Genomic DNA, 114,779 nt, shown 5'->3' on the forward strand with positions numbered 1-114,779 from the left:
GTAATGCCAATGTCGCGAGCCAACGATGCTCTGGGAAACAGCGATAGCCAAGCGCCTTCCATCTTGAAAAAGGCCACCTCATCGCTGTCTGTCTCATGTTCCGGCAGCCCCAGGCCATCCCGGTAAAACTGGGTGGCGCGATTTAGATCCTGTACGCCGAGGGTAATCAGGCTGATCCTGGGTTTCATATCGGTGCTCTTTAGACGTTGTTTTAAGTAGGCCGCTGTCACAGCGTCAGGTTGTCCTTACGTACATCCAGCTGTTCCAAACGATTTTTCAAAAGCTCTGGAAAGCGCGCATACCAGGTTTGATTGAGCGGCGAGGGGTGCGGCAGCGGGTAGAGCGTAAAGGTTTGCGCTTCGCCCTTGTCATCTTCTAGTGTCACCTCGATGCTACTTTCAAAGCGATCCTCCTGCTTCCAAAAAGCTTCCAGACGCGCACGCTCCTCTTTTGAGCGGCCGATACCGAACCACAGGAACGCTTCTCGGCCCAGCGTAATCAGCGTCCGTCCTTCCCAGCGCGAGATCAGCACTTCGTTCATCAGGCCATGGAAGTGGCGCTTGACCTTCATCGACCACGCCTTATTGCCTACGGGCTTATAGGGCACGGTATTGATCCAGAAAAAGTGCTCGCCCACAGCTTTTGATGCTGCAAAATCCGGCATCGTCTCGCCGTAGAGCTGCTCATAAAGCGCTTTTCTGACCAGCTGCCCGCCTGCACCGATAAACGGCTCGCCGTGGCGTACCTCGTCGCGGCCCGGGTCACGGCCAAAAAAGCCGATGCGCAGGTTCGGTTTACCAAGGCCGATAATAGGTTCTAGTGTGTTGCGTTCAAAACGCTCGTAGACCTCGACATCGATTCCTTCTATCTCGGCCGCCAGCGCCCTGAATTTTTTCTCCTGAGCCGGGGTCAGTGACATTGTTCAACCTCCTTGTTGGTTCCCATCGCTTGGTTTAGTCAAACCACTCCTGAGCCGTGCGCCATAAGCACATGCCGAAAAAATAGACGGATGTAAGACCCCATCCCCATAGAGCCCAAACGGCATGCTCGGGGCTCGAGAGGATGAGAAATGTTGCGCAGAGGCACCACACAAGCGTAATGGCGATGTTGAGCGGCATGAACTTGCGTACCCGGAAAGGGTGAAGGAACTTCATGCGCGTAACGGTGAGAATGGCCAGGCCGATAATCGCGGTAAACGTGATCCAGGGTGGGAAATCGAGAATGTAAAAATAAGCGGCGGCGATATTCCAGGCGGCCGGAAAACCAACAAAGTAGTTATCCTGGCTTTTCATATTGGTATTGCAGAAACAGAACATTGACGAGAGCAGGATAATAAACACCGCCAGCAGTGAGAAACCGGCCGGCAAATCGATAAAGTAGTAGATAAACAGGGCGGGAATAAACGCCCAGGTAAGATAATCAATGACCATATCCAGCGTTGAACCATCGAAGTGCGGCAGGATGGTTTTCACTTCGTACTTGCGCGCCAACGTACCGTCGAAGCCATCGACCATCATCGCCGCCCCCAGCCAGAGCAGACAAGCCACCGGGTTATCGTCGATCAGGGCCAATAGCGCCATGACGCCCAGCAGTACGCCGCTAGCGGTGAGAGCATGTACGCTCCATGCCTTGCATCGCGATGCGTGGGAGTCTGCTTGCGAAGAGAGCGGTTGAGCCACATTAAACCCCGTTGAGAACGTCATGTTCTGCTGCTGTTTGGTGTATGGATGAGCGTGTCAGTCAATACACTACTACAAGAAGGCGCACCGAGAACACGCAGGCCGTTGAGATACTCTTAGCATGGCCGTTTATCGTGTTATCCGCTAGGCGATAGTAAGAGCCCTAACGTATGTATAAGCCCTAAACGGGCCGCTGAAACTGCAGGCGTGCCTGCTCGGCGCGTTCACGCGTTACGCAGGTAAGTGAGTGGTCATTAAGTAGCCCCATCGCCTGCATCAACGCAAAGGCCGTAGTGGGGCCAATAAATTTCCAGCCGCGTTTCTTCAGCGCTTTGGAGAGCGCGATAGATTCAGGCGAGACGGTTTGGGTTTGCGGCGCTTTTAACGCATCGTGTGCTGGCTCAAAACGCCAGAAAAAGGCTGCCAGTGAACCCTCCTGTTCGACTAATTCCTGTGCCCGTTGCGCGTTATTGATCGCCGCCTCAATTTTGCCGCGATGGCGAATAATGCCCGCGTCTTGCAGTAAGCGCTGCACGTCTCGCTCATCAAAACGTGCGACCTGATGAAAGTCGAAGTGATGAAAGGCGGCGCGAAAATTTTCGCGCTTGTTGAGAATCGTCCGCCAGCTCAAGCCTGACTGAAAGCTTTCCAGGCAGAGCTTTTCAAACAGGCGCTGATCGTTATCAACGGGAAAGCCCCACTCATTATCGTGGTAGGGTAAAAACTCTGGCGCCCCGCCGCACCAGTAGCAGCGTGATTGTCCATCGGGGGCGATAAATTCGTTCGCCATAGTGATTCCCCTGTTTTAGTTATAAAAATATCAGGATTTATAAAGGTGTCAGGATTTATAAAGAAGTCAGATTTAGCCATGCGTGGCTGAGCCAGCGGCCTGCACGTAGTAGCTCATCCTCCGTCGCGCCCGCATAGCCCAGCACAAGCCCAGCACGCTGAGGTTGCCCCAGATAATACCGGGATAGCGGGGAGAGCGTAATGCGTGCCTGTTGGGCCAGTTCAACCAGGCGCGCTTCCTGATTTAAATTCTCCAACTCGGCGACCAGGTGCATGCCCGCATGGCCTGAGGAGAGCTTTAACCCGGCGTCAGTAGCAGGGGCCAGTGCACGACGCAGGCAGGCCTGGCGCTGGCGATAGCTCATGCGCATTCGGGCGATATGGCGTGAAAAGTCACCTTTGGCAATGAACTCAGCAAGCGCCGACTGAATGGGATAGTTGCCTTCGCGGTGCAGGCGGGCGTGAGCCAACCGAAACGTATCGGCCAACGCCTCGGGCAGCACGATATAGCCCAGTCTAAGGCCTGGATAGAGCACCTTGCTGAATGTGCCGATATAGATGACGGATGCCTGTTCCGACAAGCCCTGAAGCGACGGCGTGGGCGGCGTGTCGTAGCGAAACTCGCTGTCGTAGTCATCCTCGATGAGCCAGGCGCCGTGCCTGGCGGCGTGTTCGAGTAAGGCCAAGCGCCGAGGAACCGGCATGGTAACGCCGCTCGGGTATTGGTGGGAGGGAGTCACGTAAATCAAACGCGGCGCAGGCGTATTAGCCGGACAGCACAACGGGTTCAGCCCGTCTTCATCGACCGGCACAGGGACAATGTTCAGTCCCGCTGCCAAAAAGCAGGTTTGCGCGCCGCCGTAGCCGGGTTCTTCCATCCACACCGTATCGCCGCTATCGGTCAGCAGCTGGGCCACCAGTTCGAATGCCTGCTGCGCGCCTTGCGTGATCACAATCTGCTCAGGGCGGCAGCGCACTGCGCGGGAAAGCGTCAGGTAATCACCCAATGCCTCTTTAAGCGCGGACAAGCCGCCATGCGTTTGATAGGAAAGCCATGCCGTATCGGCCTGGCGATAGTGGCGCCTTAACAGGCGTTGCCACTGAGCGTGGGGGAACAGATCCAGCCCCGGCACGCCGGGCGCAAACGCTTGATAGTGCTGGCTTAGCGTACCGCAACGATCAATCAGCGCCTGCCCGCGTGTTGAGTAACTAAACGCCGTGTCCAACAGCGGCTTGGGATGAGCCGGTAGCGTAGGCAGGTTGGCCACATACATGCCAGCCCCCCGCCGAGAAACCACCAGCCCCTCGGCCAGGAGGCGGTCCATTGCTGCCAGCACGGTATTACGGCTGATACCCAGGCCGCGAGCCAGGTGCCGTGAAGAGGGCAAATGACTCCCGGCGGCCAGTTCGCCGTGTTGAATCCAACGGCGCAACGCGCTGTAAAGCTGATGTACCAGCGTGGTTGTTCCTTGGGTGCCAATCTGTAGCGCCAAGGCATCAATAAGCCATTCACTCGACGGCGTTCGTTGCTTCACTGGTTCCCTCGCTATTTAATAAACTGGTTCTTCACCAAGAGCCACTATAACGAGAGACTTGCCTATTCCCACCTCTTTTTAAGGAGCGCCACTGTGAATAACGTTCGGGCTGCCGTACTTGATGACTTGGACGCGCTTAGCGTGCTGCTGGATGACTATCGCCAGTTTTATCAGCAACAAAGCGACTTAAAGGGCGCTCGCTACTTTTTAAACCAGCGCTTTGGGTTGGGCGACTCGTTCATTCTGGTCAGTGAAGACGCATCGGGGAAAATCAGCGGCTTCGTGCAGCTTTTTCCCGGCTTATCGACGGTAGGCATGAATGCACGGTGGACGTTGAACGATCTTTACGTGCTGCCTGAGTACCGCAGCCAAGGCGTAGGCCGGGCGTTAATGGGCGCCGCCGCCGATTTGGCCCGAGCCCACGGCGTCGCAAGACTGGTACTGATGACTCAGGTGGAGAATGAGCGCGCACAACGCCTGTACGAGTCACTTGGCTGGCAGCGTAATACCGCGTTTTATAGCTACCTGCTGGATGTAAGCCAGGAGCGCGTATGACCGAACAACCAGTATCTTCTGTATTAGCGTTTCCATCCGCTACGCCAGCCGATATGGCCCAAATAATGTACGCCAAACTTTGCCACTATACCGATGCCTGGGATGTGGCCGAAGACCTGGCCAACGGCATCGATGCCATTGTCGTGGTTGATACGCGCAGCCTTGAACACTACCGCGCTGGACACATTCCTGGAGCGATAAGCTTGCCGCACCGAGAAATGACACCCGAGCGATTGGCAGAGCTTGATGCGTCGCGTGTTTATGTAACGTACTGCGATGGAATCGGCTGTAACGGGTCCACCAAAGGCGCGTGGAAGCTTGCCAGCGCAGGGCTGAAAGTGAAGGAGCTGCTAGGTGGGCTGGATTTTTGGCGTCGTGATGGGCACCTGGTGCAGGCAGGCGAATTGCAGGGTACGCTTTTGAAAACGCCTCTCAACTATTGCGGCTGTTAGTGCAAGCTTTAGAAGGCCTGACGGGCCCGGCGTTTGCCGAGCCCAAGCTGTGTTTAAGCGTCGCTTAGTTTGCGCGCGCGGTGCAGATTTTCCATGGTGTTCAGGCATGCCTGGGCGGCTTCTTTGCCTTTGGCCAGGAAGTGCTGGAAGTAGAAGTCGTGATGAGTGCTGTGCTCATGGAAGTGGTGTGGCGTGAGCACTACCGAAATGACCGGCACCTGGGTATCAAGCTGGACGCGCATCATGCCGTCGATTACCGCGTGGGCGACGAAGTCGTGGCGGTAGATGCCGCCATCCACCACAAAGCCTGCGCCGACAATCGCGCCATAGCGGCCGCTTTCAGCCAATACTTTGGCCTGTAGCGGAATTTCATACGCGCCTGAAACGGTAAACGTATCCACTTGGTCTGCAGATAAGCCGTTACGCTCCACTTCCTCAATAAACGCCTGGTAGGCCTGGCCAACGATGTCGTTGTGCCAATGGCCCTGAATAAACGCAATGCGCTGGGACGTAGTATGCGAGGAGAGTGCTAAAGGAAAGGTCTGATTCATGGTCATTCTCTTGGATAAGTGGTACCAGAATCAGGGCATTCGGCATCCGCCAATAGGCAAAACGCACGCCTCCAAGGGCTTTCGCCGCGGAATGACGCCGTTGAGTCGATGCCGTTCTCTTTCATCCGGACTATCACCGTCGGCTTCGGTTTCTCACCGAATCTGCTGACCTCAAGAAGATAAACGCCTTGAGCGCTCGCGGGCTTAGGCCGCTTTCGTAAGCGAAAGGTACCATCACCGCCGGTGGGGACTTTCACCCCGCCCTGAGAACATGTTGCTGTATCTGCGCTGTGGCGGGATATCAGCCTGTCTATCTTACGCTGATTGTAAAAACTCAGCCAGGGCCTATAGCTCCTGAATACCGAAACGTAAGGCTGATCTAGGACGCATCAACGGGGGAGCACACGTCTACCCATTCAGCCTTGACCAGCTCGGCCAGCCGCGAAGGGCATACGCGAACAGCGCTGTCAGGTGAGCCGGCGGCGGGCAGCACTTCATCAAAATGCTGAAGCGATTTATCGCAGTACACCGGCAGGTCGGCGGTTAACCCAAACGGGCAGACGCCGCCAGCCGGGTGGCTGGTAAGCTCCATCACCGTTTCATCATCAAGCAGCGTCGCCTCACCTCCAAAGGCATCCTGAAACTTAGCGCTATCAATCTGAACATCGCCACTAACCACAATCAGCAACGGGTTCTCACCGATCTTGAATGCCAACGTCTTGGCTAACTGGCCAGGCACTACGCCATGGGCGTCGGCAGCCTGCTGTACGGTCAGGGCACTGTTTTCCAGCTCAATAATATTGAGATCCGGGGCGTACTCTGCCAGAAAACTGCGAGCGGTTAATAAACTCATAGATGGCTCCTTAAAACGGTGTTGTTTCAGATTAACGTGCTTTGTCTAAGTCAGCCAATTCAGGTGCCCTCGTTAGCGGGCATTGCGCTTCTATTGCCTCAAGCGTAGTGATTGTGTCTTTTCAGCTTCCGCTTTAGTGTTAGTTACGTGCCCCCCTGATAACAACAATGAGGCGTCCCATGATGACTGGAGCAAATAAAGAGATGAGTGAGCCCGATAAACAACAGCACGAAAGCTATCGGGTAAGTCATCCGGTCAGCCGCTTTCCCATTCCTGCCATGAATGAGCTGCCCGCTGATATTCGCGAACGCATTGAAGCAGTACATGAAAAAGCCGGGTTTATTCCCAACGTCTTTCTTACCCTGGCGCACCGTCCTGATGAGTTTCGGGCTTTTTTTGCGTATCACGATGCGTTGATGGAAAAACCGGGCAACCTGACGCTCGCTGAGCGGGAAATGATTGTCTTGGCGACCAGCGCCGCCAACCAGTGTCAGTACTGTGTGATTGCGCATGGGGCTATTTTACGTATTCGCGCTAAAAATCCGCTGGTGGCGGATCAGGTGGCGCTTAATTACCGCAAAGCGGATATTTCAGCCCGACAAAAGGCTATGCTGGATTTTGCTTTGAAAGTAACTAATCAAGCCTACGCCGTAGGCGAAAACGACCTTACTACCTTGTCGGAGCATGGCTTCGATGAAGAAGATATGTGGGATATCGCCGCGATTACGGCTTTCTTCGGTATGTCTAACCGGATGGCCAATGTCACCAATATGCGCGCAAACGATGAGTTTTATACCCTGGGACGTTAACGCTTAATGAAAAGCCCCTGGCCGCATAGCGGTGCAGGGGCATACGTTCACAGCGTAATAGGGCTTATAGCGCGTCGACGACCTCGTCGATCTGAAGTTTCAGGCTTTGCAGGCCACCACCCGACAGGTACCAGAGTGCGGGCGTTAGCACTACTAGGCGAGTCTCTGACGCGCCTGCACCCGATAACGCCTGCTCTAAGGCTTGTGTATCGGCAGCGTCGTTACCGATGGCTGCGCTACGATCCACTACGAGCAGTACATCGGGGTTGATTTCACCAATGGCTTCCATGGTGAGCGGTGTAAAGGTGCGGTTGCCGCGCTGTACGCTGGTGACGCTGTCCGGCATTTCCAGCGTTTTGATGCCCAGCACATCGTGCACGACCGGATGCGTATTCAGGCCCAGACTGCCATCGTTATGAGTCACAACCAGTACGCGTAATGCTTCATCCAGCGCCTCGCGCTGATGTTCGATATCGGCATGCAGCGCTTCAAGAGCTTCTTCGGCGCGCTCTTCAGCCTCTACCTTGCTGGCGATCTGGCGTACGTTGTCATCAAAGGCAGCCAGGTAATCGTCACCCTGTAAGCTGGTATTTAGCAGCGGGGCAATCTCTTCAAGTTCAGCTTCCCAGTCACCCTGGCGGCCGGTGTAAAGGATAAGGGTTGGCTCGCTTTGCGCAACGGCTTCAAGATTAGGGTCGCGCAGGCCGCCAAGGTCGGTATAAGCATCATCGTTATATTTTGAAAGGTAATCAGGCAGTACTTGTTTGGGAATGCCGGCTACCTGCTCGCTGGCGCCGAGTGCATCAAGCGTATCCAAACTGCCTAAATCGAAGGTGGCGATACGCTCCTGAGCATGAGCAATTGAGCTAACAGCGGTGAAAATCAGCGATGCGGCAAGAACCTGAGACTTCATGGGTATTCCTTTTATGAGAAAATGTTTTATATGAGATATGTTCTCATACTCTCAGGGGAGCCTTGTTTTGTCTTTATTTGCACAAGGAACAACGCGTTGCGTAAAGTGATACGGCGCTGAAGTAATGAAGAAAATGAACATTAAATTCAATAAAATCAGTATTTTAATATAATTATATTAGGTCGGTGTCATTTCAGGTTAATAGAGCATTGTCCTGCTGCTGGAGCACTAGGTAGACGCGCAATTTTTATAAGATAACTCTCAAGAAGATAATCTCGGTGGGGTTAACTAAATCATATAGCTTTTTAACAGAAGCCTGTTTCTAGATAGTCTTTTTTTATTATTTAATGATTAAGAAATGACACGCTATGGTTTTTAAAACTCATATAGAGTCATTTAAAATACTACTTATGGATTAATAATAATTAACTTTAAGTTTTGAATTTTGCGTTGACGTAATGTAATTCAGAGTGTTTATTGTAAGGAATAATGCTTCTCAATAGCTATATTAGCTAATTTTTATGAAAATAGATGATATCTATTGCTAAAAAACGATACTCAGATGAATCGTGTCACTTTATTATTGTCACTCCAGATGAGCTGTTTGGTTTTTATTGTTTCTATTAATGATTTAATTAACCAGTTAACAGAATAAGAAGTGCTGTCCTTAATGTGCGGCTGTTCGCGCCTGTATATTAATTATACCTTCTTTTGATGTTGGCTAAGGTCGATGCACTATGCCCGGTGTGAATGCATTGGTTAAGTATGATGAAGATAAACAAAGCGAAAGACTATCGTATGCTTCCTTTCGCCGACAGCGCCGAAATGTTTACATTTTATATATCCTGGCTTCGCTGCTGCTGTGTAGCCTCTTTGCCTGGTTACTTTATGAGCAGCGTCAGCAGGAACTCTCCTCGGCAGAGTCTCGCAGTGCTGCCCGGGCCAGTATTATCAACGAGTGGGTGAAAAGTGTTTTTTCACAAAGCAGTCAGGCACTTTTAAGTGTCGAGGAGTTCGCTGAGCTTCAGGGTATGCCAGTTGAGGGAGCAACAGGGCAAATGGTAAGAGCGCTAAACGACCGGCACCATTATGCACCGTTGATTCAGGAAATTGGTCTGCTGGATGGTCAGGGCACGGTGCTCGCCAGTAGTGGCAATAATCGTTATCAGGGAATTGGTTTAGCTAATAGTCAGTTTTTTAAAGCCTTAAGCAACCCTGGCAATAGTAGTCAGGAAGAAATAGTCACACCGCTTCTCTGGTCTAGTGAGAGACAGGTATACGTGCTTTATCATGCGCGCCGTTTACAAGATCAGACGGGTGCCTTTATGGGCGTCACCGTTGCTAGCATAGCGCCCGACCTATTTGCCACTACCATTAACCAGATGCAGATACAGGCTGGTGAAAGTATCGCTCTGATCGACCCAACGCTTAAATTAATTGCTAGAAACCCGAGTCGACAAGAGCAGACGCAAATAGGGGCACAGTTAAATGCGCCGAGCATCCAGCGTATTCTGGATAGCGGTCAAGAGGTCTGGTCAGACATCATCTGGTCTTCTCTGGATAACCGAGAGCGTTTTTTTTGGATTCAGAAAATCCCCGATTATCCGCTGTGGATAGCGGTCGGCATGGATATGGATCAGATTCTGGCACAGTGGTATCAACGATTAGCTATTTTAGTTGGCATATTGGCCAGTATTGTCTTGCTCGGGGCTTGGGGAGTACGCCATTACGTCAACCGGCTGAAACTGGCCTTGTTATTACAATATCGCCTCCTGGATCTTGAACAGGCACGCACCCGAGCACAGTCAGGGGAAGCTTATCTGCAGGCGCTTATTCACTCTATCCAGGATCTGATTTTTGTTTTTAATACGCAAAACAGAATCACCTATGTACATATATTAAATAAGGAAATGACGGTAAAAAGCGACACGGGATTGCTAGGAAAACACTATGCAGAGCTTCTTCCGCCCAGTTTGACCAAGCGCTTTAATGCTGTTTTTGAGCAGGTAAAGTGGCATCGCAAAGCCGTCACTATTGAATATCCGCTGATGGTGCTCAGCGGAGAGCTATTTTTTCAGGCAGTGGTAAGCCCTCTGGTGCGTACCGATGGCAGCTTCTCGGGTACATTGGTGGTGGCGCGGGATATCACGGAAGCGAAAAAGAGTGAGGTAGAGCTGAGTATCGCCGCCGCATCTTTTCAGGCCCATTTGGGCATTATCATCACCAACGCCCAGGGCCAGATACTTAAAGCAAACCCTACGTTCACCCAAATTACCGGCTATACCGAAGCCGAGATAATTGGCCGTAACCCCGATATGTTTGGCGCCGCACATCATGGGCCTAGCTTCTACCGCCAGTTATGGCGCAGCGTTAAAAAATACGGGCGTTGGGAAGGCGAAGTGTGGAGCCAGCGTAAAAACGGCGACGTGTTTCCTGAATGGTTGGCGATTAGCTCAATTTGTAATGCTGATAATCAGTTGACCCATTATGTGGCGACCATTGTGGATATCAGTGAGCGTAAAGCGGCCGAGCAGGAAATTCACCAGCTGGCATTTTTCGATTCCGTCACCGGCCTTGCCAACCGTCGACTGTTTATGGATCGTTTGGAGGTCGCGCTTAAAGAGGTGGTTCGCCACCGTAGCTACGGTGCGCTGCTGTTTATCGATATTGACCACTTCAAGCAGATCAATGATGTTTTTGGCCACCCCATCGGCGACCGTCTACTCAAGGGAGTCGCGCGCCAGCTCAGCCAACAGCTGCGCGAAAGCGATACCTTGGCCCGCTTGGGCGGCGACGAGTTTGCGGTGCTTATACAATCGCTGGATAGTGACCCGGCCAAAGCCGCGCAGCTCGCTGAGCGAATAGCCCATAAGCTGATGGCGGCGATACGGCGTACCAGTGCGCTGATTGATCACTCCATCAGCGTGAGTGCCAGTATCGGCATTACGCTGTTAAGTCACTCGCCAACGGGGCAGGATGAGTATCTTCAGCAGGCTGACATGGCGCTATTTCAGGCGAAGGCGAGAGGGCGCGACACGCTGTGCTTTTTTGACCCAGTGATGCAAGCCGCACTGCTGGCGTCTATTCATCTGGAGCGCGATTTACGCCAAGCGCTAATACTTCATCAATGGCAGCTTTACTACCAGCTTCAGGTCGATATCAATGGGAAGGCTATTGGTGCTGAAGCGTTGTTGCGTTGGCAACACCCGGAGCGTGGCCTTGTACCTCCAGGCGAGTTTATCCCCTTATTGGAGAGCACCGGCCTGATCAGCGAAGTAGGCGCATGGGTGCTGGAAAAAGCCTGTTACCAGTTGGCACTCTGGGCACAGAATGACCAGCTGAATCATTTGACCATGTCGGTCAATATTAGCCCGCTGCAGTTTCACGATGTCGAATTCATACCGCGGGTTAAGGCTATATTCAAACGCTCCAAGGCGCCGCTTAAACGCTTGAAGCTTGAGGTCACTGAATCGCTTTTCGTCGAGCCAGACGACAACGCGCACGATAAAATGCTTAGTTTGAAGGCGCTGGGTGTACGCTTTTCGCTGGACGATTTTGGTACCGGCTACTCATCACTCGCGTATTTGGCACAGCTGCCTTTGGATCAGCTTAAAATCGACCAAACCTTTGTGCAGCAGGTACTGACCAGTAGCGCTAACGCAGCGATTGTCGAGAGTACCATCGTACTGGCGGAAAGCCTTAATCTGGAGATTATTGCCGAAGGAGTGGAAACCCAGGCACAGCAGGCATGGCTATTGGCCCATGGCTGCTATGCCTACCAGGGCTTCCTGTTCGGTTGCCCCGTCACGGTTGAGGAGTTTGAAGCGCAGCTTGTCGCTTCACAATGTTAAGCGTTGTGCTTTAGAGAAGCGGTGCCAAGCTGCGTTGCAAGTACCTGGATATCCGGCATGTTGCCTGCCAGGGCTTGAGGAATAATCACTTCCAAACGCGAGTCCTGGCGCCAGGTACTGCTGTCTATGTCCAGCGCGCCATCGGCACGGTTAAGCCGCCGCCAACCGCTGGAGGTATGAAAGACCCCTTTGATACGCGCCTGTCGGGGAAGCTCTCCCAGGCAATGCGCTAAGTGGTCGATATCAAAACACTCGTCCGGGTGCCAGCGTAAGCCCAGGCTTATATAGCCAAGAGCAGTACCGGTTTCCTGCTGCGGAGCGCCCTTGGCCGGTGGGAAATCAAAAAAACCGCCGTCAAGACTGGGCGGGCCAACAAGCGTACGGTGTTCTTCAGGCATGGCTAAGTCATGCGCATCGCTTTGACCGCTGCCCGTTAAGCGCTCAAGTGGCAGGCTGCCGTTAGCTATCGGTTCGACCCATTTGCGTGGCGGCCAGAGCGCTTCAACAAACTGTTGGGCAGCATGTTGCTGCTGGCTGGTGCACTGATCAAACATGGTAAGCGCCACGGCATCTGCAATGGCCAACTGATCCTGAAATGTTTCATGCGTTCGCGCACGCGGGTCGTCCAGGCGGCGAGGGTCCAGCGTTGCAATAATATCGTGCACCTCGACCACATCGTGAAAGGCCTCACCGCGTAACAGGTCGAGTAACCCCGCCGGATGGCCCAGCCCTGAAGGTTCGATAATTACGCGGTCAGGTTTGCTGCGCGCAAGCAGATTTACCAACGCCGCCTGCAGTACAAAGGCAAGCTGACAGCACAGGCAGCCACCAGGAAGGCCTTTGATCACGACATCATCACGCTGATCAAACATGGCCTGGTCAATACCGATCTGGCCAAACTCATTGACCAGAATGGCCCACTTTTCATCCACAGGTTTCTGTTCAATCAGGCTGTGAATAAGCGTGGTTTTACCACTGCCCAAAAAACCTGTAATGATGTGAACTGGCACTTTTTTTAACGCAGACACGCGTTAGCCTCCGGTCATATTCATAAAGCGCACGACCTGAACGTCACCGTCTGTCGTGAAGTGGTGGCGTTCTGGTTTAAGCGGTAGCGCGTTGACTATGGCTTCTTTGAGCCGTGCCATATCACCGGGATGACGGCGCAGCACTGCGCGCAAGTCGACCGAGTGCTCATTGCCTAAACAGAGCAGAAGGCGGCCTTCAACGGTGACTCGGACACGGTTACAGGTGTCGCAAAAATTGTGGCTGTGCGGGGAAATAAAGCCAACCCGGCTGTTGCTATCGGCCATTTTAAAATAGCGCGATGGGCCTGGGGTGGTTTCAGTCGTAGGCGTTAAGGCGTAACGCTTTTCAATCAGCGCTTGAACGTCATCACTTGAATAAAAGGTTTCCGCCCGGGAGTGGTCGGACACGTCGCCCAGCGGCATCTCTTCAATAAAGCTGATATCCAGCCCTTCATTACGCGCAAAATCGACCAGATCCACCACTTCATCGTCATTGCGGCCTTTGAGAATGACCGCGTTCAGCTTGATGCGCGTAAATCCGGCTTCCTGAGCGGCGTGAATGCCGTCAATCACACGCGCTAAATCCCCTGTGCGGGTGAGCTTCTTGAAGCGTTCGGGATCAAGCGAGTCAAGGCTGATATTGAGGCGACGCAGTCCGCTGGCATAAAGCCTGCTGGCATGTTTGCGAAGGCTGGCGCCATTGGTGGTCATGGTGAAGTCGTTAAGCCCTGGGAGCGCACCTATTTCGTCCACAAGTTGCTCGATACCGCGACGCACCAGGGGCTCGCCACCGGTCAGGCGGATTTTTTCAACGCCCAGCTCGGTAAAGGCGCGGGCAATCTGGCTGATCTCCTCAAGCGTAAGCACCTGCGCACGCGGGAGAAAGGTCATTTCCTCACTCATGCAGTACACGCAGCGGAAATCGCAGCGGTCAGTCACCGAGATGCGGACGTAGTTAACCCGGCGACCAAAGTCATCAATTAGTTGCTCGGTCATTGCCATCTCAACAGTGGTTGAATGCAGACGATCTCGCCAGCTTGCGCACCGTCCTGATCCTCGGGTAGTTCGATCAGACAGTTAGCGGCGACCATCGAACTTAAAATGCCGGACCCCTGCGCACCGGTCGTGCGTACATGGAGCACACCCTGGGCATCGCTATGATAAACGCCGCGCAAAAAATCGGTGCGCTGATAGCGGCTGTTAAGCACCTCATCAGCGACAGCGTATAGCCTGGGTGGCGGGGTCATCGCCAATCCCTGCAGGTGGTGTAATAACGGTACTACAAACTGGTAAAAGGTTACCATGACAGCCACAGGATTGCCGGGCAAGCCCATAAAGGGAGTGCGCGACTCGCCCAGCCAGCCACAGGCTAGGGGGCGCCCTGGGCGTAATGCTACCCGCCAGAAAGCCAGCTGCCCCAGCTGTTCAAGCGCTGTACGGGTGAAATCAGCCTGGCCTGCCGATACGCCGCCACTGGTCAATACCAGGTCGCTCACTTGGGCGGCCTCTGAGAGTGCCGCCTGTATCGCCTGCGGGTTATCGGGGAGAATGCCCAGATCGATAACTTTTGCGCCCTGCTCGGTTAATAAGCCCATCAGGGTAAATCGGTTGGCATCATAAATGCTCGCGCTTTCCAGAGGCTCGCCAGGAGCCGTGACTTCATCGCCAGTGGAAAACAGCGCAACGGTTGGCTGCTTGACGACCGCTATGCTGGCCACCCCTAGTGAGGCGAGCAGACCCATCGCGGGGGCATCCAAACGTTTTCCCTTAGCCAGCGCCAGGCTGCCTGCCGCAATATCTTCCCCTGCCAGGCGCACGTTCTGGCCACGCTTAACACGTTCAGGCGTATCGATTGTAAGATGCTGGGCATGCTCGGTGAGCTGCTCGCCCATGATGACCGTGTCGGTACCTGACGGCAGTGGGGCGCCGGTGGTGATATTCACGCAGGCCCCAGGCGGTACGTGTGTGTCAAAAGCGCGCCCGGCGAGCGAGCTGCCGATAAGCGGCCATTGGTGTTGAGGCGTGTCGGGCCAGGCAAGTGCCACGCCATCCATCGCGGCATTGGTATTTTGCGGCACGTTAATCGGCGCTATAACGTCCTGCGCCAAGCGCCGCCCATGGGCCTGGCTTAAATCGATAACTTCACTGGCCAGGGGCCTTTCAATCAGCGCGGACAGCGCCTGGCGAGCCTCTTCCACACTTAACATGTGTTCGCCAAGCTCAAAGCAGGATAGCGTCACAATGCCCCCTTGGGCGCCATAAGCTGCGCTTCCAGGCGAATCTTGTCTTCTTGCGTATTCAGGTTGGTAAAGGCATTCGGGCAGTCGGAGATATCCACCTGGCTAGGTGCGTGGCGTTCGTACCAGCGCTGGATTTTACGCTCGCCACTTTCAAGTGCCGCATGAAGATCATCGGCAAGAGCTGTGCGTATCAAGGCCACGGTAGGGTGAATGCGTTGACCATCGAAAGCCACGGCGATATCGGCGCCCTGGATGCCTGCCAGCATTCTTGCGACCAAGTCGTCTGGAAGAAGCGGTGTATCACAGGGAACCACAAGCAACCACGGCGTATTCGCCGCACGCAGCCCGCTATAAATGCCCATTAAAGGGCCGTGAAAGCCCACTTCCTCATCGGTGATAACGCGGCCAAACATGCTGTAGGCATCAAGGTTGCGGTTAGCGCTGATCAGCAGTTCCGCCACTTGCCCTTCGAGTTTGGCTGCCGTATGGGCAAACAGAGGTAGCCCTGCAAAGGGCTCAAGGCCCTTATCGCGTCCGCCCATGCGGCGGCCTTCGCCGCCAGCAAGCACCATGCCGGTTAACGCCTGGGTCGTGATCATCGGCATGCCTCCTGTAACAATGGGCGAGGATTAACAAGATCGGTCAATCAATCTCTTCCCTTCTAAGTGTAGATCCCTTATCGCTATGATGGCGGGCAGGGACCTTATTTGTCTATGCGTTAGATAATTGATGGTCAGCACTATGACCCATCTCAATCAGCGGGTTCGCCTGCATAGGTTATCTGAGTGAACAGCGCCGATAAGCGGTGTCTTTTGGTATGCTGCACGACAGTTACTTTTCATACGGAGAACGCTAATGTCAGATTTTAACGAGCTTGATCAGGGTACCCGCACCGAGCTTGAGGCGGCCGCTTTTCGGCGTTTGCTGAGTCATCTGGATAATAACAAGGATGTACAGAATATTGATTTGATGATTCTGGCGGATTTTTGCCGTAACTGCCTTTCAAAGTGGATGGTAAACGCGGCGGAAGAGCGCGGTAAATCGCTGGATTATGAAGCCGCCCGTGAATACGTCTACGGCATGCCTTACAGCGAGTGGAAAGAGCACTATCAGGCAAAAGCAACGCCTGAGCAACTGGCCGCGCTGGAAGCCCGCCAAGCCAAGAAAGAGTATCAGGAGTAAGCGAATGGAGCCGATGGTTGCGCTTAAAATAGCCATACTGACCATTTCAGATACGCGCACTGAAGAGAGCGATCGCTCGGGTCAGCTGCTGGTCGAGTGTTTGACAACAGCGGGCCATCAGCTTGCCGATAAACGCATTGTGCCAGACGATATCTATCAGATTCGTGCGGTCGTGGCCCAGTGGATTGCCGATGCCGAAGTGCAGGTCGTTATTACCACCGGCGGTACCGGTTTTACCGGCCGGGATTCCACGCCGGAAGCTGTGTCGGTGTTGCTGGATAAACGCATCGAAGGGTTTGGCGAACGCTTTCGTCAGCTAAGCGGTGATGAGATCGGCAGCTCGACCATTCAAAGCCGGTGCCTGGGTGGATTGGCCAACGCGACCGTGCTGTTTTGCCTACCAGGCTCCACCGGTGCCTGCCGTACGGGCTGGGAGAAAATTTTGAAGGAACAGCTGGATAGCCGACACAAGCCGTGTAACTTCGCCAATCTGGTCATCCCCGGCCGAGGTCAGCATGGGTGATTTGCAGTCGATAAGCGCCGCGCTTGAAGCATTGCTGGCCGGTGTAAACCCTGTTGAAGCTGAAAGCGTTCCGCTTGATACCGCCGCTGGGCGAGTGCTTGCCGACGATGTGATGGCGACGTTGAACGTACCGCCCTTTGATAATAGCGCAATGGATGGCTATGCGCTGCGTGCCAGCGATGCCGGCCAGTGGCTGCCGATTAGCCAGCGTATTGCAGCAGGCACAAAGGCCGCCCCGCTAGTTTCAGGCAGCTGCGCGCGGATTTTTACCGGCGGTGAGCTGCCTGAAGGGGCTGACTGTGTGGTGATGCAGGAGCGCGTCAGCGTTGAGGCTGACAAGGCCTTGATACCGACGAATATCCCTGTGGATGACAACGTGCGCCGCCAGGGGCGCGATGTTCGTCAGGGCGAATGCCTGCTCAAAAAGGGGCTACGCTTGGAAGCGGCGGCGCTCGGGCATCTGGCAGGGCAGGGTATTACCCATGTCAGCGTACGCTCTCGCCCGCGGGTTGCCCTGCTTTCAACCGGCGATGAGATCGTCGACCCGGGTACGCCGCTGGCGCCGGGGCAGATTTATAACTCCAATCGGTCGATGTTAAAGCGCCTGCTCGAAAACTTTGGGGCTGATGTTGTGCGGGTGATGAGCGTGCCGGATGATTACACCCAGACAGTGGCGCTATTAACCCAGGCGGCCGCCGAGGCGGATGTGGTCGTCAGTACCGGGGGCGTGAGCGTAGGCGAAGAGGACCACGTTAAAGCAGCGCTTGAGCAGTTGGGGCAGCTGGACTTATGGCGCTTGGCCATACGCCCAGGCAAGCCTTTGGCGTTAGGCCGTGTGCCGCGGGACGATGGAAGTGAGACGCGGTTTATCGGCTTGCCGGGCAATCCGGTATCAGGGTTTGTAGGCGCCTGGCTTTTTTTGCGCCCGCTTATGGGGGCGCTGCTGGCCTGTCCTGCGCTTGCCGAGCTGCCCGCGCTAACGGCGACGGCAAATTTTGATACATCGACCGGGCCGCGCCAGCACTATATGCGCGTTTCTCTACGCTTCACGCCTGAGGGTGTAGCGGCCGATGCGTTTGCCGACCAGAACTCTGGCGTGTTGTCATCGTGTATTGAGGCCGATGCCTTTGCGGTCATTCCGCCTCATCATCAGGTAAGGCGAGGCGATTCAGTTAACTGTTTATGGCTTGCGGTGTAAGCAAGCGTGCATCCAATAGCAGCAGTAGCGTTTGCTGCTCAAAAGTTACGCCACACAAGGCAGGATGAAGGCGGCGTGCTTTCATCAGGGGCGGCAAGGGATAGAGTTCACTGGCTGCAAACGAGCGCAGGGTAACCGGATGATTAACGCCTAACTGCCAACTGCCCGAGGCATCATTAAGCGTGAGCCAGTGAGTCGCGGGGCCGTCGTATTGAAATAGCAGCGCGGCGGCTTCTGTATGACGAGGGGCGTGGGGCTGGTCTGACATACTCACCACATGACGAGCCTCCAGAGCCGCGCGAAATGCCCCTGCGTTGAACAGCACCATCGGCACAGAGCCCTGCTGTGCGCTATCGCTAAGCAGCTCCAAAGGCATGGCTATCCCAACCCGTCCTGATAAGCCTTGAACAAGGTTTCAGCATCCAGCAGGACGGCAGTGACGCCTTCTTGGGGTTGCCAAAGGGCGCTGACATACGGGCGCAGCGCACTTGAAAGCGTATCCGGTGGCGGTTGAAGCAGGCTGGTAGGCACATCGCATACATCATCCAGCTGTTCAATACGCACGCCGCTGCGAATGCCCGCGGCCGATACCAGCAAAATCATTCCCGGCTGAGTAACATTGGGTAAGGGCAAACCCATCAAAACGTTGAGTTGAATGACCGACTCAATATGCCCGCGAAGATGCAGCACGCCTTCCGTCGTGGGAGGAAGGCCGGGAACACAATATACGGGTTGGTCATGGCTAATAATTTCTTTAACTACACTACCCAGTAATGCAAAGCGTTGCCCAGCCACTCTGAATAGCACCAACTGCTGACTAGGCTCTTCTACATCGACAATGGCCGCGTTAACTTCATGCTCGTTAAGCGCCTGCTCAAGCGTTAGGCTGCCGGTTTCATTCACGGGTTCATTCGCAGAAGGCGGCGTCATTATCTAACTCCCGGCAGGTAATCACTTGGTTGCGCCCTTGGCGTTTAGCGAGGTAAAGCGCCTGGTCGGCGGCCAGGCGCAGCGATTGTGTGGTGGGATGAGCAGGGAAGTCACTGATACCGACGCTAAAGGTGCAGCGAAAGCTCACCTCGCCAGCATGAAAATCCACCTGTCCAAAGTCATTGCGCAAGTCGTCCATCAGGTTAACCGCTTGCTCGGCGCTTACGTCCTTTAGCAAAACGACGAACTCTTCGCCCCCATAGCGACCAATCGTGTCAGAGAGCCGGAAGCGCGTTTTAAGCAGCCTTGCCAGGGTGATAATGACCTGGTCGCCGGCCAGGTGGCCATAGGTATCGTTGACCTCCTTGAAATGGTCGATATCGATCATGGCCATGGCGTGCTGGCGGCCATTACGGTGCGCCTGGATTAGCGCTTTATTGATTAAATCGGTCGTCGTGCTGTGATTGTAAAGACCTGTCATGCTGTCTCGGGTCATGAGCGAGCGCAGCAGACGCAGGCGCTCAGCACGCAGGTGTACCGCTGAGACAAGCTCTGCTGGCACGACGGGTTTGGTAATAAACGCCTCAACTCCCGCGGTCATTGCCGACATCTGTTTCTGGCTATCGGTTTCGCTGGAAAGGTAAATAATCGGCAGGCCGACATGTTCGGGCTGCTGGCGAATAATGGTCGCCAGCTCCTCGCCCGAGCAAACCGGCATATACACATCCACCAGCATCAAGTCGGGATTAAAGCGCTCAAGCGCACTGAGTGCATCGTTAGGGTGATATACCTGATGAACCACCATGCCAGCCTCTTCAAGCAGCAACGCGTGATACTCCGCCGCTTCAAGCTCATCATCGACAATTAAAACGCGTAACGGCTCTTCGTCGATGGGGGATGTGAGTTCATCAATCGCGAGCATCAAATCAAGAGGTTTAACCGGTTTGGTAAAATAACCGTGGCATCCGGCACGCACAGCGCTTAGGCGTGAATGAAAATCGCCGTGGCCGGATAGAACAATAGACGGCAGCTGCTTACCGGTCAGCTTGTTTAAGCTGGTTAATGTCTCGGTGCCCGCTGTTTGGCCATGGGGAAATTGCACATCCATAATGACGGCATCGGGACGGCGGGTTAGCACGGCATTAAAAAATGACTCGGTCGTGGCAAAGTGAACGACTTCATGACCGAAGCAGCGCAAATGGTGCATCAGCGAATTGATATGCTCGGGTTCATCATCGCATAAATAAATCAGCCGCTGGCGCTTGCTGCGTTTCTGTTCAGGCTGGTGAGGAAACTCAACGCTATTGAGGCCCGCCATGGCGGCCTGCTGGCCCTGATATGTTTGCAGGTACGCCAATTCATCATTTAGCTGACCCAGAAGATGAACCATGCGCGCATCAATATCGGCTCGTTGAGGGTCTGCCGTCAGCGCCTCTTCAGCCTGTTCAGCAAACAGCGCAATACGTTCAAAACCCAACGAACGCCCGGTTCCTTTGAGACTATGGAAGAAACGATGAAGATCGGGCGCCAGACGTGATTCTGCCTCGCTCGACGTACGGCTTAGCTGCCACTGTTCAGCGGTTTTCTGCAATCGTGCAGGAAGTTGTTTTATAAAACGCTGACGCAGTTGGTTAAGCTTTTCATGCAGCGAAAGGGCCGGTGGTGACATCAGGCTACCTGAGCAGTTGGGCGAACGTCATAAGCATATCAAATGTTATCGACTAATAAGTGAATGCATGTTCAATGGCTTTGGCTAACGTGCTATCCAGGTCGGCATCTTTCTGTAAGCAGGCGGTCAGGTCCGGGTTCGCCAAGGCGTTGGGTGGTGGTGCATCCCCGGTCAGTAAAATGAACGGTAGCGTGACGTCCTGCTCGCGCAGCATCTCTAAAAGCTCCAGCCCATCGATCAGCGGCATATGCATATCGCTGACGATAAGCTGGATGTCGGGCGTGCTATCCAGCTGGCTAACCGCTTCCATGGCGTCGTGGGTTATCACTACTTCATGGCCTAACGCTTCAAGGTATGCTGACGTAATTTCACCCGCCAATGGGTCGTCGTCTACGACCAGAATATGCATGTAATGCCTCGTTAAAATGACAATGAATACGCTAGCCGAGTAAGGCTTTAAGCGTATCCACCAGGTTGTTTTGGTCAAAGCTGCCTTTGACAATATATGCGTCGGCACCCACTTCGATACCGCGTCGACGGTCAGCTTCTTTTTCCCGCGATGTGATAATAATAATTGGCTTATGTGAATAAAGCTCGCTTTCACGTAGCCGGGCGGTAAGTGCAAAGCCATCCATGATGGGCATTTCAATATCGGTCAATACGGCATCAAAGGGCTCAGCGAGTGCTTTGGATAGGCCATCTCTGCCGTTTTCAGCCAGTGTTACCTGATATCCCCACGCCTCTAATACGTCTTTTTCGATTTCGCGGGTATTCAATGAGTCATCGACTACCAGGATGCGGTGGGCCTGGGATGAAGGCGTCGTCTCATAGGCCGTGCGCTGTGTTGAGCGTCGACTGCGTTCAATCAGAGCGGGCACATGTAAAAGACTGATCAGCTCGTTACGTCCTTGGGTGACCATGCCGGAAACCAGAGGTAAATGGCGTAAATGCACTGGTAACGGTTTAATCACCATATCACGCTCATCAACTAACGCGTCGACCATCAAGGCGAGCTTTTGGTGCCGCTGGTGGACCACAAGCAACAGCGCTTCCGGCACTTGAGCATGGGGCGTGGGAAGCTCAAGCAGATCGGCCAGGGCAACCACTGGCACAAACTCGTTGCGTAAAATCAGCGTGGTTTGCCCCGCGGCATCAATAAACGTATCGGGCGAGCGTTTAACGAGTTCTGCTACAAAGGGCGCGGTGACGCCTAGGGTAAGGCCTCCGGCGTTAACTAACAAAACACGCATCATGGCAAGCGATAGCGGTAAGCGCAGGGTGAAACGGGAGCCTTTGCCCGGCTCGCTGCTCAACTGAATATCGCCACTGAGCTCATCCACCACGGTGCGTTTGACCACGTCCATGCCTACACCACGGCCCGAAAAGTCGGTAATCATGGTTTTCGTGGAGAATCCCGGCAGAAAAATTAAATCCAGCGTTTCCTGCTCGCTAAGCGTGGCCAACGCTTCTTCGCTGATCAACTGCTTGGCAAGCGCCTTTTGGCGCACCGCCTCTAAAGAGATGCCCGCGCCGTCATCACGCATTTCAACGACCACCCAGCCGCCATCCTGCCAAGCTTCCAACGTCAGCTGGCCACGCGTCGGTTTGCCCGCGGCCTGACGCTCACCGGGAGACTCTATGCCGTGATCCAGCGCGTTACGCAGCAGGTGAATGAGAGGATCTGACAGACGGTCAATCATCTGTCGGTCAAGCTCAATTTCGCTACCCCGCACCCGGCAGTCGACCTGTTTACCCAGCGACTGGGCGAGCTCTCGGGCCATTTGCGATAGTGGATCAAACACAACGCTAAGGGGCAGCATGCGCATCTGCAGCGCGCGATCGTGCAGGTCGCTCATCAAGGTGTCGTGGGCTAGAACGCTATCCTTCAGCTCGCGGTTAAATGCACTAAACGGCGCCTGTTTATCTGCCGGTAGCGCAGCGCTTAATTCATTCGCCTGGGCAACCAGGCTGTGTAAATGATGATGTCCGGAAAGCACCTCGCCCATTAAGCGAATCACATCATCCAGACGGTCAAGGCGTACGCGAACGGTGTCGCTTAGGCGTAAATCAGCCGTTGCGCTGGGATTTGCCCGTGCCGTTGAGCGTGCGGGCGCTTCCGGCGGTGATGCTACAATCGCCAAGGGTGGCTCAGCCTCTCCAACTTCCTCTGCGGGCAGCGCTTGGCTGGCCGCCTGTTCAAGCGCCTGACACAGTGCTGCATCTGCTTCAGGCAGAGACTCGGGTGCCGCCCCTTGGGCTAACCGGTTGACCATATCTGAAAGGCCATCAGTCGCTTGGGCAAGCAGGCTTACGATATGGGCATTGGCGGTTTTGGTGCCATCACGCAGCGCGCTGAGCAACTCTTCCGTACTGTGAGCAAGTGCTGTGATCGGCAAAAGCTTAAGCATCCGTGAAGAGCCTTTAAGCGTATGCGCGGAGCGAAACAGCTCGTTAATCAACTCCTGATCGGCCTGGCCCTGTTCTAACGCATTAATTCCCTTGCGTAGACGGGGTAGATGATCTGCGGCTTCTTCTATAAACCGTTGTATAAACCGCCGGATATCCAGTGCCATTAGCCCACTCCCTGTGTGGCAAGCATTGCGTTTAGGTAGCGCTTCGCTAAAAAGAGCGCGTCGCCAGGGGGAAGAGGGGACGCAATGGTCTGTAAGCTCCCGTTGGCGGTAGGCGTTTCATTAAGCAACCGAACCACCGTGCTATAGCCATGCTGGCGTTGAATAGGATCATCGGCCAGTTCGCCCTGGCGAAACAGCTCGGCTTTATAAAAGTGCGCCGGCCAGCAATCGGGAGCCACATAAATAGCCCGCTTGAAAAAGGCGTAAGCTTTTTCAAAGGCGTTTTGCCAGCGTGCCACGAGGCCCGCAAGAAGCAGGGTGTCCACCGACCAGGGCTGCTGGGCCAGCAACGCTTCAAGTAGGTCAGCGGCTTCCTGGAAAGCATTCTGATTAAGCAGCTGATGGGCACGCTGAAGCTGACTAATAAAAGGCACTTCCGGAGATGGGGGCGGCGCTTCTTCAAGAACGACAGGGCAGCGCAGTGCGTCAGTAACCGCCGGTGCTGGAACAGGCGCGCGTCCTTCCTGCCTAACGCAAGGCGCCACAATAGGCGCTTGGATGGGCGCTTTAAAGGGCTGAAAATAGAAAATGCCCTGTGTCTCAGTAAGCTCGAATACGCCCAAATCATTACCCAACGTTTCCGTGACCCCGCACAGTAAAATCCCTTCTGGGGCAAGCCGCTGATGTAGATGCTGCTGGATACGCCGCCGCGTTGGCTCATCGAAATAGATGGAAACGTTACGAAAAAGAATAACATCAAAGGGACCATGTACACCCATGCTTGCAGGTTGTAACAGGTTCAAAGGATGAAACGTTACCCAGCGGCGTAATGATTCGCTAATCAGGTAATGATTTTGATGGCGGCTAAAATAGCGCTGCTTGAGCGCTGGATGCAGTGCTCGAAACGCCAATCCGCTATAGATACCCTGGCGCGCTTTGGCCAGCACTTGCTGGTCCACATCGCCTCCTGACAAGGTAAATAGTTGAGTGGCACGCTCGCCGTACCGCTCAAATAGTGCCATTGCCAGGCTGTAAGGCTCTTCGCCTGACGAGCACCCTGCACTCAGAATAGAAAGCGGCGCGCCTTTCTCAGCCAGTCGTTGAGGTAAGTAGGTGTCAACCAGCCAATTGAGGGCTTTGGGCTCGCGAAAAAAATACGTTTCGTTAATGGTCAGGTGGCTGATGAACGTATCGAATAGGGCGCCATCCTGCTCAAGTCTGGCGATCATCAAAGCCGCATCGCTCAGTCCCGTCATGTCGGAGAGTATTTCAACGGCTTTGCTTAGCCGGGCTTCTGCGACACCTTCCAGCTGTAACCCGCAACGCTTTAACACCAGCGCTTTAAACAGGGCGAGCGTGTTCATAACGGCGTTTGCCCTAAAGGTGCGTTGCAGCGTACCTCACGAAGCAAGCGGTCAGGCAGGTCTTCAAGGGCCAATATATGTTGAATAACGCCTGCGTTAACCGCCTCCTGATTCATGCCATAAATTACTGAACTGGCTTCATCCTGAGCAAGCGTTTGACCGCCCGCCAGTTGGATTGAGCGCATGCCGCTTACCCCATCGCGCCCCATGCCCGTTAGAATCAGGCCGATCGCATCTGATCCATATACGTTGGCTACGCTATTCAGCAGTATGTCGCCACAAGGGTGGTAAAGCGCATTGGCCGGGCTTTCCTGAAGCTGAAAGCGATGCTGTGAGGTAACGCAAAGATCGCTTTCTGATGGTGATAAGTACACCCTCCCAGGTAGCAGGCGCTCTCCGTGCCGACCAACGCTGACCGGCATGGCGCATAGCGTTGCCAGCCACTGGGCCATGCCCTCAATAAACCCGTGGCTAATATGTTGGGCAATCACGATCGGGGCGGGAAACGTAGCTGGCAAGCGGTTAAGCAGACGCGCCAAAGCTTGCGGGCCACCTGTTGAGCAGGCAATTGCAATAATCCGCTGAAAGCCCCTGGTGGCTGTTTGATTGACGGTCGTTGCAACAGGCCGTGCCGCTGGTGATGGCGTGGTATAGCGACGGCGCAGCCGGGTGATCACCGCCACGCCGGATAACAGTCGCACGCGTGCCAGCAGCCATTCAGCATCGTCGCCTTCAAGCATAGGCTTGGGCATGACTTCAAGCGCGCCCACTTCCAGAGCCTGATAGGCCGTCTGAGCATCCGCGCGATCACTGACCACCAAGATTGGCACCCCTTTAGTGTGCATGATCTCTTCAATAGCGCTCATGCCATCCATATCAGGCATGTTGAGATCCATGGTAATCAGCTGTGGTGATAAGCGCCGGGCAAGCTCGACGGCTTCAAAGCCGTTGCTGGCTTCTCCGACAATTTCAATATCGCCATCGCGAGTGAGAATCGCGCGCAACACATCGCGAGCCACGCGGCTATCGTCTGCAATCACAACCCGAATGGCTCTCATTGTGGCACCCTCATGAGCGGCGTGAATGGTCTGCCTCTTGCCGTACCAGCGTAAACTCCTGTACCAGCGAATTGAGTTCCGCTGACATCTGAATCATCTCTTGGCTGATCTCAGTAATGCTGCGAACCGATTGAGCATTGCGGGAGCTGGCCATATCAATATCGCGCAGCGCAATCACCACCTGATTGCTGGCGGTTTTCTGCTGCTGCGTCGAAAGCGATATCTGCTGAGCGGCGCTGCTGGTCTGGCTGGCCGCTTTAAGCAAAGCGTCCAGATCCTGTGCGGTGCTCATGCTAACGTCAACGCCCTCCTCGATGGAGGAGGCGCCTTTCTCAGAGGCAACCACCAAACGGTTGATAGCGCTCTGGATGTCGTCGGTATGGCTCTCGATCTCCTGGGTAGAGTCCGTCACGCTATCCGCCAAGCGGCGAATTTCACTCGCCACTACCGAGAACCGGCGGCCTGATTCACCGGCACTTGATGCTTCAAGCGCTGCGTTAAACGCAATCAGCTTGGTTTGGGCCGCCAGTGTATTGATAAGCTCCATTACTTTGTTGATCTGCTTGGACTTGGCGCCTAGCGCGACGATTTCCGCCAGGCTCTGTTCGCTGTCGCTGCGGATATTCTGCATTTTAACCTGCAGCAGCTGCATGGCTGTACTGCCTTTACGGCTACGCTCAAGGGTGTGATTAGCAACGTCCACCACCGACTGCGAATGATCGGCAATCTGGGTTGACGATGTGGAAAGCTCTTCCATGGTCGAGGTGATCTCGGCAACCGATGAGGCCATTTCTTCAACGGCGGCGGCCATGGTCTGGTTGGCTTCATGGGTAATATCGCCGCCATGAACGCCTGATAAACCAGCGGTTTGGGCCAGCTGGTCGGCCACCCGCGTCAGCGCCTGAGCATTATTGGAAACCGCCAGAATCGCCCGCGATAAACGCTCTAACAGCGCATTGGTCTGATTAGCCAAGTCACCAAGCTCCGCACGGTCATCCGTTTCAACGCGCCGGGAAAGATCCAGGCTATGGGTAATTTGCTTTAGCTGGCGCTGAAAGTGAGTAAGCGGCCGAATGAGCCTGCCGGTGAGCGGGTAAAGAATCACCAGACCGATTAACAGGATTAATAAACCAATACCTGTCGATGCCAAAAAGCGCTCACGGGAGGCGGTCAAGTATTCCGCCTTGGAGACTTCCACCATCAAGTAGCGCTGTAGCTGCGGCAGCCACACCGTACTCATCAAATAGACATGGTTGTCGCGTTCAATCTCGAACACCGTTGAGGTATTGCCCTGTTGTGCCAGCTGCTCAGGGGTTTGGCTACGCAGCGCATCAATATCGGTTTCATCGCTACGCACTAGCAGTTCGCCTTCAGCGTTAAGTAGTGCGGCACGACCCGTTTTTCCCAGCCGGAAGTTTTCAATCAGTTGAGCAAGGCGTGATAAATCAAGGCCTGCGCCTGCGACCAGCATGGGACGACCATTGGCGGCGCTTTCAGTACTGCGGAAGTTTAAAAAGACAAAGGCTTCCTCGGTCGAAAACGTGTCATTGTCTAGATTCAGCTCAAAAAGCTCACTGTCGTCAGTAAACTGATAGTACCAGTCATCGGCGCCGCCAGTAGCCGCAAGGGGGCGCTGCAGAAGCTCGCCATCACGGTACTGAAAATAGTAGCCGCGGCCCTGGTATTGCGCGGCAATAAACAGAAGTTCGGTGTCCAGCTGATCCATCATGCGCGAAAGATAGATTTCCACTTCGGCCTGACGCTCTTCTGGAAAACCGTCACGCGTCCACTGTTCGATAAAGTAGCTATTGGCAAGGTTCTCGGAAAGCGCGAGCGCGGGGCTTAAATTGAGGCTGAGATGGGCTGCAAGGCTATCTACCTGGGCTGGCAGCTCTTCGTTGATAAGTGTATCCAGACGAGCCTGGCCATAAGAGCGAGCCTGCAGGTAAAGAGCAAGCAGCATTGCCAATGCCAAGACTGTTCCAAAAGAGATAAAAAGTCTTAGCCGCAGAGGCAAAGATTTCCAACGCGCCGTCATTATCAAAATTGCTCCCAGTTGGCCGGTGCCCGTCAGGGCTCAGTAGGCCTCATAGTACCGCGTATGAGCGATATAAGGGGTGGAGGGTGGGATGTCTAGTAACGATTTCAGCGATTTTCATGAACGCTGTCTAGTGTTTGTATTAACGCTTTTTACCCGATAGATAACATTTTTTATACAAGCTTTTTGTACAAGTGTGAAAAAGCATGGTCTTAATATTAATTAAGTATAAGTTGTTTAAATGGATGAGAAAATTAATTAAATTAAGTTATTGAAATTAATTGAAAATATTTTTTTAACTGCTTGAGATCAACTGTTAATTTTTTTGACAAAAATAGTACAAAAACGTATTCTTCGCGCCAATGGAAATGATAATTCTTGCTAAGGAAGCAGCATGTTGTCACTCACTTCTAGCACGTTGTTAAGCGTGCTGCGCGATATTGCCTCGCGTCACTGCCCGGCGCATACGGATATGTTGCCTTCAGCAGGCACGCCTGAGCGCAGCGGACTGATTAACGCCGTTCAGTACTTTTTCGATTTATCCGATGGTGAACTACTTACCGATGCGTCCATCACCCTGGAGGAATGGGCCGACGCGTTAAGTGAAACAGCCTATATTAATCGCCTCAACCTGTTTGATATCGTTTCAGGCGGCGCCTTTAGCCATACGTTACAGCATCAGTACACCCACGAAGCGGAATCGCTGATTCAGGAAGTGAGAGCACTCCAGGCATTATTGGATGCCCAACCTCACGCGAACCGCACGCTGGTAAGTTGGCTGCCGCTGCAAACCGTTTTCGGCTTTATGTTAGGCGCGTTGCTGCCTCAGGAAGCCGGTTTTAAAACACGCTCGCTATTTGATCATGCCGATGCGCTGTGGGACCTGAATGCGGGCGATATCGTGGTGACGAGCAGCGACCGCTGGCGTCAACTGGCACAGCGCTTGCCATCGTTACCCGCCAACATTACCGCCGTAACGACCGCCCCCTTGGATAAGAAAACGCACCAGACGCTGGTTTCTCAAGGCGTTGCGCAAATCGTTGAGCTCTACGGTCAGCCGGAAACGGGTATTCTCGCCGTGCGTACCTCACAGGCCGCACCTTTTGAGCTCTTGGCGCACTGGCACCCGACAGAAAGTAACGATGTCCTGCTGCAATTAACCCCGCAGGGTATGCCCAAAGAGACGGTGCTGTCGGCCCCGCTTTGCTGGGTGGGGGCACGGCATTTTTCTATGGTGCATAAGCCGGAAGCGGCGCGCTCCGGGCCTATCCGGCAGCTATTTGAGCGCCCTGGACAATTTACTCCACAGGGCGCCGACGCGGCGTAGGTTTTCCCTTAGCGTATCAATAGCGCGTTACACGATGGCGTGGGGCACAAAGCAGGATGAATCCTTGGTAATCCGCCCTACGTCTTCCCGCACGCCGATACCGCAGGCCCTGTCACCTACCACCCAACTGCCGATTAAGGCGTGATGATTACCAAAGCGTGGCATAGGGTGGTACGCCTGACGAATCCAGGGGCTGTCAGTATACGGGCCGTCTACCGCTTCGCGCTGGCCCTCCGGTGTTAACAGCTCGATATTGCTGCCTTCGCGCGAAAAGAATGGCTTACGCACCCAGCCTGGAGAAAGCGGCTCAGGGTTGCGCTCTTCAAAGTAGGCGGGCAAGAGATTGGGGTGGCCTTTAAAGTGTTCCCAAAGCAGCGGCAGAATGCCTTTATTGGAGAGAATGGCTTTCCACGGTGGCTCGAACCAGTGAGTGTTCAACTGGGGGATTTGTTCGCCAAATTCATCGTCGGCGAGCTCCTCCCAGGGGTAGAGTTTAAACAGCGCCTGAATCGGCTGATTATCCAGATCGATGAAATAATCACCTCCGGACTGATAGCCGATATCTTCCATAAAAATAAACGGCGCTTTTAATCCCGCTTGAACAGCGACATCCTGCAAATAGTGGACGGTTGCCCGTTCCTCGATATTATCCTTGATGCATGAGAAGTGAAGCGTTCGGTCCTCAAGGCGGTCGCCAATATGGGCCATGGCGTTGATCAGGCGCTCCTGAATGGAGTTATATTGATCCGCGTGGCGAGGAATAATGCCCTGTTGAATCGCTTGCTCAAGCCACACCCACTGAAAGAACCCCGCTTCGTAAAGCGAGGTGGGCGTATCGTAGTTAAGCTCGAGCAGCTTGGCGTGGCCTTGGCCTGAATAGGCAAAATCCATCCGCCCATAAAGGTGCGGCTGACCGGATACCCATGAGTTGTGGATGGTATCCCACATGAACTCCGGCAGGGCCAAGCGTTGCATGAGCGCATTGGAGTGACAAACCCTGTCGACAAGCTCCATGCACATTTCGTGAAGCTCTTCGGTAGGTGCTTCGATATCCCGCTCTACCTGTTCAAGCGTAAACTGATAGTAAGCGCTTTCCGTCCAGTAAGGCTCGCCTTCAATGGTATGAAAATGAAACCCCAGCTCATGAGCCAGGGTTTTCCAGTTGGGGCGTTCGGCCACGTCGATTCTAAGCATGTAAATATCCGGTGCGGGTCACGAGCCCCAACCTCCGCGGGCAGAGGAGCGTGAGCCGAAGCCGCTGCGCTGGCTGGTTGCCTGACGATTCTGCATCGCCGAGGTGCGCATGGTCTGCTGGCGCTGACTGACGCGCTGGCTGGCCTGATTGGTAGCGGTATTCCAGTTGCCCTGATTCTGGCGGTTGCGATATACCGGCTCCTGATAGACGCCACGGCTAGCGGCACCACTGCTTGAGCGCGACATCATGTTGCCGACCATATAGCCCATCATCGCGGGCATGAACCAGCTACCGCCGCTGCTGCCGGTCGCCGCTTGGGCCTGCTCTTCGTTGGGCGCGACGCAGGCACCTTCGCCATGCTCTGCTTCACAGGCTTCAAGGGTGTTGAAGCGCGGAACTTCTTTTATCGACGCTTCGTAGGCTTCTTCGCAGGCGCTCTGGGTATACACATCGGCGGCTACGCACTCATCCACGCTCTGGTAGCTGCGCGGGCTATCGAAGCTGACATCGGTGGTCTGTTCTGGCTGGCCACAGGCGGTAAGACCGAAGGCACTAGCCCCCATCATCGCCAATGACAGGCGGGCACTGCGCTTGCGACGAGGAAGGTGTGGTGTCTGATCGTGATTTGCCATCTGTAAACTCCTTACCACGTCATCGAGGCTGCGTTGATCAGGCCTACCGCAATCGATACGCTGCCGACCAGAACGCCGTATGCCATATGGCCTTCGGTAATGTGCAGTGAAAGACTTTCCCCCTGGTTTTTCAGCACCATTTTCAGCCCAAAGAAGGTGGCTAATTGAACGCCGAACGCGATGATGCCCCACAGGATGAAATCGATGAAACTAACGGAGTTCGCCATGGCGCTGTAAAGCGGCAGGGTGAAGCCCAGAATCGAACCCGCATAAGCGGTAGCGGCCGCGGCGTTACCTTCACGAATCAGTGTCCATTCGTGGTGAGGCGTAATCCGGCTATAGCAGTACATGAACGCAACGAGAAGCACCAGCGCGCCGATCAGATAGCCCAAGAAGTGGGGGAGGCCTTGTAAATACAGCATGTGTAGGATCTTCCTTGGTTGAGAATAAATAGTGTAGATGGCTGGCGCCGTTTAAATAGCATCAATGTCCACGGAGGTAACATCAACCCCCAGATTCTGCACCAGCATGAAGCCGCCTTCGCCGTCATTTTCAGCATTCAGCAGTACGTACTCCATGCGCTCAGAGCCTTCAATCTGGCGCTCGTAAAGCATGGCGTGATGGGTAACGCTACGCGTCATGACGCTTTCCGTGGTCATTACCTGCTCTTCAAGCAGCACTGGCGGTGACCAAAGGCTCGCTTCATCGCCCCATACACGCTGATATTGGCATTCGCGCCCGCTTGTGTCAGTAGCTTCAACGGTGATGGACTGCGCACCTAGTTCGCCCGCTTTCTTGTCATCTGCATTGATCAACGCATCAAACTCGACGTCCGAAAGATGGGTGACGCGATAAAAATCAAACAGCTTGTATTCAACCACCTGCTGATTTTCGACATTGGCCTGTAGCCACGTATCGTTATCCAGATAAAAGCGCACCAGGTGAGCGCCCTGGCCCAGGTCTACATGGCCAACGGCCGCCACATGGTGGTAGGGCTCGCTTGACCAGCCAAACAGGGTGTCCGGAAACGCGCTCAGCTCGGCAAGTGCAATCTTGACACGGCCATCCAGACGCAGCCCTTCGAAATCTTCAGGCGTCATGCCCTGCGGCAAGCCTGCGCTGAAGGTTGCTGTACTTTCCGCCTGTGCGGCGTCATCTGAAGTGCCAAACAGGCTTTTCAAGGTCTTGAACATCAGGTAGTTCCCCCCAGAGCAGACTGAAACAGAGCGACGAGGTCACCTTCGCTCAGGCGCTGATCACCCATGTAATAAAGAGTATCGCCCGCCCTGACCGCAAAGTCGGCAGGCGGATTCAATAGTTGGTGTTCATCGCTTGCCGGGCGCCAGACGCCTAGCAACGTCACGTTATTGTCCGCTTTCGCCCTTGCCATCAAATCGCCGTAGCGCACGCTCTGCTCACGGGGGAGCGTGGTGGGCAGGCAGGCCTGGAACTGGGTAGCTCCCTGGTCGATGGCCAGCAGCTCATTGACCACCCGACTGATCCCCGCGTCGGTGGCCGAGCGCACCAGCATTTCGATAGAGAGCCCTTGGGTGCACTCGATACCCGGCAGCGTACGGCGCAACATGCTGGCAGTCGAAGGATTGTCGCAGTGCGCCACCATGTGGCAACCCGGCGATTTCTGGTCGTACACCGAAAGCGCGATGGTTGCCACACGCTCATCCACCTTGTCGTAGATAATGATGCGGCTGGCGCCCTTGATACCCGCCCGGTTCAGCAGTTCGGCATCGGAAAAGCTTTCGCCCTTGACGAACTTGATACTGCCGGGCAATGGGTTATCGATATCGGCGGCTACGCACAGCACAATATCGTCCGGCAGGTTAGGATCCGCCTGAAGGATACGAATGATATTGGCCGTTGGTTCGCCATGCCAACCGATCACGAGCGTATGCCCGGTAAGGTCTGCGTAGTTCGCATTACCCTGCACCAGCGTTCTCCATGTTGAGCTGATATTGGCCGTCGCTTTGCCGATAAACGCAGCAAACAGGATGATGCCGCCAGGAATCACCCAAAGCGTGGCTGCCCACTGGCCAATTGGCGTTTGAGGACTGAAATCACCATAGCCTACGGTGGTGGTGGTGGTGACATAAAAGTACATCCACAGCCGAAAGGAACTGGCCACCACTTCACCGGCAACGGACATGGCAGCCCAGGAGAGCGCCGAATGCCCGATAACCATCAAAAACAGAAAGGTCCAGCTGACGCTGATGGTGGAGGCTTGAAGCGCCTTTAGAAGACGTACAAAAATAGGCACTGCTCGCTCCTTGAGAACAGGCCCGCCCTTGGGCGGGCGCTATCTTGGTTACGCTTGTGGCGTATTCTTCTTGGCTTTCAGGCGGGCCAACACGTCTTCGGCCTTGCGGTCACTTGAGCCAATACCGGCGGCCTTCAAACGTGCGTCGAGCGATGAACCACTCTCTTCAGCGGCCATCTGGTCGGCGGCCTGCATCTGGGCAGAGTTAAGCTGCTGGCGCTCGCGAATGCGCTCCAGAGACTCCATGGCACTACCCATGGCGCTGTTCTGGCCCGAGTGGCGTGCCGCCACGGCAGACTGAGCCTTCTGGGCAGATTCAGTCGCCTTCACCACGCTTACCTGCTGTTTGAGCTGGCGCAGCTGGTTTTCGGTGTTACGAATGGCACCACGCAGGTTCTCGATGCTGGCATCGTACTCGCTGACAATATTACGCTCGGCGTCGAGTTCTTCCTGCATGGCCACCATGCGCTCGGCGACTTCCACGGCGAGTGCTTCTTCGCCTTTATCCAGGGCGGCTTCAGCGCTCTGCTCAAGCTCGCTGATCTTGCCTTCCAAGGTGTCGGCTTTATTGCTGTTCAACTGACGCTGGCCCATCAGGCGTGCCAGTTCGGTCTTGGACTGCTTGAGATGATTTTCGGAATCACGGATTTCCTGATCCAGAATACGCAGAGCCTGTGAATCAACGACCGCCTGGCCGGTTTCATTGGCTTTACCGCGTAAGGCCGTCATGATTTTACTTAACATAAGGGTTGCTCCTGAAAAGCGTATTAAGAAAAGTGTTCCTGAATCAGACCGGCGACTTCCATGGCGGCACTGGCCGTAGCGTGCAGTTCAGCGCAAATGGACGCCAGTTTTGAGTCGCCAAATAGCTGGCCATAGGCCACGTAGAAATCACGCCCATCAATAGAGACGATGCCGACAGATGCCAGCGGTAGGGCAAGACCTTGGCGCAGCAGTACTTCGTTGAGTTCGGACTGGTTGCTTACGCTGTCCACCGCGGCGATAGCGGTCATGGCAATCCATTCGTTGTCACTACGCGACAGGGTCAGGGTTAGATTGCCGTAATCGTGAAGCTCCCAGATCAGGGTCTGGTTGGCCTCATCCAGGCTGAGGTTGGCATCCGGCCACTCAAGCTCGCTGGTATCGGGTTGTGCGGTAGCTTCGGTAACAAAACGATAAAGATCGGCGGCAGACAGCGCGCCGGTGTCATTTGAAGTTGTCAAAACAGCAAGCTCCTTATGCAAAGTGAAGTTTAGTTTAGCATCAACGCTAAATAACCTTCTAGCGCAGTACAATTCATTGCTATTTCGGCCAATGGTAATCCTTGGGGCAAGGCATCAGTCATTGCCTGGGCAAGTAACGGTTTTCATCACGCTGCCTGTACGCTACCACGCCGCGGCCTAGAGGTGGCGTAATAACGCATGCTCGCTCAAGGTGAGCCATACTGACCGCAGCGTCTTTCAAAAGGGGTTAGGCAGTGCGCAGCACACCCGATCATAAGACCTGAGAGGCGAGCATGAGTTCGATTTCACCGCCAAGATCTGCGGAGTAACGCATATGCAGGATGCTGGACAAGGCCACACCCCCGTTTGGGAACAAACGCTTGACCATTTTGGCGATTCGCTTGCCCGAAAACCTATGCCAGGTTGTGGAGCCGCAGCCAGCGTGACTGCCGCCTTGGGCGTGGCGCTGATTCTCAAGGGGCTGCACCTGAGTCAGCAGCATGAGACAAGCGAGGCCAGGCGCGCCCTGCTTGGCGAAGGCGAGCACTTAAAAGAGCAGCTTGGCCCCTTGGCCGATAAGGACATTGCGGCATTTGAAGGGTTGATGGCGGCATTTCAGATGCCCCACGATGACGAACACGAAAAAACGGACCGATGCCGCGCGATTCAGCAAGCCGCCGCCACGGCGGTCGACGTGCCGCTACAAACGGCACGGCTGTGCCAGAAGGCTCTGAACCTTGGCGTACGGGCGGGTGGGTACAGCGAGCAGCAATTCGCCAGCGACACCCAAGCCGGGGGGGAGCTGCTGGCTGCGGCATTGCGCAGCGTGCTGCTCAACGTTGAAGCCAATATTGACTCATTGGGCAGCGAAGCAGAAAAACGCCGCGCTCAAAAGGCTCACGATGAGCTCAAAGAGCAGGCGGCGTTGTTAGTGGCTCGAATCGCTAGGTGAAGCGGGGTTAAGCTGAGCGGTATGTGTCAGCAAAGCGCTTACGCAATTCGTTTTTCTGCACCTTGCCCATGGTATTGCGCGGCAGCTCCTCGACAAAAAAGACCCGTTTGGGCTGTTTATATTTGGCCAGGCGCCCTGCCAGGTGATCAAAAATCGTGGCCTCATCAAGCGTCGCGTCCGCCTGGCAAACCACAACCGCCGTTACCCCTTCGCCAAAATCAGGATGCGGCAAGCCAATTACCGCCGACTCAATCACCTGCTCCAGCTCATCGATAAGCTGCTCCACCTCCTTGGGATAAACATTGTAGCCCCCGGAAATCACCAGATCCTTATCGCGGCCCACGATATGCACATAGCCCTGTGCGTCACGCATGGCCAAATCGCCGGTGATGAAAAAGCCGTCATCGAGCAGCTCTTCCCGGGTTTTCTCGGGCATTCGCCAATAGCCGATAAACACGTTAGGCCCGCGGACCTGAAGAATGCCGATGTCGCCTTCATCGACTTCCGCGCCTGACTCCCGATCGATAATTCGAATATCTACACCGGGCAGCGGCATTCCCACGGTGCCCGCACGGCGCTCCCCCTGATAGGGGTTGGAGATATTCATATTGGTTTCGGTCATGCCGTAACGCTCTAAAATCGCATGGCCGGTCTTGGCTGCAAACGCTTCGTGGGTTTCAGAGGTCAGCGGTGCTGAGCCCGAGATAAACAGACGCATGTTTTCCGCCACTTGCGGTGTCAAACGCGCGTCCTGAACCAGCCGGGTATAGAACGTAGGCACACCCATCATCACGCTACCGTGGGGCAGTTCCTCAAAGATGATATCGGCATCAAACTTGGGCAGAAACAGCATGCTGGCGCCAGCCATCAAGACGACATTACATGCCACAAACAGCCCGTGCGTATGAAAGATGGGCAGCGCATGAATCAGCCGATCCTCGGCACTGAAGTGCCAGGTTGTTACTAACGTTTCAGCATTGGACGCCAGGTTGCGGTGAGTCAGCATGGCGCCTTTAGAGCGCCCGGTGGTGCCGGAGGTATATAAAATCGCCGCCAGATCGTTTTCGCCCAACGTAACGATCTCCTCACAGGGCGCTGCGCGACGGGATGTCTCCATCAGGCTGCCATCCGCCGCACTACCCAGCGTAGCCACCGCCGGGCAGCCGGTTTCAGCGGCAAGCGCTCGCGCTTTCTCTTCAAGCGTGGGGCGGCAAACAAACAGCGCAGGTTCGGCGTCGTTTAAAAAGTAGCGGATTTCATCGCCGGTATAGCCGGTGTTCAAGGGCAGATAAACGCCGCCAATACGCAGGCAGGCCAAGTAAAGCAGTATTGCCTCAGGGCTTTTATCTACCTGGACGGCAACGCGGTCGCCTTGTTTTACGCCCAGTTTAATCAAGGCACCGGCAAGCTGGGCGCTTATGTTCAGCGCATCGGTGTAACTATAGTGGCGGCCTTCGCGAGTGGTAATAAAGTCAGCATCGGCGCGCTCGCGCATCTTGGCGGCAAAGGTTTCAAACAGGTTGTGGTTCATTTGGCGGTCTCTCCCTTGGCCAGCTTGCGGGCGCGACGCGCAAGGTCACGCACTTCATTTGAGCAGGCAACGGTGCCCTTGGCGGTATAGTTTTCGTGATTGCGTTCAATGTCATCAAGCACATACAGATAGTTGACCATCAGCCCCGCCGCTTGCTTGACGCCTTTGGACGAAATATCGCCCAGCCAGTTAATGCGATGCAGTTCAGCGCCGTTGCCCAGGTGAAAGCGGGCGACAGGATTGAGAGGCAAGCCCTTGGCGTTTTTGGCTTCGATCAGATAGCGGGCGGCCAGAGGACGAATAATTGCTTTCAGGCTTTCTTCGCGTACTGAGTCGTGGTGCCAGTCGGGCGTTTCAAGCTCACCCAGCGTGCTGCGCAGGGTTTCCGGCCACTGCTCCTCCTCGCGCTGCTCGGTGAGCCATTGGGCAAACCCGGGGACCGGCGACAGCGTTACGAAGTATTTAAGCTGAGGAAGCTCTTGCGAAAGCTCCTGTACCACCTGCTTGATCAGAAAGTTACCAAACGAAATGCCGCGCAGGCCGGTTTGGCAGTTGCTGATCCCAAAGAAGGCAGCCGTATCGTCGTCTTCAGGGTCATCGCCATTTTCTTCACCCACCAGAATCGGCTGAATGCGACTCGGCAGCCCTTTATGCAGGGCCACCTCGACGAAGATCAGCGGTTCGTCGCCAATCGCCGGGTGAAAGAATGCAAAGCAGCGCCGGTCGCGAGCATCCAGCCGTCGGCGTAGGTCATTCCAGTCCTGAATCTCATGCACCGCTTCATAACGAATGATCTTCTCAAGCACAGAGGCTGGCGTGTTCCAGTCGATTCGTTTAAGCATTAAAAAGCCGCGGTTAAACCAGGAGCCGAAAAGGTGCGCAAAGTCGTCGTCGATAGGTCCCAGTTCGGGCTGCTCGCGCAGCAACCCCAGCAGGTCTTCGCGCATCTTGACCAGCTCATAGGTGCCGTCGCGGGCCAGGTTCAAGCGTCGAAAGAGCTCCTGACGGCGCGGTTCGCAGGCTTCAAACAGGGTTTGTAACGTGTAGTTGTCGCGGGCTTCTGAGTAGGCCGCATAGGCTTCATCAATTTGCGCAGCGTCGGCTGCAAAGTCGCTGGCCAGGCGCGCAAAAAAGCTGGCTTTTTCAGTGGCTGATAAGCGTTGGTAGATAGCTAGCGCCCGGCTTGCCAGGGCAATGCTGGAAGCTTCGCCGTCGCTTGCCAGAAGCGCTTGGCAGGCACTCACCAGATGACCATGGTCAGGAGTAAGCGCTCCTGGGTTGCGACGCCGTAACAGTGCATCACGTTGAGTGATATTGTTAAAAATCTCCTGCAGAAACATCATGTTCATGGTCCAGCTCCTTAACCCATTATCAAGTTGGGTAGCCACAACGCGATGCCCGGGAAGAGGCATAGCAGCAAGATGCCCAGAACCATGCACAGCGCGTAGGGCAGGCTGCCCATCAGGATGTCGCGCAGCGAGATATCCGGTGCGATGCCTTTGATAATGAACAGGTTCAGCCCCACAGGCGGAGTGATCAGACCGATTTCCAGGTTGATGGTCAGGATTACGGCGAACCAGTAAGGGTCAAAATCGGCGGCAATGATGATCGGCAGCAGAATCGGCGCGGTCATGACGATGACTGCCACCGGTGGCAAGAAGAAACCGGCTACCAGTAAAAACAGGTTAATCACCCCCATTAACACCCAGCGGTTGACCTCCATGTCGGCAATGGCGGCGGCCACGGTTTGGGTAATAAACATCGAGGAGAGCGCGTAGGCAAACACTTCGGCGGTGGCGATGACCAGCATGATCATCACGCTTTCGCGCAGCGAATCGCGCATGATCAGTTTGATCGGACCCAGCTGCCACATGCGATAGATTAAAATGGCCAGCGCCAGGCATAAGAAGGCGCCTACGCCCGCCGCTTCCGAGGGTGTCGCCACCCCGCCGTAAAGCGCAAATAAAATGCCCGCCACCACGCCTAGAAAAGGCAGAACGCGCACTAACGCCTTCAGGTTGCTATCGACGTTGTGTTTAACCGTCTGCTTCAGGCGCTCGGCAGACTCCGCCAACGGGTTGTTATAACCACCGGCCATTTTGCAGGCGATCATCGTCCAGATCATGAACAGCCCCGCGAGCATAAAGCCCGGCACCACGCCTGCGATAAACAGCCGACCGATGGAGGTTTCGGTAGAAATGCCGTAGATAATCATGGTGACCGATGGCGGAATCAGAATGCCCAGCGTGCCGCCCGCGGCAATACATCCTGCCGCCACGCCATCCGGGTAGCCGCGCACGCGCATCTCAGGAATGCCCATTTTACCGATCGCTGCACAGGTGGCCGGGGACGAGCCTGAAAGGGCGGCAAAGATGGAGCAAGCGCCGATATTGGAGACCGCCAGGCCGCCCGGTAAGCGCCCCATCCATAAGTCGAGCGAGCGATAAAGGTCGCGCCCTGTGGGCGATGAGGCGACAGCCGCACCCATCAAAATGAACATCGGAATGGCGACAAAGCCAAACTCCGCAATGCGGTCAAAAAACGTTTCGCCAAAGTAGGTGAGCTCGGCAAGCCCGCGATCATAAAGTAGCGCCAGTAGCGACACACCGCCCAGCGCAAAAGCGATAGGGGTACCAATGGCCATGAGCGCAATCAGCGCGATGGCTACAATAATGCCTAAGGTAATCGGATCCATGCTCAGTGCTCCCCGCGCAGAATTTCAGCCACGTATTGCAGTACCAATAGCGAAGCGCCTAACGCCATGGGCATAAGCGCCGGCCAGAGCGGCGGGTTCCAGACCGAGCCGGTGGTCCAGTTGCCATGCATGGCTTCCAGTACATACACCCAGGAGGCGTAGGCAAGCGCTGCACAAAAGGCCAGGCCAAAAAGCGAGGCCACCAGGCGCATGGCTTTCTGGGCGATACCGCCCAGCGCATCAGGGACGATGGTGATGGCGACGTGGCCGCCGGTCATGAGCACGTAGGGGCTGCCCATCAGCATGGCGCCGGTCACTGAAAAAACGGTGAACTCGGTTTGCCAACTGGTGCTCATGCCCAGCACGTAGCGAATAAAGACCATCTGGCAAATCACCAGTACGCCCGCCACAAACAGGGCGCATGCTAGATAGGCAAACAGGCGTGACAGCCTGTCCATCAGACGGATATAGCTGCCGATAACCCCACCGCGAGCGGCAGGGGGATGCGTGGTTGAAGTTGCCATAGTTCCCTCATCAAGCTAAGCAGGCGACAATCGAACCGGACCACTCGCCTAGTGCAGACAAGTAGTCACAGGTTGCTGGGGTAAGTGCTTACTCGACGGCTAACGCCGCATCGATGATGGCCTGGCCATTGGGAACGTTATTGGCAAAGTTCTTGTAGGAGGTTTCACGGGCGATCTCGAGCCAGGCGTTGTAGTCCTCCTCGCTCATGCTGACCACTTCCACGCCGTTCTCTTCGTAAACATCGACCATCTCCTGGTCAATGGCCGCCGCTTCTTCGGCAAAGAACTGCTCGGCCGCTTTACCCGCTTCCATCAGAGCTGTCTGCTGCTCTTCATTGAGGCCTTGCCATACCTGCTCTGAAATCAGGATCGGCTCGTACATGAACCACAGCGCGAAGTCGCCTGGCTGGGTCATGCACTCAACCTGTTCGTAAAGTCGAAACGAGATAAACGACATGGAAGAGGTGTTGGCGGCGTCGAGTACGCCGGTCTGCATGGCGGTGTAAATTTCAGAGGAGGGCATGGAGGCGATGGAGGCACCGGCGGCTTCCAGCATCTCTTCAAACGCCGGGCCCGCGGCGCGAATGTTTTGTCCGGATACGGTGTCGGGGGAGGTAATGCACTGCTCGCTGGACGCGAAACCGCCCGATAGCCAGGCATGGGATAGAACGCGGGCGCCCCCATCCAGAATCACAGCTTCAATCAGCTCCATGTATTCCGAGTCGTTCAGGCGCTGGGCGTGCTCCTGGTTACGCACTAAGCCGGGCATCAGAGTGGCGGAAAATTCAGGGTGTCGACCGCTCGCGTAGTCCAGCGGTAGCGAGGTAATGTCCAGGCGCCCACGGGTAAGCGCGCCCCACTGCTCGCGGGCTTTGAACAACGACTGGCCAGGGTAGACTTCGATGGTAAGCCCAACATCCGCCTCAGCTACATGGCGGGCCATCATTTGGACCATTTCATCACGGACATCACCTTGCCCGCCGGGGAATTGGTGAGAGGCGCGCAGCACGGTATCGGCGCTGGCATGAGAAACGGCAATGGCCAAGCCCAGAGCGGTTAGGGTGGTACATAGGTAGCGTTGCATATGGCATCTCCAACTGTTTGTTGTTGTGTGTTTGGAAGAGCTTTTTATGTGTATCAGAAAATCTGATATATATTTCAATAGTCCCTGGCTGTGCTAATGTCAAATAAGTGCAGCATACAATAAGTATAATGGCGTGCCTTTTTTGGAGGTGAAGTATGGCCGATACCAAACGTTCCAACGCGCAGAAGCTTCGCGATTCTCTTGAAGACGACATCATCAATGGCCGTCGTCTACCGGGCGAACGGCTGGACCCCGAAGAGTTGGGGCAGACGTTTAACGTATCACGCACGCCGGTGCGCGAGGCCTTTCAGCAGTTGGTCGCCAGCGGCCTGGTCACCGTTTCGCCGAAGAAAGGCACGTTTGTAGCCAAGGTGGGTATCGACCAGCTAATCGAAATGTTTGAAGTGATGGCCGAGCTTGAAGGCATGTGCGGGCGACTGGCAGCCCGGCGCATCAGCGAGCCGGAGCTTGCTGAATTACGCGCCGCCCATGGACGCTGCGAGGCCGCCGCCCTGGCGGGTGATACCGACGAGTACTACTACGAAAACGAAGCCTTTCACGACTGCATCTATGCGGCGAGCCACAATACTTTTCTGGCCAGCGAAGCTCGTCAGTTAAAACAGCGCTTAAAGCCCTATCGTCGTCTGCAATTGCAGGTTCGCCAGCGCATGCATAATTCGCTAAGCGAACACCAGGTCATCGTAGATGCCATTACCCAAGGCGATGCTGCATTGGCTGAGCAAGCGCTATGCGACCACGTGCTGATTCAGGGCGAACGATTCAGCGACTTCGTGTCCAGCGTGCGTCGCATGGAAGCGCCCATCAGCCAAACGGGCTAGCCAATGTCCGTATCGGTGGGGTAATGGTCCTTGCCGACACGTCACGCTCGGCGGAAACTCTCCCTATTAACGAGCGGGAGAGAACATGACGCGCCATATTGCCTTATTAGCTTACCCCGACTGCCAATTGCTGGATGTCAGTGGCCCCTGGCAGGTGTTTGCCAGCGCCAATGCGCTAAGCCCAAAACCCTTATACCGCTTGACTCTGGTCGCGGATGCACCTGGGCCGGTAATGACCAACGGCGGCTTGGCGGTGCATGCCAGCCACGCCTATGTCGAACTGTCGCAATTGCAGCCTTTGGATACGTTACTGATCGCAGGCGGCAGCGGCGTGATGGAGAAACGCCAAGACCTGCACGTGTTGGCGCTTTTACGTGAGGTGGCGCCTCACGTGCGCCGGTTAGGCTCGATCTGCTCAGGGGCTTTCTTGCTGGCTGCCGCCGGGCTTTTAGATGGCAAGCGGGTTACCACCCATTGGCGCCATGCCGAGCAGCTTGCCGAGGAGTACGCGGCACTTAGCGTTGAGCCTGATGCGCTGTATATACAGAGCGGTGATCGCTACACCAGCGCCGGGATAACGGCCGGTATCGATCTGGCGCTTTCGCTGGTGGAAGCCGACCATGGCGCTGACCTTGCCGGGCGGGTCGCGCGAGAGCTGGCGATGTTTCTGCATCGCCCGGGCGGGCAGTCGCAGTTCAGCGAACTTCTACGCTGCCAGCAAAGTGCCGGTCCGTTGCGTCGTTTGTTGGATCATCTGCATGCTGACCCTGGTGGGGCGCATTCGCTGGAAAGTATGGCGGCCTTGATGGCGGTGTCGCCACGTCATCTTACCCGCCTATTCAAGCGCCACTTAACCACGACGCCAGTTACTTACTTGACCCAGCTGCGCCTTGAGCAGGCACGTTTGGCGCTGCTGGATGAGCATCAATCGGTATCGCTTGAGCGATTAGCCGAGCGCTGGCGCTTGGGTGGCGTCGAGCAGCTGCGCCGCCAGTTTCAACGTTACTATGGCGTTTCTCCTTCTGTGTATCGCCAGCGCTTCGGCGCGGCGGCTAAGCCTACCCTTACGTCTACTCTTGTGCCTACACTTTTGGAGCCATCGCCATGCCATTAACCGTTACGCTGTTATCGCTGTGCCAAGCGCTGTTGGTCAGCGGCAATATCCTGCTGATTGCCGTATCGCCTCTCATTGGCGCCTCGCTGGCACCAACCGCCAACTGGGCCACTGCGCCGGTGGCCAGCCAGTGGCTGGGGCTAATGTGTGCCACCATTCCCGCCTCGCTGATCATGGGGCGGCTGGGGCGTAAGCGCGGGTTTGTGCTGGGCAATCTTATCGGCTTGATGGGTACGGCCGTGGCCATTTCAGCGCTACGTCAGCAAAGCTTTAGCCTCTTCCTGCTGGCGACTTGGCTGATTGGTATCGGTATCGGCTTTGGGCAGCTCTACCGCTTTGCGGCCCTTGAGGCAGCCCCCACCGCACTGCGCGATAAAGCGCTTGGTTTAGTGATGGGCGGCGGAGTGTTGGCAGCGTTTGCAGGCCCCTGGCTTGCCCGCTTTAGCCGTGAGCTGAGCGAGACGCCGTTTTTAGGTAGCTTCGTTGGGCTGGGCGTGCTGTATGTGTTGGCACTGGGCATATTACTTTGTACGCGGTTGCCGGTCGCCTTTGTGCAGGCAGTAGAGGGCGAGAAAAAGCCCTTGTCCGCTATCCTGCGCCAGCCTGGTTTCCTGCTGGCCGTCAGCGCGGCGGCCATCGGCTACGGCGTGATGAACCTGGCCATGACCGCAACACCGCTGGCGATGGCAGGGGCTGGTCACAGTTTTGACCATGTCGCCACGACCATTCAATGGCATGTGGTCGCCATGTTCCTGCCCTCGTTTTTTACCGGCCATTTGACGGCGCGCTTTGGTGCTCCACGCATGATTAGCGCTGGCTGCTTGTTGCTGGTGGCAAGCGCAATCGCTGCCCAGTTCGATGCCGGATTTGCAGGCTTTAACGTTGCGTTGATTCTGTTGGGGCTTGGCTGGAATTTTACCTTCCTGCCCGCCACCGGGTTATTAACGCAGAGCTATCAACCGGCGGACAAGGCGCGCACTCAGGCGGCTAACGAGTTTCTAGTGTTTGGCACGGTCGCCTTGACGGCGCTGCTGGCGGGGCCGTTGGTTAATACATTGGGCTGGGCGATGCTCAATGCGCTCTTGATTCCTGTTTCGTTACTGCCAGTGGTGTTATTGATATGGCAACGACGGCCAAACGCGCCCTTGTTATCTTAAGATGTTATAACGCAGTTAATAAGGTCCATTTGTTTGTTAAGTCAGGTATTTACATGATTGCTAAACGGGAACGCGGAAAACTGGAACGGCAGATCATTGCTTCTTTGACCGAGGCCTGCGAGCAGGCCAAGGCTGAGGTGCCCGGGTTCGTCTGGCTAACCCACTGCGTGGACTACCAGCACTTTCCCGAAAGCCTGGTGGTTATCTGGGTATTTGATACCGATGCCCATTTAGCCTCAGCGCTAAAGGGCGATGCCAAACAGCGCCTGCATGATTTCACGGCCAGCGCCCTGGCCGAGGCAGGCATGGCGCTGGATAGCATCGCACAGCATATCGACTTCGATAGTGAACAGGCGTGCCAGCGCGCCCACGGCGGTGACTGGCAGCGCCGTCTGCGCGCGCGAAGCGTGAGGCACTGATGGCCAAGAAAATCGACAGCCCCTGCATCGCCGCCTGTCAGTTGAAGGGCGGCATGTGTATCGGCTGTGGGCGAAGTATTGAAGAAATTCGCCACTGGAAATCCATGAAGCGGCCCGAAAAAATCGCCACCATCAAACGGGCCGAACAGCGTTACAAGAAGCTCAACAAGTAGCGGGCTTTAGGGATACATCATTCGGGCGGCGCTTAATTAAAAATCACCCGGGGCGCATTGCAGGCAGGTAAGGCCCAGGGCGCGCCACTGGGCGACTACCGCATCGCGGTCATCCAGCACCAGCCAGGGCTCAAAACCGTCTTCACGCATGGTGCTAAGGAGGGCTTCCTTGACCGCTTCGTCATCCACGTGGTCATGGCCATCCGGGCGCAGGTACATGGCGTCAAACGGTATGGCGTTGCGGGTCAGCCATTCGTGGGTATGCTCGCGGTGAGTATCCGGGCGGCCGCTGCAAATGATGATTTGTTGGCCTTGGGCCTTCAATAATTTCACCAGCCGGGCGACCGGTTCGATCACCGGCGCTTCGGCCATAAACGCAAAGAAGGGGTCCCACTGTTTGGCGGGGCCTAACACCCATTCGTGTACTTTTGTGGGGTGAAATTCAGCTAACGTACCGTCAACATCGACAATCACGGCGTGGGTCATGCAAGGCTCCTGCTATTTAAGGTGTGAGTATTCAAAGAAAGCATCTTTTGTGTGGCGAGGCGCGCACCGAGTAACGTGCGCCAAGCGCCAAGAGCGGGTTCGGGTAAATGGGTAAACAGCGGCACCACTCGTTCGGCGTTTAGCTGATCAGCAAGCTCAACCAGATGCGAGGCGCGCAGATGCACATTCCAGCGCTGCCAGAGAATGTCGCCAGCGGCCAGTTCAACGCAGCGCGAAGGCGTCAGATAACCGGTGTGCAGCAGGTGAAAGCCTGGCCACATGGCAGCGGTGTCGTCACGATCACTGATCAGGTTGAGGCTTGGCTGGGAAGCATCGGGGCGCACCAGAATCGCTTCTATTCTTTTATCCACATGGGAACGGCGTAGCGTCGCGGGGAGCGCCAGCAGGGTTTGCAGATTGGCGCGAATAATCGGGTCAATAGCAAGCGAAAGCCCGCGAGCATCCGCCTCTTCGGCTAGCCAGAGCGCCATCTCAAGCGCTCGGCCTGATTCAGGCACCGGGAAAACCAGCGGGCGGTTCAAGTGTTCGCGGATAGCACCCACACATGCCTGCTGGGGTTGATCGTAGGTGCCGTAGGACGCATCAAGCAGCGCAATGCGTGCCGGGGGCGGCGTATCAAACGGGAATAGCCGGGACTCAAAACAGGCGTCGCCGCTGTAGAAAATGCCGCCCTCAACATCCAGGTGAATCCAAACCCCGCCCAACGAATGGCCCGCCTGACCGGTGGTTACCGTAATACCGGCAATCTGGCAGGTGCCGCGTTCGGGTAGCGGCTGCCAGGCGCGCCCGTTGGGGAGCGCTTGAGCTACCAGAGGCGTGCAGTAAAGCGGCAGCGTAGCGGGCAGCTCGCTGACCCCGCCAATATGATCAATATGGTCATGGCTGATAATCACCGCATCGACATCCAGCCTGCGCGCCCAGGTAATTGGCTCGCCCGGGTGCAGCGCGCCGCCGGCATCTAGCAGAAGCCGTTTGCCGTTGGCCTCCACCACTATGGCCGCGGGGCCTTTATCGCCCAGGCCGCTTAACATGTTGATGCTGGCGCTCATTGGTCAGGCTCCAGACACCAGCCTTCCAAGAGCGTCAGCGCCACCTGCTGGCCCAATTTCAGGGCGTGGGGATGATAGGCGAGCAGCGTTTCGCCGCCCTGCATGCGCAGGTGAATCTCATAGCGCTCGCCACGAAAGGTTTGGCGCTCAACGCGAGCGGTTAAGTCCTGCTCGCTTGGCGCCTCGGGATGCACCTGAATATGCTCCGGGCGCACCAGCACCGCCTGATGACGCTGGGCAGCGGGAGACGCCAGCCCCTGCATCAGCTCATTGCCGCCAAGGCGCCTGCCCGGTGCGCCGGTGCTTATCATCAACTGACTGCCCTGGCCGATAAAGCTTGCTACCCAAGACGTGCGCGGCTCGCGGTAGAGCGTTTCGGGTGTGGCCCACTGCACCAGCTTGCCCGCCTGCATCACCGCGATACGGTCGGCCAGCGCCATGGCTTCGCTTTGATCATGGGTGACGTAGACCATGGTGGCTTCGGTGCGGCGGTGGAAATCTGCAAAGCTGTGTTCCATGGAGGCGCGCAGGTGCCTATCCAGGTTCGCCAAGGGCTCATCCAGAAGCACCACTGATGGGTCGGTGACCAGGCAGCGGGCGAGTGCCACGCGCTGGCGCTGGCCGCCGCTTAAATCCTGCGGCGTGCGCTGGGCGTAGGGCTCAAGCGCCACTAGAGAAAGCGCTTGCTCAACGCGGCGTTGATAATCCGCCCCGCGCACACCGCGTAGCTTGAGCGGGTAGCCGACGTTATCGGCGACGCTCATATGCGGCCACAGCGCGTAAGATTGAAACACCATGGCCATATTGCGCTGCTCGGGGAGCACGTGGTGCTGCTCGCTTGCCAGAAGCTGATCGCCCAGATGGATTTCGCCGCCGCTTACCTGCTCGAACCCGGCCAGCATACGCAGCATGGTGGTTTTGCCGCAGCCGCTGGGGCCGAGCAGGGCGACAAACTCACCCGGCTCAACCGTTAATGAAAGCCCATCCACGGCTTTGTGTTCGCCAAACTGCTTGGTGACTTGCTTAAGGGTTAGCCCTGCCATGGCACGACTCCTTTGGGTAAACGCGGGGCCAGAAGGCTAAGCGAGAGCATGAGTGAAGCGACCATCAGCACGACCAGCACGGACACCGCTGACGCCAGAACGCTTTCGCCACCTTCATCGAGGTTAAAAATCAGCACGCCCAGGGTTTCGTTACCGGCGCTCCATAGCAGTGCCGAGACGGTCAGCTCGTTGACGGCCAGCAGAAATACCAGCAAGCCCCCGGCAAACAGCGCAGGTGCAATCAGCGGCATCACGATAGTGGAAAGGCGACGCCAAGGGCCGGCACCGGCGAGCTGGGCGGCTTCTTCAAGGGAAGGATCAAGCTGTGCAAGGCTTGCGCTGACCGGCTTTAAGCACACCACCAGAAAACGCGCCAGATAAGCCACGAAGATCAGCCCCAGCGTGCCGTAAAGCGCCACGTTGATAATGGGCAGTGGCCGCACGAACAGCAGTATGCAGGCAATCGCCAGTACCACGCCGGGCAGGGCGTAAGGCAGCTCGATAATGCTCAACGTCAGGTTTTGCAGGCGCGCTGGAAGCCGCTGGAGGCGGTAGGCCAGCGGCAGGCTGCACAGCATGAGCACCACGGCTGCGCCACCGGCAAGCCAAAAGCTATTGCGCATGGCGCGCCACGTGGCGCCCTGGCGGCCAATCACTTCATGGTAGGCGTTCAGCGTGGCGGTATCGGCATTGAGCGGTACGCCCATGGCCGGCACCAGCGAGCTGACCACCAGCGCCACCAGCGGCGCGACAAGAATGACCAGCAACACACTTACCAGCAGCACCGTGACCAGCGCACGAAAGCGGCCGAGCGAGAAATCATGGGCGCGTCCGCTATGGCCCACCAGCCCGAAACGGCTGCGGCCCATCCAGTGTTGCTGAAGCGCCACACCCGCCAGCGCCAGCACACCAATCAATAGTGAAAGGGCGGCCATCTCAGCCAGTACACCGGTGCCAAAACTGGCCATGCGCTGATAGATCAGCGTAGGCAGCACGTAATAGCCTGCCGGAATGCCCAGCATGGCCGGGATGCCGAAGTTACCCAGGCTTGAGATAAACGCCATGGCGCTACCGGCTACCAGACCGCTTCTCGTCACGGGAAGTACGATATGCCGCCACACCTGATTCTGCCGGGCACCGCTGATGCGAGCAGCTTCGACAAGCTCGCGTGGTAAGGAAAGTAGTGACGTGCGCAGCGCTAAAAACACCAGCGGGGCACTTTGAATACCTAGCAGTAGCGTGATGCCTTCCGCCGAGTAGAGCGGCTGTGGGCTGCCCAACGGCGGTGCCATGCCGATGCTTTTGAGTAACGGGCTTGCCGGGCCAAATAGCTGCAGCCAACTGAGCGCCGTGACTTGGGGCGGAATCATCATCGGCAACATAAAGCAGAACACCAGCCACGCCTTGCCGCGAATGTCGGTCAGGGTAATCACGAATGCAAACAGGCTGCCCAGCGCAAGGGCAATCAGCATGCCCAGCCCCGAGGTATACAGGCTGTGCGACAGCGCTCGCCAGGTGCTCGCAGACTGAAGCACGCGCCATAGCGGCGCGTTGCCCCCTTGGGTCAAATCGCTTAACGCTTCGACCAAAAGGCGTAGGCTAGGCGCCAGGCTCAGCAGGACCACGGTAAGCGTCAAAAGGGTAAGCAGCCAGCGGTGCTGGCTGCCTTGGGTAAGACTCGGTGACATGATCAGCCGCCGAACAGGTCGCTGAAGCGCTGTTTCAGGGCTTCTTCCTGCTCAAGCGCCTGGACGATATCGACGGGCATCAGCTCGATGGTGTCGCGGGCGGGGAAGCCTTCCGGCGGCGTAACACCCGGGTGGGCAGGCAGATAACCCTGCTCGCTGACCAACTGCTGACCTTCTTCCGAGAGCACGAAGTCGACAAACTTCTGCGCCGCATCGACGTTCTTGGCGCCAGCCATAATGGCGACAGGTTCGGTGACTGCACTCACACCCTCTTCAGGGAAGACAAACTCGACCGGTGAACCTTTGGCCGCTTCGCGGATGGGCAGGAAATCCACCACGATGCCGTAAGGCTTGGTGCCGGCTGCCACTGCGTTGAACACACCGCCGTTACCGCCCTGGGCTTCGGTGCGGTTGTCATGCAGGGCATCGTAATAGCTCTCACCCAGGTCAGGGTTCTCACTAATCGCCGCCATATGGATCAGGGCAGCCCCCGAGTAAAGCGGGCTTGGCATGGTTACTAAGCCTTCATATTCAGGCTTAAGCAGGTCCTGCCAGCTTTGCGGCTGCTCCTCAGCGCCAGTGTTATACACGATACCGGTAGTGATCAGTTTGGTGCCGTAGTAGTAGCCTTCGGGGTCAAAAAGCTCAGCATCAAAGGCATCACGGTTAGGGCTCAAATAAGCCTGAAGCTGGCCTTCCTGCTTTAACGACTCCATGGTCATGCTGTCGGCGATCAGCAGCACATCGGGGTTACTGACCCCAGCGGCAAGCTCGGAGCGCAGGCGGGTCATCAACCGCGTGGTGCCGTCGCGTACCCACTCTACCTCGATATCCGGATAGGCTGCCTGGAACGCATCAACCGTTTGCTGGGCGTCGCTGTTGGGCTGGCTGGTATAGAGCACGAGCTTGTCGTCGGCAACGGCATTTGCCGAGAGAGCCAGGCCTGCCATCGTGGTGGCAAGAGCAATGGCGGTGCTGAGTGAGCGCTTGAGCATCAGGGAAATCTCCAATGAGTTGACCCTGCTCACACTACTGTCATCACCTTACAACATCGTGACAGTACGCTTTCGTTTGAAGGGGGCGAGCTTTCGTAAGCATTGGAAAGCCTTTCGTTAATAAAAAAGAGGGGAGATGAGAGCAAAATGAAGGGGCTAAACGAGCGTCGCCGGGCGCTGCTTGAGCGGGTACGCCAAGAGGGGCGCCATTCGCTAGAGGCGCTGGCTGATCAGTTTGGGGTGTCCGTACAAACACTACGCGGCGATATTCGCTTTCTTGCCGAAAAGGGCATGGTGCTGCGGCGCCACGGTGAGGTACTGCCGTTTCCCGACCGCGAAAATATCGGCTACGACCAGCGCCAGATCGTCAACGAAGCCGGAAAACGCCATATTGCCCGCCAGGCCGCCTCGTTGATTCAGCATCATCAGTCGCTGTTTTTAGGTACCGGCACCACCGTTGAACAGCTGGCCGATGCGCTGCACGACAAACAGGGCCTACATATCATGACCAATAATCTCCACGCGCTTATCAAGCTTTCCGCGCTGGAGTGTGAACTGGTGGTGGCAGGCGGCCGGGTGCGCCGCCGCGATCAGGACGTAATTGGCGGCGACGCGTGGCGTTTTTTTCAACGCTACCGGGTGGATGTGGGCATTGTCTCGGTAGGCGGCATGGATGCCCACGGCAATCTTTTCGATTACAACGACGATGAGGTCATGGCCCGCGAAGCGCTCTTGGCCAATGCGGCCTATCGCGTTCTGGTGCTGGATAAAACCAAGTTCGACCTGACCCTGCGCTGTGCGGCGGGAACGCTTGCCGACTACGATGCGGTAGTGACTGATGCCCCGTTACCCGACCGGTTACGTAGCCCGCTCGCCGCTAGAGGCGTCAGGTTTTTGGGATGAAAAGCGTTAAGCGTCCTGATCAGTATCTGGCAGCTGTTTAAAGTGGATATAGCGGTGCAAGCGAATTGCCGGGCGAATCAACAGCTGAAGGCTGCCCATCACGAAAAGACACACGCCTGCCGTTCTTACGCTACCTTCAAAAAAGAAGCAGATGCTGCCAGCGGTAAACCAGATGCCTAGCAGAAAATCGTTGAGCAGACTGAGCACTTCATAGCGCCGATGAACCACAAGCTCTTCATGGCCAATGGTGAATGTCCAATCACGGGTTTTTGAGTTCTGCTGGCGCTGCATGCTTGTCCTCCCTTATAGCATTTGGCGACTCTTTATAGGAATTGATCCATTGGCATATTCTGGCATGCATCTTTTTGCTCAGCCTAAAAAGCCGATAGTTTTTCACTGAGTGGCTCAGAAATATTGTTCATCATGGGCGAAGAATAATGTGGCAAACTGTCTAAAAGAATTATCTAAAAAGATCGCTTAAAAGAACCATTTAGTAGAACCATCTAATAACTATCCAGCAAAGCCATCATGAAGAATGACCCAGAAGAACTGGCCAAAAGAGGCGGCTATTCATGATGTTTATGTTGCTTTGGGGTGTGAGTGTTGAAGAAAGATCGATTTTCCAAAGCATTGAGGGCTGTTAATGATCAACGATGCGTTACTAAAGGCCATCGAGATTGAGTTGAACGGCAGCTGCCGTCGGCTGCGCTTTATGCAGCAGTTAGAAACGCGTTTTGAAAGTGATACCCAGCGGCGCCGTAGCCGACATTTAGTCGTGGCAGGTTTGCTGGCAATCCCCATCTATTTTCTTTTTTTAATCAACGATTATGGCTTTCGTTCAGACGTTTTTACGACGGTGCTATGTCTGCGAGTTGGCTCCGTCGTGTTTTTCGGCCTACCGATTTACTGGCTGGTTTACCGAGGGGTTTTACCTCACTTGCGTGAAATGTTGATGGCTAGCGTCATTGTAATGACCATGCTGATTTCCTGCCTGATTCTGGTTTCCTCTAACGCACTTTATTCATATTTCGACGTTTTCTCTTTTGGGCTTGTGCTGGTGGCGGGCAATATTTTTCTTCCGCTCAGGTTTTTGTATGCCTGCGCTGCGTCGGCTATCAGCATTTTAATTATGGCTGCGTTTGTGGTGGGCTATGAGCCCATGCCGCTAGAAGCCAAAAAACTGGCGTTATTAACTATTTTAGCCACCACCCTATTTACCCTGGTGACCAACTATCGCCTGGAGCGTAGTGAGCGTATCTCCTATCTACTGGTGCTTAGAGAACAGATTCGTGCAGGCTACTATCTGAAAGATAACCAGGCGCTGTCTCGGCTTTCCATGACCGACCCGTTAACCAATATCGCCAACCGGCGCCAGTTTGATGCGCTGTTGGCGACACGCTGGCAGGAGGCCGCCGAGCAAAGCACCTGCCTGGGCCTGATGGTGGTCGATATCGATTACTTCAAAGCCTATAACGATTATTACGGTCATTTGCAGGGGGATAAGTGCCTGCGAAAGGTGGCTGGCGCAATGCAGGCCGATAGCCGGGATACAGACTTGGTGGCGCGTTTTGGCGGTGAGGAGTTTGTCGTACTGATGGCGGAGGCAACGGCGACTAGTGCCCAACAGGCCGCAGAGCGTATCCGCCAAAGCGTCGAGGCGTTGCAAATTCCCAATGCCGGCCATTCATCACACAGCGTCATCACCGTAAGCGTTGGGGTAGCCACGCTATGCCCAAGCGATCGCCTTACGTCAGCGGATTTATTGGCCTACGCGGATTCAGCGCTGTATATCGCCAAGCAGCAGGGGCGAAATCGAAGCTGGGTGGCGGATACTGGCGTTTTGCTTTCCAGTGCCAACGCGATCAATTAAGCAGATCATACGTCCCCCTAAAGGGAACGCTAACCACTGGCTGAGCTAACCAGGATAAGCACGCCGCTAATTTGACAACGGCTCGTCAGTGAGGACAAATACGCAAAATATTGCCTGAGGAGCACGCCGTGGATAACGATCAACACGATGAGAGCCCGCGCTATGAAGCGCTGGCGGTCGATACTCTGGCAGCGCGCCTGGGAGATGTGCACGAAGTAGCCAGCCGTGTTGGCGGCGACCCCGCGAGTTGGGAAATTCGTGAAGTAGGTGACGGCAATTTGAACCTGGTGTTTATCGTGACAGGCACCGCAGGTAGCGTGGTGGTAAAGCAGGCTTTGCCCTACGTACGCATGGTGGGCGAAAGCTGGCCGCTGCCGCTTTATCGCGCGCATTTCGAGTATTACGCCCTGGTGCGCCAGGCCAAGCGTGCCCCAAACATTGCGCCGGAGGTGTTTTATTTCGATAAGCCTCAGGCCCTGTTTGTGATGGAATATCTTTACCCGCACACAATTTTGCGCCGCAAGCTGATTAAAGGTGAACGCGTGGCTCGCTTGGGGGAAACCATCGGCCAGTTCTGCGCGCGCACGGCGTTTCGCGGCTCGGAGCTTTCCCTGCCAAGCCCCGAGAAGAAACAGGATGTAGGGCTTTTCTCCGGCAATGTGGCGATTCCCGCGATTACCGAATCGCTGGTGTTCACCGACCCTTATTACGGCGCCGAGATGAATCACCACACGCCGGAGCTTTCGCCGGTGGTGGACGAGTTGCGCCGCAATGCGCGTTTAAAAGCCAAGGTTCAGCGGCTATTGATGAAGTTCACCGCCAACACCGAAACCATGCTCCACGGTGATTTACACTCGGGCTCGATCATGGCCACCGATACCGACGTGCGCGTGATCGACCCTGAGTTCTCCCAGTACGGACCGATGGCGTTTGACCTGGGGATGGCTGTAGCCAACTTCCTGATGGCGTACTTTAGTCAGCCTGCCCACCGCCAGGGTGACGAACTGGCTGCTTACCAGGCGTGGATTCTTGAGGTAATCGAGGCGTGTTTCACAAGCTTTGACGCCGAGTTCCGCCACTTATGGCAAACCGAGCGCACCGGCATTTTATTCCCCAGGGCGCTGTTTGAAGACCAGGGTAACAGTGCAGACGACGCCTGCGATGCGTTGCTGGAGGAAATTCGCCTGGACGCGCTGGCCTACTGCGGCATCGAGATGCACCGCCGGGTGCTGTCACTGGCCCATAACGCGGATTTCGAAGAGATCGAAGACACCGCCCTGCGCGCCCGGCTTGAAGCCCGAAATGTGTTGATGGGCCAAGCCCTGATTATGGAGCCTGACGCGGTGCGTGAAATACCTGCGCTTATAGAGCTGGCCCAAGCGTATAACCGCCAGGATGTTCTATAAACAGCCTTCTATAAAAGACGTGCTATAAAAAGTCGCAAGCGCTCGGTGAACTGCACTCCAAGCGTTGGACACTCCTCCAACGCTTGGGATGTTTTTATAAGAAAGGCAGACAATAGCGATTTTCGGCTCGTTTAAAACGACTAGTGACACCTTGTGCGTTTAGCGAGTGAGCCAGGTCGCTATTAATGTTAAATTTCTCGTTTCTTGTTATGTTATAACGTAGTTTTTATAGCAGGGTACACGTATGAATCAGCCAACAACCACGGTATCAACGCAGCGTGAGCCGACCGATAAAGCGCGAGAAGCCAAAGTGCTGGACATGCCAGCCTGTGACTATATGAACGATGAGCAACTGGCTTTTTTTCGCCAGCGGTTGCTGGATGAGCGCTTAGAAATTCAAGCGCATTTAAAGGAAATGAAAGAGGCAATCGCTTCACACGAACGTGACAGCGATGAAGCCGATCAGGCCTCGTTTGAAGAGGAGCTGCGCCTGTCGCTACGCCAAGCCGATCGGGAAAGCCGCTTGGTGAATAATATCGATGCGGCTTTGAGACGGATCGATAACGGCGACTATGGCTATTGTGAAGAGACTGGCGAGCCTATTGGTATTGCCCGCTTGCTGTTCCGACCCACCGCGCGGCTATGTATTGAGGCGAAAGAGCGTCAGGAAAGCCAGGAAAACCATTACCGTAAAGCACGGTGGGAGTAACCCGTTATGACTACACCCTCGTTCATTCCCATTAACGTGCTTACCGGTTTTTTGGGAAGTGGCAAAACCACGCTGCTCAATCGTTGGGTACACCAATCGTCAATGCGTAATACCTTGGTGGTCATCAATGAATTTGGTGATATTGGGCTGGACCACCTACTCATCACCCATAGCGATGAGCAAGCCGTTATCGAAATGAGTAGCGGCTGCCTATGCTGTACGCTGCGCGGCGATCTTAGTCGTACGCTTCAGCAAGCGTTGGAAGATATTCAGGCACAAGACAAACCTCTGCCTTCGCGTGTGGTGATCGAAACCACGGGCCTGGCAGCGCCCACTTCCATACTGCAGCTGCTGATGACCGATCACTGGCTAGCGCATCGTTTTAAGCTTGATAGCGTGGTGTGCTGTGTTGATGCAGTCAATGGCGCAGCAACGCTTACGGCCCATAACGAGTCGCAGCAGCAAGTGGCCATCGCCGATAAGCTGTTACTCACCAAGACCGATCTGGCCGAGCAAAACGTGGTATCTACACTGGCCAACCAGCTCGCGAGAATTAACCCCACGGCCGAACAGTGGCAGGTGATTAACGGCGAGCTTTCCGCCAGCCTTTTGGTAGGCGCAGGGCTTTATCGAAGTGAACATGCTGGCTACCAGGTTGACCAGTGGCTAAAGGCGGGCAGCTATACGATCCAGCCCGCCGATCAACACGCTGGCGCTGCTTTTTCGCTGAGTAAGCATTCATTGTTGAACGCAGCCCAGCCCGACAGCACATCGCACGGCGACAGTATCAATGCCTTTTGCTTTCGCGTTGAGGAGCCAATTCACCCCGACACGTTAGAGAGCTGGCTGGATATTTTGATGTCGCTGATGGGCGATAAAATGTTGCGCATCAAAGCAGTGGTGCATCTTACCGACAGGGAGTCACCGCTGGCGTTACACGGCGTACAACATATCTTTCACCCGCCTGCAGAGCTGCCCGCAGGTAGCGTCAACGACCGGATTTCCCGATTTGTTTTCATCACGCAGAACGTGTCGCCGGAGAGCGTGGCTGAGATGTACCATTTTTTTCAAACCTCTAAAGAGAGTGCCTAATGACCGCTGTGACGTTACCCGATATTGCACGCCAAAGGCCGACGCTATCAGGCGCTTTATCATGGGTAGGGATGGAGGGCAGTGGTGATGCGATGATCGGAATCAATGAGTCGATAGGGGCGTGCGGGCAGTTTTAAAGCGCGCCCGATAGGCGGTAGGCGTCAGCGCGTAACGTCGAGAAAATACCTTGCGCATCTGTTCGTCGGAGCTAAATCCAGCGCGCCAGGCAATGCTTTTCATGGGTAGCTCCGTGTCGAGCAGCAGCGACTTGGCGCGTTCACAGCGGGCGTTTTCAAGCCAGGCCGATGGTGTCATGCCAAGCTCGTCAAGAAACGTGCGGCTGAAATGGCGGGGGCTCATACCCGCCTTGGCGGCCATATCCGCCAGTTTTAAAGGCTTATCAAGATGAGTGATAAGCCAGCTCTGTAACTCGCGCATACTGGGCGAACCCGTCATCTGGCTGGTGAGTGCGGCGCTAAATTGCGACTGGCCACCCGGGCGCTTGAGATAAACCACCAGATCGCGCGCTACTCCCAGCGCCAGATCGCGTCCAAAATCCTGCTCGACAAATGCCAGTGTCAGATCAATTGCCGCCGTCACCCCGGCGGAAGTCCAGAAACGACCGTCCTGCACAAAAATCGCATCGGCATCTACCTGTAACGTGGGAAAACGCTGCTGTAGAAGGGCCGCGTAGTGCCAGTGCGTTGCCGCGCAACGCTGGTCAAGAAGGCCTGCTTCAGCGAGAAAAAATGACCCGGTACATAGCGCGGCGAAGCGCTGAACATCATCTGCCCGACGGCGACACCAATCGATAAGTGCGGGTTGGCTGGTGAGCGCTTTTTCGATATCGGCAGCGCCTGCCACCATTACGGTTGAAAGCGGGCCATTTTCAGGCAGCCCGCTCTGTGCTTGAAGTGGCGCCATCGTCTCCGACGCAATCACTCCAGGCTGTGGAGCGGCCAGCGTCACCTTGTAACGTCGCGGATCGCCTCGCTCGGCCAAGCGTTTGTTGGCGTAGGTGAATACGCTGAGCGGTCCGATGGCCTCCATGATTTTAAACCCCGGATAAATGATTAGATGTACACGATCGCTGTTTTCGGCTGCTGTGATCCCTGGGATGTTATTGGCTTCGTCATTTTTCATAGATATTACTCTTTCGAGGCCTGATTGCCGTGAACTCTGTCTTGATTTGACCGGAGTACTCGCTGGGGTAATTTAACAAAACGTTATAACGTATCATTTTAGCTCAAATGAAAGGAGAGAAAATGAAAACGCGCGCCGCAATTGCATGGGAGCCGAACCGCCCATTGGAAATTGAAGAAATCGACCTGGAAGGTCCCAAAGACGGTGAAGTGCTGGTCCGCATTGTTACCACCAGCCTCTGCCATACGGATATGTTCACGCTTTCGGGTCGCGACCCTGAAGGGCTATTCCCTGCCGTGCTCGGTCACGAAGGCGTAGGGGTCGTCGAGGAAGTAGGCCGTGGTGTCACCTCGGTCAAGCCTGGGGATCATGTGATTCCTCTCTACACGCCCGAAGACCCCAACTGCCCCTATATCAAGTCGGGTAAAACCAATCTTTGCCAGACGATTCGCGAGACGCAAGGGCGCGGTGTGATGCCCGACGGCACCTCGCGGTTCTCTTACAAAGGGAAGATGATCCATCACTATATGGGGACCAGCACTTTCAGCGAATACACGGTACTGCCTGAAATTGCGGTCGCAAAAATTGCTAAAGAGGCACCACTTGCCAAGGCAAGTGTCATGGGCTGTGCGGTGCCGACCGGGATGGGGGCGGTGCGTAATACTGCCAAGGTCACACCTGGCGCGACCGTCGTGGTTTTTGGTTTGGGCGCGGTGGGCATGGCGGTAATTCAAGGCGCCAAAATGGTTGGCGCTGGGCGTATTATCGGTATCGATACCAACCCCAACAAGTTCCCGCTGGCACGGGACATGGGCGTAACGGAGTGCGTTAATCCCACCGACTTCAGGCAGCCCATCCAGGAAGTAATCATCGAAATGACCAACGGTGGCGCAGATTACTCTTTTGAATGCATTGGCAATGTTAACGTGATGCGCGCAGCCTTGGAGTGCTGTCACAAAGGATGGGGCGAGTGTACGGTGATCGGCGTGGCGGGTGCGGGAGAAGAAATTTCTACGCGGCCTTTCCAGCTTGTGACTGGGCGTGTATGGCGCGGTTCGGCATTTGGCGGTGTGCTAGGGCGCAGCCAGCTGCCGGGGATGGTAGATGAATGGTTACGCGGCGACTTCGACGTCGACCCCTACATTACCCACAATATGACGCACGATCAGATCAACACCGCCTTCGACTTGCTGCACGCGGGCAAATCGATCCGTTCGGTCATCCATTTCCAGCCCAAGGAGACAATGCAACTGGAAGGATTGGCAGGTAAGATCGTTTCAAGCTGAATATGTACGCTTAGAAGGTGCGGGTTCTGATTGAACCCGCCTCGTTTAACGATTAAAACCCGCTACCGGTTCCATCGTTGGACAGCTTTTGAATGGCTGGTTTACCACTGGCCAGGATTAACGCTCAGGCAGGGGCAGCCAGTCGGCAAGTGCCACTTCGGCATGGGAGAACTGCGGCATGTTTTCGCTCAGCGTCTCCATGTTGGTGATGGCGTTATCGTTCAGGAAGTCTTGGGTAATTAGCGTGGGCGGCACGATAACCTGCTGGCCCGGCGCTTCACCGGCCATTAGTAGCGCTAGCGTACGTACCGAGACTTCACCGACCACCGTTGGGTTGGTGGCAACGGTTGCCGCCCAGGGCGAGCCGGGTTCACGCATGGCGGCAATGTCGGAGGTGGAGATATCGGCTGAATAAATAGCGATATCCTCACCCAGCCCCATTTCATCCACCGCTATTTTCACGCCTGCTGCAAACTCGTTGTAGGGCGCGAAGAAGATGTTAATCATCGGGTTGGCCTGAATTACCGCGCGGGCCTGATTGGCAACCGAGTTGGCGATCGGGTTGTCTAGAGTTCCGAATACGGCGGCTTCGGTCACACCGGGGTGGGCGTCTTTAAAGTCTTCCCAGGCGGCGTTACGCCGATCAAGCGGGGCGATACCCGGCACGTAGACATAGCCTGCGGTAAAGCGGTCGCCGTTATCTGCCAGCGCCTGCTCAAGGGCCAGCTCGCCCAGCAGGTAATCGGACTGTTCGACTTGCGGGATAGCGGGGTTATCCACTTCCACGTCGAACGCGACGACATCAATACCCGCCTCTACAGCGCGCTGTGCGGCGTCTTTCATGGACTCCGGCAGCCCGTGCTGAATGATGATGCCGTCCACGCCAAGTGCGATGGCCTGGTCCACCATATCTGCCTGAAGGGCCGCATCCTGGCGGCTATCCAGCACGCGCAGGTTCACGCCCAGCGCAGCGGCTTGCGCCTCTACACCCGACAGATAGGCCTGAAAGAAATCGCCCGTGGAGATATAGCGGATAAGCGCGATGGTGACATCTTCCGGCGCATCGAAGGGTGCCGGGCGCTCCTCAGCCGTTGCCAGGCTCGTTCCCAGTAGCGCCATGGCGGCGGTAACACTGACCGCAAAGTGTTTGAGCATACGGTGTTTAAGCATAGCGGTGTCCCCGTTGTTAACATTTTTAGTATTGAAGCGTTATTAGTGACGGCCTGATTGGCCACGTCGTGAGGAGAGGTAAAAGGTGAACATGAGTGCCACCACCAATACCGCGCCTTTAACAAAATCCTGGGTGTAGTAGGGCGCATTCATCATCGTCATGCCTTGCAGCAAAATCCCCACAAAAAGCGCGCCCATGGCGGTGCCAAATGCGTTGGGGCGCGCAGCACCCAGTACGGCAAAGCCAATTAGCGCGGCGGCCACGCTATCCAGCAGCAGGTTATTGCCGCTGGCAATATCGCCCCGGCCTAAACGGGCTGCCAGCAAAATACCGCCAATCGAGGCGGTAACGCCAGAAATCATATACGCCGCGATCTTGTAGCGCTCCACAGGCGCCCCCACCAGAGCGGTCGCACGCTCATTGGAGCCAATCGCATACATCAGCCTGCCGTGACGGGTAAAGCCTAAAAACAGCCAGATAGCGACCGCAATCAGTACAAACACCACCACCGGCACCGGAATCAAGCGCTCCAGAATAAGGTCAAAGCGGTGCCTTCCCAGCCACAGAAACGCTGCCGAGAACGTGCCTTCCGCAGTGGAACCATCGGCCAGCGACATGCCGGTGGCGATAGAGTTTCCCTGGGTAGGAATGCGCTGAAGGCCAATCAGCAAAAACATCATGCCCAGTGTGGCCAGCAGGTCAGGAATGCGGAACTTGACGATCAGCAGGCCGTTAATAAGCCCGATAAACGCACCCATCAACAGGCATACTGCCACGGCCACGTAGGCGGGCTGTTCAAGCACCACCATGCAGTACGCCGCCAGCATCAACGAGGTGGTGGCCACGGCACCAATGGATAGATCAAACCCGCCTACCACCAACGTGGTGGTCACGCCCAGCGCCAGAATGCCGGTAATCGCGACAGATTGAAGCACAAATACCGCCGAACGCGGGTTCGCAAAGCCCGAGGCCGCCAGGCTGAAGTAAACCACCAGCGCCACCAGCAACAGCAAGAAACCGTAGCGAATGGCCAGCTCCAGGCAGCGGGCTTTCGCAGCGCTGGTGTCAGGCTTTCCCGGAGGCCTGGGCGACGAGGGCGTTGAGGTCGATATCTCGGTTGGATTGCTCACCAGCAATGGCTCCTTCATGTAACACAATAATTCGGTCAGCGATTTCAATCGCCTCGTCTAGTTCAGAGACAAACACCAGCGTTGCGCGCCCTTTGGCGGTTGCCCGGATATGACGGCCTATATCCTGCCGTGCCCCGATGTCCACGCCTTGAAAGGGTTCATCCAGCAGTAACACGCGGCTGGGCGACTGAAGCCAGCGCCCGATCATGACCTTTTGCTGGTTGCCCCCGGAAAGCGTGCCAATCGAATCCGCGTGGGATTGGCAGACGATCCCCAGCTGGGCAATCATCTGCTCGGTACTGGCGCGCTGCTGACGGGCGCTCAAAAAAGCCCCGCGGGTAAAGGCTTTTAAAAACGGCAGCGTCATATTATCGGCGATATTAAAATCCCCGATCACGCCGTTGGTCGCCCTGTCTTTTACCGACATGAACACACCCCGGGCAAGCGCTTCACGTACATTTCCGGGCGCATAGGGCTGACCATCGACCTGCATGGTGCCGCTGCTTAAAGGACGCAACCCAAACAGGGTCTCGACAAGCGCCGACATTCCGCTGCCCAGCAGGCCGGTAAACGCGACAACTTCGCCATCACCCACGCTCAAACTGACCGGCGCCGCTCCTTTAGCCAGTTCGACATTGTGCAGCGTCAGGATAGGCGCGCCCGGTGTTGCCGGTTCGATATCCGCATTATTGATCGCCTGGCCCAACATGGCATGCACAGCGGCAGTGAGATCCAGCGGCGCTTGATCGAATACCCCGGAGATCTGGCCATCCCGCAAGCAGATGATGCGATCCGCCAAGCGTCTGATATCCGACATGCGGTGGGAAATATACACAATCGCCACGCCCTGGGCGCGCAAGCGATCGATCACCGTAAACAAGCGCTCGGCTTCAGTGGCGGAGAGCGATGAGGTCGGTTCATCCAGAATCAGAAGCCTGGGAGCGTGGGCCATGGCGCGGGCGATGCTGATCATCTGCCGGTCGGCCACCGAAAGGTCGGCAACGCGGGCATTCAGGTCGATATCCAGGCCCATGGCATCAGCAACTTCGCTTGCCTGCTGACGGAGCTTTTTAGCGCTGACCCATAAGCCGTGCGCACCGGAGGTTAGTCTATCCAGCATCAGGTTGTTGGCTACATCCAGGTCGGGGATAACGCCGTCATCAATGGATTGATGTACGGTCACCACGCCTTGGTGGATCGCCTCGCGTGCATCGCGCGGACTATAAGGTTTGCCAGCAAGCTGCATCTGGCCGTGGTCGGCCGCGTGATAGCCGCTGAGCACCTTGACCAGGGTTGACTTGCCAGCCCCGTTGGCGCCCATCAATACGACGACTTCGCCAGCATTGATACGCATATCAATGCCACGCAAGACCTGATTGTTCCCAAAGGATTTATGAATCCCTTGGATATCAAGCACGCTCGCTTGCAAGACGTTTCTCCTTGGTAGGCATACGCTGTGAAGGGCGCAAGATCATCGGTAAAGGGGGGTGGAAAGTCAATCGCCGTGGCAGGCCATATGCGCGCATAAAAATCGCAAGGGGCAGCGCAAAAAAAGGACGCGGGAATTGAACCCGCGTCCTTTTAGTCACTGCCGATATTTAAAGCTGATCAATCCGATCAAATTTGCCGGCGATATCGCTCTCTGTCCAGTGGGGCACCCAGCCTTCCACGTTGTCGAAGAAACGCAGCGCGGTAAATTCAGGCGCGGGGCCCATATCGAACCAGTGGGGCGTATTGGCGGGCACGCTGATCAGGTCGTTGCGGGTGCACAGCACCTGATACACCTTGTCGTCGATATGCAGGCAGAAAAGCCCCTGGCCTTTCACGAAAAAGCGCACCTCGTCTTCGTGATGACGGTGCTCGTTGAGGAATTTCTGGCGCATGGCGTCCTTTTCAGGATGCGTGGGCACCATGTGCAGCACATCAACCGTCTGGTAGCCGCCCTGGGTTTTCAAGCGCTCGATATCATCCTGATAGAGCGCCAGAATATCGTCCTGGGTGGCGTCGTCGGCGATCTCGCCCGGCGTTGCCCAGCGCTCGAACAGCACCCCCACACGGTTGAGCTCAGTCTTGATCTGCTCACCGTCGGTAATATCGACCAGCGCGTTGTTCGGATCTTGATCGGCAAATACTTTGAGTTGTGACATTAAGGCGCTCTCCGCTAGCTAATACTTGAACTGTTAAAGGCTAATTCGTCAGATTGATCTCATCGAAGCTTGTTACGCAAGCGTGCTGTGTTCCTGCTTGGGTGCCTTCGCGCACCAGTTGTAGCGTCTGCATGCCCGCCTGCTTGGCGGCATCCAGCTCTTCCACGACATCGGATAGAAACAGGATTTCGTCGGCGGGAAGCTGCAGCTTGCTGACAATATGCTGATAGGCACTGGCTTCGCGCTTATGGCCGATATGGGTATCGAAGTAACCGCTGAACAGCGGGGTCAAATCGCCCTCTGTGCTGTAGCCAAACAGCAGCTTTTGCGCCTGCACGGAGCCTGACGAGTAGACGTAAAGCTGCTTACCGGCCTCAGCCCACTGGCGAAGGCGTGGGGCGACATCGCTATACAGATGCCCTTTAAAGGCACCGCGCTGGTAGCCATCGGCCCACATCATGCCCTGAAGCGCTTTCAGCGGCGTGACTTTCTGGTCAGTCTCGATCCAGTGAAGCAGGGTTTCGACGACTTTATCCAGCGAGGCGTCCGGTTCCTTTAGCTCACCGCGCACCGCGTCTATCTGCTCAGCAACGTCCGGCTGGGCGGAGTGGGTGTTCACATACTCGGGCAACTGATCATGAGCGTAGGGGAACAGCACCTTATGCACAAAGCTGATATCGGTGGTGGTACCTTCGATATCGGTGACCACGGCGCGGATGTTTAGGTTATCAAGACCTGGGTTATTGATCATTTGGACCACCGGCTCTCTTCAAGGACACAGGCAAGTAAAAACTCAATGGCTTCCAGGTGGCGACGGCAGGCGGCAATGGTCTCGCCGACGGCGTAGATACCGTGGCCTGCCACCAGAAAGCCCCAGGGCATCGGCCAGCCAGCACGTACGTGATCGGCCAGCTCGCTCATGTCCTGTGAGTTGGGCACGACCGGCAGGCAGATGGTGGCGTCATGCGTGCTATTACCCTGTAACGCCTTTTGCATTTCAAAGCCGTTTAGCGCAATACCATCCGGGAAACGGCGCGAAAGTACGGTGCTGGCCACGGTGTGAGTATGCAACACGCAGCCAATCGTTGGGTCCAAGCGATAGAGCGCCGCGTGAAGATCGCTTTCCGCACTGGGTTTTCCGCTGCCTTCAAGCACGTGGCCTTCAAGGTCGCAAAGCAGTAAATCGCCGGCCTGAATACGGGTTTTATCGCGGCCGGAAGCGGTCACCAGGTAACCTTGCGGTGCGCGGGCAGAAAAGTTGCCGCCCGTGGCGGGCGTCCAGCCTTGCTGGGCCGCCCAGGCAATAGCCGCTAGCAGTTCGTCTTGTGAGGTCATCGTAGGATCAGCATCGCGTCGCTTTCAAAGGCCTTCATTCTATATGATATGCTCCGCGGCTGATAAGCCACGCGACGTATTCGTGCGTTCCATAAGTGCATTGCATCCGTGCTTTCCATACGTGCTTTCCAATTAAGTACTTTCTCATCCGTTCTTTATCTCAGTACTCAAGGAGTCCCTGATGCCTCATCTTCAGTCACGCAGTTTACGGGTGTATGCCGACTCGCTTGAGTACCTGGATCAGACTCGCCTGCCGCAGGCGGAAACGTGGGTGCGCTGTGCAAGCCCGGAAGATTGGCAGGTGGCGGTGAAAAGCCTGGCGATTCGCGGTGCGCCGCTGATTGGCCTGAGTGCTGCCTTTGTGCTGGCGCAGTATGCGGCCGCGCATCCCGGTCAAGAACGTGATTGGCAGACGGTGAGTGATCGCTTACGGGCTACGCGCCCCACGGCGGTTAATTTGATGTACTGCCTGGACGCTATGGAGGCCTGCTTTGCCCAAGGGCCGGCAGCGCTTTCTGAGCGCGCCGCCGCGCTGTTTGAAGAGGACCGCGAGTTGTGTTTGCACATGGCCGAACGCGGCGCGGACTTGCTGAAAGACGGAGAGCGAGTGCTTACTCACTGCAATACCGGCGCCCTGGCCACGGCCGGTGTCGGCACGGCGATTGGCGCGCTGGCGGTTGCTAAAAAGCGCGGCGTAACGTTGCATGTCTACGTTAACGAAACCCGCCCGCTGCTTCAGGGTGGCCGGCTGACTGCCTGGGAAATGGCCGATCTGGATATTCCATATCAGTTGATTGCCGACAGCATGGCCGCAAGCCTGATGGCCGCAGGCAAAGTGGATAAAGTGATGGTGGGCGCCGACCGCATCTGCGCCAACGGCGACTTTGCCAATAAAGTGGGCACTTACATGCTGGCAGTGGTCGCCAACTACCATCAGGTGCCGTTTTATGTCGTGGCGCCTTACACCACGGTAGACAAAGCTTGCGCCACCGGCGATGACATTCCAATCGAGCAGCGCGACGCCGCTGAAATACGCGGAGCCACCGGTGCTTTCGGGGATGTCGTTTGGGCGCCGGAAAATGCACCGGTTTGGAATCCCTCGTTTGACGTTACGCCCGCCTCGCTAGTCACCGGCTGGGTGCTGGATACCGGTGTGTTCGATAAAGCCGCCATCGCACGAGGTGAACACTGCCGGTAATGGCTTGCCAGAAACGCTAGGCCTGCGCGGTTATCGACGCCCGTATGCAGGCCATACGTAGTAATCAAATCGCCCCTCCAGTGAGTTTAAACAGCATTTGTCGCGTTCGCCCCTTTATAAGTAAGGAGCTGCTATGCTTTGGCGAGGTTTGCTTTGGCGCCTCGCGCCAATTTTCCCACCATCGTCAAAGGGTGTTCTTATGCTTCGCCAACCGCTTCTGGCCCGTGCGGCCGTTCTGTTTGCGCTTGTCTCACCGCTTGCCGTCGCCGATACACTCGTATTTACCGCCATTCCCGATGAGGACGAAACGCGCCTTCAGCAGCGTTTTCAGTCGGTGGCTGACTACCTCGCCGATGAGCTCGATGTGGAAGTACGTTTCATTCCCGTGACGTCCTACGCCGCCTCCGTGACCGCGTTTCGCAACAATCAGGTGCAGCTGGCCTGGTTCGGCGGCTTCACCGGCGTTCAGGCGCGCGAACTGGTGCCCGGCTCTCAGGCCATCGCCCAGGGTATCGAGGACCCGGAGTACAAGAGCTACTTTATCGCCAACCAGGCCACCGGTATCGAGCCGGTCGAGTCTGACACCGCGCCCGAGGCGCTCGAAGGGCTCACCTTTACCTTCGGCTCGCAAAGCTCCACCTCCGGGCGGCTGATGCCGGAATACTTTCTGACGCGCGACCTGGGCGCTTCGCCGAATGAGCTTTTCGAGCGCGTGGGTTACAGCGGTAACCATAGCCGTACGGTGTCGCTGGTGCAGTCCGGCGCCTACCAAGCGGGGGTATTGAGCTACACCGCCTGGGAGAACGAGGTCGACCAGGGCAACGTCGACCCCGAGCGGGTGCAGGTCGTGTGGGAATCGCCCACCTACCCGGACTACCACTGGACCGTGCGTGGTGATGTGGACGAGCGCTTTGGCGAGGGCTTCACCGAGCGGCTTACGCAGGCGCTGATCGATATGGACGACCCGGAGCTTCTGGCGAGCTTCCCGCGCTCGGGCTTTATTCCGGCTTCCAATGAAGATTTCCAGCCCATTCACGACGTCGCCGTATCGTTGGACCTGCTGTAAGGGTGAGCGATTTCGTTCTCAAGGACGCCGAGGCGCACTATGGCGCCACGCGGGTGCTCGGGCCGCTGTCGATGCGTATTGCTGCTGGTGAGCGTGTAGCACTCATCGGCAAGAGCGGGGCGGGCAAGTCGACGCTGCTCTCGCTGATGTTCGACCGCTGGCGGGCGCAAAACGTGGCGCTGATGCCACAGGCGCTGGGGCTGGTCGATACGCTCTCGGTGTTTCACAACGTCTACATGGGGCGGCTCGACCGCCACCGGTGGTGGCGCAACCTAGCCACCTTGGCAAGACCGTGGCGGCGCGATATCGATGAAATCAAGGCGCTGCTTGATGAGGTGGGCATCGGCGAGAAGTGCTGGACGCCCTGCGGCGAGCTTTCCGGCGGCCAGCGCCAGCGTGTGGCCGCGGCTAGGGTGCTCTACCAGCAGGGCGATCTGCTGCTGGCCGATGAGCCGGTCTCGGCCCTTGACGGCCCCCAGGCAGGGCACGTAATGGCCAAGCTGACCGAGGGCTACCCACGCTCGGTGTTGGCGATGCACGACCTGGAACTGGCACTTGCGTTCTGTACGCGTATCGTCGGCCTCAAGGACGGCGCGATCGTGCTTGATGCACCGAGTGAGACGCTCTCCAGCGCCGCCCTTCAGGATCTTTACTGATGATGCTGCGTGCCACCACCCGCGTCACGCTGGGCTTTATTCTGCTGGCCCTGGTATGCCTGGCGCTGGGTGATTTCGAGATCAGCGCCCACGACCCGTGGCGCTCTGTCGGCCAACTGCTGCTGGGCCTGGTCCAGCCGGATTTCAGCAGTGTCGATTCACTGGGTCAGGCGCTCTTGCGCACCGTTGCCTTCGCGTTTGTCGGCGTGGGCCTGGGCGCGGGGGCGGGAATGCTTCTGGCGCTGTGTTTTCACCGCTGGTGGGTACGCACTTTCAGCGCCTTCATTCGCGCCATCCACGAACTCTTCTGGGCGCTGATCTTTTTGCAGAGCTTTGGCCTGCACCCGGTGACCGGGGTGCTGGCCATCGCCATTCCCTACGCGGGTATTTTCGCCAAGGTGTACGCCGAAATACTCGATGAGACCGACCCGCTCCCCCTTGATGTGCTCCCCCGGCGTGCCGGGCGGCTCTCGAAGCTCGTTTACGCGCGTATCAGCCAGGCCTGGCCGCATCTGGTGAGCTACACGGCCTACCGCCTGGAGTGCGGGCTGCGCTCGAGCGCGGTGCTGGGCTTTGTGGGCATGCCGACCATCGGCTATCACTTGATGGCGGCCTTCGCCCAAGGCCACTATTCGACGGTGGGGGCGCTGCTTTTATTGTTCTACCTGTTGATCGGCACGCTGCGCTGGTGGGTACGCCCACGACTCTTACCGATTTATCTGCTGGTCGCGCCGTTTCTGCTGGGCACCGGGCTTCCCATCATGTGGTCGAACGTAACGCGGTTTTTTTCTGAAGATATCGTGCCCGCGCCGCTCAAGAGGGGCGAGGGGCTGCCCGCCCTCTGGGAGTGGTTCGCCCAGCTGTTCGTGAATCAGGCGCTGCCCGGCATCTTGAATACGCTGCTGCTGACGCAGATTGCTCTGGTGGCCACCGGGGTACTGGCGCTTGCGCTCTTTCCGGTGATTTCGCGCCATTTCACCAACCGCGCAAGCGGGGCGGCGGGGCACGTAGGGCTAGTCATAATGCGCTCGACGCCGGAGTACATGCTGGCATTCATTCTGCTGCAGCTCTGGGGGCCGTCGATGTTGCCGGCGGTGGTGGCGCTGGCGCTGCATAACGGTGGCATCATCGCGCACCTGGTGGGTCGACGCAGCAACGAAATAAAACTGCGCCAGGACGCGCCGCACGGCATCGACCGCTACGCCTTTGAAATGCTCCCAAGACTTTACGGCCCCTTCCTGGCGCTTGCGTTCTACCGCTGGGAAATCATCATGCGGGAGACGGCGATTCTGGGCATTCTGGGCATCGCGACGCTTGGTTTTTACGTCGATAGCGCCATTCAGGAGATTCGTTTCGACCGAGCGATGGTGCTGATATTGATCACTGCGCTGATCAATATCGGCGTCGATGTGCTCGCCCGGCGGCTGCGTGGTTACCTGCGCCTGCGTCACGGTATCAATCCCCAGCAATGCTGAGCCGGGCCTGCTTTCAAACCGTCACAGAAAGGCTATGAACTTCTGGGTCTAGTGGTCAGCCAGGCCCGCACGCAGGCCAGCACGTTGTAATCGAAACGTCCGTCCAGCGACTCGAATACTGCTTTCATGCCGTGGCCTGCCTGCTGCTCGAACGCTGCGCGGATTTGACCAAGCGTGTTTTCATCGAGCTGAATGACCTGATCGAGCGCCAGCGCGCCGCTTTCGATCACATCGGCCAAGTGGCGGTAAACGGTATTGGGGGCAAGCCCCCGCGCCTGGGCAATCTCCTCCGGCGTCAGGCCCTGGCGTAAAAGTGTGGCGGACTCCTGAGCGCTGTCGCCCACAGGAGCGCTTGCGGGCGCATCCTTGTGGGCGGTGATGACCGCCAGAATCCCTTCGCCGTAATCCTCGAGCTTGCGTGCGCCGATGCCGGTGATGCCGCCAAGGGCCGCCAGGTTCTGCGGGCGGTGTTCGTTGAGTTCGGCAAGGGTGGCATCGTTGAAGATGACGTAGGCGGGTACGCCCTGGGCGTCGGCAAGCGTCTTGCGGTGCTCGCGCAGCGCCTCCCACAGGGCGCCGTGGCCCTGGGCGGGGGATCCGCCCTTGCTGCGGCGGGTGGCTTTGGCCTTGGTGGGTTTGCGCAGGGTAAGCGGCTGCTCGCCGCGCAGCACAGGCTTGGCGTTGGCGGTGAGATGAATGCCGCCATGGCCCTCCATGTCCACACTCAAATAACCGCTGGCGATCAGCTGGCGATACAGCGCCTTCCACTCGTTGGCCAAGAGTTCGCCGCCAATGCCAAAGGTGCTGATCTTGTCGTGGCCGAAGCGGGTAATGCGCTCGTTGGTCTTTCCCAGCAGCACATCCACCAGATAGGTCACGCCGAAGCGCTGCTCGGTACGGTAAACGCACGAGAGCGCCTTTTGCGCTGCTACAGTGGCGTCCCAGGTTTCCGGCGGGGTCAGGCAGTTATCGCAGTTGCCGCAGGGCGCGTCCAGGTGATCGCCGAAGTAGTGCAGAAGCGCCTGACGGCGGCAGCTGATGATCTCGCAAAGCCCTAGCATGGCGTCGAGCTTCTGCTGCTCGACGCGCTTTTGCTGGCTTGATGCCTCGGAGCCTTGCTGCATCTGGCGCAGCGTAATCACGTCCTGAAGCCCGTAGGCCATCCACGCATCCGCGGGCAGGCCATCGCGCCCGGCGCGGCCGGTTTCCTGGTAGTAGGCCTCGATGCTTTTGGGCAGGTTCAAGTGCCCGACAAAGCGCACGTCCGGCTTGTCGATACCCATGCCGAAGGCGATGGTAGCGACCACCACCACGCCATCCTCACGCAGAAAGCGGGTCTGGTTCGCCTGGCGCTGCTCAGGCGGCAGGCCTGCGTGATAGGGAAGCGCGGTCAGCCCTTGGCGTTCAAGCCAGGCGGCGGTGTCCTCCACCTTTTTGCGGGAAAGGCAGTAGACGATACCCGCCTCGCCGTCGTGGTTCTCACGAATGAAGCGCAGCAGCGCCTCGCGGGCGTTACCCTGGTTTTCGGCAATATGGTAGCGGATGTTGGGCCGGTCGAAGCCGCTGTTGTAGAGCGCTGCCTCTTGAAGCTGCAAATGCTCGATGATGTCGCCCCGGGTGGGCACATCGGCGGTGGCAGTCAGCGCAATACGCGGCACCTGAGGAAAGCGCTGATGAAGCTGGGAGAGCTGGCGGTATTCGGGGCGAAAGTCGTGGCCCCACTGGGAGACACAGTGGGCTTCATCGATGGCGAACAGGGCAATATGGGCCTGCTCCAGCAGCATCTGCATGCGCGCCGTGGCTAGGCGCTCCGGGGCCACATACAAGAGATCCAGGTCGCCCGAGCGTAGGCGGTTCTCCACCTCGACCGCCTCATGGTAATCAAGGCTGGAGTTCAGGTAGGCCGCGCGTACCCCGTTCTGCTCAAGGGCGGCTACCTGATCCTGCATCAGTGCGATCAGAGGTGATACCACGATGGCCGTGCCTTCGCGCAACAGGGCCGGAATCTGGTAACACAGTGACTTGCCGCCGCCGGTAGGCATCAGCACCAGCGCGTCGCCACCGGCGATCACATGATCAATAATCGCCTGCTGTGGGCCGCGAAAGTGCTCAAAGCCAAAGACTTCCTGCAGTACCTTCAACGCCGCCGGGTTGGGTTCGCCGTGCATCCTCGCTCTCCTTGTTACCGAGCGGGGATTGTCGCACGAAAAAGCCTCTTACGCGTTTGTCTAGCGAATGCCTGCTCGTAAAAACGACTGCACGAACTGGCGCTGAAAGAGCAGGAACGCCACCAGCAGCGGCGCGATACTGAGTAGCGTGGCCGCGCTGACCGTTGCCCAGTTAACCCCGGTTTCAGGGGCAGAAAATACGCCTAGGCCCACGGTTAACGGGCGGCTTTCCACTGAATTGGTGACCACCAGCGGCCACAGAAAGTTGTTCCAATGGTGGCTGATGGAAACCAGCCCATAGGCCAGGTAGGTAGGCTTGGCCAACGGCACGTACACCTTCCAGAGAATTTCCAGCCAGCTGCAGCCCTCAATGCGAGCGGCATCTTCAAGCTCGCGGGGGATGGTCTTGAACGTCTGGCGCAACAGGAAAATACCGAAGGCACTGGCCACATAAGGCAGCCCAATACCGGTGATAGTGTTAATTAACCCCAGCTCGCTGGCGATACGGTAGTTCTCCACGATCAGCACTTCGGGAAATACAAACAGCTGAATCAGCACCAGCATGAACAGCAGGTTTTTACCCGGAATGGGAAACCGTGCAAAGGCAAAGGCCGCCAGCGTACACACCACAAACTGAGCGAGTACCACGCCTGTCACCAACGCAAAGGTGTTGAGGTAATAGCGGCCAAAGGGCGCCTGTGACCAGGCGTTAACGAAGTTATCCAGCGTCAGCGGGGCGAACAGATCAAAGCGCACCATAAACTCGCTGGGATGGAAGGCCGCCCAAAAAGCGTACAGCAGCGGGAAAATCCAAATCACCGCCAATAGCCACGCCGCCAGAGTTTCAAGCGATGGAAGTGACAGTCGACGAGATCGAGGCGCACCCGCCGTTGGGTTCCGGGTGTTTGAGTCTTGAGTACTTGAGATAGCGGTGGGTGAACTCATTGGTAGTGCGTCCTGCGATCCAGAATCGTGAACTTCAGCGTGGCGACCACCGCAAGTACCAGCAGAATCACCACCGTAATGGTAGCCGCTGTGGTGCGATCAAAAAACGAGAAGGCATTTTCGTAGACGTAATACAGCAACAGTTTGGTCGCGTTATTGGGGCCGCCCTTGGTCAGGATAAACAGATGATCAACCACGCGTACCGCATTGATTAACGCGTTGATCAACACAAACAGTGTGGTCGGCATCAGGAGCGGAAAGGTCACCCGCCAGAAGAAGCTCCAGCGGCTGGTGCCTTCAAGATCGGAGGCTTCTTTAAGCTCAGGGGGAATGCCTTGAAGCGCCGCGAGATAAAAAATCATAAAAAAGCCGGCTTCTTTCCAGACCGACATCACGATCACCGAGCCCAGCGCGACGCTTGGGTCGCCCAGCCAATTCACCCCAGAAAACCCCAGCGCCCCAAGCAGCTTGTTAAACAGGCCAATTTGCGGAGCGTAGAAAAACATCCAGATATTGGCTGCGGCAATCATGGGCAAAATAGTCGGTGTGAAGTAGGCCATGCGCACAAGGCCGCGCCCCGGCAGTTTGCCGTTGACGAACAGCGCCATGCCTAGCGCCAGGGCAATAGAAGCGGGAATAGTGCCTAGCGCGTAAATCAGGTTATTGCGCGCCACCTTCCAGAACTTGGCGTCATCGAACAAAAAACGGTAATTCTCAAGCCCGACGAATTCCGACGGTGCGCCGCGAAAGCCGGGCAGAAACAGGCTTTGAATCACGGTAGTAATGGTGGGTAAATACGCAAAAGCGGCTAACAGCACGGCGGCGGGCAATAACAGCAGCGCGCCATACATCTGCATTTTGTGGTGGGCGGTTAATGCCATGGGTAACGGCCACTTGTAAGAAACGCCGGGGCGAACCCCGGCGAATAGGTAAGAAAAGACTTAACGTGCGTAACGACGCAGTATGGCTTCCGCTTCCCGCTGGGCCTGGTTAAGCGCAGCTTCCGGTTCCAGCTGACCGGTTAATGCTGCCTGAACGGCGTTATCCAGCGTGCGACGAATGCGGCCGCCCTGGTAGGTGGAAAGCTCGGCAGTACCGTGTTCCAGCTGGTCGCGGGCAACGGCGGCCGGCGGGAAGCTCTCCACATATTCGCGCAGCGCATCGGTCTCGTAAGCAGCGGGGCTCACGCCCATGTAGCCCGTTTCAATCGACCAGTCGGCGGCGCGCTCGGGTGCGGTCATCCAGCGGATAAACGTCATCGCGGCACGCTGCTCTTCCTCTGAGGTGTCTTTAAATATGTAGAAGTTGCCCCCGCCGGTCGGGCTGCCGCGCTGGGTGTTCATGGGCAGCATGGCGACGCCGAAATCAAAACCGGCCTCGTTGCGCACGGCAGTCAGGTTGCCGGTGGTGTGCCACATCATGGCGGTGGACTGCTCGATGAAGTTCTGACGCAGCGTGCCCCACTCAATGGTGCCATCCGGCATGGCGTCATGTTCGGTTGTCAGCGACACCCAGTACTCAAGGGCTTCAACTGCAGCGGGGTCATCAAAATAGACCTCGGTGCCGTCTTCACTCATCAAGCGGTGGCCGTTCTGAAACGCGAACGCCTGGAACATCCAGTAGGGGTAGCCGGTAGACGGCACCATCACGCCCCACTGCTCACCGTTGGAGGCTTCACGAATCGTCGCCGCCATCTCGGCCATTTCCTGCCAGTTTTCCGGCGGGGTTTCAGGATCTAAACCGGCCGCCTCAAACGCCTCTTTATTCCAGAACAGCACAATGGTGGAGCGCTGGAAAGGAATACCGTAGGTGTTGCCATCCAGCTGGCCGTTTTCCATCAGACCGGGGTAGAAGCTGTCGAGCCATTCGCGCTCTTCATCGGTTTCGACCAGATCATCGAACGCCACAATGGCGTCCTGCTCGATCAGTTCGTAAAGGTCGATGGAAAACATCACCGATAACTGCGGCGTATCGCCTGACTCAATCGCCGACATCGTGCGCACGCGGGTGTCGTCGTAGTTGCCGGCGTAGATGGCTTCTACCGAGATATCGGGGTGTTCGCTCTCAAACTCATCGACGAGATTATCGATCACGTCTGTCAGGGCACCGCCGACCGATATGGGGTAGTACATGGTCAGGTCAACGGGATCAGCGCTTGCCTGGGTGGCGCTTAATAGTCCGGCCACCAGGGCTGTGGTCGCAAAAGGGGTACGCAAACGCATAAAAGACTCCACGAACATCAATGTTGGAAAGAGCCCACGAAAGGTGGACGGGGAATTGAGCGGTGTGCAGACAACAGTTGAACCGGCGTCAGGTCATGACGCCGCAGCCCATCGGTACCAAACAGGTGGGCGCTTTCCGCCGCCCAGTGCAGGCAGCACGCTTGCCCGGTTAGCGCATGCTTGCCGCTTAGCCGAACGCGTAGGGTATGGGTGCCTACGGCGACGTGGGCGATGGTATCGGCGCCCAGATACTCCTCGCTAAGTACGGTGGCCGGAACACCGGGCTCTGATGCTGGGCGCAGCTCAATATCTTCCGGGCGAATGCCTAACTGGCCGCCAGCGGCTTCCAGCGGCGCGACCGTGGTGGTCGGTTCGCCGTCGATAACAGCACCCTGATCGCCTTGGACAAGTGGCAGCAAGTTCATGGCAGGACTCCCTATAAAGCTAGCGGCAAAGGCGCTGGCAGGCTGGTTATAAAGCTCGTCAGGCGACCCGTCCTGGACGATGCGGCCGTGCTGCATCAGAATCACGCGATCCCCCATGCTCATGGCCTCGACCTGATCGTGGGTCACGTAAATCACCGTCATATTCAGGCGGCTTTGTAGCGCTTTGATTTCCCGTCGCATATCGCTGCGCAGCCGCGCATCCAGATTGGAGAGCGGCTCATCCATCAAACAGATCGGGTGTTCAGAAATAATCGAGCGGGCAAGCGCCACCCGCTGGCGTTGGCCACCAGAGAGCTGAGCAGGTTTACGGTTCAGGTAATCGGTAAGGTCAACGAGTTCAGCCACCTTGGCCAGCCGCTCGCGCTGTTCAGCTTTGGGCACCTTGCGGCTGCGCAAGCCAAATACGATATTGTCGGCAACACTTAAATGCGGGAACAGGGCATAGGACTGAAACACCATGCTTAAGCCGCGATCGCCCGGCGGCAGGCGCGTGACGTCGCGCTCACCGATGTGGATCTGCCCGCCGCTTGCCTCTTCCAGGCCCGCAATCATGCGCAGCGTAGTGGATTTTCCGCAGCCCGACGGCCCGAGCAGAATGACAAACTGCCCAGGCGTCACATCGAAGGAAATTTCATCGACAGCGGCCGTCGCACCCCAGCGTTTAGTAACGCGCTCCAGGCGGATACGCGATTGACTCATACACACCACCAGCTGTTGATTATTGTTGGTCAGCTTGCTTTGAAGGTGTTGCTATTGTGTGACGCTTATATGGCAAAGTTGTGTCAGGTAATAGTTATATAGCTCTTTTAGCTAAAGGCCTCAATGTAGCAGGGGAATAGGCCGTTCATTATTGGAGGGCGTTTGGCATCGGATAGCGCCGGGTCGATTTACCCGCTTTCACCACCTGTCCGGGCACCTCATGGCCGATAAGTTCGGGGAGGGCGGCGGCGACGTCAAGCAGGGCGTCCAGATCAACACCGGTGTCCACGCCCATGGCTTCAAACATATGCACTAAATCCTCGGTGCATACGTTGCCGGTGGCGCCGGGGGCAAAGGGGCAGCCGCCCAGGCCACCGAGCGCTGAGTCAAATCGAGTAATGCCTGCCTGCCAGGCTGCTAGAGCATTGGCCAGACCCATGCCGCGGGTGTTGTGAAAATGCAGGGTAAACGGCGTTTCGGGCCAGCGTTCAAGCACCGCTTCACACAGGCGTTTGACCTGGGCCGGGTTGGCCATGCCGGTGGTGTCGCACAGCGTGACACCCTGGATGCCCAGCGCAATCAGCTTTTCAACCAGTTCCAGTACTCGCGCTTCGGGCACTTCGCCTTCAAAGGGGCAGCCAAACGTGGTGGAGAGCGAGGCGTTGATAAACACGCCGCTGCCTTGAGTCACCTCCAAGATAGCCGCAAATTGTTCAAGGGATTGCTCGGGCGTCATGCGCAGGTTGGCAAGGCCATGGCTATCGCTTGCCGACATCACCAGATTGATCTCATCAACGTTGCAGGCAAGCGCGCGTTCGGCACCTTTTACGTTGGGTACCAGTACGGTGATATCCACGCCTTCCCGGCGCTGAATGCCGGTCACAACGTCGGCGGCATCGCGCAGGTTGGGAATCGCCTTGGGGGAGGTAAACGACGTCGCTTCGATGCGCTTGAGGCCCGTGGTGGAGAGGGCGTCAATCCAGCGGATCTTGTCCTGTGTGGGTACAAAACGCGCTTCGATTTGCAGGCCGTCACGCGGGGCGACTTCGTTGATCTCGATTTTCAAAGGGCAGGGTGATAACTGGCTCATAACAAACTCCTTAGATGATGCCTGCTTGGCGCAGTTTGGTGCGGGTTTCCTGATCGATCCCCAGCTCGTCCAATACGTCGTCGGTATGCTGACCGAGGCTCGGACCGCCATTGCCTAAACGCCCCGGCGTGGCGCTTAGCTTGGGCAGTACGCCGGGCACTTTGAGCGGCTGGCCGTTGGGGCGGGTAAAGGTTTGGATCATCTCTCGCGCCAGGTAGTGGGGGTCAACGGCGATATCTTCAGCAGTGTAGGGGTAGCCAGCGGGCACCCGGGCATCGTCCAGGGCCTGTAGAATGGCATCGCGTGGGCGCTCTAGCGTCCAGGCTTCAATGGCTGCGTCGATCATGGCGGCTTGCTGGCTGCGCCCATCGTTATGGGCAAGCGCTGGATCATTGGCTAAATCCTCGCGGCCGATCACGCCCATCAAGCGCTTGAAGATGCTGTCGCCATTGCCGGCGATAAGCACGTAGTCGCCGTTCAGGCAGCGATAGGCGTTCGACGGCGTAATGCCGGGAAGGGCACTGCCGCTGGGCTCGCGGATTTGGCCGCTGGCATCAAATTCCGGCAGCAGGCTTTCCATCATGGCAAATACCGACTCATAAAGCGCGACATCAATTTCCTGACCCAGGCCGCTGCGGTTTCGCTCCTGAAGGGCCAGCAAGGTGCCGATCACCGCGTAGAGCGCGGAAAGCGAGTCGCCGATGCTCACGCCTACTCGCACGGATGGCTCATCCGGCTGGCCGGTAAGATAGCGCAGCCCGCCCATTGCCTCGCCAATCACGCCAAAGCCGGGCTTATCGCGGTAGGGGCCGGTCTGCCCGTAACCTGAAATATGCACCATGATCAGCCGTGGGTTGAGGGTAGATAATGCTTCCCAGCCCAGCCCCCAGCTTTCCAGCGTGCCGGGGCGAAAATTCTCCACGACAACGTCTGCCTCGGCGGCAAGCTGGCGCACCAGGGCCTGGCCCTCTTCGCTGCGTAAATCCAGCGCCACCGAGCGCTTGTTACGGGTCTGCACGTGCCACCAGAGCGAGGTGCCGTCTTCGATCATTCGCCATTTGCGAAGCGGGTCGCCGGTGCCGGGGGGCTCGATTTTAATCACATCAGCGCCAAATTCACCCAGCAGCTTAGTGGCGAAGGGGCCGGCAATCAGCTGGCCTAGCTCAAGCACCTTTAGGCCCTGCAAGGGAAGCTTACGTGCTTCAGGAGCATTCATTAAGGCTCTCCTCTACTTATCGTTATTCGCGGTGAGCGCCAGCATGGGGCAGCCGTTTAGGAGCGACAATTAGGCAATGGGTAACAAAGGGTTCGTGGCTTGCGAAGGTATGCGCTAGCATGGGCAGACTGTTAGTTAAGAGATATCACCATGCGCCGCTTCGACTTTGTCACCCTCAAACTGTTTATTTCTGTGGCGGATGAAGGGCGTCTGACGGCTGCGGCCGCGCGTGAGCATCTTGCGCTTGCCGCAGTAAGCAAACGGATTAGCGACCTTGAGGCTCTGGTCGGAACAACATTACTATATCGCCGCCCCAGAGGCGTTGAGCTAACCCCCGCAGGCCAGGCATTTTTGCACCACGCCCGGCGCATTATGGATAACATCGAGCGCCTGGAAGCGGAACTGAGCGAATATGGTGAAGGGGTACGCGGCCATGTACGTATTCACTCCAACACCTCGGCCATTATTGCGTTTCTTCCTCAGGATCTCAGCACCTTCTCACGCCATTACCCCGATATCAAAATTGACCTTCAGGAACGGGTGAGTAGTGAAATTGTGGCCGCCGTGCGCGATGGCTTGACCGATATCGGTATCTTCGCGGGACACGTCGCGGCACCTGACCTTCAACAGCTTTCGTACCGGCATGACCGGCTGGTATTGGTGACCCCTGGCAGCCATCCGCTCGCGGCGCGTGAAAGCATTGCGTTTAATGAAGCGCTCGACTTCGATTTTATCGGCCTCCAGCAGGATACCTCGCTGCAGGCGCTGCTGCATGAGCAAGCCAATATTGCTGACAAGGCACTGCGGATGCGTATTCAGGTGCGTAGTTTTGATGCCATTTGTCGCATGATTCATCACGGGATGGGTGTGGGCATACTGCCTGAACAAACCATCTATCGTGAACTGGGCGATCTGGAGTTAAAAAGCATTCCGCTTAGTGACCCCTGGGCGCAGCGTGAGCTGGTGATCGGTATGCGCCGCTACGCCACGCTACCGGCCACTGCCCGTCATTTAGTGGATCACTTGGTTAAGGCTGAAGCGACGCCTTGTTAACACGGCGCACACCGTTAGGTTTCGCGTTTGGAGAAAGCTCGTCCACGCGCTTAACCTTTCATTACAGGCTGACCCCCTGAATAAATCTAGCTAACAACTGCCGTTGCTTCTTAATCTTTAGTCGTATGCTGATTCTTTGAAGCCCACAAACGCCCGCTATCATGGGCTCTCTAGCCATCGTATTCGACGAAGCCTGCCTTCTCGAACGTCGATTTGAGCGTATCGGCGGCTTGTTTCAAGATCCATACGAACAACATCGTAACATCCTGCCTATAACGACAAATTGAGAGAGTACATCTCATGCAAAAATCACTGCTTGCTACGCTCACCGCGTTAGGCATTTTAGCGGTTGCTCCCTTCGCGCTGGCCAACCCGATTGAAATTCAAGTTAACAACACCATGAGTGAAGGCGGCTCTGAAAGCGCGGCGGTTGAACGCTTTGCGGAGTACCTGGAAGAGCAGGCGCCGGGGCGCTTCAATGTACGGCCTTTCCTGGCGGGTTCCCTGGGCGGTGAAGATTCCGTACTGGAGCTGCTCAACCTGGGCCAGACCCAGCTTTCACTCACCGGGGGCAACTGGCGCCAGCAATATGCGCCGGAGTACGACGCTATTACCGTGCCCTTCCTGTTCACGACCTGGGATGAGGTGGATAGCTATATCGATAGCCCGTCGGGTCAAACCCTGATTGAGCAGGCGGAACAGCAGGGCGGCCTCAAGTTTCTGGGTGTTCAACACCGTGGCCCGCGCCATATGACCGCCAATAAAGAGATCCATACACCTGAGGATTTACAGGGCTTCCGTCTACGCCTGCCTTCACTGCCGATCTGGCTAGCGGTTTGGGAAGAACTGGGCGCGCAGGTAGTGAACGTGCCCGCGCCGGAAATCTATCTCGCCATGCAGACCCGTCAGGTCGATGGTCATGAGAATTCGCTCTCTTCGCCTTACACGCGGCGCCTGTGGGAAGTGCAGGACTACCTCATTACTACCAGCCACGTACAGTTCCCCTGGAGCTGGGTTGCCAGCGCACGCTGGTGGGACGGCTTGGAGGAAGAGGATCAGACGCTGATTTCCGAGGCGATTGATGTCGCACGCGCCTATGGCACCGAGCAAGAGCGCGAACTGGATGATTTCTACCTGACTGCTCTTCAGGAGGAGGGTATGACGGTCGTTGAGCCCGATATTGAAGCCTTCCGCGAAGCGGCCATGCCCGCCATTGATCGTGTGCTTTCAGAAATGGCCGACGGTGTACGCGACGACGCAATCAGCGCAAGCCAAGTAAGCGACTGATCATCATCAGGTGGCGGCATTGTGATGCCGCCACCGTCTTAGGTAAGGAGTTATCTTGTGGATGGAGCACTGCCACCCGCAAACGGAGCCGATCGTTTGGCTTTTTATACCCTGCGCTATGTCACCCGCTTATGCGATGCCGTGGGTGTAGCGCTATTAGTCGGCATTTTAGGCTTGATCGTGACCGCCGTGGTTGGCCGCGATCTGCTCAACTGGGGCATGCCCTGGAGCGAGGAAGTCGTCTCGCTGCTGGCTATTTATGCCATTGGTTTCGGCTCGATCTCAGCCTGGGTACGCAGCGATCATCTGGTCGTGGATCTGTTTAGTCATCGGCTGAGTGCGCTGGGCCATCAAGTGCAGTATCGGCTGACGGCCATTATCTCCGTCGGTTTTTTTGTGCTAGCCAGTTGGGGCGCCTGGATCATGTCCGATATGAGCGCCAACAATAAAACAGTATCGTTGAGTATCAGCTTCTCCTATCTCTATTACGGCTTGTTATTCAGTTTTGTTGCCATGGCGCTGATCGCCACTTGGCAGACTTTACGTGGCCCCGTCACGTGGTTGAATAAACCCGCGCACGAGGAGATAACGCCATGATGGAACTTGCGATATTCGTCGGCGGGCTGCTGCTGCTAATGATGATCGGCCTGCCCGTGGTGGTGTCGATTGGGGTCACCTCGTTTATTGCCCTGGCGGTAACCGGGGCCGGTGGCTTGCCGGTTGAGCTGCTTTCACTGCGCATGGTGCAAACGCTTAACAACTTCACCTTGATGGCGATTCCGCTGTTTATCCTGGCGGCCAACATCATGAACCTGGGTTCGACCACCACCCGGATATTTGATTTTGCGACGGCTCTGGTGGGCTGTACCAAAGGCGGGCTGGGTCACGCCAACGTGGTGGCAAGCTCTATCTTTGCCACCATGTCCGGCACGGCGGTGGCCGATGCCGCCGGGCTTGGCAGTATCGAAATCAAGGCGATGAAAGAGCGCGGCTATGCGCTCGACTATACGACCGGGATTACCGCTGCTTCGAGTGTGGTCGGCCCGATCCTGCCGCCGAGCATTGCGCTGGTGGTGTATGGCTGGCTCGCCAATGTAAGTATTGGTGGGCTCTTCATGGCGGGGCTGGTGCCGGGTATCTTAATGGCGCTGCTGCTCATGGGCATGACCGTTTTACTCGGCGCTACGGGGAAAGTCGTGATGCCCGCTCCCGTGCCGTTTGATGCAGGCGAAGTCGTACGAACCGGCAAGCGGGCTATTTTACCCTTGATGATGCCGGCGATCATCGTTGGCGGTATTTGGGGTGGCTTCTTCACACCGACTGAAGCCGGCGCGATTGCCTCGCTGTATGCGGTGATACTGGGCGGGGTGATCTATCGCGACCTGAGCCTGAAGAGCCTGTACGACGCGTTTCGACGTACGCTGATGTTCAGCGCGGTCATTCTGCTGATCATTGCAGTATCAAGCTTTTATGGCTGGATTCTGGTGCGTATGGGTATCCCCCAGGCGTTGGCCGGTCAGGTGGCCAGTATCGATATGCCCACTATTGCGTTGCTGATCTGCTTTGCGCTGTTCTTTTTGCTGATCGGCTGCTTTATGTCGGTGATTGAAAGTATTCTGATCTTTACCCCCATTGTGGTGCCTGCCGCGTTGAGTGCAGGGCTAGACCCGGTGCATTTCGGTATCGTAATGGTGATTACCCTGTCGGTTGGGGTCATTACGCCGCCGTTCGGTACGGTGTTGTTCATGATGGTGGGCATTACTCGGCTGCGTTACGGCCAGGTGGTCAAGGCGGTACTGCCGTTTTTGCTGCCTATTATAGCGACGATTCTGCTATTAATTGCTGTGCCAGGATTGGCCACCTGGTTGCCTGGGGTGATGGGCTACTGAAAGATTGTGAATATCGATAAACGTACACCGCCCCGCAGGGTTAACCCTGCGGGGCGGTGTACGTTTACGGTGGATGCTTTTAGGTAGAAGGGGTAGGCAGAATACGCCCCGGATTCATTAGCCCTTTCGGGTCGAACAGGTTTTTAACCCCGCTGATCAACTCCCGCTCGATAGGCGATAACCGTGCCAGGTAGGCCGCCTGCTTGGTGCGCCCAATGCCGTGTTCAGCGCTGATGCTGCCATGAAACTCATCGAGCACGTCAAAAAGCTGCTCTTCCAGGGCGTGCAGGTGGGCTTTTTTATCTGCGTCAGGAAGCGCAGTGGGCGGCAGGATATTGAAATGCAGATTGCCATCGCCCACGTGCCCGTAAGCGATGATCTCGCATTTGGGGGATGCGCTCATTACTACGTCACTGGCGCGGGTGACAAAGTCGGGAATGGCTGAGATGGGTATTGAGATATCGGTACGCAAATGCTCGCCGCGCCGCCGCTGTCCTTCCAGCATGCTTTCACGGAACTGCCACAGCTGCGCGGATTGGCTAGCGCTGGATGCCAGCGCCCCGTCAAGCACCAGCTCACGCTCCATACCGGTTTCCAGCAGTTGCTCCAGCATGGCGCCTAGATCCACCGGGCCCGTGGCCGCGACTTCCATCAATACGTACCAGGGGTAAGCGCTTTCCAGCGGGTCGCGTAGCTCGGGCGTTGCCTCTATCGCAAGCTCAATGCAGCGGCGGGGGATGAGCTCAAAGGCGGTCAGCAAATCACAGCAGTCGCGTCGCGCTAAACTATATAGATCGATCACCGCTTGTACCGATGGCAGGCCGAGCAGGGCGGTGCGGTTCTGGGTAGGTCGAGGCGAGAGTTTGAGCACAGCACCCGTGACAATTCCCAACGTGCCTTCACTGCCCAGAAACAGCTGTTGAAGGTCGTAACCGCGGTTGTCCTTATGCAGAGCATTCAGGCTATCCAGCACGCGTCCATCCGGCAGCACGACCTCAAGGCCGAGCACCAGCTCGCGCATCATGCCGTAGCGCAGCACGTTGAGCCCGCCTGCGTTGGTGGCGATATTGCCTCCAATCTGACAGCTGCCCTGCGCACCGAGTGAAAGCGGAAATTCGCAGTCATGCTCAAAAGCGGCCAGCTTGACGTTTTCAAGGATACAGCCCGCATCCACCGTGATGGTGAAGTTGATCGGATCAATGGCGCGCACGCTATTCAACCGCTCCAGGCTGATGACCAGCTCCTGGCCATTTGCGGCGGGCAGGGCGCCGGCTACCAGGCCGCTATGACCGCCCTGGGGCGTCATCGCGACACCTTGTGCATAGCAGCGCCTGACGACCTCGGCGACCTCTGTTGTATCAGCCGGGCGTGCCACGGCCAGCGGCATGCCCAGCGTATCGCCCGCCCAGTCGCTTACATAGCGCGCCATGGCCTCCGGCTCGCGCAGCAGGCCACGCTCGCCAAGCAGGCTGGTGAGTTCATTTAGAAAGGTATTAATGTCTGTCATTGGTCCGCTTCCTGCCAAGCAGCACCCTCGGGGTAGCGATGCTGTGCCTGGGACTCGGCATGCATGGCAATGCTGTAGCCCGGTGCCTCGGGTACCTGATAGCGGCCATGGTTAATCACTACCGGGTCGATAAAGTGCTCGTGGAGATGATCCACATACTCAAGCACACGTCCTTCAAGCTCGCCGGATACGGCGATGTAGTCAAACAGCGAGATGTGCTGGGTGTATTCGCACAACCCAACGCCGCCGCCATGTGGACAAACCGGTACGCCGAACTTGGCGGCCATCAGCACGACTAGAATCACTTCATTGAGGCCACCCAGGCGGGCAGCGTCCAGCTGGCAGTAGTCAATGGCGTCCGCCTGGAAGAACTGCTTGAACATCACTTTGTTGTGGCAGTGTTCGCCGGTGGCGACCCCGATAGGCGCGACGCGGTGGCGGATCTCTGCGTGACCCAGAATATCGTCGGGGCTGGTGGGTTCTTCGATCCACAGCGGATCAAACTCAGCCAGGCGACGCATCTTGGTGACTGTTTCATCGACTTCCCACACCTGGTTGGCGTCCATCATCAGCACGTTGTCCCAGCCGATCACTTCTCGCAGTAGCGCTGCACGGCGGGCATCCTCTTCAATATCGCCACCAATTTTTTGTTTAAAGTGGGTCCACCCTTCTGCTAACGCTTCCCGGGCCAGGCTGCGCACTTTGTCATCGCTGTAGCCTAGCCAGCCAGCGGAAGTGGTGTAGCCAGGGTAGCCATCGCGGCGCATTTCGGCCTCACGCGCCGCTTTGCCGGGAGCCTGGCGGCGCAGCAGGCAGATCGCTTCTTCAGGCGTTAGCGCATCAGTAACAAAGCGGAAATCAAGGCAGCGCACCAACTGCTCCGGGGCCATATCCACAAGCAGTTTCCATACCGGCTTGCCTTCGCGTTTTGCCCACATATCCCACACGGCGTTAACGATGGCGGCGGTGGCCAAGTGAATCGCACCTTTATCAGGGCCAATCCAGCGCAGCTGACTGTCGCCGGTGAGCTCGCGCCAGAACGTACCCATATTGTCGGTAATGGAGGAAAGCTCGCGGCCCTCGATCAGCGGGGCCAGGGAATGCACGGCGGTGACCACAATCTCGTTACCCCGGCCAATGGTAAAGGTTAAACCATGGCCTTCTGGGCTTTCGTCATCGGTATGCAGGATGACATAGGTGGCTGAGTAATCCGGTGCGGCATTCATGGCATCCGAGCCATCGAGCGAGCGCGAGGTGGGGAAACGGATATCCTGGATCTCGACGTGTGTAATTGTTGTCATTGCGTTCTCCTGGGTGTGACTTAAGCAGTGAAGATTAGCGGCGGGCCAAGTGGCGCATCAGTTCGCGAATGCCGTAGGTCCAGGGCGGTAGCTGATCGCTTCTGCCCACCGGGTTAATCAGGGAACCTAAGGCTGGAGTGGCAATGGTCACGCGGTCGCCGAGGTGATGGGTAAAGCCCTGGCCTTTGCCATCACGGTCTTTGATGGGGGAGAACATCGTGCCTAGAAACAGCATGAAACCGTCCGGGTACTGGTGGTGATCACCGATGGTTTGACTTATCAGATCCAGCGGGTCGCGGCTGATCTCGCGCATATCGCTCTCGCCTTGAAGCAGGAAGTTGTCATCCTCGCCTTCAATACGTAGTGAGACTTGGCAGTTGCGCACGCTGTCGATAGTAAAGTGATCATCGAACAGGCGAATAAACGGGCCGATCGAGCAGGAGGCGTTGTTATCTTTCGCCTTGCCAAGCAGTAGGGCACTGCGCCCTTCAACGTCGCGCAAGTTGACATCATTACCCAGAGTAGCGCCGCGTACCTGGCCGCGGCTATCCACGGCCAGCACGATTTCGGGCTCAGGATTATTCCACTGCGAGGACGCATGCAACCCCACCGGCATGCCAAAGCCTACCGAGGAAAGCGGCTGGGCTTTGGTAAACACTTCCGCGTCAGGGCCGATACCCACTTCCATATACTGCGACCAGCCACCGCGCGCCTGAAGCGCTGTTTTTAGCGCCATGGCTTCTTCAGACCCGGGGACAATCTTGGAAAGGTCGGTGCCAATCAGCGCCTGCAGGTCATCGCGCAGAGCAACGGCTTTAGCCGGGTCGCCGCCCGCCTGCTCTTCGATTACCCGCTCAAGTAAGCTAACGGCGAAGGTGACGCCGCAGGCTTTAACAGCCTGAACATCGCAGGGGGCGAGCAGGTAGGGTGCTTGTAGTTGAGCCTGTTGGGAATTCTTCAGCAGCGTCTCGATGCTGCCCAGCGATGCACCCTCTGCGCGTCGCACTACCTCCAGCACATCGTCACGCTCCAGTAGGTCAGCCATGGTGGGGCCAAACTCTGTAATATCGATGACGTTGCCTTCGTGCACCGTAACCAATGCGGGGCCCGGGTGTGTGCCATCCAGCCATACGCGGCCCACAAGCAGGGCGTTATCCAGGTCGGTGGGAAGGGTATCGGTCAGAGATAGTGGTTGCATGAGCGCCTCCTGATGGCTAAGCGACCGGCCGTTGATACCTTGTCGCCTACGTTGTTATAGATGGTTGTTACAGACGGTTGTTATAGACGGTTGTTATAGATGTTGTTCTGTATGACAGGTATACCAGAGCATAACTTACTCTAGCGCACCGCTACATTTCGGGTCGATAGGCAAATCTGTTTAGATGAAGGTAGTTGCGCAATTGAAGGCCACCAGCTAGGTTTTAAACTGCTGGTATGATACGTATACAGCAAGATGGTCGGTTACATCCGCTATTGCTACTCGCAAATAACCAACAATAAATCCAATGGTTGTGAGGAAAATAAGATGCGCTACAAAAGCCAATACCACCTAGCCATGTCTCGCCTGTTAACCGCTACGCTAATTACTGCAGGTATCAGTGTGGCCGGTGCTGTACAGGCCGCCGAGAACCTGCGCTTTGCCCACGTTTATGAAACGTCAGAACCCTTCCATAAATGGGCGCTGTGGGCGGCGGATGAAATTGAAGAGCGTACCGATGGCCGCTACACCATGCAGGTATACGCAGCTTCTTCTTTGGGTAAAGAAGAAGACATTAATGAAGGGCTTGGGCTAGGCACGGTGGATGTCATTTATACCGGCACGCAGTTTGCTGGCCGCGGTTATGGGCCAATCGGCATTGCGGGGGCTGCGTATATGTTCCGTGATTTTGATCACTGGCAGGCCTTTGCTGACAGTGACCTGTTCCAGGAAATTGCCCAGGGCTACCAGGATGCCACCGGGAACGTGCCACTGGCGCTCAATTATTATGGCGAACGCCATGTAACATCGAATACGCCGATCAATACACCCGAGGATATGGCAGGCCTCAAGATACGTGTGCCCAACGCGCCGATGTACATGATGATGCCTAACGCAGTAGGCGCTAACCCCACCCCGATTGCTTTCGATGAAGTCTACCTGGCCCTGCAGCAAGGCGTAGTCGACGCGCAGGAAAATCCGCTGCCAACCATTCGCGCCAAGGCGTTTCATGAGGTACAGGATTACATCAACCTGACCGGCCACATTACCGATTCGCTGATTACGATTGTAGGTGGACCGCGCTGGAACCAGTTGAGCGAAGAGGACCAGGAAATATTCCGCGAGGTATTCCAGGAAGCCGCGGAGAACAATACCCAAGATATCCTGCAGGCTGAGGAAGAGTTGGTCGCCTGGTTTGAGGAGCAGGGGAATACCATCAACGAAGTGGATCGCGACATCTTCCGTGAGGCCGTTGTGCCCGCTCATAACGGCAATGCCGCCACCTGGGATCAGGAAATCTACGATCGCCTACAGGCTATCGGCCAATAATCCAACCTCAGCGAGCACTTCGCTAACTTTTTAGCGAAGTGTCTGGAGTATTGTGCCATGAGTGACGCACGCGAAGATGCACCGCCCAGCATTGATCCGATGGTGGATTTTGAATCCGCTTTCGACGATACCCCCTTCAAACTGAGTGATTATCGAATTGAAGACTTTGTGACCCTGACGCTGTTCTGGGCACTTATTCTAGTGGTCTTCGCTCAGTTTTTTAGCCGCTATGTGCTGGGCAGTTCTATCGGCTGGACCGAGGAAATTGCCCGATATCTGCTGATTGGGGTTGGCTTTTTGGGCAGCGTAATGGCCGCCCGCAACGGCAGCCACATCATGGTGGAGTTCTTCTACCATTACATGCCGGAATGGCAGGCACGCTTACTGGAGCGCTTGGTGGGTCTGGTAAGCCTTGGCTTTTATATAGCAATGGCGTGGATCGCCTATCAGCTGGCAGCACGTACCAATAGCCTGATGGTGTCGATCGACCTGCCCAAGAGCATCATCTATTTCACGGTCTGTGCGGCGTTTGTATTAATGGCGCTACGTACCATCCAGCGGCTTTATCTGAAGTACCGGGATCGTACCGATGTCGTTTGAGAAGTGGTTTCCCGTCATGCCATTTTTATCGAGAGGCCTGCTATGTCCCGAATTTCCATGATGCGCTGGCAAAAACCGTTAGTGTCGCCACTGCTCTCGGCACTCGCCGTGCTGGGGTGTGTAATATTACCGCTGATGGGCTATCACCTCGGCTTCTTGTTTTTCGCGTTATTCACAATGTTGGTGCTCGGGGTTCCCATTGCGGTTAGCTTGGCGGGCGCCTGTCTGATGTTTGTACTGATCACAGGCCAAGTGCCCAACATTGTCATAGCGCACCGCATGATCAACGGTATCGACAGCTTTCCACTGCTGGCCATTCCGTTTTTTATCTTTGCTGGCAGCCTGATGAATAACGGTGGCATCACGGAGCGGATCTTCAATTTTGCCAAGGCCCTGATGGGCTGGATGCGTGGTGGGCTGGGGCATGTGAACGTGGGCGCCAGTATCGTGTTTTCTGGAATGTCAGGGGCGGCCGTGGCGGATGCCGGTGGCCTTGGCATGATTGAAGTCAAAGCGATGAAAGATGCGGGCTACGATGAGGAATTTGCGGTGGGTATTACCGCGGCTTCATCCACCATCGGGCCGATTATCCCGCCTAGTTTACCCATGGTCATTTACGGCGTTATGGCATCAGCCTCTGTGGGCCAACTGTTTGCAGCCGGGTTAATTCCTGGGCTGTTAATGGGGGTGATGTTAATGCTGATGATCTTTATCATCTCGCGCCGCCGGGGCTATCAGCGTGACGCGATATTTTCGATGCGCGTACTTGGGCATACCTTTAAGCGGGCTTTTCTATCACTGATGACGCCCGTCATTATCGTGGGCGGCATTATCACCGGCGCGTTTACCCCTACCGAGGCGGCGGTCGCTGCGGTGTTCTATGCGCTGATACTGGGTGTCGTGGTTTACCGCACCCTGACCTGGCGTAAGCTATTAAAAGTAAGTATGGAAACCATCGAGACAACCGCGGTCATTCTGTTGATTGTCTCTTCCGCATCGATATTTGCCTGGATACTCACCAGTAACCAAGTCACCCAGAACGTGATTGCCCTGATGGGTCCGTTTGCCGATAGCAAACTCGCCGTACTGATGATGGCCAACATTGTACTCATCATTGTCGGCTGCTTTATGGAAACCATCGCCGCGATCACTATCTTGGTGCCGGTCTTGTTGCCCATGGCGGTGGCCGTTGGGGTAGACCCCGTTCACTTTGGCGTGATTATGGTGCTCAACCTGATGATTGGTCTGTTGACGCCGCCGGTAGGGATGGTGCTCTACGTACTCTCTCGAGTATCCAATGTCAGCTTTGAGCGCTGCATGCGAGGAACCATTCCGTTTCTGATTCCCCTGGTGATCTGCTTGTTATTAGTGACCTTTATTCCGGCTATTTCCATGTGGCTTCCCACACTGATATACCGTTGAGCACTACCGGCTAATTAGCCTTTAACAACAATATTAGGCTTTGGAGTATTGTTTAATGACCGATACGTCATTGGATTTTCGCGTTACCCGTGAGGATTTAACGCGCTTTATGCAAGCGGCCCTTGCCGCAGCCGGTGCCAATCAAGCATCTGCCGATGCCGTGAGCCGTGCGTTGATAACCGCTTCACGCATGGGTACCGACAGCCATGGGTTGCGTCTATTACCGCATTATATACAGGCACTTGAAGGTGGACGTATCAACGGTGCGCCTGACATGGTGTTTCACCAGCGCTTGGCGGCCACAGGCTTTTTAGATGCTGATGATGGGCTAGGCCACCTGGCAGGCTACACCGCCATCGAGTATGCCATGACGATGGCTGGCGAAGTGGGAATGGGGGCGGTGGCGGTCGGCAACTCATCGCACTTTGGCGCAGCGGGGTGCTATGCGTTGGCGGCGGCCGAAAAGGGCTACCTGGGCATGGCGTTCTGTAATTCGGATCCATTCGTGCTGCTACATGACGGAGCCAAACCCTTTCACGGCACTAATCCCATCGCCTTTGCGGCACCGGTGGCAGGGAGCGCGCCGTACCTGTTGGATATGGCGACCAGCTCGATTCCCTGGAATCGCGTGCGGCAGTTCGATGCGATTGGTCGCGAGCTGCCGGATCAGGTGGCTGCTAATGCGGAGGGGAAGGTGAGCCGCGTACCTGGCGAGGTTGCCGCATTGCTACCGTTAGGAGGCAGTAGCTTTGGGTTTAAAGGCGCAGGGCTGGGTGGCATGGTCGAGATACTTAGTTCGATGCTCTCGGGAATGCAGCACGGCTTCAAGCTTTTACCCATGGTCGGGCCGGATATGTCGACGCCCCGGGGCGTAGGGCATTTCTTTCTAGCGATGAAACCCGATGCGTTTGTGGAAGAAGGCACTTTTGCACGCGGGTTGGCTGAATATTTAGCAGATCTCCGGGCCCAGCCTGCTACACCAGACGCGCGGGTAATGGCGCCAGGTGATCGTGAATGGCGCTGCCAGGCGCAGCGCGATGCAGACGGCATTCCATTGGATTCTGCCAATCAGTCGGCTTATGCAGAGATCGCCAAGCAGTACCAGCTAGCACCGCTATCTCGACTCGATTGAAAGTACAGTTGAAGGATCGCAACGGGAAATGCAGTAAAGTGGCGGTGAATTCCAGGTTAACCAGGAGTAACTGCCTATGAGCAGATACCGGATCGAGCGTAAAACGCTGTCTGAACAGGTCGCCGAACAGCTCGAGGCGGAGATTCTTGAGGGGCGGCTAAGCGAAAATGATCAATTGCCTTCAGAACGGGAATTGATGGAGCAGTTTGGTGTGGGCAGACCCGCCGTGCGTGAAGCGCTGTTCCATTTGCAACAGCTAGGCCTAATCGCGATCAACAGCGGTACGCGTGCCAGGGTGATCCGACCTACCGCCGAAGCCGTCATGGCGAGGCTTTCTGGCGTTACCCGACAATTGCTTTCCAAGCCTGATGGGCAGCAGTATTTTCAGGAAGCGCGGGCGATGTTCGAGATATCGCTGGCGCGACATGCTGCGCGCCACGCAAGCGATGAGGATTTAGCGCGATTGCGCGATGCGCTGTCAGCCAATCGTGATGCTATTGGTGATGAGGCTCGTTTCAAGCGCTCCGATAACGACTTTCATGGCGTATTGGCGAGTATTGGCCGTAACCCGATCTTTGATGCTATTCACGTAGCGCTTTCTGAATGGCTAGATGATCGGCGCGCGTTGGTATTACAGCAAAAGGATGAGGATAAGGCGGCCACTGCTGCTCATACTGAAATCATCGAAGCTATCGAGTCCCGGGATCCCGATGCGGCCGAGGCGGCCATGCGGCGCCACCTCGACCGTCACTACGGCACCTATAGGCAGCTTAAAAAACGCCTATCGGATGCTTCTTAGCGTTGTCGGGGCTAGCCCTCACGCTTGCCATCCACCAGTCGCGAAACCTTAAACGGATTATCGTCGCGCAATGCTTCAGGCAGTAAGCCAGCAGGCAGGTCCTGATAGCACACTGGGCGCAGGAAGCGATAAATCGCAGCGCTGCCGACGGACGTGGTGCGGCTATCAGACGTTGCCGGAAAAGGCCCACCGTGGACCATCGCATGGCCCACTTCGACCCCGGTAGGCCAGCCATTGGCCAGGAGTCGACCGGCGCGCTGTTCAAGCGTCGGCAGCAGCGCCTTAGCAGCCTCCAGGTCGCCATCGTCCATTTGCAGGGTAATGGTCAGCTGGCCTTCGATTTGCTCTGCGACACGCTGCATCTCCTGCGCGTCGGAGCACTCAATGACCAGCGAGGCCGCACCGAAAATTTCGCCCTGTAGGGCATCATCGCTCAGAAAGTCCTGAGCGCTGGCCACAAATAAGCCCGGTTGGCAGCTATGCGGACCGCTGCCTGCCTGGCCGCGCGCCACTTCCTTCACGCTTGGCTGGCCCGACAGCGCCGATACGCCACTTTGATAGGCTTCATGAATGCCGGGCGTCAGCATCGTTTGGGCACCGCTGGCTTTAACGGCTTCTCCGGCCGCAGAAACAAACGCATCCAGGTCGGCACCTTTAAGACCAATCACCAGGCCTGGGTTGGTGCAGAACTGGCCTGCGCCCATATTCAGCGAAGCCACAAAGCCTTCGGCAATTTTCGCACCACGGGCTTTCAGTGCCTCGGGGAACAGGAATACCGGGTTAATGCTGCTCATCTCTGCATAAACGGGAATCGGCTCGGGGCGGGCTTGAGCAGTCGCCATCAAGGCCATGCCGCCGCTACGCGAGCCGGTAAAGCCGACCGCTTTAATACGCGGGTCCGAGACCAGCGCCTGGCCAATATCGCGCCCTGAGCCGAACAGTAGCGAAAATACGCCTTCTGGCATTTTGCACTTGGCCGCGGCGCGTTGAATGGCGCGGCCTACCAGCTCAGAAGTACCGGGGTGGGCAGAATGGCCCTTGACCACTACCGGACAGCCCGCCGCGAGTGCCGAGGCGGTATCGCCCCCGGCAACGCTGAAGGCCAGTGGAAAGTTGCTGGCACCAAATACGGCCACGGGGCCAAGAGGGATATGGCGCTGACGTAAATCCGCACGCGGCATGGGTTGGCGCTCAGGCTGCGCCGGATCAAAGCGTAAATCTAACCATTCGCCTGCGCGTACTACCGAGGCGAACAGCCGCAGCTGGCCGCAGGTCCGGCCACGCTCGCCTTCAAGGCGGGCTTCAGGCAGTCCGGTTTCCGCCACACCGCGCTGAGTCAAGTCAGCACCAATGGCCTCAATCTCCTCGGCAATGGTTTCCAGGAAATGGGCGCGCGCTTCAAGCGAGGTTTCGCGGTATTGACCAAACGCCTCCTCGGCAAGCTGGCAGGCTTTTTCAACCTCGGCGCGGCTACCACCGGGATAGCGCGGCGGCAGCGTTTCGCCGGTAGCTGGGTTGACGGCAACAATATCGGCTTGAGAGCCGGTGACGGCCTGTTGACCGATAAGCAGTGTGCCTTGCAGTGTCATGTAGCCTCCTGTTAAAGCGCGTTGACGGTGGTTTTCTCGTGCTTGTGATTGGTTGGCATGCGTAGCGTGTTGCGTAGCGGGCGGCCAAAGTCGTTAAGCGTAATCTCGAAACGGTCACCATCGCGGGTTTGTATCTGGTCGGCAAAACTAAGAGTAGCGGTGCCGAAGAAGTGAACGTGGATATCGCCTGGGCGGCGAAAGCCGGGATATTTGAAGTGGTGGTACTCAAGGTTGGCGAGGCTATGGGCCATATTGGCCTCACCGGTTAAAAACGGCTTTTCCCACAGCGTCTGACCATCGCGCACGATGCGGCTGGTGCCTTCAAGGTGAGCAGGAAGCTCGCCGACCAAAAGTTCAGGCCCGATGCTGCAGGCGCGCAGTTTGGAGTGTGCCAGCCACAGGTAGTTAAAACGCTCGGTAACGTGGTCGGAAAACTCATTGCCTACAGCGTAGCCGATTCGCCACGGTGTGCCATCATCAGCGACAATATAAAGCCCGGCAAGCTCGGGCTCTTCACCAGCATCTTGGGCAAACGCGGGAGAAGGCATATCTGCTTCCGGCGCGACGATGCAGTCGCCATCGCCTTTATAGAACCACTCTGGCTGTGACCCTTCGGCGTTATCTGAGGGCTTTCCGCCTTCAACGCCGAGTTTAAACATACGCATCGAGTCGGTCAGCTCCTCCTCGGCCACCTGGGTTTTGGCATGCATGGCGGATCGTGTATCGGCGCTGCCCAAGTGGGTAAGGCCGGTGCCGGTCACCAGGCAGTGGGCAGGGTCGGGGTGGGTGAGCGGCGGCAACAGGCGCTGCTCGTCGATTAACGTCTGATAATCAACCTGGGCATCGCCGAGGCGCGATTTAATAGCTTGCTCAAGCGACTCCCCGGCAGTGATAGCCGCTTTGGCTAACCCATAGGTGCCGCCTTCGATCTTGATGGGGCGTACGGTCTGGCCATCCTCCACCAGAGCGACCTGGACTTGGTTCTGGTCGAGGTACTGGATCAAGCGCATATGATTTCCTTATATAATGTCGGTGATTAGTTGCCGCGCACAGCAGTGAGATCAGGTAGCCACGTCACAATGCCGGGGAAGGCAATCAAGATAACCAGCACCACCAGCAGGGCGGCGTAGTAGGGCAGCATGGCCTTGACCAGCTGTTCCATGGAGACCTTGCCGACGCCACAGCCAACGTATAGGCAGGTGCCCACCGGCGGTGTTAAAAGGCCGATACCCAGAATGAACGCCATGAGTACGCCAAAGTAGACCGGATCAACGCCCACCGAGGTAACGATAGGCGTCAGCATCGGCGCCATGATTACCATGGCGGGCGTCAGGTCCATTACGAACCCTACGAGTAGCAGTAAACCCGCAACGATCAATAGCAGTAAGAAGGGGTCCTGGGTGATTGCCTGAACCTGGGTAACCAGCGTTTGCGGTACCATATTGATAGTCAAAAACCAGGCGATGACGGTGGCAAACGCCAGCAGAAGCAAAACCATCCCGGTCAATCGAGCGGTACGAATCAACATGCCCCACAGCTCGCGGATGTGGAATTCGCGGTAGACCACCAGCGAGATAAACAGCGAGTAGAGCAGCGCGGCAACGGCTGCTTCAGTGGCGGTAAATACGCCGCCGATAATCCCGCCGATCACGATCACCGGCAGTACCAAGGCAAGCCATGCTGCCTTGAATGCTTGCCACAGCACATCGAAACGGAACTTGCGGGTCTGGCCAGCGTGACCGATGGTGGCCATGATGAAGGTCGTGGCCATTAGCCCAAAGCCAATCAATATCCCCGGAACGATACCGGCGATAAACAGACGGCTAATCGAGGTTTCGGTCACGATGCCAAACAAAATAAGAGGTATGGAAGGTGGGATAATGATGCCGATAACCGAGGATACGGTATTGATCGCCGTGGCCTGCGGGGCGGTATAGCCCTGCTTGGTCATGGAGGGAATCATCATCGCGCCGGTCGCAGCCGTATCGGCCACGGCAGAACCGCTGATGCCGCCAAAAAACATGGAACCTGTAATCGCAACCTGTCCCAGACCACCGCGTACAAAACCGACCAAAGCGCCGGCAAGCTCCATTAAGCGGCGGGCAATGCCGCCGTTGCTCATTACTTCGCCTACCAGGATAAAGAACGGTATGGCCAACAGTGGGAAGCTGTTTACCCCACGGATTGACTGCTCAATCATGATGGACAGAGGAATATCCGAAAGTAGCGCCATCACCACGGCCGCAACGCCCAAGCCAAAGGCGATGGGTAGGCCCAGGGCCAGCGAGGCGAACAAGATGCCTAGAAAAATCCATAGCATGGTCTAACGGTCTCCATCAGCGGTGGGCATGACGTTCGGCGAGCGTATCTGCAAAATGCTTTGCCAGGCGCGCCAGATAGCCACGGCGGCAATAAAGGCGGCGCAAAGTACCAGCGAGACATTGACGATATTCCACGGCACGCCAAGGATTGCGGTACGCCCGGAGGCACGCGACATCACCAGAAAGCCACCCCAGACAATGACCCCCATCAGCGCGGTGATCACCAGATGCTGAAACAGATACAGCGCATGAGCGGCGCGCGGTTTTAACCTGCGCACCAAGATATCCACCGCAATATGTTCATAGCGGGCGAATGCCGCCGCGGCACCCAGGAAAATCAGCCAGATAAACAGCATGCGTGCCAGCTCATCAGCCCAGGGCAGCGAGTGATTCAATACGGCACGTCCCACTACGTTGGCTGACACCGACAAGATGAGCGCTACCAGTAGAGCCGCAATCGTGTGTTCCATCGCCAGGGTCAGCCAACGAAACAGCGCAGGGCCGCGGCGCTGTTCGGTATCGATCTCCAGCGGTTCGCGCTGAGGGTCGTCGAAAAAGGCCGCGGTATCCGGAATGGGAGTATCAGGTTTGTCCATGTGCTCTCCGAAAAGACAGGTAACGACCATGCAAGAGGCGTTGGCCTCTTGCATGGTCTAGTCGTGGAAAATGCGCACGAGAGCAATCCGAAGTATCAGCGGATACCTATTGGGCTGCTGTCGATCCGGCGAGCCGCTGGAACTCTGCCACTAAGTCTTCACCAATGCGTGGTGCCCACTCGTCATAAACCGGCTGTACGGCTTCCTGGAAAGCGGCTATCTGCTCGTCATTAAGACGGGTAATTTGCATGCCACGCTCTTCAAGCTGGTCGCGTGCCCAGTCGTCGTACTCGGCCGAAAGCTGGATTTCATAATCGGCGGCCTGCAGGGCGGCTTCCTGGACCAGCTCCTGATACTCAGGGTCAAGGCGATCCCAGGTACGCTGAGAGATCATCTTGATAAAGGGGGTGTAAACGTGACGTGTTTCGGAGCCGTAGTCCTGCACTTCGTAGAAGTTGGACGTCAGGATGGTACTCCAGGGATTTTCCTGGCCATCGACAACACCTTGTTCCATGGCTGAGAACAGCTCGCCGAATGCCATGGGCGTCGGGTTGGCGCCGAGTGCCTGCCAGATAGCCAGGTGAACGGGGTTTTCCATGGTGCGCACGGAAAGACCGCGAACGTCTAAACCGGCTACGTCTTCCGGCGATGAAACTTCGCGTGCGCTATTGGAAAGCTGGCGGAATCCGTTTTCAGCAAAGGCCAGTGCCTTGATGCCGGTGCCGTCAAACGCGTCGAGCATCTCTTGAGCGGCGTCGCTACGCATGGCCTCAATGGCGGCCTCACGAGTAGGAAGCAGGAACGGCAGGTCGAAAACTGACAGCTCTTCAACGTAGCCGGTAGCGGGGGAGGACGATGGGTAGGTCATGTCCAGCGTACCGGTCTGGAGCATTTCCATCATCTGCACGTCGTCACCCAGCTGGCTGTTGGGGAAGATATTGACGCTGATTCTTCCTTCGCTGCGCTGGTCAAGAATATCCGCAAAGTACTTGCTGGAAATGTACTGAGGCGAGGTTTCGGCGAGGCCAAGCCCCATGCGTAGGGTCACGTTGCCGTGGTCACCTACAACGCCACCTTCGATCTCGGGCGGGTCAGAAAGATCGGGCGTTTGCGCGTAAGCCATGCCTGAGCTGAGCAGCGTAGCACCGGCCATTAACAGGGTGCGCTTCCAAAGATAATGCATCGTTATCACTCTCCTGGCGTACAGCAGGCCGCTTCGAAGAACGTCTTGCAAGCGAGCTGCAACATGGTTGTTGTTATGTTTGTGCGGCACTTCCCTCGTGAGATAAGCGCCGCAGCCCTGCACTGAATGTCTAACGTTTTGAAGATATGTTCAACATATACTTTTGTATGTATCGACGATTCGGTGGAGAACGCGTACCGTCATGGCAACCCACTCCTTGCGTTTAAAGGAGATTATTTCATTGAGAATGTTAGTAGGGTCGGCTGTGTGGTTTAGGCACGCCTACTGACGTTTTACCTTTACTTTAGGCGTGGAGCGCAGTCATGGCCAACCCTCATCGAATAACCCCTGAGCAGTTGCGTTCACGTTACTGGTTCGATAACCCTGACCACCCCGGCACCACGGCGCTGTGTGTTGAGCGTTACCTCAATTACGGCATTACCTTGGATGAGTTGACGAGCGGTAAACCGATTATTGGTATCTGCCAGTCAGGGTCTGACTTAACCCCGTGCAACCGCCACCATATTGACTTGGTTAAGCGGGTTAAAGACGGCATTCGCGCGGCGGGTGGCGTGCCGTTTGAATTTCCCATGCATCCTATTCATGAAAATGTGCGTCGGCCTACCGCGGCGTTGGATCGCAACCTAGCCTACCTGGGGCTGGTGGAGGTGCTCCATGGCTATCCGTTGGACGGCGTGGTGCTAACCACCGGCTGTGACAAAACCACTCCCGCCGCGCTGATGGCTGCGGCAACGGTAAATATCCCCGCGATTGTGCTGTCCGGTGGGCCGATGCTAAACGGCTGGCGGGGCTCCGAGCGGGTGGGCTCGGGCACGATTATCTGGGAGCTGCGCAAGCGTCTGGCAGCGGGAGATATCGACTACGCCGAGTTTCTTTCCCGCGCCAGCGACTCAGCGCCTTCGATTGGCCACTGCAATACCATGGGCACGGCGTCCACCATGAACTCCATGGCGGAGGTATTGGGCATGAGTCTGCCGGGCTCGGCGGTCATTCCCGCGCCCTATAAAGAGCGCGCGATGGTGGCTTATGACACCGGCGTGCGAATCGTCGATATGGTCTGGGAAGACCTGCGCCCGCTGGATATTCTGACCCGCGAAGCGTTTGAGAATGCCATCGTGGCCTGCTCGGCGCTGGGCGGCTCGTCCAACGCGCCGGTTCACATTAACGCTATCGCCCGTCATGCAGGCGTTGAGCTTAATAACGATGACTGGCAGCGCCTGGGTCACGAGATTCCGCTGCTGGCCAACGTGATGCCTGCCGGTGCTTTTCTGTGTGAAGAGTTCTACCGTGCGGGTGGCGTGCCCGCGATCCTCCATGAACTACAGGGGGCCGGCAAGCTGCACAGCGATGCGTTGACGGTGAATGGCCGCTCTCTGGGCGATAATCTGCAGGGCCGGGAAACCCAGGACCCTGACGTGATTTGCCGCTACGCCGAGCCGCTGGTGGCCCATGCAGGGTTTCTCAATCTCAAGGGCAATCTTTTCGAATCCGCGCTGATGAAAACCAGCGTTATCTCAAGGGATTTCCGCGAGCGCTTTCTGAATGACCCAAGCGACCCTGAAGCTTTTGAAGGCAAGGTAGTGGTGTTCGATGGTTCAGAAGATTATCACGCGCGTATTGATGATCCGGCGCTGAATATCGATGCCCGCACCATTCTAGTGATGCGTGGCGCTGGCCCGGTAGGGCATCCCGGCGGCGCCGAGGTGGTCAACATGCAGCCGCCCGAGGCGTTGATCAAACAGGGGATTGAATCGCTGCCCTGCCTGGGCGATGGGCGGCAGTCAGGTACTTCCGGCTCGCCGTCGATTCTCAACGCGTCTCCAGAAGCGGCCACCGGGGGCGGGCTGGCGCTGCTTGAGAGCGGTGATCAGCTGCGGGTTGATCTTAAGCGTGGCGAGGTGCAACTGCTGATTGACGCCAGTGAGCTGGAAGCACGCCGCAAGCGTTTGGCTCAGCAGGGCGGCTACCGTTATCCAGGCCACCAGACCCCTTGGCAAGAGATTCAGCGCAGCATGGTCGAGCCGCTGGATCGCGGCATGACGTTAGAACCTGCGACCAAGTACCGCGATGTGGCCCGCCAGCATCCGCCCAGAGATAATCACTAGCATGAGTCGCTTTAGCGCTCTCTCTCATCGCCAGCAGGGGCTGCTGTTGACCGGTGGCGGTGCGATGATCATGGCGCCGGATGCTTTGCTGATCAAGGTAGCCGACCTGCCGGATGCCGAGATTCTCATGTGGCGCGGTTTTCTCTCCGCGCTGGGGTTTTTACTAATCGCCCTGGCGCGCTATGGCCGCGGCACGTTGGCGGCCTATCGCCGCTGTGGTTGGACCGGCATCGCCGTGGCGCTACTGTTCAGCCTGACCACCTGCGGTTTTGTGCTTGGCAATCAGTACACCAAGGCAGGCAACGTGTTGATGATACTGGCCAGTGCGCCGCTGATCGCAGCAATTCTCTCCTGGGTCATTCTCAAGGAGCGCTTGCCACGGCGGACGTGGCTCGCGATCTGTTTATGCATGGCGGGTGTCGCCATGATTGCGTTAGATGACTCGGGCGCAGGCTCGTGGGTAGGCAACGCTTTCGCCTTGGTGACGGCGACGACCCTGGCGATTAACTTTACCCTCTGCCGTACGCGGCCGGGGGTGGATATGAGCCCGATGCTGGTATTCAACGGCCTTATTGTAGGAAGCGTAGCAGGGATTTTCTGGCTGGCGGGGAGCGAGCCGTCCTTGCCCGCTACAAATCAACTTGCGGTGGTGGTATTGCTTTGCCTGATCATTGTGCCTTGCGGCGTCACGCTGTTGCAGCGCGGGCCGTTGTATCTGCCTTCCGCTGAAGTCGGCTTGCTGCTGTTGCTGGAAGTCGTAGTGGGCACGCTGCTGGCCTGGTGGATTCTGGCTGAACAGCCCGCACCGGTCGCCATGGTGGGCGGCGCTTTGGTGCTTGGCACGCTAAGCGCTAAAGGCCTTTATGAACGGCGGCTGGAGCTTAGGCAGCGCGCCGGGCTTGAAACTATTGCCGTCGCCGAAACGACGCCGCCTGTCACCGTAGACCGGTCAAGTACGTTATGATTGGCTGGAATTGAAATAGGGTCTTATCGCAGTGACATCATCTCTCAGTAAGCCGTCGGCTCGCCCCAGTATCGCTGAACACCTCGCCGAGGAGATCTTCGGCGGGCGCTATCGCCCCGGCGACTTTGTGCCGCGTGAATTGGATCTATGCGAACGCTTTGCCATCAACCGCTCGGCGGTGCGTAGCGACCTGCGCCAACTGGTGGAGGCGGGCATTATTGAGCGTATCTCTGGCCACGGCTCCAAGGTGCGTGAGTACTCAGAGTGGCATATTCTCGATGTCCAGGTGACCGACTGGCTGACCCGTTATGCGGCCCCCAATCCCGATATTCAGCGCGAAATCCTCGCATTTCGCCTGGATGTTGAACCCTATGTGGCGATGACTGCCGCCAAGCGCGCCAAGGCACGTGATTTAGTGGCCATCGAAGAGGCCTTTGAAGGGCTGGGGCAGAACCTGCGCAACGCGACCTGCCAAGAGGAGCGGCGTTTACACAGCGAATGTGATATTGCCTTTCACGAGGCAATCTTCAAGGCGACCCACAATATCGTCTGGGCGCAGCTGTCGCATATCCTGCGACCCTCCATCTACCTGCTGGTCTCGATGTCGAACGAAAGCGCCTCTGATCCGGAAGAGAGCCTGGAACGTCATCGCCAGCTGATGGAAAGCATCCGGCTGCGTCGCCCTCGCGAGGCGTTTCTGGCGGCTCAGGCAGTATTGGCGGGCACGGCAGAAGCGCTAGGGCTTGAGCATAGCGTCAGCTCATTAGGGCGCAGCGTTGAGCTGCCCAATACTGCTCCCTGAATCTATTTCTCGTTAAGCTTTCACATTAAACCTTTCACATTAAACCTTTCACATCAAAACGAAGGCAAGCACATGTCTGACTTCAAACTCGGCCTAGTGGGTGTGGGCAAAATCGTTCGCGACCAACACCTTCCGGCGATAGCCACCATCCCGCACTGCCAGCTTGTCGCCACGGCAGATCCACACGCAACATTTCCGGATGTACCTGCCTATCAAGACCTGAGCGCGATGCTTGATGCCCACCCTGAAATAACCGCTGTGGCAATCTGTACGCCGACGCACCTGCGTTACTCTCAGGCACGCCTTGCATTGCTGCGTGGCAAGCATGTGCTGCTGGAAAAGCCACCCGGGGCCACACTCAGTGAAGTGGAAAGCTTGATTTCGCTGGCTGCAGAGCAGGGCGTTAGTCTGTTTGCCGCCTGGCACTCACGCTTTGCCCCCGGCGTTGCACAAGCCAAACAGTGGCTTGCAGCGTGCCAAGTACAGCGCGTTGAGATCGAGTGGAAAGAAGACGTACGGGTATGGCACCCAGGTCAGGCGTGGATATGGCAACCGGGCGGGATGGGGGTGTTTGATCCCGGTATCAACGCGCTTTCAATCGTCACCAGCATTCTTCCCCAAGCGTTTTTTCTGCGCCAGGCTCAGTTATGGGTGCCGACTAACTGCCAGACCCCGATTGCCGCTGAGCTGTCTTTTACCGATCCAAACGGTGCCGAGATTGAGGCGGTCTTTGATTTTCGCCAAACTGGCCCGCAAACCTGGGATATCCATGTCGATACGGATAAAGGCCGTTTGAGCCTGACCCTGGGTGGGCGGCGCCTGATGATTAACGACGAGCTTAAAGTGGATGAGGAGGAGCGCGAGTATGCCGGCCTTTATAACCACTTTATTGAGCTTGTCGCCAGCGGGCGTAGTGACGTGGATGTCGCGCCGCTACGCCAAGTGGCTGACGCGTTTTTATATGGCCACCGCGAGGCAACCGACGCGTTTGTGGAATGAACGGCTACCAAGTCGCGGTGGAAAGAGTCGCGGTAGAAGGTTAAGCCGCGATGGCGAGGTAGCCGAGGGCCTATCTCAGTGCTTGTTGCCGTCTGAGGCCATTTTATTGCGCTGCATGCAGCTGTCGTAAGCCTGGGGAACGAAGCTCTCTTCCCCCACGTCATTTCGAGCCTGTTTAAGGAACTCGCAAAGTGGGGGAAGCATGTCGGACGTTAGTCGGTAATCGCTTAGCGTTTCAGCCAGGTAGCGCATGTCTTTCTCTGCATTTCCAAGGCTGAACTGCAGTTTCGTGCACTCTTTCTGCAGCACCCACTCCATAACCGGAGCCAGCATGGCGCTATTGGCACCGCCCTGAGAACAGATTTCCAGCAGTTTCTCCTGCGGGACATCCATTCCGGCAGCCATGGTAGCGGCTTCGCTAACCAGCGCTGCAGCACCCAGCGACAGGAAGTTATTAATCAGTTTCAGCTTATGCGCTGACCCGACGGCACCCACATGAAAGATGTTCTCGGCGAAGCTTTCGATGACCGGCGTAATGCGTGTAACCGTTGATGTATCGCCTCCCAGCATGACGTTGAGCCGCCCCTCACGGGCTTCGCGCGGCGTACGGGCTAACGGCGCGTCAACCAGGGTGACTCCTTGCTGTGCGACAGTTTCAGCAAGGCGCTCGGTTGATTCAGGATGGGCCGTAGAGCAGTCGACAATAATCAGTCCTTCATGGGCCCCGACCATCAAACCATCGGCTCCGGTCACAATCTCACTAACCTGTTCGGATGTCTTGACGCAGATAAAAACAATATCGCTGTTTTTGGCCATCTCGGCAGCACTTGCAACTTCAACTGCCCCTTCGGCAGAGAGCACCTCTAAAGGCGAGCGATTGCGGTGAGCCATAACGCTTAGCGGGTAGCCATTACGCACTATATTGCGGGCCATTTCCTTACCCATTAAGCCGAGCCCGATGAATCCGATACGTTCCTGTTTCATGGTGACCTCCAATTAGTTATTTGATTACGTCTTAGATAACGCTCACTTGTCTGAACCTGAACCTGAACCTGAACCTGAACCTAAATCGAAACAGAAAGCGGTTATTGGCGTGTCTGAGGGAAAGCAACGCCTAAACGCTCTGACCAATCGTGAAGCGCTTCGGGAACACCCTCTGGAAGCGGGACGCCTTGTTGTGAGTAGCGCTTGTGTAAATCGAGCCCGCGCTCTCCAGGAATGCGTACCTGAGGATCGCCTTCGGCGACTGGGTTGTTACGGCACGCATCGGCCAGCGCGCCGGTTTCACGCTTGAACGCTTCAAGCCCACCAAAGGCTTCCGGGTCCAGCACCTGCACCATGACCGAAGCACCCCACTGCGAAGGCGCCTGGACGCGCCCGAACCCCGCCAGACCAGACGTCAAGGCTTCCACCATGAGCCCTAGTGCGTAGCCTTTGTGGCCATGGTCCAGCCCACCGATGGGCATAATACTGCCTTTGGGCTCGTTGAAAAGTACCTCGGGGCGATCAGTCGCCTGGCCTTGGTTGTCTTTAAGCCACGGATAAGGCAAGCGGCTATTTTGCTTGTTAAGCCGCCCCACCATGCCATTGGTGGTAATGGATGTGCTGACATCCAAAAGGACAGGGCCTGAATCAGTCGGGTAGCCCACGGCGATTGGGTTGGGCGTATGGGTCGCCTCTAGCCCGCCATACGGGGCAACGGATTTAGTCGCCGGATCGGATGATTCAATCACCACCACAAGATCTTGATCGGTAGCACGCTTTAGGTAGGCGGCCAGGCAGGCAATATGGTTAGAGCGTCGAATCACAACCGTACCGGTACCGCAGTCGCGCGCCATGAATTCCGCGGCTTCCATGGCTTTGAGGATCAGCCACGGCCCGGGTAGATAGCGGCCATCCCAGGTCTGTACGGCGGAACGTTTGGAAATGACCTCATAATCTCCGGTAACCGGCATGCGGCCTGACTGTATTTCCTCAAGATAAGGAGCAAGAAGTTGCAGCCCGTGAGTGGTATGCCCCATCAGGTCGCCTTCGACCAATACCTTAGCGACGGCCTTGGCTTTATCCTCATCAAGGCCTGCGGCTAAAAGTAAGTCAGTGCTGAAGCGCGTTATTTCCTGAACATCGTAATGTTGGCTCATTGTGTTTATTTTCCCGGCGTTATGAGTGGACGGATTGCTTATTGGTTGTGGCGTCTGAGCTGGCGTATCAGGGCGCTATGGTCAAGATCACCCTCTCCCTGGGCGATAAGCGCTTCATAAAGCCCGTTGACCATCGAGGAGACTGGCAACTTAAGCTGCAATTGCTGGGCCAAGGCCATGGCGGTCTGGGTGTCTTTCAATTGCCATTTCGACGGCCCGCCGGGAGTAAAATCCTCCTTGATCATGCGCTGGCCGTGGATACGCAGAATGGTCGAATCGGCAAAGCCTCCTTGCAGCGCGTTCAACATCTGCGCAGGGTCAGCTCCCCCTTGCTCTGCCAGTAATATGGCTTCGGCCACGGTAGCAATGGTATTGGCCACGATCATCTGATTGGCAAGCTTGACCAGCTCACCGCTGCCCGCTGGGCCAACATGTACCGGCCTGCCGAGCGATAGGAGGATGGGCTCAACGGCTTTGAAGCTTGCAGCGTCTCCGCCCGCCATGATGGCCAGGGTGCCATCAATCGCCCCCTGCTCACCACCGGATACCGGCGCGTCCAAGTAGTGAATCTGATAGGTTGCGGCCTCCTCAGCTTGGCGGCGTGCCGTCTCGACCGGGATGGAACTCATGACGATCAGAGTGGCGCCAGGCTGCATGGCATTGAGCAGGCCATCTGGACCTAACAGTAATTCATCGCACACCGGCCCCGAGCTGAGCATAACGATCACAACATCGCTTTCGGTGACTGCCTGTTCAGGCCTTTCCACTGTCTCGACACCCACCGTTTCCAGGCTGTCGGCCTTGCTCTTTGTCCGGTTCCAGGCACGCACCTGGTGGCCTGCTTTGGCCAAGCGCCGTGCCATAGGAGCACCCATAATGCCGGTGCCAATAAAGCCGATAGACCGTAACGTTGTCATTATTAGTTCCTCTAACGCTGGGGAGACTGTTAAACCGCTTTTATTGTTATTGAGGTAATGCTATTGGCTTATCCTCTTAGATAAAGCGGTATGTTTATATCACCTGATTCTCTGAAGTTGATAAGACGCTCAAGCACTTTTGACTCTGAGCGCTCTAAGTGAGCCATTAAGAATTGTGCAGCCAGATGAGGCTTTTGCAGGCGCATTTTTTCGAATACCCACAAGTGCTCATCAAAAAAAGGATCTTGATCAGGAAGTTTAAGTACTCGCCCAAGCAGGTGTTTGCTGATTAATAAGATAGGATGAGTGCGCCGCAGCATATTCATTACTTCCTGGTTATCACCTAAGCTAACGGCGGTATGGTGAAGATCATTTTCTAACTCATCTAGCAATTCACCTTTAATGTCAGGATAGCTGTCTGCGGCGTGCTGGAGTTTGGCAATAAAGCCATTGAGTACACTTTCAGAAATATTCTTGGCGGCACGCGCAATCATGTAAGGTTCTAGTTGGCGGCGTGCTTCATAAAGATTGTGCAGTCGCTTGTCATCTAAGGGGACCACACTCCAGCTGTTATATTTAATCTTTTCGACTAGGCCGATAGACTGCAAATGGAGCAGGATTTGATGAGTAACCGTGCGGCTGACATTCAGTGATTTGGAAAGCTTGAGTTCATTAAGCTCAAAGGCGCCCTTAATCGAGCATAGAACAATGGCATGTTCGACGCTGTCGATGTGGGCGCGCCAGGAAACGGTTCGATCGACTTTGGGAATGTGGCCACGTTGTTTGAAATCACCTTCACTGAGCGAGCGCCGCACTATCTCTTGCGGCGATGCACCCACCAGATAGCCGCGCCCCTCAAAGCGGCAGATATACTGCTCTTCATGCAACCGGCTCAGGGTTTGGCGAACAGGGGAGCGGCTGATACCAAACAGCTCGGCTATATTCCCCTCAAGCAGCACAAGGCCGGGTTCCAGGCGTTTCCCGACAATACCCTGCTTAAGAGCCGTATAGAGCTGGTCGCGCAGCGTTTGTGTCATAGGTAGTTAGTTGCCCTTAAATAAATATTAGGTAATGGCACCTACCAACCAGGGAACAAACTCATTACTACCATAACCCAGTGACTCGCTAGCACTCATGTCGCCTGAGGCGATGGCGATGATACGCTCAAAAATCTGTTCCCCGACGTCTTCTACACTGGCAGTGCCATCGACGATAACGCCACAGTTTATATCCATGTCTTCATGCATTTTCTCATACATGGAGGTATTGGTTGCGAGCTTCAGGCAGGGCGCGGGTTTAAAACCTGAAACCGATCCTCGTCCGGTAGTAAAGCAGACAACCGTTGATCCAGAGGCAATTTGCCCGGTAACAGAAACGGGGTCGTAGCCCGGGCTATCCATAAAATTAAAGCCACGAGTAGTTATCTTTTCGGCATAGTGCAGCACATCGTTAAGGCTTGAACTGCCACCTTTCGCAACGGCCCCTAGTGACTTTTCAAGAATCGTCGAAAGCCCGCCCGCTTTATTGCCCGGCGACGGGTTGTTATTTAACTCGGCACCATTTATTTCGGTGTAATGCTTCCACCATGTAATACGATCAAGCAGCTTTTGCGCGACGTTTTCGTTGATAGAGCGATCTATCAGAAGGTTCTCAGCGCCGTAAATCTCGGGAGTTTCTGCAAGGATCACGCTGCCCCCATGTTGCACGATAAGGTCAGCCGCGTGGCCAAGCGCGGGGTTCGCCGTAATCCCTGAATACCCATCTGAGCCGCCACACTGCAGTGCAACCACAAGGTGCTTTAGGGGCGCAGGTTCACGCCGCATCTGCCCATGCTGAGCAGCCATTTGCATAATGTGATCGCACGCGGTTTTAATGCTGGTACGGGTTCCTCCCGCATCCTGAATATTGAAGTAAGCTAGCCGCGAAGCGTCTTCTAAGCCTTTTTTTGCGACGAGTGTTTTGACCTGATTGGTCTCACAGCCCAAACCGATAATGAGTACAAAGGCAAAATTGGGATGCTGAGCATAACCGGCGATAACGCGCTCAAGAAAAGAAAAGCCTTCTGAGTCCGTGTTCATGGCACAACCCGAGCCATGGGTGATTGCGACGACACCATCGAACCCCATCTGGGTTAGTTCGTCAGACTGATTGAGTGTGTCTGCCGCTGCTTTCGCTACCGTCGCGGAGCAGTTAACGGTCGACAGAATACCAATGTAGTTACGCGTGCCTACGCTACCGTCATCACGTTGAAAGCCCTGGAAGGTGCGTGAACTACTTGTGGTGTCTGTTTGCGGGTGAGGCTGAAAACCTTTTAATGAAGAATCGAGTTCTATCATGGTGAGATTGTGGGTGTGTACATGCTCACCGGGTTCTACGTCCTGCGCCGCTATCCCAATAAGTTGGCCATATTTATAAACAGCCTCGTCCTTATTGATTTTAGTTAACGCAACTTTATGACCAGCATCGATATTCTCTTTAGCAAGGGTGCCATTTTTATCAATCGGAAACCCGTTGGGTACCGCTTTTGAGGCCACACCCACGTTATCCCGAGGGTTGAGCTGAATAATAACGGACGGGGAGTTAATGAGATCCATCGTTTACCTCAAACTTATTATTGGCTTTTTAGGTAAGAGCTATGCGCAAGCTAGTAAGCGGTCACTGTTGATGCACTTTAGCAATTAAGCAGTGCACGTCGATTATACTATCGTCCTATATAATGCTCATTGAATGCAATGTTCATTTGATCTAGATTGCTTTCAGATATCGGATATTTAACCCTTGGTACAGAAGTGGGCGGTAGCCAGCGGATTAATTATCGTCTACCGATAAAGAGTTCAACTTTATGATTTTTATGGATTTTTGTTTTAAGTATTCCTTCATGTTTTCTTCTAGAAGACATAAGTGGCCAAAATATCATCATTGAACTATTGTCATGCAGGTATGCTGTATGACACCTTTAAATAAAATGCATATTTGGTTTCAAGCAAAACAATAATGAGAAATGAAAATGCCCTACATCATCAATTACTTAACGAAAATTCAGTTCGGTGAGAATGCGATTGCAGAGCTAGCTAATGAGCTGAAGTTGCTCAAGGTGAGAAGGCCTCTATTCGTAACTGACAAGGGGCTGAGTAGTACTCCTCTCATTACGCAGGTGATTGAATCTGCAGAACTGTCTAAAGAGTTTAATGAGCAGGCATGCGTTTTCGATGGCACGCCTTCCAATCCTACTGAAGCCGCTGTAGAGCAAGCCCTGACGTTCCTGCGAGAAAGCGAGTGTGATGGCATTGTGGCCGTGGGCGGTGGTTCCAGCATTGATTTGGCTAAAGCAGTCGCTTTACTTTTTAACCACCCCGCGCCATTACGCCAGTACGCGGCGATCGAGGGTGGGGTCGCTAAGATCAATGCCGATGTGCTGCCGCTGATTGCGGTACCCACCACCGCGGGTACGGGCAGTGAGGTGGGGCGCGCCTCTCTGATTACCATGAAAGATGACCGGAAACTGGGTTTTCTTTCTCCGTATCTGATTCCCGCTGTCGCTATCTGCGACCCACGTTTAACGCTCGGTTTACCACCGTTTCTAACTGCCGCAACGGGCATGGATGCGATTGCTCACTGTGTTGAAACCTTTTTAAGCCCTAAAGTGAATCCTCCTGCTGAGGCGATTGCATTGGACGGCCTGAAGCGCGCGAGCGCCCATCTGGTCGAGGCGGTTGAAAACGGCACTAACTTAACCGCTAGAAATGAAATGATGATGGCTGCCCTTGAAGGAGCGATGGCGTTTCAGAAAGGGTTGGGGGCGGTGCACTCTCTATCCCATGCGTTAGGCGGGCTGCACGAGCTAAAACTTCACCACGGCACGCTCAATGCCGTGCTAATGCCGACTGTTCTCAGGTTTAACCAGCGTGATTGCGAGGAAAAATTTGCTCGCCTCAAAGATGCGATGGGGCTTGCTCAGGGGGACGATGTAGCCGAAGCATTTGAAAAGCTCAATATTAAGTTGGGCATGCCTTCCAGCCTGAGTGAAATGGGCGTTAGAGAAGAACATCTAGACCAAGTGGCACAGTGGGCATTGGAAGACCACTCTACGGCTACCAACCCACGTGCACCTTCCAAAGAAGACTTTTTCAAGATGCTTAATGAGGCTTTCTAAAAGATAAGGTTTATCGGCTTAATAGAAATAAAGGAAGTTTTTGGCAGGATCGCAATAAAGGATGGAACCCGGCAGTTTCAAAAAACCATAATCAAATCCAGGCAGTTAACGACTAAAGGAAAGTGGATATGACAATTACAAACCATTCTCTCAAGATCAAGACACTCCTCGCTTCCAGCGTAGCGGCAGCGGTTCTGGTGGCCTCTGGCGCAGCCCTTGCGGATTATCCAGAACGTCCTATTACGCTGATTGTACCCTGGGCTGCGGGTGGCGGCACTGATGCGACAGCGCGTACTATCGCCCGCGCACTGGAAGAAGAGCTGGGCCAGAACGTTAACGTTGTTAACCGCACCGGGGGCAGTGGCGTTGTTGGTCATACTGCCATGATCAATGCCAAGCCGGATGGCTATACGCTTGGTCTGGCGACCGGTGAAGTGAACATGATGCATTGGCAGGGTTTAACCAATCTTACCTATGAAGACTTCACCCCGATTGCGCAAATCAACTATGACTTCCCCGGCATACAGGTCGCCGCAGATTCTCCTTATGAGAGCCTTGAAGAGCTGCTCGAAGCTATACGAACTGAGCCTAAGGGCACGTTTACTGCCTCCGGCACCGGCCAAGGTGGTGTTTGGCATTTAGCCTTTGCGGGTTTTTTGATGGACCAGGATATTCCCGCTGACCAGGTTACTTGGATTCCTAGCGAAGGCGCGGCGCCAGCGATGGTAGAGCTGGTATCTGGGGGTATTGATATCGTACCCAGCTCCGTGCCGGAAGGCCGCTCCATGATGGAAGCCGGGCGGGTTAAAAGCTTTGCAGTGATGTCGCCTGAGCGTATCCCCAGCTTTCCTGATATCCCCACCACCAGCGAATTGATCGACACTAACTATCAAGTGGGCGAGTGGCGAGGTATTGCCGGTCCTAAAGGCATGGACCCGGAGATAGTGGCAACGCTTGAGGCAGCCTTAGAAGCTGCTTACAACAGCGATACTTATCAAGGTTTTATGGATCAGCAAGGCTTTGGTACCGAATGGCGTAATGCGGAAGAATTCGGGCAGCTGATGCAAGAGATGGATAGCGTCTTCGGTGAAATTGTTGAACAGGTTGGCTTAGCTAACTGAGGCACGACACGGTAGGCGGTTTCTCACAATAGGATCTGTTGTTGTAGAAACCGCCACTACTTAATCGTTTCCTGATTTGTCACGTTTATATGGCCTTTGCTTTTCTCCTCCTCACCAGGAAGAGTGGGTCTTAAGCAGGCCGTATTCGCGCTATGGCATAAACGAAGACGTGGCGTTCAACAAGCCAGCGCTTATAAAACTTGGTCAGTCAATGATGTAGGTGATCTTCAGCCAGTGGTTTTCATCTGCCTTCCAAAGGAGTCAATGCATGCAATTGCCCACTAATCCCTTTAAAAACATGCTGATCAAGCGCGAACCCATGTGGGGTTGCTGGGCTGGCTTTGCGACGGGGTATGCCGCTGAAATAATCGCTAACACCGGGTTCGACTGGCTGCTGATCGATGGTGAGCATGCTCCAAATACGGTGCCCACTATTTTGGCCCAGCTGCAGGCCGTGGCGCCTTACTCATCTGCTCCCGTTGTGCGTAGCGTTAATCACGACCCTGCATTGATCAAGCAGTTACTGGATATAGGCACGCAAACATTGATGGTGCCGATGGTGGAAAGTGCTGAGCAAGCGGCCGCGCTGGTACGGGCAACACGTTACCCGCCGCATGGCGTACGCGGTGTGGGCGGTGGGTTGGTACGTGCAACCCGATGGGATGGCGTGGATGACTATCTGAACAAAGCGCATGAGTCGCTTTGTCTGATTGTCCAGATTGAGTCACCTAAAGGTGTTGAGCAGGCAGAAGCCATTGCCGCCACCGACGGCGTGGATGCGATTTTTATTGGCCCAGCAGATCTTTCGGTGGGAATGGGGTACCCCGGCAATCCTGGCCACCCCGATGTCCAAAGTGCGATACAAAAAGTGATTAAGACGGTTCATGCGGCAGGCAAACCAGTAGGAATTTTGGCGCCGATTGAGGAGGATGCGCGTCGCTATCAGGCGTTAGGCTGCCAATTTATTGCGGTAGGAATCGATATCAGCTTGCTCCGTCAGGGGGCGCTGGCAACGCTTGCCCGCTATAAAGAGCTGCCTCCTCAACCGTCAACCAGAACCTACTGATTCAGACGCCTTAAGCCGTCTTCATAACCATAAAATGTAAGCCAGCAACTACCAGAGGATATTTAAAATGATAATGACAAACCATTCTCTAAAAACACTCATTACATCCAGTATAGCGGCAGCCATTATGGTGGCCTCTGGCTCAGCCCTGGCAGACTATCCAGAACGCCCCATTACGCTGATTGTGCCTTGGGCCGCGGGCGGCGGTACTGATGCAACAGCGCGCACCATTGCCCGTGCTCTGGAAGAGGAGTTGGGTCAGAACGTCAACGTGGTGAATCGTACCGGCGGCAGCGGCGTAGTTGGGCATACCGCCATACTTAACGCAAAGCCCGATGGCTATACGATTGGCTTGGCGACCGTCGAGGTCAATACCATGCATTGGCAAGGGTTGACGGATTTGACTTACGAAGACCTTACCCCCATTGCGCAAATCAACTACGACTCTCCCGGCATTCAGGTCGCGACCGACGGAGCATTCGACAGTCTTGATACGCTAATGGAGGCAATTCGCACCCAGCCCAAAGGCAGCCTCACCGCGTCGGGAACCGGTCAGGGCGGTATTTGGCATCTCGCTTTCGCGGGATTTTTGATGGATCAGGGCATTCCTGCCGACCAGGTTATCTGGGTTCCAAGCGAAGGCTCGGCGCCCGCGATGACAGAGCTGGCATCGGGCGGGGTAGATGTCGTGTCTACGTCAATACCCGAAGCCCGCTCGATGATCGATGCCGGGCGCGTGAAAAGTTTTGCCGTTATGGCCTCGGAGCGTCTTTCGGCTTTCCCCGATATTCCTACTGCCAACGAACTGGTGGGTAGTGACTACCAAGTAGGTGCGTGGCGCGGAATCGTCGGCCCTCAAGGAATGGATGCAGAGGTGGTCGCAACGCTCGAATCGGCGCTCGAGGCTGCTTATCAAAGTGATACGTATCAGGATTTCATGACGCAGAGAGGGTTTGGAACCGAGTGGCGCAATGCGGAAGAATTTGGCCAAATGATGGAAGAGATGGACGGCATTCTCGGTGAAATTGTTGAACAAGTTGGCTTAGCTAACTAAGGAATGACAATGAGAGATGTTTTCGCCGGCATAGGGTTTATGATTGCAGGGATTGTGACGATTATCACAGCCCAGCAATTTCCTACTCTACCCAGCCTTCAGTATGGGCCTTCTTTATTCCCCTCTCTCGTTGGAGGGGGATTTTGCATCGGCGGTGCGGTACTGACCTTAAATTCGCTGTGGCAGAGAAGAAAAGCGGCCGCTCAAGAAGTACAGGATGATCCGACACTCGCCACCTCGCCGCCTGAGAAAATGGGCTGGGCGATGGTGCTGCCCCCCATAGCGATCGTCTTTTATATCCTGGCAAGCGATTACCTGGGGGCAATGCTTACCATAACGATCATTATGTTTTTGCTCATGTTGTTGAGAAAAACAAAGATTTACGTGGCCCTGATAACCTCTGTGGTTATGTCATCCGCTATTTATTTTATTTTCTCGCACTATTTGCTTATTCCATTGCCGCAAGGGGTTTTATTAGGGGGTAGCCTGCCATGGATATCTTGATGAATGGAGTGGGGCTGGTTTTAAATTTTGATACCATCTTGGTTATCTTGGCAGCTTCATTATTTGGCATATTTGTTGGTGCAGTACCCGGTCTTACGGCAACCATGGCTGTCGCACTATTAGTCCCTTTAACCTTCTATATGGACACTATTCCTGCTATTGCTGCCATTGTAACCACATCGGCTATGGCAATATTTGCGGGGGATATTCCCGGTACGTATCTCAATATACCGGGTACACCTGCCTCTGCTGCCTATGTGGGTGAATCGCATGCGTTAGCCAAAAAAGGCAGGGCGAGGGAAGCTCTGGGTATTAATCTGGTCTGCTCCGTTTTTGGCGGTATTTTTGGCACCATCATTTTAATCGTCGTTGCTCAGTCACTCGCGGAAGTAGCGCTCAAGTTCAGTGCGTTTGAGTACTTTTGGCTCGCGGTGCTAGGGCTAAGCTGCTCAATTTTTATCTCTGTAGGCTCTAGAACAAAGGCATTTCTTTCACTGCTTTTTGGCGTCCTGCTGTCAACGGTAGGGCTGGATATGATGAGTGGCGCTCCTCGCTTCACGTTTGGAGTGCCCGATCTTATGGCAGGCATTAACTTCATACCCGTTATGATCGGTATGTTTGCCCTTAATGAACTGATGAGTTACTACGGCTCAAAATCCGAGAAAAAAACCATCAGCGTTGTTGATAAAGATAGTGTTTTCCACAATGTGCCGAGACACGTTAAACGTTATTGGCGCAATATGGTGCGTGGCAGCTCAATCGGCACAATGATTGGCGCGTTACCCGGTGCGGGTGCGGATATCGCCGCCTGGATCTCATATGGTGTGGGAAAAGGCAGGTCAAAAGACAGTTCCAAATATGGTACCGGTAATATCGAAGGCATTGTCGATGCCAGCTCGGCCAATAATTCCGGTATCAGTGGCGCATGGGTTCCCGCTCTGGTCTTCGGGATTCCTGGCGACTCCATTACCGCTATCGTGATTGGCGTTTTGTATATGAAGGGGATGAACCCTGGTCCCACCATTTTTATGGATGGGAGTGGGTTAATCTACGCACTTTTCATTGTGTTTATCTTGGCTAACCTGATGATGCTACCTATTGGCTATATGGCTATCAGATTATCAAAGTTATTCATTCTGACACCCAGCCGAGTATTGATGCCCATCATATTATGCTTTTGCATTGTGGGTGCTTTCGCTATCAACAATAGCGTTGTGGATATCTGGTTAATGCTAATCGTTGGCTTGGTGGCCTATTTACTAGCCGTCAATGATTTCCCCATGGCCCCCGCCATACTCGGTTTGGTCCTGGGCTCGGTTGTTGAAAACAACTTTATGAGCGCCATGCTGCGAACCGGTGGCGACCTCACCAGCTTCTTTGCAAGACCCATCAGTGCAGGGCTTGGCATTGCAGTCATCTTGCTGTGGTGCTCACCGCTGTTGATTAAAGCTTATCGCTATCAAAAGCGTAAATCAGAACGGGCATCAGCATGATCTGTATTAATAAAGCACAGGTTAGTTTGCTGAAAAACCTCTCCTAAGCGCTTGCCTACGCCATCATCGTGCTTGTAAAGAGCCGTGATGGCGTAAAACCATGATACTTAAGCGTGCTCTTATAGCCTTTCGTATCACCTCCTGCTCATTGATTATGCTGAAGACTGGCATGACGCCGTGATGTAGAGGCATTAATTTATCTTCAATCTGAAACAACTTTAGTCTCATCTGAAAATACTCAGCCCCTTCGACTACGCCCATACCACAGGCTTTATGCTTATGTTGATAACTAAAGTGGTATCAATCATTGGGTGTTTTTGTATTTGTTGGTTATTGCCTGGCTGCTTATAGTGCGCTTGCTTTGATAAGTGCGAGATATCGCAGCATTAATAACGACAAACCTTAGGAAAACGCCATGCAAGAAACCACTCAAGCACTGGGGGCTTCTACCCTTGCCCTGATGCTGATAGCAGCTTCCGCCATCATTATTTTGCTGGTATTGATCATCAGGATACGTCTTCATCCATTTTTCGCGCTGGTGATCGTGAGTATTGGTACTGCACTGGCAACCGGCATTACAGGGGAAGATTTAGTTCCAACGCTCTTAGGTGGTTTTGGTAACACCTTAGGCAACGTTGCACTATTGATTGG

109 protein-coding genes and 1 riboswitch (2 of these 110 cut by a window edge) are annotated in these 114,779 nt (G+C 55.9%); of the genes, 44 read left to right on the forward strand and 65 right to left on the reverse strand.

Translation table 11 applies throughout. The features are described from left to right. The 5 genes from D467_RS0108425 to pdxR all read right to left on the reverse strand — a co-directional run. Positions 1-188 carry the start of a VOC family protein gene (locus tag D467_RS0108425; protein WP_018917068.1) on the reverse strand. Its footprint begins 217 nt before the window's first position, so the window shows 188 of its 405 coding nt (coding positions 1-188); it begins with the start codon at positions 186-188; its stop codon lies off the left edge, out of view. Between the two features lie 38 nt (positions 189-226). Beyond that, a complete protein-coding gene (locus tag D467_RS0108430; RefSeq protein WP_018917069.1) occupies positions 227-919 on the reverse strand; it encodes a uracil-DNA glycosylase family protein in 693 nt (230 codons plus the stop codon). 34 nt (positions 920-953) lie between these two features. Further along, positions 954-1,703 carry a phosphatidylcholine synthase gene (gene pcsA / locus D467_RS0108435; protein WP_018917070.1) on the reverse strand — a complete coding sequence of 250 codons (750 nt, stop codon included), beginning with the start codon at positions 1,701-1,703 and terminating at the stop codon, positions 954-956. Between the two features lie 157 nt (positions 1,704-1,860). Continuing rightward, positions 1,861-2,469: a DNA-3-methyladenine glycosylase I gene (locus D467_RS0108440; RefSeq protein WP_018917071.1), complete on the reverse strand. Its 609-nt coding sequence runs from the start codon at positions 2,467-2,469 to the stop codon at positions 1,861-1,863. Positions 2,470-2,524: 55 nt separating this feature from the next. Then, positions 2,525-4,003: a MocR-like pyridoxine biosynthesis transcription factor PdxR gene (gene pdxR, locus D467_RS0108445; protein WP_018917072.1), complete on the reverse strand. Its 1,479-nt coding sequence runs from the start codon at positions 4,001-4,003 to the stop codon at positions 2,525-2,527. A gap of 93 nt (positions 4,004-4,096) precedes the next feature. Here pdxR and D467_RS0108450 point away from each other — a divergent pair, with 93 nt between their 5' ends. Together D467_RS0108450 and D467_RS0108455 are read left to right on the forward strand one after the other, a co-directional pair. Beyond that, positions 4,097-4,558 carry a GNAT family N-acetyltransferase gene (locus tag D467_RS0108450; protein ID WP_018917073.1) on the forward strand — a complete coding sequence of 154 codons (462 nt, stop codon included), beginning with the start codon at positions 4,097-4,099 and terminating at the stop codon, positions 4,556-4,558. Beyond that, positions 4,555-5,010, forward strand: coding sequence for a rhodanese-like domain-containing protein (locus tag D467_RS0108455; RefSeq protein WP_018917074.1), 456 nt, complete (start codon positions 4,555-4,557; stop codon positions 5,008-5,010). The genes D467_RS0108450 and D467_RS0108455 overlap by 4 nt, the downstream gene beginning before the upstream one ends. Before the next feature lie 53 nt (positions 5,011-5,063). On the opposite strand, the gene D467_RS0108460 is transcribed toward D467_RS0108455, so the two are convergent. Both D467_RS0108460 and D467_RS0108465 read right to left on the reverse strand, forming a co-directional pair. Then, positions 5,064-5,561 carry a 6,7-dimethyl-8-ribityllumazine synthase gene (locus D467_RS0108460; RefSeq protein ID WP_018917075.1) on the reverse strand — a complete coding sequence of 166 codons (498 nt, stop codon included), beginning with the start codon at positions 5,559-5,561 and terminating at the stop codon, positions 5,064-5,066. A 109-nt stretch (positions 5,562-5,670) separates the two neighbouring features. Then, positions 5,671-5,836: riboswitch (FMN riboswitch) on the reverse strand. A gap of 104 nt (positions 5,837-5,940) precedes the next feature. Next, complete coding sequence (locus tag D467_RS0108465) at positions 5,941-6,414, reverse strand: YbaK/EbsC family protein (RefSeq protein WP_018917076.1); 474 nt, start codon at positions 6,412-6,414, stop codon at positions 5,941-5,943. Between the two features lie 179 nt (positions 6,415-6,593). On the opposite strand from D467_RS0108465, the gene D467_RS0108470 reads away from it, so the two are divergent. After that, positions 6,594-7,223 carry a peroxidase-related enzyme gene (locus D467_RS0108470; RefSeq protein ID WP_018917077.1) on the forward strand — a complete coding sequence of 210 codons (630 nt, stop codon included), beginning with the start codon at positions 6,594-6,596 and terminating at the stop codon, positions 7,221-7,223. 64 nt (positions 7,224-7,287) lie between these two features. On the opposite strand, the gene D467_RS0108475 is transcribed toward D467_RS0108470, so the two are convergent. Continuing rightward, positions 7,288-8,136, reverse strand: a complete 849-nt coding sequence (locus D467_RS0108475) for an ABC transporter substrate-binding protein (protein WP_018917078.1) — start codon at positions 8,134-8,136, stop codon at positions 7,288-7,290. Positions 8,137-8,873: 737 nt separating this feature from the next. Here D467_RS0108475 and D467_RS19140 point away from each other — a divergent pair. Then, complete coding sequence (locus tag D467_RS19140) at positions 8,874-11,987, forward strand: EAL domain-containing protein (protein ID WP_018917079.1); 3,114 nt, start codon at positions 8,874-8,876, stop codon at positions 11,985-11,987. On the opposite strand, the gene D467_RS0108485 is transcribed toward D467_RS19140, so the two are convergent. From D467_RS0108485 to mobA, 4 genes are read right to left on the reverse strand one after another with little or no spacing between them, the layout of a single operon-like run. After that, positions 11,984-13,015: a CobW family GTP-binding protein gene (locus D467_RS0108485; protein ID WP_018917080.1), complete on the reverse strand. Its 1,032-nt coding sequence runs from the start codon at positions 13,013-13,015 to the stop codon at positions 11,984-11,986. The two genes, D467_RS19140 and D467_RS0108485, sit on opposite strands and share 4 nt — an antisense overlap. Before the next feature lie 3 nt (positions 13,016-13,018). Then, complete coding sequence (gene moaA / locus D467_RS0108490; protein ID WP_018917081.1) at positions 13,019-14,011, reverse strand: GTP 3',8-cyclase MoaA; 993 nt, start codon at positions 14,009-14,011, stop codon at positions 13,019-13,021. Beyond that, entirely contained in the window at positions 14,008-15,255 is a 1,248-nt protein-coding gene (gene moeA / locus D467_RS0108495) for a molybdopterin molybdotransferase MoeA (RefSeq protein WP_018917082.1), read from the reverse strand. The genes moaA and moeA overlap by 4 nt, the downstream gene beginning before the upstream one ends. Continuing rightward, positions 15,252-15,854, reverse strand: a complete 603-nt coding sequence (gene mobA, locus D467_RS0108500) for a molybdenum cofactor guanylyltransferase MobA (protein ID WP_018917083.1) — start codon at positions 15,852-15,854, stop codon at positions 15,252-15,254. Before mobA ends, moeA begins: the two co-directional genes overlap by 4 nt. A gap of 256 nt (positions 15,855-16,110) precedes the next feature. Here mobA and D467_RS0108505 point away from each other — a divergent pair, with 256 nt between their 5' ends. Genes D467_RS0108505 through D467_RS0108515 form a run of 3 tightly spaced genes read left to right on the forward strand, consistent with a single transcriptional unit; the run spans position 16,111 to position 18,158 of the window. Then, complete coding sequence (locus tag D467_RS0108505; protein ID WP_018917084.1) at positions 16,111-16,437, forward strand: DUF1244 domain-containing protein; 327 nt, start codon at positions 16,111-16,113, stop codon at positions 16,435-16,437. A gap of 4 nt (positions 16,438-16,441) precedes the next feature. Beyond that, positions 16,442-16,960 (forward strand): molybdenum cofactor biosynthesis protein B, encoded by a 519-nt coding sequence (moaB, locus tag D467_RS0108510; RefSeq protein ID WP_018917085.1) that lies wholly within the window; start codon positions 16,442-16,444, stop codon positions 16,958-16,960. Continuing rightward, positions 16,953-18,158 (forward strand): molybdopterin molybdotransferase MoeA, encoded by a 1,206-nt coding sequence (locus tag D467_RS0108515; RefSeq protein WP_018917086.1) that lies wholly within the window; start codon positions 16,953-16,955, stop codon positions 18,156-18,158. Before moaB ends, D467_RS0108515 begins: the two co-directional genes overlap by 8 nt. On the opposite strand, the gene D467_RS0108520 is transcribed toward D467_RS0108515, so the two are convergent. From D467_RS0108520 to D467_RS0108555, 8 genes are read right to left on the reverse strand one after another with little or no spacing between them, the layout of a single operon-like run. Then, positions 18,133-18,534, reverse strand: a complete 402-nt coding sequence (locus D467_RS0108520; RefSeq protein WP_018917087.1) for a hypothetical protein — start codon at positions 18,532-18,534, stop codon at positions 18,133-18,135. The two genes, D467_RS0108515 and D467_RS0108520, sit on opposite strands and share 26 nt — an antisense overlap. Positions 18,535-18,536: 2 nt before the next feature. Beyond that, on the reverse strand, positions 18,537-19,088 hold the full coding sequence (locus tag D467_RS0108525) for a chemotaxis protein CheW (protein WP_018917088.1): 552 nt from the start codon (positions 19,086-19,088) through the stop codon (positions 18,537-18,539). Beyond that, entirely contained in the window at positions 19,066-20,757 is a 1,692-nt protein-coding gene (locus D467_RS0108530) for a diguanylate cyclase (protein WP_018917089.1), read from the reverse strand. Before D467_RS0108530 ends, D467_RS0108525 begins: the two co-directional genes overlap by 23 nt. 52 nt (positions 20,758-20,809) lie before the next feature. Further along, positions 20,810-21,166 (reverse strand): response regulator, encoded by a 357-nt coding sequence (locus D467_RS0108535; RefSeq protein WP_018917090.1) that lies wholly within the window; start codon positions 21,164-21,166, stop codon positions 20,810-20,812. Between the two features lie 31 nt (positions 21,167-21,197). Further along, positions 21,198-23,330 (reverse strand): hybrid sensor histidine kinase/response regulator, encoded by a 2,133-nt coding sequence (locus D467_RS0108540; RefSeq protein ID WP_018917091.1) that lies wholly within the window; start codon positions 23,328-23,330, stop codon positions 21,198-21,200. Further along, positions 23,330-24,694 carry a CheR family methyltransferase gene (locus D467_RS0108545; RefSeq protein WP_018917092.1) on the reverse strand — a complete coding sequence of 455 codons (1,365 nt, stop codon included), beginning with the start codon at positions 24,692-24,694 and terminating at the stop codon, positions 23,330-23,332. The genes D467_RS0108540 and D467_RS0108545 overlap by 1 nt, the downstream gene beginning before the upstream one ends. Beyond that, positions 24,691-25,752 carry a chemotaxis-specific protein-glutamate methyltransferase CheB gene (cheB, locus tag D467_RS0108550; RefSeq protein ID WP_018917093.1) on the reverse strand — a complete coding sequence of 354 codons (1,062 nt, stop codon included), beginning with the start codon at positions 25,750-25,752 and terminating at the stop codon, positions 24,691-24,693. Before cheB ends, D467_RS0108545 begins: the two co-directional genes overlap by 4 nt. Positions 25,753-25,762: 10 nt before the next feature. Next, positions 25,763-27,790: a methyl-accepting chemotaxis protein gene (locus D467_RS0108555; RefSeq protein WP_026285678.1), complete on the reverse strand. Its 2,028-nt coding sequence runs from the start codon at positions 27,788-27,790 to the stop codon at positions 25,763-25,765. A gap of 394 nt (positions 27,791-28,184) precedes the next feature. Here D467_RS0108555 and D467_RS0108560 point away from each other — a divergent pair, with 394 nt between their 5' ends. Further along, positions 28,185-29,117, forward strand: a complete 933-nt coding sequence (locus D467_RS0108560; protein ID WP_018917095.1) for a hypothetical protein — start codon at positions 28,185-28,187, stop codon at positions 29,115-29,117. Between the two features lie 27 nt (positions 29,118-29,144). Here the strand turns inward: D467_RS0108560 and D467_RS0108565 are convergent, their stop codons facing one another. The 7 genes from D467_RS0108565 to D467_RS0108595 are packed head-to-tail and all read right to left on the reverse strand — an operon-like array spanning position 29,145 to position 34,439. Then, a complete protein-coding gene (locus D467_RS0108565; protein ID WP_018917096.1) occupies positions 29,145-30,311 on the reverse strand; it encodes a glutathionylspermidine synthase family protein in 1,167 nt (388 codons plus the stop codon). 18 nt (positions 30,312-30,329) lie between these two features. Then, entirely contained in the window at positions 30,330-30,944 is a 615-nt protein-coding gene (locus tag D467_RS0108570) for a DUF1190 domain-containing protein (protein WP_018917097.1), read from the reverse strand. Positions 30,945-30,955: 11 nt separating this feature from the next. Then, positions 30,956-31,366, reverse strand: coding sequence for a DUF350 domain-containing protein (locus tag D467_RS0108575; protein ID WP_018917098.1), 411 nt, complete (start codon positions 31,364-31,366; stop codon positions 30,956-30,958). Positions 31,367-31,417: 51 nt separating this feature from the next. Beyond that, the gene (locus D467_RS0108580; protein WP_018917099.1) at positions 31,418-32,137 is read right to left on the reverse strand and encodes a DUF2491 family protein; all 720 of its coding nucleotides are present in this window, start codon (positions 32,135-32,137) and stop codon (positions 31,418-31,420) included. Then, positions 32,137-33,216 (reverse strand): ion channel, encoded by a 1,080-nt coding sequence (locus tag D467_RS0108585; RefSeq protein WP_018917100.1) that lies wholly within the window; start codon positions 33,214-33,216, stop codon positions 32,137-32,139. Before D467_RS0108585 ends, D467_RS0108580 begins: the two co-directional genes overlap by 1 nt. A gap of 48 nt (positions 33,217-33,264) precedes the next feature. Beyond that, on the reverse strand, positions 33,265-33,960 hold the full coding sequence (locus tag D467_RS0108590) for a PspA/IM30 family protein (RefSeq protein WP_018917101.1): 696 nt from the start codon (positions 33,958-33,960) through the stop codon (positions 33,265-33,267). Between the two features lie 23 nt (positions 33,961-33,983). Further along, positions 33,984-34,439 (reverse strand): DUF2170 family protein, encoded by a 456-nt coding sequence (locus tag D467_RS0108595; RefSeq protein WP_018917102.1) that lies wholly within the window; start codon positions 34,437-34,439, stop codon positions 33,984-33,986. Positions 34,440-34,773: 334 nt separating this feature from the next. Between D467_RS0108595 and D467_RS0108600 the strand changes: the two genes are divergently transcribed. Then, positions 34,774-35,391, forward strand: coding sequence for a cyclodeaminase/cyclohydrolase family protein (locus tag D467_RS0108600; RefSeq protein WP_018917103.1), 618 nt, complete (start codon positions 34,774-34,776; stop codon positions 35,389-35,391). 7 nt (positions 35,392-35,398) lie between these two features. Here D467_RS0108600 and D467_RS0108605 read toward each other — a convergent pair whose 3' ends face one another. From D467_RS0108605 to D467_RS0108625, 5 genes are all read right to left on the reverse strand, one after another. After that, complete coding sequence (locus D467_RS0108605) at positions 35,399-36,922, reverse strand: malonate--CoA ligase (RefSeq protein WP_018917104.1); 1,524 nt, start codon at positions 36,920-36,922, stop codon at positions 35,399-35,401. Next, on the reverse strand, positions 36,919-38,271 hold the full coding sequence (locus D467_RS0108610) for a malonyl-CoA decarboxylase (RefSeq protein ID WP_018917105.1): 1,353 nt from the start codon (positions 38,269-38,271) through the stop codon (positions 36,919-36,921). The genes D467_RS0108605 and D467_RS0108610 overlap by 4 nt, the downstream gene beginning before the upstream one ends. A gap of 11 nt (positions 38,272-38,282) precedes the next feature. Then, complete coding sequence (locus D467_RS0108615) at positions 38,283-39,617, reverse strand: TRAP transporter large permease (protein ID WP_018917106.1); 1,335 nt, start codon at positions 39,615-39,617, stop codon at positions 38,283-38,285. 2 nt (positions 39,618-39,619) lie between these two features. Then, entirely contained in the window at positions 39,620-40,141 is a 522-nt protein-coding gene (locus tag D467_RS0108620) for a TRAP transporter small permease subunit (RefSeq protein WP_018917107.1), read from the reverse strand. 88 nt (positions 40,142-40,229) lie between these two features. Continuing rightward, positions 40,230-41,225 carry a TRAP transporter substrate-binding protein gene (locus tag D467_RS0108625; RefSeq protein WP_018917108.1) on the reverse strand — a complete coding sequence of 332 codons (996 nt, stop codon included), beginning with the start codon at positions 41,223-41,225 and terminating at the stop codon, positions 40,230-40,232. Positions 41,226-41,380: 155 nt separating this feature from the next. Here D467_RS0108625 and D467_RS0108630 point away from each other — a divergent pair, with 155 nt between their 5' ends. The 5 genes from D467_RS0108630 to D467_RS19685 all read left to right on the forward strand — a co-directional run bounded on the left by D467_RS0108630 (position 41,381) and on the right by D467_RS19685 (position 44,927). Continuing rightward, a complete protein-coding gene (locus tag D467_RS0108630; RefSeq protein ID WP_018917109.1) occupies positions 41,381-42,064 on the forward strand; it encodes a GntR family transcriptional regulator in 684 nt (227 codons plus the stop codon). A gap of 85 nt (positions 42,065-42,149) precedes the next feature. Next, positions 42,150-43,178: a GlxA family transcriptional regulator gene (locus D467_RS0108635; RefSeq protein WP_018917110.1), complete on the forward strand. Its 1,029-nt coding sequence runs from the start codon at positions 42,150-42,152 to the stop codon at positions 43,176-43,178. Continuing rightward, positions 43,169-44,335 (forward strand): MFS transporter, encoded by a 1,167-nt coding sequence (locus tag D467_RS0108640; RefSeq protein WP_018917111.1) that lies wholly within the window; start codon positions 43,169-43,171, stop codon positions 44,333-44,335. Before D467_RS0108635 ends, D467_RS0108640 begins: the two co-directional genes overlap by 10 nt. 53 nt (positions 44,336-44,388) lie before the next feature. Continuing rightward, positions 44,389-44,754: a hypothetical protein gene (locus D467_RS0108645; protein ID WP_018917112.1), complete on the forward strand. Its 366-nt coding sequence runs from the start codon at positions 44,389-44,391 to the stop codon at positions 44,752-44,754. Beyond that, the gene (locus D467_RS19685; RefSeq protein ID WP_018917113.1) at positions 44,754-44,927 is read left to right on the forward strand and encodes a DUF1289 domain-containing protein; all 174 of its coding nucleotides are present in this window, start codon (positions 44,754-44,756) and stop codon (positions 44,925-44,927) included. The genes D467_RS0108645 and D467_RS19685 overlap by 1 nt, the downstream gene beginning before the upstream one ends. 36 nt (positions 44,928-44,963) lie before the next feature. Here D467_RS19685 and D467_RS0108655 read toward each other — a convergent pair whose 3' ends face one another. The 5 genes from D467_RS0108655 to D467_RS0108675 are packed head-to-tail and all read right to left on the reverse strand — an operon-like array spanning position 44,964 to position 50,209. Further along, entirely contained in the window at positions 44,964-45,413 is a 450-nt protein-coding gene (locus D467_RS0108655) for a phosphatase domain-containing protein (RefSeq protein ID WP_018917114.1), read from the reverse strand. Further along, the gene (locus D467_RS0108660; protein WP_018917115.1) at positions 45,410-46,483 is read right to left on the reverse strand and encodes an MBL fold metallo-hydrolase; all 1,074 of its coding nucleotides are present in this window, start codon (positions 46,481-46,483) and stop codon (positions 45,410-45,412) included. The genes D467_RS0108655 and D467_RS0108660 overlap by 4 nt, the downstream gene beginning before the upstream one ends. After that, the gene (locus tag D467_RS0108665; RefSeq protein WP_018917116.1) at positions 46,480-47,526 is read right to left on the reverse strand and encodes an ABC transporter ATP-binding protein; all 1,047 of its coding nucleotides are present in this window, start codon (positions 47,524-47,526) and stop codon (positions 46,480-46,482) included. Before D467_RS0108665 ends, D467_RS0108660 begins: the two co-directional genes overlap by 4 nt. After that, positions 47,514-49,214 carry an ABC transporter permease gene (locus tag D467_RS0108670; RefSeq protein WP_018917117.1) on the reverse strand — a complete coding sequence of 567 codons (1,701 nt, stop codon included), beginning with the start codon at positions 49,212-49,214 and terminating at the stop codon, positions 47,514-47,516. The genes D467_RS0108665 and D467_RS0108670 overlap by 13 nt, the downstream gene beginning before the upstream one ends. Before the next feature lie 2 nt (positions 49,215-49,216). Continuing rightward, on the reverse strand, positions 49,217-50,209 hold the full coding sequence (locus tag D467_RS0108675; RefSeq protein WP_018917118.1) for an ABC transporter substrate-binding protein: 993 nt from the start codon (positions 50,207-50,209) through the stop codon (positions 49,217-49,219). A gap of 147 nt (positions 50,210-50,356) precedes the next feature. Between D467_RS0108675 and D467_RS0108680 the strand changes: the two genes are divergently transcribed. Beyond that, positions 50,357-51,112, forward strand: a complete 756-nt coding sequence (locus D467_RS0108680; protein WP_018917119.1) for a DeoR/GlpR family DNA-binding transcription regulator — start codon at positions 50,357-50,359, stop codon at positions 51,110-51,112. A 6-nt stretch (positions 51,113-51,118) separates the two neighbouring features. Here the strand turns inward: D467_RS0108680 and D467_RS0108685 are convergent, their stop codons facing one another. After that, positions 51,119-51,403 (reverse strand): YrhK family protein, encoded by a 285-nt coding sequence (locus tag D467_RS0108685; protein WP_018917120.1) that lies wholly within the window; start codon positions 51,401-51,403, stop codon positions 51,119-51,121. A 352-nt stretch (positions 51,404-51,755) separates the two neighbouring features. On the opposite strand from D467_RS0108685, the gene D467_RS0108690 reads away from it, so the two are divergent. The 4 genes from D467_RS0108690 to D467_RS0108705 all read left to right on the forward strand — a co-directional run bounded on the left by D467_RS0108690 (position 51,756) and on the right by D467_RS0108705 (position 56,189). Continuing rightward, on the forward strand, positions 51,756-52,982 hold the full coding sequence (locus D467_RS0108690) for a GGDEF domain-containing protein (RefSeq protein ID WP_018917121.1): 1,227 nt from the start codon (positions 51,756-51,758) through the stop codon (positions 52,980-52,982). A gap of 128 nt (positions 52,983-53,110) precedes the next feature. Beyond that, a complete protein-coding gene (gene mtnK / locus D467_RS0108695) occupies positions 53,111-54,388 on the forward strand; it encodes an S-methyl-5-thioribose kinase (RefSeq protein ID WP_018917122.1) in 1,278 nt (425 codons plus the stop codon). A 244-nt stretch (positions 54,389-54,632) separates the two neighbouring features. Further along, positions 54,633-55,097: an RNA polymerase-binding protein DksA gene (gene dksA, locus D467_RS0108700; RefSeq protein ID WP_018917123.1), complete on the forward strand. Its 465-nt coding sequence runs from the start codon at positions 54,633-54,635 to the stop codon at positions 55,095-55,097. Positions 55,098-55,103: 6 nt separating this feature from the next. Continuing rightward, the gene (locus D467_RS0108705) at positions 55,104-56,189 is read left to right on the forward strand and encodes a CobW family GTP-binding protein (RefSeq protein WP_018917124.1); all 1,086 of its coding nucleotides are present in this window, start codon (positions 55,104-55,106) and stop codon (positions 56,187-56,189) included. 102 nt (positions 56,190-56,291) lie between these two features. Here D467_RS0108705 and D467_RS0108710 read toward each other — a convergent pair whose 3' ends face one another. After that, positions 56,292-57,332: a GlxA family transcriptional regulator gene (locus D467_RS0108710; protein WP_018917125.1), complete on the reverse strand. Its 1,041-nt coding sequence runs from the start codon at positions 57,330-57,332 to the stop codon at positions 56,292-56,294. Positions 57,333-57,454: 122 nt separating this feature from the next. Here D467_RS0108710 and D467_RS19145 point away from each other — a divergent pair, with 122 nt between their 5' ends. Next, entirely contained in the window at positions 57,455-58,618 is a 1,164-nt protein-coding gene (locus tag D467_RS19145) for an S-(hydroxymethyl)glutathione dehydrogenase/class III alcohol dehydrogenase (protein ID WP_018917126.1), read from the forward strand. Between the two features lie 117 nt (positions 58,619-58,735). On the opposite strand, the gene D467_RS0108720 is transcribed toward D467_RS19145, so the two are convergent. From D467_RS0108720 to mtnB, 6 genes are all read right to left on the reverse strand, one after another. Beyond that, positions 58,736-59,788 (reverse strand): substrate-binding domain-containing protein, encoded by a 1,053-nt coding sequence (locus D467_RS0108720; protein WP_018917127.1) that lies wholly within the window; start codon positions 59,786-59,788, stop codon positions 58,736-58,738. 42 nt (positions 59,789-59,830) lie between these two features. Continuing rightward, positions 59,831-60,919: an ABC transporter permease gene (locus D467_RS0108725; RefSeq protein WP_018917128.1), complete on the reverse strand. Its 1,089-nt coding sequence runs from the start codon at positions 60,917-60,919 to the stop codon at positions 59,831-59,833. Then, complete coding sequence (locus D467_RS0108730) at positions 60,855-62,348, reverse strand: sugar ABC transporter ATP-binding protein (RefSeq protein ID WP_018917129.1); 1,494 nt, start codon at positions 62,346-62,348, stop codon at positions 60,855-60,857. Before D467_RS0108730 ends, D467_RS0108725 begins: the two co-directional genes overlap by 65 nt. Before the next feature lie 169 nt (positions 62,349-62,517). Next, a complete protein-coding gene (locus tag D467_RS0108735) occupies positions 62,518-63,066 on the reverse strand; it encodes a 1,2-dihydroxy-3-keto-5-methylthiopentene dioxygenase (RefSeq protein ID WP_018917130.1) in 549 nt (182 codons plus the stop codon). Positions 63,067-63,106: 40 nt separating this feature from the next. After that, positions 63,107-63,817 (reverse strand): acireductone synthase, encoded by a 711-nt coding sequence (mtnC, locus tag D467_RS0108740; RefSeq protein ID WP_018917131.1) that lies wholly within the window; start codon positions 63,815-63,817, stop codon positions 63,107-63,109. Next, positions 63,814-64,401, reverse strand: a complete 588-nt coding sequence (gene mtnB, locus D467_RS0108745; protein ID WP_018917132.1) for a methylthioribulose 1-phosphate dehydratase — start codon at positions 64,399-64,401, stop codon at positions 63,814-63,816. The genes mtnC and mtnB overlap by 4 nt, the downstream gene beginning before the upstream one ends. A 181-nt stretch (positions 64,402-64,582) precedes the next feature. Between mtnB and mtnA the strand changes: the two genes are divergently transcribed. The 4 genes from mtnA (at position 64,583) to D467_RS0108765 (ending at position 68,796) form a co-directional block, all read left to right on the forward strand. Then, complete coding sequence (gene mtnA, locus D467_RS0108750) at positions 64,583-65,599, forward strand: S-methyl-5-thioribose-1-phosphate isomerase (RefSeq protein ID WP_018917133.1); 1,017 nt, start codon at positions 64,583-64,585, stop codon at positions 65,597-65,599. A gap of 199 nt (positions 65,600-65,798) precedes the next feature. Next, the gene (locus tag D467_RS0108755; RefSeq protein ID WP_051081724.1) at positions 65,799-66,665 is read left to right on the forward strand and encodes a putative selenate ABC transporter substrate-binding protein; all 867 of its coding nucleotides are present in this window, start codon (positions 65,799-65,801) and stop codon (positions 66,663-66,665) included. A gap of 71 nt (positions 66,666-66,736) precedes the next feature. Next, positions 66,737-67,321 (forward strand): ATP-binding cassette domain-containing protein, encoded by a 585-nt coding sequence (locus tag D467_RS0108760; protein ID WP_155826468.1) that lies wholly within the window; start codon positions 66,737-66,739, stop codon positions 67,319-67,321. Further along, positions 67,321-68,796 (forward strand): PhnE/PtxC family ABC transporter permease, encoded by a 1,476-nt coding sequence (locus D467_RS0108765; RefSeq protein WP_018917136.1) that lies wholly within the window; start codon positions 67,321-67,323, stop codon positions 68,794-68,796. The genes D467_RS0108760 and D467_RS0108765 overlap by 1 nt, the downstream gene beginning before the upstream one ends. 32 nt (positions 68,797-68,828) lie before the next feature. Here the strand turns inward: D467_RS0108765 and recQ are convergent, their stop codons facing one another. The 7 genes from recQ to D467_RS0108800 all read right to left on the reverse strand — a co-directional run bounded on the left by recQ (position 68,829) and on the right by D467_RS0108800 (position 77,582). Beyond that, the gene (recQ, locus tag D467_RS0108770; protein WP_018917137.1) at positions 68,829-70,964 is read right to left on the reverse strand and encodes a DNA helicase RecQ; all 2,136 of its coding nucleotides are present in this window, start codon (positions 70,962-70,964) and stop codon (positions 68,829-68,831) included. Between the two features lie 60 nt (positions 70,965-71,024). Continuing rightward, positions 71,025-71,909: a carbohydrate ABC transporter permease gene (locus D467_RS0108775; protein ID WP_051081715.1), complete on the reverse strand. Its 885-nt coding sequence runs from the start codon at positions 71,907-71,909 to the stop codon at positions 71,025-71,027. Beyond that, positions 71,906-72,790 (reverse strand): carbohydrate ABC transporter permease, encoded by an 885-nt coding sequence (locus D467_RS0108780; protein WP_018917139.1) that lies wholly within the window; start codon positions 72,788-72,790, stop codon positions 71,906-71,908. The genes D467_RS0108775 and D467_RS0108780 overlap by 4 nt, the downstream gene beginning before the upstream one ends. A 60-nt stretch (positions 72,791-72,850) precedes the next feature. Next, positions 72,851-74,131 carry an ABC transporter substrate-binding protein gene (locus D467_RS0108785; RefSeq protein WP_018917140.1) on the reverse strand — a complete coding sequence of 427 codons (1,281 nt, stop codon included), beginning with the start codon at positions 74,129-74,131 and terminating at the stop codon, positions 72,851-72,853. A 17-nt stretch (positions 74,132-74,148) separates the two neighbouring features. After that, positions 74,149-75,276 carry an ABC transporter ATP-binding protein gene (locus D467_RS0108790; RefSeq protein ID WP_018917141.1) on the reverse strand — a complete coding sequence of 376 codons (1,128 nt, stop codon included), beginning with the start codon at positions 75,274-75,276 and terminating at the stop codon, positions 74,149-74,151. 148 nt (positions 75,277-75,424) lie between these two features. Continuing rightward, complete coding sequence (locus D467_RS0108795; RefSeq protein ID WP_018917142.1) at positions 75,425-76,366, reverse strand: hydroxymethylglutaryl-CoA lyase; 942 nt, start codon at positions 76,364-76,366, stop codon at positions 75,425-75,427. Between the two features lie 10 nt (positions 76,367-76,376). Further along, on the reverse strand, positions 76,377-77,582 hold the full coding sequence (locus tag D467_RS0108800) for a CaiB/BaiF CoA transferase family protein (protein ID WP_018917143.1): 1,206 nt from the start codon (positions 77,580-77,582) through the stop codon (positions 76,377-76,379). A 150-nt stretch (positions 77,583-77,732) separates the two neighbouring features. Between D467_RS0108800 and D467_RS0108805 the strand changes: the two genes are divergently transcribed. The 4 genes from D467_RS0108805 to D467_RS0108825 all read left to right on the forward strand — a co-directional run bounded on the left by D467_RS0108805 (position 77,733) and on the right by D467_RS0108825 (position 81,811). Further along, positions 77,733-78,635 carry a LysR family transcriptional regulator gene (locus tag D467_RS0108805; protein ID WP_018917144.1) on the forward strand — a complete coding sequence of 301 codons (903 nt, stop codon included), beginning with the start codon at positions 77,733-77,735 and terminating at the stop codon, positions 78,633-78,635. Positions 78,636-78,935: 300 nt separating this feature from the next. Continuing rightward, positions 78,936-79,922, forward strand: coding sequence for a TRAP transporter substrate-binding protein (locus tag D467_RS0108815; RefSeq protein ID WP_018917145.1), 987 nt, complete (start codon positions 78,936-78,938; stop codon positions 79,920-79,922). A gap of 57 nt (positions 79,923-79,979) precedes the next feature. Beyond that, positions 79,980-80,519, forward strand: a complete 540-nt coding sequence (locus D467_RS0108820; protein WP_018917146.1) for a TRAP transporter small permease — start codon at positions 79,980-79,982, stop codon at positions 80,517-80,519. Further along, positions 80,516-81,811: a TRAP transporter large permease gene (locus D467_RS0108825; protein WP_018917147.1), complete on the forward strand. Its 1,296-nt coding sequence runs from the start codon at positions 80,516-80,518 to the stop codon at positions 81,809-81,811. The genes D467_RS0108820 and D467_RS0108825 overlap by 4 nt, the downstream gene beginning before the upstream one ends. A gap of 79 nt (positions 81,812-81,890) precedes the next feature. On the opposite strand, the gene D467_RS0108830 is transcribed toward D467_RS0108825, so the two are convergent. The 3 genes from D467_RS0108830 to D467_RS0108840 are packed head-to-tail and all read right to left on the reverse strand — an operon-like array spanning position 81,891 to position 85,817. After that, the gene (locus D467_RS0108830) at positions 81,891-83,318 is read right to left on the reverse strand and encodes an FAD-binding oxidoreductase (RefSeq protein WP_018917148.1); all 1,428 of its coding nucleotides are present in this window, start codon (positions 83,316-83,318) and stop codon (positions 81,891-81,893) included. After that, on the reverse strand, positions 83,315-84,619 hold the full coding sequence (locus D467_RS0108835; RefSeq protein ID WP_018917149.1) for an L-fuconate dehydratase: 1,305 nt from the start codon (positions 84,617-84,619) through the stop codon (positions 83,315-83,317). The genes D467_RS0108830 and D467_RS0108835 overlap by 4 nt, the downstream gene beginning before the upstream one ends. Before the next feature lie 34 nt (positions 84,620-84,653). After that, a complete protein-coding gene (locus D467_RS0108840) occupies positions 84,654-85,817 on the reverse strand; it encodes a fumarylacetoacetate hydrolase family protein (protein WP_018917150.1) in 1,164 nt (387 codons plus the stop codon). Positions 85,818-86,144: 327 nt separating this feature from the next. Here D467_RS0108840 and D467_RS0108845 point away from each other — a divergent pair, with 327 nt between their 5' ends. The 5 genes from D467_RS0108845 (at position 86,145) to nanR (ending at position 91,099) form a co-directional block, all read left to right on the forward strand. Next, positions 86,145-87,146 carry a sialic acid TRAP transporter substrate-binding protein SiaP gene (locus D467_RS0108845; RefSeq protein WP_018917151.1) on the forward strand — a complete coding sequence of 334 codons (1,002 nt, stop codon included), beginning with the start codon at positions 86,145-86,147 and terminating at the stop codon, positions 87,144-87,146. A 57-nt stretch (positions 87,147-87,203) separates the two neighbouring features. Then, positions 87,204-87,746 carry a TRAP transporter small permease gene (locus D467_RS0108850; protein WP_018917152.1) on the forward strand — a complete coding sequence of 181 codons (543 nt, stop codon included), beginning with the start codon at positions 87,204-87,206 and terminating at the stop codon, positions 87,744-87,746. A gap of 42 nt (positions 87,747-87,788) precedes the next feature. Beyond that, positions 87,789-89,168 carry a TRAP transporter large permease gene (locus D467_RS0108855; RefSeq protein ID WP_018917153.1) on the forward strand — a complete coding sequence of 460 codons (1,380 nt, stop codon included), beginning with the start codon at positions 87,789-87,791 and terminating at the stop codon, positions 89,166-89,168. 55 nt (positions 89,169-89,223) lie between these two features. After that, complete coding sequence (locus D467_RS0108860) at positions 89,224-90,300, forward strand: Ldh family oxidoreductase (RefSeq protein WP_018917154.1); 1,077 nt, start codon at positions 89,224-89,226, stop codon at positions 90,298-90,300. Between the two features lie 76 nt (positions 90,301-90,376). Next, on the forward strand, positions 90,377-91,099 hold the full coding sequence (nanR, locus tag D467_RS0108865; RefSeq protein WP_018917155.1) for a transcriptional regulator NanR: 723 nt from the start codon (positions 90,377-90,379) through the stop codon (positions 91,097-91,099). Positions 91,100-91,110: 11 nt separating this feature from the next. On the opposite strand, the gene D467_RS0108870 is transcribed toward nanR, so the two are convergent. The 5 genes from D467_RS0108870 to D467_RS0108890 form a co-directional block, all read right to left on the reverse strand. After that, positions 91,111-92,688, reverse strand: a complete 1,578-nt coding sequence (locus D467_RS0108870; protein ID WP_018917156.1) for an aldehyde dehydrogenase (NADP(+)) — start codon at positions 92,686-92,688, stop codon at positions 91,111-91,113. An 11-nt stretch (positions 92,689-92,699) separates the two neighbouring features. Beyond that, a complete protein-coding gene (gene araD1, locus D467_RS0108875; protein ID WP_018917157.1) occupies positions 92,700-93,698 on the reverse strand; it encodes an AraD1 family protein in 999 nt (332 codons plus the stop codon). A gap of 26 nt (positions 93,699-93,724) precedes the next feature. Beyond that, positions 93,725-95,008 (reverse strand): TRAP transporter large permease, encoded by a 1,284-nt coding sequence (locus D467_RS0108880; RefSeq protein WP_018917158.1) that lies wholly within the window; start codon positions 95,006-95,008, stop codon positions 93,725-93,727. Positions 95,009-95,011: 3 nt separating this feature from the next. Next, positions 95,012-95,605, reverse strand: a complete 594-nt coding sequence (locus D467_RS0108885) for a TRAP transporter small permease (RefSeq protein ID WP_018917159.1) — start codon at positions 95,603-95,605, stop codon at positions 95,012-95,014. Positions 95,606-95,711: 106 nt separating this feature from the next. Next, a complete protein-coding gene (locus tag D467_RS0108890) occupies positions 95,712-96,788 on the reverse strand; it encodes a TRAP transporter substrate-binding protein (protein WP_018917160.1) in 1,077 nt (358 codons plus the stop codon). A 323-nt stretch (positions 96,789-97,111) separates the two neighbouring features. On the opposite strand from D467_RS0108890, the gene D467_RS0108895 reads away from it, so the two are divergent. The 4 genes from D467_RS0108895 (at position 97,112) to D467_RS0108910 (ending at position 101,679) form a co-directional block, all read left to right on the forward strand. Then, positions 97,112-98,914: an IlvD/Edd family dehydratase gene (locus tag D467_RS0108895; RefSeq protein WP_018917161.1), complete on the forward strand. Its 1,803-nt coding sequence runs from the start codon at positions 97,112-97,114 to the stop codon at positions 98,912-98,914. Between the two features lies 1 nt (position 98,915). Next, a complete protein-coding gene (locus D467_RS0108900; RefSeq protein ID WP_018917162.1) occupies positions 98,916-99,878 on the forward strand; it encodes a DMT family transporter in 963 nt (320 codons plus the stop codon). A gap of 31 nt (positions 99,879-99,909) precedes the next feature. Beyond that, positions 99,910-100,680 (forward strand): FadR/GntR family transcriptional regulator, encoded by a 771-nt coding sequence (locus tag D467_RS0108905; protein WP_018917163.1) that lies wholly within the window; start codon positions 99,910-99,912, stop codon positions 100,678-100,680. A 72-nt stretch (positions 100,681-100,752) separates the two neighbouring features. Further along, a complete protein-coding gene (locus D467_RS0108910) occupies positions 100,753-101,679 on the forward strand; it encodes a Gfo/Idh/MocA family protein (protein WP_018917164.1) in 927 nt (308 codons plus the stop codon). 75 nt (positions 101,680-101,754) lie between these two features. Here D467_RS0108910 and D467_RS0108915 read toward each other — a convergent pair whose 3' ends face one another. From D467_RS0108915 to D467_RS0108935, 5 genes are all read right to left on the reverse strand, one after another. Next, positions 101,755-102,663 (reverse strand): NAD(P)-dependent oxidoreductase, encoded by a 909-nt coding sequence (locus D467_RS0108915; protein ID WP_018917165.1) that lies wholly within the window; start codon positions 102,661-102,663, stop codon positions 101,755-101,757. A gap of 101 nt (positions 102,664-102,764) precedes the next feature. Then, a complete protein-coding gene (locus tag D467_RS0108920; protein WP_018917166.1) occupies positions 102,765-103,820 on the reverse strand; it encodes an Ldh family oxidoreductase in 1,056 nt (351 codons plus the stop codon). A gap of 38 nt (positions 103,821-103,858) precedes the next feature. After that, positions 103,859-104,737, reverse strand: a complete 879-nt coding sequence (locus D467_RS0108925; RefSeq protein ID WP_018917167.1) for an NAD(P)-dependent oxidoreductase — start codon at positions 104,735-104,737, stop codon at positions 103,859-103,861. A gap of 68 nt (positions 104,738-104,805) precedes the next feature. Then, entirely contained in the window at positions 104,806-105,774 is a 969-nt protein-coding gene (locus D467_RS0108930; protein ID WP_018917168.1) for a GntR family transcriptional regulator, read from the reverse strand. A gap of 27 nt (positions 105,775-105,801) precedes the next feature. Further along, complete coding sequence (locus tag D467_RS0108935) at positions 105,802-107,331, reverse strand: UxaA family hydrolase (RefSeq protein WP_018917169.1); 1,530 nt, start codon at positions 107,329-107,331, stop codon at positions 105,802-105,804. Between the two features lie 413 nt (positions 107,332-107,744). Between D467_RS0108935 and gbd the strand changes: the two genes are divergently transcribed. From gbd to D467_RS0108975, 7 genes are all read left to right on the forward strand, one after another. Then, positions 107,745-108,890: a 4-hydroxybutyrate dehydrogenase gene (gene gbd / locus D467_RS0108940; RefSeq protein WP_018917170.1), complete on the forward strand. Its 1,146-nt coding sequence runs from the start codon at positions 107,745-107,747 to the stop codon at positions 108,888-108,890. Between the two features lie 128 nt (positions 108,891-109,018). Further along, positions 109,019-110,011, forward strand: a complete 993-nt coding sequence (locus D467_RS0108945; protein WP_018917171.1) for a tripartite tricarboxylate transporter substrate binding protein — start codon at positions 109,019-109,021, stop codon at positions 110,009-110,011. A 268-nt stretch (positions 110,012-110,279) separates the two neighbouring features. Further along, positions 110,280-111,077 (forward strand): HpcH/HpaI aldolase family protein, encoded by a 798-nt coding sequence (locus tag D467_RS0108950; protein WP_018917172.1) that lies wholly within the window; start codon positions 110,280-110,282, stop codon positions 111,075-111,077. A gap of 67 nt (positions 111,078-111,144) precedes the next feature. After that, positions 111,145-112,131, forward strand: a complete 987-nt coding sequence (locus tag D467_RS0108955; RefSeq protein WP_155826460.1) for a tripartite tricarboxylate transporter substrate binding protein — start codon at positions 111,145-111,147, stop codon at positions 112,129-112,131. A 9-nt stretch (positions 112,132-112,140) separates the two neighbouring features. Continuing rightward, a complete protein-coding gene (locus tag D467_RS0108960; protein ID WP_018917174.1) occupies positions 112,141-112,635 on the forward strand; it encodes a tripartite tricarboxylate transporter TctB family protein in 495 nt (164 codons plus the stop codon). Then, positions 112,623-114,128 (forward strand): tripartite tricarboxylate transporter permease, encoded by a 1,506-nt coding sequence (locus D467_RS0108965; protein ID WP_026285686.1) that lies wholly within the window; start codon positions 112,623-112,625, stop codon positions 114,126-114,128. Before D467_RS0108960 ends, D467_RS0108965 begins: the two co-directional genes overlap by 13 nt. Before the next feature lie 415 nt (positions 114,129-114,543). Beyond that, positions 114,544-114,779 carry the 5' portion of a GntP family permease gene (locus D467_RS0108975; RefSeq protein ID WP_018917177.1) on the forward strand. Its footprint extends 1,162 nt past the window's final position, so the window shows 236 of its 1,398 coding nt (coding positions 1-236); it begins with the start codon at positions 114,544-114,546; its stop codon lies beyond the right edge, outside the window.

It is taken from the genome of Vreelandella zhanjiangensis DSM 21076, from assembly GCF_000377665.1.
Classification (GTDB): Bacteria; Pseudomonadota; Gammaproteobacteria; order Pseudomonadales; family Halomonadaceae; genus Vreelandella; species Vreelandella zhanjiangensis.

Coding starts and splice junctions, on each gene's coding strand:
- D467_RS0108800 (WP_018917143.1), bottom strand. CDS start 77,582: ATGAATGCTCCTGAAGCACGTAAGCTTCCCTTGCAGGGCCTAAAGGTG.
- D467_RS0108600 (WP_018917103.1), top strand. CDS start 34,774: ATGCAGGATGCTGGACAAGGCCACACCCCCGTTTGGGAACAAACGCTT.
- D467_RS0108470 (WP_018917077.1), top strand. CDS start 6,594: ATGATGACTGGAGCAAATAAAGAGATGAGTGAGCCCGATAAACAACAG.
- D467_RS0108505 (WP_018917084.1), top strand. CDS start 16,111: ATGTCAGATTTTAACGAGCTTGATCAGGGTACCCGCACCGAGCTTGAG.
- moaB (WP_018917085.1), top strand. CDS start 16,442: ATGGAGCCGATGGTTGCGCTTAAAATAGCCATACTGACCATTTCAGAT.
- D467_RS0108615 (WP_018917106.1), bottom strand. CDS start 39,617: ATGGATCCGATTACCTTAGGCATTATTGTAGCCATCGCGCTGATTGCG.
- gbd (WP_018917170.1), top strand. CDS start 107,745: ATGCCCTACATCATCAATTACTTAACGAAAATTCAGTTCGGTGAGAAT.
- mobA (WP_018917083.1), bottom strand. CDS start 15,854: ATGATCACGACCCAGGCGTTAACCGGCATGGTGCTTGCTGGCGGCGAA.
- D467_RS0108710 (WP_018917125.1), bottom strand. CDS start 57,332: ATGAAAAATGACGAAGCCAATAACATCCCAGGGATCACAGCAGCCGAA.
- D467_RS0108645 (WP_018917112.1), top strand. CDS start 44,389: ATGATTGCTAAACGGGAACGCGGAAAACTGGAACGGCAGATCATTGCT.
- D467_RS0108950 (WP_018917172.1), top strand. CDS start 110,280: ATGCAATTGCCCACTAATCCCTTTAAAAACATGCTGATCAAGCGCGAA.
- D467_RS0108570 (WP_018917097.1), bottom strand. CDS start 30,944: ATGGCAAATCACGATCAGACACCACACCTTCCTCGTCGCAAGCGCAGT.
- D467_RS0108885 (WP_018917159.1), bottom strand. CDS start 95,605: ATGGACAAACCTGATACTCCCATTCCGGATACCGCGGCCTTTTTCGAC.
- D467_RS0108540 (WP_018917091.1), bottom strand. CDS start 23,330: ATGGCACTGGATATCCGGCGGTTTATACAACGGTTTATAGAAGAAGCC.
- D467_RS0108675 (WP_018917118.1), bottom strand. CDS start 50,209: ATGCTCAAGCGCTCACTCAGCACCGCCATTGCTCTTGCCACCACGATG.
- D467_RS0108785 (WP_018917140.1), bottom strand. CDS start 74,131: ATGCGTTTGCGTACCCCTTTTGCGACCACAGCCCTGGTGGCCGGACTA.
- D467_RS0108890 (WP_018917160.1), bottom strand. CDS start 96,788: ATGCATTATCTTTGGAAGCGCACCCTGTTAATGGCCGGTGCTACGCTG.
- D467_RS0108685 (WP_018917120.1), bottom strand. CDS start 51,403: ATGCAGCGCCAGCAGAACTCAAAAACCCGTGATTGGACATTCACCATT.
- D467_RS0108475 (WP_018917078.1), bottom strand. CDS start 8,136: ATGAAGTCTCAGGTTCTTGCCGCATCGCTGATTTTCACCGCTGTTAGC.
- D467_RS0108790 (WP_018917141.1), bottom strand. CDS start 75,276: ATGAGTCAATCGCGTATCCGCCTGGAGCGCGTTACTAAACGCTGGGGT.
- D467_RS0108850 (WP_018917152.1), top strand. CDS start 87,204: ATGAGTGACGCACGCGAAGATGCACCGCCCAGCATTGATCCGATGGTG.
- D467_RS0108835 (WP_018917149.1), bottom strand. CDS start 84,619: ATGACAACAATTACACACGTCGAGATCCAGGATATCCGTTTCCCCACC.
- D467_RS0108690 (WP_018917121.1), top strand. CDS start 51,756: ATGATCAACGATGCGTTACTAAAGGCCATCGAGATTGAGTTGAACGGC.
- D467_RS0108655 (WP_018917114.1), bottom strand. CDS start 45,413: ATGACCCACGCCGTGATTGTCGATGTTGACGGTACGTTAGCTGAATTT.
- cheB (WP_018917093.1), bottom strand. CDS start 25,752: ATGAGAGCCATTCGGGTTGTGATTGCAGACGATAGCCGCGTGGCTCGC.
- D467_RS0108930 (WP_018917168.1), bottom strand. CDS start 105,774: ATGACACAAACGCTGCGCGACCAGCTCTATACGGCTCTTAAGCAGGGT.
- D467_RS0108910 (WP_018917164.1), top strand. CDS start 100,753: ATGTCTGACTTCAAACTCGGCCTAGTGGGTGTGGGCAAAATCGTTCGC.
- D467_RS19140 (WP_018917079.1), top strand. CDS start 8,874: ATGCCCGGTGTGAATGCATTGGTTAAGTATGATGAAGATAAACAAAGC.
- D467_RS0108920 (WP_018917166.1), bottom strand. CDS start 103,820: ATGAGCCAACATTACGATGTTCAGGAAATAACGCGCTTCAGCACTGAC.
- pcsA (WP_018917070.1), bottom strand. CDS start 1,703: ATGACGTTCTCAACGGGGTTTAATGTGGCTCAACCGCTCTCTTCGCAA.
- D467_RS0108860 (WP_018917154.1), top strand. CDS start 89,224: ATGACCGATACGTCATTGGATTTTCGCGTTACCCGTGAGGATTTAACG.
- D467_RS0108795 (WP_018917142.1), bottom strand. CDS start 76,366: ATGAGCCAGTTATCACCCTGCCCTTTGAAAATCGAGATCAACGAAGTC.
- D467_RS0108575 (WP_018917098.1), bottom strand. CDS start 31,366: ATGCTGTATTTACAAGGCCTCCCCCACTTCTTGGGCTATCTGATCGGC.
- D467_RS0108895 (WP_018917161.1), top strand. CDS start 97,112: ATGGCCAACCCTCATCGAATAACCCCTGAGCAGTTGCGTTCACGTTAC.
- D467_RS0108845 (WP_018917151.1), top strand. CDS start 86,145: ATGCGCTACAAAAGCCAATACCACCTAGCCATGTCTCGCCTGTTAACC.
- D467_RS0108605 (WP_018917104.1), bottom strand. CDS start 36,922: ATGAACCACAACCTGTTTGAAACCTTTGCCGCCAAGATGCGCGAGCGC.
- nanR (WP_018917155.1), top strand. CDS start 90,377: ATGAGCAGATACCGGATCGAGCGTAAAACGCTGTCTGAACAGGTCGCC.
- D467_RS0108935 (WP_018917169.1), bottom strand. CDS start 107,331: ATGGATCTCATTAACTCCCCGTCCGTTATTATTCAGCTCAACCCTCGG.
- D467_RS0108515 (WP_018917086.1), top strand. CDS start 16,953: ATGGGTGATTTGCAGTCGATAAGCGCCGCGCTTGAAGCATTGCTGGCC.
- D467_RS0108460 (WP_018917075.1), bottom strand. CDS start 5,561: ATGAATCAGACCTTTCCTTTAGCACTCTCCTCGCATACTACGTCCCAG.
- D467_RS0108560 (WP_018917095.1), top strand. CDS start 28,185: ATGTTGTCACTCACTTCTAGCACGTTGTTAAGCGTGCTGCGCGATATT.
- D467_RS0108440 (WP_018917071.1), bottom strand. CDS start 2,469: ATGGCGAACGAATTTATCGCCCCCGATGGACAATCACGCTGCTACTGG.
- D467_RS0108805 (WP_018917144.1), top strand. CDS start 77,733: ATGCGCCGCTTCGACTTTGTCACCCTCAAACTGTTTATTTCTGTGGCG.
- D467_RS0108760 (WP_155826468.1), top strand. CDS start 66,737: ATGCGTATTGCTGCTGGTGAGCGTGTAGCACTCATCGGCAAGAGCGGG.
- D467_RS0108960 (WP_018917174.1), top strand. CDS start 112,141: ATGAGAGATGTTTTCGCCGGCATAGGGTTTATGATTGCAGGGATTGTG.
- mtnC (WP_018917131.1), bottom strand. CDS start 63,817: ATGATCAATAACCCAGGTCTTGATAACCTAAACATCCGCGCCGTGGTC.
- D467_RS0108870 (WP_018917156.1), bottom strand. CDS start 92,688: ATGACACTGCAAGGCACACTGCTTATCGGTCAACAGGCCGTCACCGGC.
- D467_RS0108840 (WP_018917150.1), bottom strand. CDS start 85,817: ATGCAACCACTATCTCTGACCGATACCCTTCCCACCGACCTGGATAAC.
- D467_RS0108455 (WP_018917074.1), top strand. CDS start 4,555: ATGACCGAACAACCAGTATCTTCTGTATTAGCGTTTCCATCCGCTACG.
- D467_RS0108555 (WP_026285678.1), bottom strand. CDS start 27,790: ATGACGGCGCGTTGGAAATCTTTGCCTCTGCGGCTAAGACTTTTTATC.
- moaA (WP_018917081.1), bottom strand. CDS start 14,011: ATGACCGAGCAACTAATTGATGACTTTGGTCGCCGGGTTAACTACGTC.
- D467_RS0108775 (WP_051081715.1), bottom strand. CDS start 71,909: ATGAGTTCACCCACCGCTATCTCAAGTACTCAAGACTCAAACACCCGG.
- D467_RS0108610 (WP_018917105.1), bottom strand. CDS start 38,271: ATGAACATGATGTTTCTGCAGGAGATTTTTAACAATATCACTCAACGT.
- D467_RS0108660 (WP_018917115.1), bottom strand. CDS start 46,483: ATGAGCGCCAGCATCAACATGTTAAGCGGCCTGGGCGATAAAGGCCCC.
- D467_RS0108780 (WP_018917139.1), bottom strand. CDS start 72,790: ATGGCATTAACCGCCCACCACAAAATGCAGATGTATGGCGCGCTGCTG.
- D467_RS0108665 (WP_018917116.1), bottom strand. CDS start 47,526: ATGGCAGGGCTAACCCTTAAGCAAGTCACCAAGCAGTTTGGCGAACAC.
- D467_RS0108620 (WP_018917107.1), bottom strand. CDS start 40,141: ATGGCAACTTCAACCACGCATCCCCCTGCCGCTCGCGGTGGGGTTATC.
- D467_RS0108525 (WP_018917088.1), bottom strand. CDS start 19,088: ATGACGCCGCCTTCTGCGAATGAACCCGTGAATGAAACCGGCAGCCTA.
- D467_RS0108565 (WP_018917096.1), bottom strand. CDS start 30,311: ATGCTTAGAATCGACGTGGCCGAACGCCCCAACTGGAAAACCCTGGCT.
- D467_RS0108640 (WP_018917111.1), top strand. CDS start 43,169: ATGCCATTAACCGTTACGCTGTTATCGCTGTGCCAAGCGCTGTTGGTC.
- D467_RS0108625 (WP_018917108.1), bottom strand. CDS start 41,225: ATGCAACGCTACCTATGTACCACCCTAACCGCTCTGGGCTTGGCCATT.
- D467_RS0108465 (WP_018917076.1), bottom strand. CDS start 6,414: ATGAGTTTATTAACCGCTCGCAGTTTTCTGGCAGAGTACGCCCCGGAT.
- araD1 (WP_018917157.1), bottom strand. CDS start 93,698: ATGCGCTTGATCCAGTACCTCGACCAGAACCAAGTCCAGGTCGCTCTG.
- D467_RS0108815 (WP_018917145.1), top strand. CDS start 78,936: ATGCAAAAATCACTGCTTGCTACGCTCACCGCGTTAGGCATTTTAGCG.
- D467_RS0108680 (WP_018917119.1), top strand. CDS start 50,357: ATGAAGGGGCTAAACGAGCGTCGCCGGGCGCTGCTTGAGCGGGTACGC.
- D467_RS0108635 (WP_018917110.1), top strand. CDS start 42,150: ATGACGCGCCATATTGCCTTATTAGCTTACCCCGACTGCCAATTGCTG.
- D467_RS0108430 (WP_018917069.1), bottom strand. CDS start 919: ATGTCACTGACCCCGGCTCAGGAGAAAAAATTCAGGGCGCTGGCGGCC.
- D467_RS0108530 (WP_018917089.1), bottom strand. CDS start 20,757: ATGTCACCACCGGCCCTTTCGCTGCATGAAAAGCTTAACCAACTGCGT.
- D467_RS0108545 (WP_018917092.1), bottom strand. CDS start 24,694: ATGAACACGCTCGCCCTGTTTAAAGCGCTGGTGTTAAAGCGTTGCGGG.
- D467_RS0108945 (WP_018917171.1), top strand. CDS start 109,019: ATGACAATTACAAACCATTCTCTCAAGATCAAGACACTCCTCGCTTCC.
- D467_RS0108925 (WP_018917167.1), bottom strand. CDS start 104,737: ATGACAACGTTACGGTCTATCGGCTTTATTGGCACCGGCATTATGGGT.
- D467_RS19685 (WP_018917113.1), top strand. CDS start 44,754: ATGGCCAAGAAAATCGACAGCCCCTGCATCGCCGCCTGTCAGTTGAAG.
- D467_RS0108735 (WP_018917130.1), bottom strand. CDS start 63,066: ATGTCACAACTCAAAGTATTTGCCGATCAAGATCCGAACAACGCGCTG.
- mtnA (WP_018917133.1), top strand. CDS start 64,583: ATGCCTCATCTTCAGTCACGCAGTTTACGGGTGTATGCCGACTCGCTT.
- D467_RS0108855 (WP_018917153.1), top strand. CDS start 87,789: ATGTCCCGAATTTCCATGATGCGCTGGCAAAAACCGTTAGTGTCGCCA.
- D467_RS0108580 (WP_018917099.1), bottom strand. CDS start 32,137: ATGTTCAAGACCTTGAAAAGCCTGTTTGGCACTTCAGATGACGCCGCA.
- recQ (WP_018917137.1), bottom strand. CDS start 70,964: ATGCACGGCGAACCCAACCCGGCGGCGTTGAAGGTACTGCAGGAAGTC.
- D467_RS19145 (WP_018917126.1), top strand. CDS start 57,455: ATGAAAACGCGCGCCGCAATTGCATGGGAGCCGAACCGCCCATTGGAA.
- D467_RS0108955 (WP_155826460.1), top strand. CDS start 111,145: ATGATAATGACAAACCATTCTCTAAAAACACTCATTACATCCAGTATA.
- D467_RS0108965 (WP_026285686.1), top strand. CDS start 112,623: ATGGATATCTTGATGAATGGAGTGGGGCTGGTTTTAAATTTTGATACC.
- D467_RS0108720 (WP_018917127.1), bottom strand. CDS start 59,788: ATGCTTAAACACCGTATGCTCAAACACTTTGCGGTCAGTGTTACCGCC.
- D467_RS0108915 (WP_018917165.1), bottom strand. CDS start 102,663: ATGAAACAGGAACGTATCGGATTCATCGGGCTCGGCTTAATGGGTAAG.
- D467_RS0108765 (WP_018917136.1), top strand. CDS start 67,321: ATGATGCTGCGTGCCACCACCCGCGTCACGCTGGGCTTTATTCTGCTG.
- dksA (WP_018917123.1), top strand. CDS start 54,633: ATGAATCAGCCAACAACCACGGTATCAACGCAGCGTGAGCCGACCGAT.
- D467_RS0108880 (WP_018917158.1), bottom strand. CDS start 95,008: ATGCTATGGATTTTTCTAGGCATCTTGTTCGCCTCGCTGGCCCTGGGC.
- D467_RS0108830 (WP_018917148.1), bottom strand. CDS start 83,318: ATGACAGACATTAATACCTTTCTAAATGAACTCACCAGCCTGCTTGGC.
- D467_RS0108705 (WP_018917124.1), top strand. CDS start 55,104: ATGACTACACCCTCGTTCATTCCCATTAACGTGCTTACCGGTTTTTTG.
- D467_RS0108520 (WP_018917087.1), bottom strand. CDS start 18,534: ATGCCTTTGGAGCTGCTTAGCGATAGCGCACAGCAGGGCTCTGTGCCG.
- D467_RS0108535 (WP_018917090.1), bottom strand. CDS start 21,166: ATGCATATTCTGGTCGTAGACGACGACCCATTGGCGGGTGAAATTACG.
- D467_RS0108900 (WP_018917162.1), top strand. CDS start 98,916: ATGAGTCGCTTTAGCGCTCTCTCTCATCGCCAGCAGGGGCTGCTGTTG.
- D467_RS0108755 (WP_051081724.1), top strand. CDS start 65,799: ATGCTTCGCCAACCGCTTCTGGCCCGTGCGGCCGTTCTGTTTGCGCTT.
- D467_RS0108590 (WP_018917101.1), bottom strand. CDS start 33,960: ATGTTAAGTAAAATCATGACGGCCTTACGCGGTAAAGCCAATGAAACC.
- mtnB (WP_018917132.1), bottom strand. CDS start 64,401: ATGACCTCACAAGACGAACTGCTAGCGGCTATTGCCTGGGCGGCCCAG.
- D467_RS0108670 (WP_018917117.1), bottom strand. CDS start 49,214: ATGTCACCGAGTCTTACCCAAGGCAGCCAGCACCGCTGGCTGCTTACC.
- D467_RS0108825 (WP_018917147.1), top strand. CDS start 80,516: ATGATGGAACTTGCGATATTCGTCGGCGGGCTGCTGCTGCTAATGATG.
- D467_RS0108630 (WP_018917109.1), top strand. CDS start 41,381: ATGGCCGATACCAAACGTTCCAACGCGCAGAAGCTTCGCGATTCTCTT.